This is a genomic window from Xylophilus sp. PBN-3R, assembly GCF_057747805.1.
Genome location: NZ_CM173225.1, coordinates 57,672 through 167,975 on the forward strand (window position 1 = coordinate 57,672; position 110,304 = coordinate 167,975).

Consider the following 110,304-nt stretch of genomic DNA (forward strand, 5'->3'; position numbering starts at 1 on the left):
TTTCGAGCGCCGCATGGCCGCGCTCGGTGTGGCCGACGTGAAGATATTCACCGTGCCCGCGCCGACCACGCTGGCCGGCGGGCGAGAAGCCCTGGCCTGGCTCCGGCAGCGCCATCCGCAGGTCGACGCGCTGGCCTGCAGTTCCGACGTGCTGGCCCACGGCTCCATCATCGAGGCGCAATCCCGCGGGCTGCAGGTGCCGAGGGACATCGCGGTAATGGGTTTCGGCGACCTGTCGTTCGCCCGCCATGCCTGGCCGGCCATCACCACCGTGCGTATCGACGGCACCGGCATCGGGCGGCAATCGGCCGCTTTCATCGCGGACAGGGCGGAAGGCAAGGTGGTGGCGCAGCCGGTGGTGGATATCGGGTTTTCGTTGATCGGGCGGGAGAGCGCGTAGCCGGACGCACGGACTCCCGGATACCGGGATGCAAGTCCCATGAAATGGGGACGGATGTCAAACCTCCGGCAGCATCCAGTCTTCCGGCCGGGCCAGAGATCCGCTGTCGCCCAGCTTGCGCAGCGCCACGTCCGCCACCCATCCCATGCGGTCGACCAGGTACTGCATCAGTTGCAGACGCTGTTCGAGGTTCTCGATGGAGGCACATTCCTCTGGCCGGTCGCGTGTCAGGCCGATGGCGGCGCTGGCCAGGCCGCAGAGATTTTTCAGGACCCGCTGGGCGTCCTCTATGTCTGACGGGGAAACGGTGGTTTGCGGCTGCTCGTTCTTCATGCTGGCCTCCTGACGGTTAGGCGCTGCAATGGGAGATGGAGTCGCCGCCCCTTCGACTCTGGGAAGAAGGGGCGGCGGCCCGAGCGAGTTGACGTACCGGACCAAGGCCTACGGCAAAAACCGGCAGGGCGCGAACCCTCCCACTCGAGCCGCCAAAACGGTTCGAATAGAAAAGGCCGCATTACCTTGCGGTGCGTCGGCCTTAGCCGTACGCCTTGGATTTCAGGACGTCAATCCCGATCGCGCCTTCCGGCGCGACGGCGAACTTTATCCGAGAAACGGCCGCATCCAGCCCGCCGGTACGCCCCGTCGAAAACCAGATCGAACCGCGGGAATTCCCGCATCCACAAGCGTTGACCCGCCACTGCCCGGCTGTCTATCATCCTATGACAGCGCTAACATCCGAATCGAGACAACCATGTCGTCCCCCGAAAACAAGAATCCAAAACGCAAGACTCCCGAAGAACTCCGCTCGCACCGCTGGTACGGCGCCAAGGACCTGCGGTCGTTCGGCCACCGCTCGCGCACTGCCCAGATGGGTTTCAGCCGCGACGATTACCTGGGCAAACCGGTCATCGGCATCCTCAACACCTGGAGCGACATGAACTCCTGCCACACGCACTTCAAGCAGCGGGTGGAAGAGGTGAAGCGCGGCGTCTGGCAGGCGGGCGGTTTCCCGGTCGAGATCCCGGCCATGAGCCTGGGCGAGGCTTTCCAGAAGCCCACCACCATGCTCTACCGCAACCTGCTGGCGATGGAGGCCGAGGAACTCATCCGCAGCTATCCCTGCGACGGCGTGGTGCTGATGGGCGGCTGCGACAAGACCACGCCCGGCCTGGTGATGGGCGCGCTGGCCAACGACCTGCCGACCATCTTCGTGCCCGCCGGCCCCATGCTGCGCGGCGACTACAAGGGCAAGGTGCTGGGCTCGGGTTCGGACACCTGGAAATACTGGGCCGAACTGCGCGCCGGCAACATCACCGAAGACGACTGGCAGGACGTCGAAGACGGCATCGCCCGTTCGCCCGGCACCTGCATGACCATGGGCACCGCCAGCACCATGACCAGCGCCACCGAGACCTTGGGACTGACGCTGCCCGGCGCATCGTCCATCCCCGCGCCCGATTCGCGCCATTCGATGATGGCCACGGCCACCGGCAAACGCATCGTCGAGATGGTCTGGGAAGACCTGAAGCCGTCGGACATCCTCACGCCCGCATCGTTCGACAACGCGGTGACTGCGGTGCTCGGCCTGGGCGGATCGACCAACGCCATCGTCCACCTGATCGCCATGGCGCGTCGCGCCGGCGTGGCGCTCGACCTGGCGCGTTTCGACGAACTCGCACGGCAGACGCCGGTCATCGCCAACCTGCGCCCGGGCGGCCAGTACCTGATGGAAGACTTCTATTACGCCGGCGGCCTGCGGGCGTTCCTGAAGGAAATGGGCGGCCATATCGACGGCAGCCAGAAGACCGTCAACGGCAGGACGCTGGCCGAGAACATCGCCGACGCCGAGGTCTACAACCACGACGTGATCCTGCCGCTGGCCGCGCCCAAGCTGGAAAGCGGCGGCCTGGCCGTGCTGCGCGGCAACCTGGCCCCTGACGGCGCCGTCATCAAGCCGGCGGCGATGGAACAGCACCTGCGCAAACACACCGGTCCGGCGGTGGTCTTCAAGGACTACAACGACATGGCCGCGCGCATCGACGACCCGGCGCTGCCGGTGACCAAGGACAGCGTCATCGTGCTGCAGAGCGCCGGCCCGCAAGGCGCGCCCGGCATGCCCGAATGGGGCCAGCTGCCCATCCCGCAGAAGCTGCTGAAGGAAGGCGTGCGCGACATGGTGCGCATCAGCGACGCACGCATGAGCGGCACCAGCTACGGCGCCTGCGTGCTGCATGTCACCCCTGAATCGCATGTCGGCGGACCGCTGGCGCTGGTGCGCGACGGCGACCTGGTGACGCTGGACGTCGATGCCCGCCGCATCGCCATGGAAGTGAGCGATGAAGAGATCGCCCGTCGCCGCGCCGAATGGAAAGCCCCCGTGCCCAAGTTCAGCCGGGGTTTCGGGGTGATGTTCCTCAAGCATGTGCAGCAGGCCGACACCGGCTGCGATTTCGATTTCCTGGCGCCGGACTATGTGGATCCGGCGTCCGCCGCGGCTAGGTCGGCCAGCGGGGAGCCCGAGATCCACTGAACTTCCGCCCATCCGATACCAGCCCGCAGAGGCATCAGAGAAAAGAGACAAAGACATGAACAAGAGAACCCTGCTCGGCGCTGCCGCTGCCCTGGCCCTGGCAGCCCCGCTGGGCGCCTTCGCCCAGGCGCCTGCGCCGTATCCCGGCCGCACGGTGACGATCATCGTGCCCTTCGCACCCGGCGGCGGCACCGACATCGGCGCCCGCCTGCTGGCGGTGAAACTGGGCCAGAAATGGGGCCAGTCGGTGGTGGTGGAGAACCGCACCGGCGCGGGCGGCCTGATCGGCGCCGAGGCGGTCGCCAAGGCCCGGCCCGACGGCTACACCCTGCTCATCGGCAACGTCGGCACCCAGTCGATCAACCCCTCGCTCTACAAGATGCCTTACGACGCCGACAAGGCGTTCACGCCCATCTCGCTTTTCGCCGAACTGCCCTTCGCGTTTGTCATCAACCCCGGCATCAAGGCGACGACACCGAAGGAACTGGTCGCGCTGGCCAAGGCCGAGCCTGGCAAGCTGACCTATGCCAGTTCGGGTGCCGGCGGTTCGCCGCACCTGACGGCGGAGATCTTCCAGCAGGCCACCGGAACCAAATTCACCCACGTGCCGTACAAGGGCGGCGGCCCGGCCATGGCCGACCTGATGGCCGGCCACGTGGACATGCTGTTCGCCTCCATCCTGGAAACCGCGGGTTATGTGAAAGCCGGCAAGTTGCGCGCCCTGGCCGTCACCAGCCCGCAGCGTTCACCGGCCATGCCCGATGTGCCGACGCTGGCCGAACTGGGTGTGAACAACGCCGAATCCGGATCCTGGGTAGCGCTGCTGGGCCCGGCCGGCATGGCGCCGGCCCTGGCCGAGAAGATCGCCGCCGACGTGCGCGAGATCGTGGCCGCGCCGGACACCAGAACGGCCCTCATCGCCCAGGGCGCGACACCGCGCGGCAGCACGCCCGCCGAGTTGCAGAAGGTCATCGACGCCGACAAGGAGCGCTACGGCAAGGTCATCAAGGCCGGCGGCATCCGCATCGACTGAGATTCATCCAGAACAAGAGAGACAAACACCATGACGAACGCCTTCACCCCGCGCCGCCGCACCCTGTTGCAGGCGACGAGCGCCTTCGCCTTGCCCGCCGGGCTCTTCGGCGCCGGCACGGCTTCGGCCCAGGACGGCTGGCCCGCCCGCCCCATCACCTACGTCGTTCCCTTCACGCCGGGCGGTTCCACCGACGTGATCGGCCGTGTCATTGCGCAGAAGCTCACCGAGACCCTCGGCCAGCCGGTGGTGGTGGACAACCGCCCGGGCGCCGCCGGCGCGGTCGGCGCCACCTACGTGGCCAAGTCCAGGCCCGACGGCTACACCCTGTTCGGCGGCACCATCAGCACCCACGCCATCAACGCCAGCCTGTACAAGAACCTGCCCTACGACCCGGTGAAGGACTTCGAGCCGATCTCGCTCGTGGCCTTCCTGCCGAACGTGCTGATGGTGTCGCCGCAGCTGGGCGTCAATTCGCTGGCCGAGCTGGTGGCGCTGCTGAAGAAGGACCCTTCCAAACGTACCTTCGCGTCTTCCGGCGCCGGCACTTCCACCCATCTGGCGGGTGAACTCATGGCCGACCTGATCGGCGTGCCGCTGACCCATGTGCCCTACAAGGGAACACCGCCGGCCATGCTCGACGTGTCGTCCGGCCAGGTCACCTTCATGTTCGACCAGTTCACCGCCGCGCTGCCGCTGGTGCAGTCCGGCAAGCTGAAGCTGCTGGCCGTGACCACCGGCAGGCGCGCCGCCATCGCGCCGCAATTGCCGACGATGGCCGAGGCCGGTGTGCCCGGTTTCGAGATGGCTTCGTGGCAGGCCGTCTACGCGCCCAGGGGCACACCCAAGGCCATCGTCGACCGGCTTTCCACCGAGATCGCCAAGGCTCTCAAGACCCCGGAAATCAACGACAAGCTCACCACGCAGTTCGGCATGGAAGTGGCGGCCGGTTCGCCCGCCGAACTGGCTGCGCTGATGCAGAAGGAAATCCCGCGCTGGGCCGAACTCGTCAAGAAATCCGGCGCCTCGGTCTGACCTGGATTCCCCTTTATCGATCGCTCCTGAACATGACACAAACCACACCTCCCATCCTCTCCGACGAAACCCGGGAGTTGCTGCGCCACGTCAGCGTCGCCACGCTCTGCACCCAGCTCTTCAAGCGCGGTTTCCGCAACGTGTTCCTGCAAGGCGTCGGCCGCCTCACCACGCCCAGCGGCGGCAACCTGGTCGGCCCGGCCTACACCATGCGCAACATCCCGGCGCGTGAAGACATCGACCAGATCAGCGCCTTCGACGATCCGGACCATCCGCAGCGCCGCGGCATCGAAAGCGTGCCGCCCGGCCATGTGCTGGTGATCGACTGCCGGGGCGAGAAACGGGTCGCTTCCGGCGGCGGCATCCTGACCACCCGGCTGAAGGTGCGCGGCGCCGCGGGCCTGGTCTCCGACGGCCCGGTGCGCGACAGCGGCCAGATCGGCAAGATGGACTTTCCCGTCTACTGCTCGGGTGGCAGCGCACCGCTGAACCTCATCCACCACCATGCCATCGACCTCAACGTGCCCATCGGCTGCGGCGGCGTGGCGGTGTACCCCGGCGACGTGGTGGTGGGCGACGAAGAAGGTGTGGTCATCGTGCCGGCGCACCTGGCCGAAGAGATCGCCCGCGACGCCACCGAACAGGAAAAGATGGAAGCCTTCATCCTCGAAAAGATCGAGGGCGGCGTGAAGCTCGGCGGCACCTATCCGCCGAACGAAGCGACCAGGGCCGAATACGCGGTGTGGCGCCAGAAAAAGGGCGTCTGACGCCCAAGGTTCTTCAGAAAACAAAGAGACAAAAACCATGCAACGCCGCCTCGCCACCATCGCCGCCGCCACGCTCCTGGGCGCGGCGGCCCTGCCTGCCATCGCCCAGCCCGCCGCCTGGCCGAACAAGCAGATCACCATCGTCGTGCCGGCCTCGCCGGGCGGCGCCATCGACCTGCTGGCCCGGCTCATCGGCAACAAGATGACGGCCGACTGGGGCCAGCCGGTGGTCGTCGACAACCGCACCGGCGCCACCGGCATCATCGGCACCGACCTGGTCGCCAAGAGCCTGCCCGACGGCTACAACCTGGTGCTGGTCGCCAGCAGCCACGCCATCAATCCGAGCATGGTGAAAAAGCTCCCCTTCGACACGGTGAAGAGCTTCGAGCCGGTGGTGCTGACCCATGTGGTGCCGCTGGTGCTGGTCACCGCGCCCAACTTCCCGGCGAAGACGGTGAAGGACATCGTGGCCTACGGCAAGGCCCATCCCGGCGAACTGAGCTTCGCGTCGAGCGGCAGCGGCGGCGCGCCCCATTTCTCGGGCGAGCTGTTCAAGAGCCTGGCCAGCCTCGACATGACCCACATCCCCTACAAGGGCAGCACGCTGGCACACCCCGACCTGATCAGCGGCCGGGTGTCGCTGATGTTCGACACGGTGGCCGCCACCAACGTGCAGATCAAGGCCGGCCGCCTGAAGGCCTATGCGGTGACCACCGACAAACGTTCGTCGACCCTGCCCGACGTTCCCACCATGCAGGAAGCCGGCATCGCCGGCTACGACACCAGCACCTGGGGCGGCCTGCTGGCCCCGGCGGGCACTCCCAGGGCGGTGGTCGACAAGATCAACGCCGAGGTCATCCGCATACTCGCCATGCCCGACGTCCGCAAGACCCTGCAGGACAACGGCATCGAGCCCGGCGGCGGCAGCCCGGCCCAGTTCGGCAGCTTCATCCAGACCGAAATGGTCAAGTGGGGCAAGGTCGCCAAGGACGCGGGCATCCAGCCGGAGTGAGCCGGAGTCACCTCGCTTGCGGCACACTCTTTTTCTTCTCATCGACACATTTTTCCGACCTCCATGCGCCAACGTCTCCTGATCCAGCAGGGTGCCCTGCTGCCCGCACTCGAAGCCCGCCTCACCGACCGATACGACGTGCAGCTGCTGCCGGCCGCCGGGCCGGAGCGTGATGCCTTCCTGGCCGCCGGCGGCAAGGGCGTCGAAGCCTTCGCCACCTCGGCGCGTTTCGGCATCGACGCCCGGACCATCGCGGCGCTGCCCGACCTGAAGATGGTTTCCAGCTTCGGTGTCGGACTCGACACCATCGACCTGGCCGCCGCCAAGGCGCGTGGCCTGCAGGTCGGCTACACACCCGACGTGCTCAACGACTGCGTGGCCGATACCGCCTTCGCGCTGCTGATGGACGTGTCGCGCCGCATCACCGAAGCCGACCGTTTCGTGCGGCGCGGCGACTGGCAGAAGGGCCAGTTCACGCTGGCCACCAAGGTCTCGGGCAAACGCCTGGGCATCCTGGGCCTGGGCCGCATCGGCTCGGCCATCGCCAAACGGGCGTCGGGTTTCGACATGGAAGTGAAATACCACAACCGCAAGCCGGTCGAGGGCTCTGCTTACGGGTACGTCGGCTCGCTGAAGGAACTGGCCGAATGGGCCGACTTCCTGGTCATCGCCAGTGCAGGCGGGGCGGAAACCCGCGGCTTGGTGTCCGCCGAGATCATCGACGCGCTGGGCCCCAAGGGCTACCTGATCAACATCTCGCGCGGCACCGTCGTCGACGAGTCCGCGCTGGTCAAGGCGCTGGTCGAGAAGCGCCTCGGCGGCGCGGGACTGGATGTCTTCGAGTCCGAACCCAAGGTGCCGGCCGAACTGCTGGCGCTGGACAACGTGGTGCTCCTGCCCCACCTGGCCAGCAATACCCACGAGACCCGGGGCGACATGGCGCAGCGTGTGGAAGACAACCTGACCGCGTTCTTCGCTGGCAAGCCGTTGGTAAGCGCTGCCTTCTGAAGGCCGGTTTGCATGCATTCGAAAAATGCATGACAGGACCGTCATGAAAGCGCGGGCGCACCGCTAGCATTGCGTTCGCCGGCCCTTTCAGGGCCGGCGCCCAAACGTTGATCTACGCAGGAGCCTGACGCATGTACCTTTCCCCCCGTTACCGCAGCCTCGTCACCGGCGCCGCGCTCGTGGCCCTTTCGGCCGCATCCGGTTTCGCATCGGCCCAGACCGCACCCGCGGCCAAACCCAACGTGGTGATCCTGGCCACCGGCGGCACCATCGCAGGCGCCGGCGCCAGCACCGTCAACAGCGCCAGTTATGCGGCCGCCAAGGTCGCGGTCGACAAACTCATCCTCGGCCTGCCCGAACTGCAGAACGTGGCCAATGTGCGCGGTGAACAAACCTTCCAGATCGCCTCGGAAAGCTTCACCAACGACAACCTGCTGGTGCTCGCCCGCCGTGTCTCGGCCCTGGCCAAGGACCCGGCCGTGAACGGCATCGTCGTCACCCACGGCACCGACACGCTGGAGGAAACCGCGTACTTCCTGAACCTGGTGGTGCACACCGCCAAACCCATCGTGGTGGTCGGCTCCATGCGCCCGGGCACCGCCCTTTCGGCCGACGGCGCGCTCAACCTGTACGACGCCGTCAGCGTGGCCGCATCGGCCGATTCCGCCGGCAAGGGTGTGCTGGTCACCATGAACGACGAAATCAACTCGGGCCGCGACGTCGCCAAGCTGATCAACATCAAGACCGAGGCCTTCAAGAGCCAGTGGGGCCCGCTGGGCATGGTGGTCGAGGGCAAGAACTACTGGTTCCGTGCACCGGTCAAGACCCATACGATGCAGAGCGAATTCAACATCGACAACATCCAGTCGCTGCCGGTCGTCGAGATCGTCTACGGCTACGGCAACGTGCCGCGTTCGGCTGTCGATGCGATCGGCGCGACACCCGGCCTGCAGGCCATCGTGCATGCCGGCACCGGCAACGGTTCGGTCGCCGACCGTGTGGTTCCCGCGCTGCAGGATCTGCGTTCCAAGGGCATCAACGTGATCCGTTCCAGCCGTGTGCCGGCCGGTTTCGTTCTGCGTAACGCAGAGCAGCCGGACGACAAGTACGACTGGGTCGTGGCACATGACCTGAACCCGCAGAAGGCCCGCATCCTGGCGATGGTCGCCCTCACGAAGACTCGCGACCCCAAGGAGCTCCAGCGAATCTTCTGGAGCTACTAAGAGCCCTCGGCTTCCCGGGCCGCTGAACGCGGCCGGTAGTCGCCATTCCCCTTAGGGGGATGGCTTCGCCGGGTCCAGGAGACCCTGGCCCGGTCCTACCGGTGAATACGGGTTTTGTCGCCTCGCTGAAGCACGTGCGCAGCGCCGACGGTGAGCAGCATCCAGGTGAGCCCCGAACACAGGCCGGCGGCCACGTCGCTCGCGTAGTGCACCTGCAGCACGACGCGGCTTAACGCCACCAGGGTGACGATCGCCAGCGCGGCGACCGTCGCGGGCCACCGCCAGCGCGGTGCCAATTTCCAAACCAGCCAGGCCAGCATTCCGTAGGCGACGAGAGATGCGGAGCTGTGTCCGCTGGGAAAACTGAAACCGTGCTCAGGCCCGGGCAATCCGTCGATCAACGGACGGGCACGGACGAAAAAAGCTTTCAGGCCCCGATTCAGCAGACCGTTGCCGAGCAGGGCCACGACCCATGTCGCGGCGAAGGCGTGGTGTTTTCCTGCGATCAGGCCGGCAGCCGCCAGCGCGCCGACGGCCCAAAGCCATGGCGGATCACCCAGATGGGTCAGCACGGCGAACATCTCGCGCAACTCGGGCGGCGTATGGATGCCGACGGCATGGCTCAGGGACTCGTCCCAGACCTGCAGCGGGCTGCCCGCACCCAGATGCGTCGCCAGCAGCGCAAAGACGCCGGCCGGCAGAAGGGCCAACCAACCGGCCCTCATGCCAGCTTCAGCGCTTCGGTATGCGCAAGGCGGAAGCGGGTCGACTCGCTGTCGTAGTCCCAGCGTTCGACGCTACAGCCGCGGCGGCCGTCGACGAATTCACGCCGCAACAGGTTGACCGAATTGGCCGTGCCGCCCCGCACCCGCGACGAGACCGCGGTGCCGGCCTGCACCGCCCAAAGGCGCGCGCCGTCTTCGCCGGTCGTCTGCAGCGGCAGCACGCAGGGCAGATGGATATGCCCGCCCAGCACCATGTCCGCGCCGGCTTCGGCCCATCGGGCGGTCGCGGCGCGGGCGCCGTGCAGCAGGTTCTTGGTGTCGGTCGAGGTGGGCGACGCCACCGGCTGGTGCACCACCAGCACACGCAGTTGTCCGGGCCTCGCCTTCAGCAGACGCTGGGCGGTGCGCTCGATCTGTGCGCCCGAAACCTCGCCGTCCTCATGGCGCCAGCGGCGGGTGGTCTTGTGGGAGATCACCAGCCAATCGTCGGTTTCGACGGCCGGCGCGAGTTCGGCGCCGAAGGCCCGGCGATAACGGCGGTAGGGGTCGAGCAAGCGGAGCGGCAGGTTGAACAGGGGAATGTCGTGGTTGCCCGGTATGACGATCCAGCGGGGGATCTGCAACCGGTCCATGAAGGTCCGGGCGGCCATGAACTGCTTCGCCGTGGCGCGTTGGGTGACGTCGCCGGACAGCACCGCCAGGCCGGGTTCCTGCTCCGCGACCAGCTGTTCCAGGGCAGCGACCACCGGCGCCTGTTCGGTACCGAAATGGGTGTCGGAAAGGTGCAGCAGCGTATTGCTCATGGTGCAGGCTTGATCAGCCAGAGCGGCTCGGGCGCGACCCGGAAATGCAGCGGCATGTCCATGCGTTCGATCTCGCCGTCGGCCGCCACCTTGACGCTGTGGCGGCGCGATCCGCGGGTTGGTTCGGCGGTCAGCGAACGGAACGACAGGGTCTGCACATCGTCGTCCCGGTCGAGCTTGCGCAGAAAGCCGTTCAGCACCAGTCCGAGTTGCGACAGCACGCCGCGGGGCCGCACCAGCACGCCGGCCAGGGCACCCCGATCCAGCGCCTCGCCGTCGCTCACGCCGATGTCCTCGAACTGCAGCGCGTTGTTGCCGACGAAAAGCGAGGAGGTCGACACGACCTGCTCGCCATCGCGTGTCGACAGCTTCAGGGTCCAGGGCCGATGCCGGCGGGTGAGGGTCCAGAAGGCGGCGCAGAGGGCCATCCACCGGCTGCGGCCGTAGCGCGACTTGAACGTTTCGCGGTCTTCCAGCAGGGTGGCGTACAGCCCCATGCTGGCATTGACCAGGAACACCCGGTCGTTCACCAGGCCCACCTGCACGGCTACCGGCGCGTGGGACAGCAGCGACTTCACGGCTTCTTCCGTCTCCGTCGGAATGCCGTGGTTGCGGCCGAAGTAGTTGAACGTGCCCTGCGGCAGCACACCGAAGGCGCATCCGCTGCCCAGCACCGCCTGCGCCACCGCGTTGATGGTGCCGTCGCCGCCGGCCACGACGACGATGCCGCCGGTCTGCCGGGCGGCTGCCACCGCGGCCCGGGCCTGGTCCTGCGGCGGATGGGCCGGGTCGATCGCGAAGCCGTGCAGCGTCCGCCTGGCGCCGTCGCATTCGCGCTGCAATGCGGCCAGCGCCTGGCCGGCCTGCCCCTTGCCGGAACCGGGGTTGTGCACCAGGTACAGCGGTGCGTCGGGGGCGGGTGTGGGGCGGGGCGTCATGCACGGCAGTATTCACCGTGGCAGGCCTCGTCCGCCGGCCGCACGGCGCGTTCGTCTGTGGGAGAAAACCGCGACGGGCCATCCGCCTAAAATAGGCGGTTCCGCCAGGCCGGCTCCGCGCCTGCCCTGGCGCCACTTTTATGCCCCTATCCGCCCGATCGGTGGGCCACACCGCATGTTGACCTTCCAGCAGATCATTCTGAAACTCCAGTCCTACTGGGCCGAACACGGCTGCGCCCTGCTGCAGCCCTACGACATGGAAGTCGGTGCCGGCACTTCGCACACCGCCACCTTCCTGCGTGCCATCGGCCCCGAGCCGTGGAAGGCCGCCTATGTGCAGCCCAGCCGCCGCCCCAAGGACGGCCGCTATGGCGAGAACCCGAACCGCCTGCAGCACTATTACCAGTTCCAGGTGGTGCTCAAGCCAGCGCCGTCGAACATCCTGGAGCTCTACCTGGGCTCGCTCGAAGCGCTGGGTTTCGACCTCAGGAAGAACGACATCCGTTTCGTGGAAGACGACTGGGAGAACCCCACGCTCGGCGCCTGGGGCCTGGGCTGGGAGGTCTGGCTGAACGGCATGGAAGTAACCCAGTTCACCTATTTCCAGCAGGTCGGCGGCATCGACTGCAAGCCCATCACCGGCGAGATCACCTACGGCCTTGAGCGCCTGGCGATGTACCTGCAGGGCGTGGACAACGTCTACAACCTGACCTGGACCGAAGGCCTCAGCTACGGCGACGTCTACAAGCAGAACGAGGTCGAGCAGTCGACCTACAACTTCGAGCACAGCGATGCCGACTTCCTGTTCTCGGCCTTCAATGCGCACGAAAAACAGGCGAAACACCTGATGGAAAACCAGCTGGCGCTGCCGGCCTACGAACAGGTGCTGAAGGGCGCGCACAGCTTCAACCTGCTGGACGCGCGCGGCGCCATCAGCGTGACCGAACGGGCGGCCTACATCGGCCGCATCCGCAACCTGGCGCGCGCGGTGGCGCAGAGTTATTACGAAAGCCGGGAGCGCCTCGGCTTCCCGATGGCGCCGCGTGAATGGGTGGCGCAGATCCCGAAGAAGGCAGCGTGAGCGAGATGACGATGACCACCCAGAACCTGCTTGTCGAACTGTTCGTCGAGGAACTTCCCCCCAAGGCGCTGAAGAAGCTGGGCGATGCTTTCGCCAGCGTGCTGGCCGACCAGCTGCGTGCCCAGGGCCTGGCCAAGGCCGATGCCAAGGTCACCGCCTTTGCGTCGCCGCGCCGGCTCGCCGTGCATGTCACCGACGTCGCCTCTCAGGCAGCGCTGCGAACCCTTTCGCAGAAGCTGATGCCCGCCAGCGTCGGGTTCGATGCCAACGGCAACCCGACGCCCGCCCTGCTCAAGAAACTCGCCGCGCTGGGTGCCGACCCTCTGGCCTTTCTGAGCCTGCGGCGCGTAACCGACGGCAAGGCCGAAGTGTTGTTCCACGACAGCACCGCGCCCGGCGCGACGCTGGCCGAAGGCTTGCAGAAAGCCATCGCCGAAGCCATCGCCAGGCTGCCCATTCCCAAGGTGATGGGCTACCAGCTCGAAACCAACTGCGACCTGCCCGGCTGGAGCACGGTGAGTTTTGTGCGGCCTGCGCACGGACTGGTCGCGTTGCACGGCGGCGACATCGTGCCGGTCGAGGCGCTGGGCCTGAAGGCCGGCCGCGTCACCCACGGCCACCGTTTCGAAGCGTCGGTCGATCCGGTCATCCTGGAAGATGCCGACCATTATTCGCAGCAGCTGCGCGAACAGGGTGCGGTCATCGCATCCTTCGCCGAGCGCCGCGCGGAGATCGTGCGCCAGCTGCAAGCGGCAGCCGGCAAGGTCGGCGGTGGTGCGAGACCCATCGACGACGACGCCCTGCTGGACGAAGTCACCGCGCTGGTCGAACGTCCCAATGTGCTGGTCTGCGAGTTCGAGACCGAGTTCCTGGCGGTGCCGCAGGAATGCCTGATCCTCACCATGAAGGCCAACCAGAAGTACTTTCCGCTGCTGGATGCGGAAGGCAACCTGAGCCATCGTTTCCTGGTGGTCAGCAACATCGCGCCGGCCGACGCCAGCGCGGTCGTCGGCGGCAACGAACGGGTGGTGCGGCCGCGCCTGGCCGACGCCAAGTTCTTCTTCGACCAGGACCGTAAAAAGACACTGCTGTCGCGTATCCCCGCGCTTGCCAAGGTGGTCTATCACAACAAGCTCGGCACCCAGGGCGAACGCTCGGCGCGGGTCGCCCATATCGCGCAGGCCGTCCTGATGCAGCTGCAGGCAGCCGGCGTGAACGATCTCGAGGGCGGCACGGTGGCCCTGGCCGCCGAACAGGCCAAGACCGACCTGCTGACCGACATGGTCGGCGAGTTCCCCGAATTGCAAGGCACCATGGGCCGTTACTACGCGCTCAACGACGGCATGCCGGAAGCAGTTGCCGACGCCATCGAGGACCATTACAAACCCCGCTTCGCCGGCGACACCCTGCCGCGCAACAACGTCGGTGTCGTGGTGGCCCTGGCCGACAAGCTGGAAACCCTGGTCGGCATGTTCGGCATCGGCAACCTGCCGACCGGCGACCGCGACCCGTTCGCGCTGCGCCGCCATGCCTTGGGCGTGCTGCGGTTGCTGTCAGAAAAGCAGCTGCCGCTGTCGCTCGGTGCGCTGGTGGCCGCTGCGCTGCCGGCCTTTGGCAGCCTGATCACCGACCCCACGGTGGCGCTGAACGACTTCATCTACGACCGCCTGGCCGGCAGCCTGCGCGAGCAGGGCTACACCGCGCAGGAGGTCGATGCCGTGGTGTCGCAGCGCCCGCAGCGCCTGGCCGAAGTGGGCCAGCGGCTGGAGGCGGTCCGTGCCTTCGCCAAGCTGCCGGAGGCGGAAGCCCTGGCCGCCGCCAACAAACGCATCGGCAACATCCTGAAGAAGGCGGCCGCTACAGGCGTGGACGCGCATGTCAGCGAATTGCTGCTGCGCGAACCCGCCGAAAAGGCATTGTTCGAAGCCATGCGCAACACGCTGCCACAAGCCGGCAGGCAGTTCGACGCCGGTGACTACACCGCCTCGCTGCAGACGCTGGCGGTGCTGCGTGCGCCGGTCGACGCCTTCTTCGACGGCGTCATGGTCAACGCCGAAGAAGAAGACCTGCGGCTGAACCGCCAGGGCCTGCTGGCGGAGTTGCACCGCGCGATGAACCGCGTGGCCGACCTGTCCCGGCTCGCTTCCTAGAGATCCCCTATGAAACTCGTCATCCTCGACCGAGACGGCACCATCAACGAGGGACGCAGCGAATTCGTTTCCAGTCCCGAGGAATGGGTGCCGCTGCCCGGCGCGCTGGAAGCCATTGCGCGGCTGAACCACGCCGGGTTTCATGTGGTGGTGGTGTCCAACCAGCCAGGGCTGGGGCGCGGGCTGTTCGACGTGTCCACGCTCAACGCCATGCACACCAAGATGCACAAGGCGCTGGCGGCGGTCGGTGGACGGGTCGACGTGATCTTCTATTGCCCGCACGGCCCGGAAGAAAAATGCAACTGCCGCATGCCGGCACCCGGGCTGTTCGAGCAGATCAGCGACCGTTTCGGCATGTCGCTGGTCGGCGTGCCGGTGGTCGGCGACCGGGTGCGCGACCTGCAGGCAGGCGTGGCCACCGGCTGCGAGCCGCATCTGGTGCTGACCGGTGCCTACGCTGCCGGGGTGGCCGACCCGCTGCCGCCCGAGTTCCCCGCAGGCACACAAGTGCATGCCGATCTTGCCGCCTTCGCGGCTTTCCTGGTCGAGCGCGATGCGCTCGCCGTACCGGCGCCGACGCGGCGCGCGGGAGTCTGATTCGATGGCCTTTCTGCGTTCGGTCCTGCATCTCTTGTGGATGGTGGTGACGGTGATTCCCTATGCGCTGGCGATTCTGCTGGCGGCGCCTTTCGCCAAGGCCGACACCCTTTACTGGATGGCCGCTCAATGGCTGGGCCTGGCCGCCGGCCCGGTCGGCCGGGCCATCCTGGGCATCCGCCTTGAACTGCTCGGCATGGAAAACCTGCCGCAAGGCGAGAAGGCCGGCCTGATCCTGCTGGTCAAGCACCAGTCCACGTTCGAGACCTTCCTGATGCCCGCGCTGATGCCGCATCCGCTGGCCTTCGTGTTCAAGAAGGAACTGCTGAAGGTACCGTTCTTCGGCTGGGCCATGGGCAGGCTGGACATGATCCACATCGATCGCGAACAGCGCGCGCGTGCCTTCGTCAAGGTGGTGCAGCAGGGCCGCAAGCTGCTGGCGCGAGGCGTGTGGGTGATCATGTTTCCAGAAGGCACACGCATCCCGCGCGGCCAGCGCGGCAGCTACAAGAGCGGCGGCACCCGGCTGGCCATCGAGACCGGCGTGCCGGTGCTGCCGGTGGCCGTCACCTCGGCACGCGTGTGGCCGCGCAAGGGTTTCATCAAGCACCCGGGCACTGTCGTGGTGTCGATCGGCAAGCCCATCGCCAGCGTCGAACGCAAGCCCGACGAGCTGATGCGTGAGGTCGAGGAGTGGATCGAATCCGAAATGCAGCGCCTCGACCCGGAGGCCTACCGCTGAGGCGGGCAGGGCACGCATGGCCGGCCTGCTGCAACTTGCGCTCGACTTCCTGGGCCTGGCCGGGCCGGGCGTTCCCGGTGTGCCCGACGGCGGGGCCATGCCTCCGTCGACCCGGCGCGGTCCGCGTTCGGCCCGTCCCGGCACCGCGCCGCCGCGCGCCCGGCGTCCGCGTGTGGACCTGACGCCCGAACTCGACGGCATGGCCTCGCTGCCACGCCATCCGCAGGCCAACCGCGAAGCCCTGCTGATGGGCCGGCAGGTCATGTATCGGCTGGATCGCGGCCGCCGCCGCACCGTCGGTTTCACCGTCGGCGCCGACGGCCTCTCGGTCCGTGCGCCGGGCTGGTTGCCGGTGCATCAGGTCGAAGCGGCGCTGCAGGAAAAAGCCGACTGGATCCTGCGCAAGCTGGCGGATGCCGAGCAGCGGCGTGGCCGCCAGGAAGCCGCACGTATCGTGTGGGCCGATGGCGCGCTGTTCGCGCTGCATGGCCGGCAGACGGCGGTACGCCTGGGTGCGCGGCGCGGCAGCGACGGACTGCGGCCGGATGCGGAGACCGGCATTCCGGTCCTGTGGCTGGCACTGTCGGTCGATGCCGCGCCCGAGAAGATCGGCGATGCCGTCCGCGCCTGGATGCGGCGCGAGGCCAAGGCCGATTTCACCGCCAGGCTCGAGCGTTATGCGCCGCTGCTCGGCGTGAAATGGGCGCGGCTTTCATTGACCGACGCCCGCACCCGCTGGGGCAGCGCCAGCGTCAGCGGCGCCATCCGGCTGCACTGGCGGCTGATGCATTTCCGCCCCGAGGTGATCGACTACGTGGTCGCCCATGAACTGGCCCACCTGCGCCACATGGACCACAGTCCGCGTTTCTGGGCGGTGGTGGCCTCGGTGCTGCCCGATTACCAGGTCCTGCGCGCCGAACTCAGGGCCGATTCTTCGCCGCGCTGGTAGCTGCGCCCGGTTTGTCCGCTCAGGCCGGTTGCGGGTCGAAGGCTGCCGGGGTCGGCGCCGCACCCTCGCCGAAACGCCAGCTGGACGCGGTGACGCCGCCGAATACGTGGGCGTCGTGATAGACCAGGGTCGAGGGGTCGTCGCCCGCCGCGCCGGCCGCTACCATCAGGGGCACCAGATGGTCTTCCTGCGGATGGGCCAGCCGGGCGGCCGGTGCCTGGCTCCAGCTCCGCAGCGATGCGGCGCGTGCCTCGGCGGATGCCGGTTTCAGCACCTCCCGCAGCCACGCATCGAATGCCGCGGAAGGCGCTCGTGCCGACGGCCCGAAGTTGCGCAGGTTGTGATAACTCAGGCCGCTGCCGACGATCAGGATTCCTTCGTCGCGCAGGGGCGCCAGCGCGCGGCCGGCGGCCAGGTGGGCGTCGACGTCGTAGCCGTGTTTGAGGGACAGCTGCAATACCGGCACCTCGGCCTGCGGGTACATCACCGCCAGGGGCGAGAAGGTGCCGTGGTCGAAACCCTGCCGGGTGTCGATGCCGGCGGGTATGCCCGCACCCTCCAGCAACTGCCTGACGCGCCCGGCCACGTCCGGTGCGCCGGGTGCGTCGTAGTGGATCGAATAGGTGTGGGGCGGAAAACCGGAGTAGTCGTAGACCATCGGTGGTCTTGCCGTGCCCATGACCAGGAATTCCTCGGCCTCCCAGTGACCCGATATGACCAGGACGGCACGCGGCCTGCGGCCGATCTGGCGGGGCATGTCGGCCAGCGAGGCTTCCAGGGTTGCCAGCCGTGACCGCATCTCCGGAATCCAGGGCCACGGGCCGCCGCCGTGGGAGATGAAATACACCGGCATTCGGCCGACGGCAGGAGTGGTGGTGGCTTGCATCCGGCCATCCTATCCAGCGCTGGCGAGGCTTGCAGGGCCGCTGGCAAAATGCCCCGCATGACCGACACCAACATTCCCGACTCCGCTTTCTCGAACCTCGGTTATGCCGGCGACGTGACACCGCAGCAGGCCTGGGACTGGGTTTCGTCCGGCCAGGCCGTGCTGGTCGATGTCCGCACCGACGCCGAACGCGACTGGGTCGGCGGCGTGCCCGGCGCCGTGCCGCTGGCCTGGAAACAATGGCCGGGCATGGCGATCAACCCTGGCTTCGACCCGGGTGTGGTCGCCGCGTCGGCCGGCCGAAAGGTGGTGCTGCTTTGCCGCAGCGGCGTGCGTTCGGTGGCCGCTGCAAAGCGGGCGACGCAGCTGGGCGTCGAGGCCTACAACATCCTCGAAGGTTTCGAGGGAGACGCCGACGCCGACAAACACCGCGGCAACCTCGGCGGCTGGCGTTTTCGCGGCCTGCCCTGGCAGCAAGGCTGACAGCCGGTGCGGGCTCGCCGCAATTGACGTTGACGTCAACGTCAGATGTAATCCCGCCACCCCAGGAAGCTGTACCTGCACCCGGAAACCGTTTTGCCCCACACCGAAAAAGCAGCCGCGCAGACCTTCGGCATCGGCCAGCTGGCCCAGGAATTCGACCTCACCACGCGTGCCATCCGGTTCTACGAGGACATGGGCCTGCTGCAGCCGCAGCGCCAGGGCGCAGGCGGTCGGGTGCGGGTCTACAGCAGCCGTGACCGCGCCCGGCTGATGCTCACCCTGCGGGCCAAACGCATGGGCCTGAGCCTGATCGAGGCGCGCGAACTGCTCGACATGTACGACGGTCCGCAGGACACCGAGCCCCAGTTGCGACGCCTGCTCGAACTGCTGGCGCGGCAACGCAGCGAACTCGAATCGCGCATCGCCGAAATGCAGGCCAGCCTGGACGAGGTGAAAACCCGTGAACGCAAGGCCAGATCGCAATTGACCAAGAGCTCTTCCAAAACTTCTACCATCGAGCCATGAACGCATCCATCGAAACCAACGAACCGACCACCACGATCGCCCCCACGGTCGATGACCTCTTCGCGCACAACCGCCAATGGGCGGCGCAGATGGAAAAAGAGCGGCCTGGCTTCTTCACCGGACTGGTCAAGCAGCAGACGCCGAAGTACATGTGGATCGGTTGTTCCGACAGCCGCGTGCCGGCCAACCAGATCACCGGCCTGGAGCCGGGCGAGGTGTTCGTGCACCGCAACGTGGCCAATATCGTCGTGCATTCCGACCTGAACGCGCTGTCTGCCATCCAGTTCGCGGTCGAGCGGCTGAAGGTCGAACACATCATGGTCGTCGGCCACTACGGCTGCTCGGGTGTGCAGGCCGCTCTGGAAGGCGCACGTATCGGCCTGGCCGACAACTGGCTGCAGCACATCAAGAGCACCCGCGAACGCCATCGCACCCTCATCGAAGGCTTGCCGCAAGAGCAGCGTGCCGACACGCTATGCGACCTGAACGTGATCGAACAGGTCGTCAATGTCTGTGTCAGCACCGTGATGCTCGACGCCTGGGCGCGCGGCCAGAAGGTCACCGTGCACGGCTGGGCGTTCGGTGTGCACGACGGCCTGCTGCAGGACCTGGGCTTGCGTGTCTCGGGTGGCGATTCGCTCGACGGCCTGTACCTGGCGGCACTCGAACGCATCGCCCTGAAACGCCGGTCGAACTGACCGGCGGCGCGGCGGATTTCAGAAGAAGAAGGAGACAAAAAAATGCAGAACGAAGATCCGGTCGTCATCGTCGGCGCCGCACGCACGCCCATGGGCGGTTTCCAGGGCGATTTTTCCAGCCTGGCGGCGCATGACCTAGGCGGTGTGGCCATCGCCGCCGCCGTCGAACGCGCGGGCATCGATCCGCGGATCGTCGGCGAAGTGCTGTTCGGCAACTGCCTGATGGCAGGGCAGGGCCAGGCCCCCGCGCGGCAGGCGGCCTTCAAGGGCGGACTGCCGGAAAGCGCCGGTGCGGTCACGCTCAGCAAGATGTGCGGTTCGGGCATGAAGGCCGCCATGCTGGCCCACGACATGCTGCTGGCCGGCACCCACGAGGTGATGGTGGCGGGTGGCATGGAAAGCATGACCAACGCGCCGCACCTGCTGCCCAAGGGCCGCAGCGGCATCCGCATCGGCGGCGGCCAGATCTACGACCACATGATGCTGGACGGCCTCGAAGACGCCTACCAGGCCGGCCGCTCGATGGGCACCTTCGGTGAGGACTGCGCATCGCGCTACGGTTTCACCCGCGAGGCGCAGGACGCCTTCGCCACCGCCAGCGTGCAGCGCGCCCACCAGGCCACGCTGGACGGCACTTTTGCCGCCGAGATCGCGCCGGTCACCGTCAAGGGGCGCAACGGCGAGACGCTGGTCGGCATCGACGAAGGCCCCGGCAAGATCAAACTCGACAAGATCCCCACCCTGAAACCGGCCTTCAGGAAGGACGGCACCATCACCGCCGCTTCCAGTTCGTCCATCAATGACGGCGCGGCGGCGCTGGTGCTGATGCGGGCCTCGACCGCGCAGACGCTGGGCGTGAAACCCATCGCCCGCATCGTGTCGCATGCCACCCATGCGCAGGCGCCTGAATGGTTCAGCACCGCGCCGGTCGGCGCCACCCAGAAGGCGCTGCTGAAGGCCGGATGGGATGTGAGCGACGTCGACCTGTGGGAGATCAACGAAGCCTTCGCGGTGGTGCCGATGGCACTGATGCACGAGCTCGGCGTCGGGCACGACATCGTCAACGTGAACGGCGGTGCCTGTGCGCTGGGCCATCCCATCGGCGCCTCGGGCGCCCGCATCCTGGTCACCCTGCTGCATGCGCTGAAAGCCCGGGGCGGCAAACGCGGCCTCGCCACCCTGTGCATCGGCGGCGGCGAGGCGACCGCGATGGCGGTGGAGCTGGTTTAAGCGGCGGCCCGCGTCGTGCCTTTTTCCAGCGCCGGATAGTCGGTGTAGCCGGCGGCACCGTCGGTGTAGAAGGTGTCGCCGTTCCAGGCATTCAACGGCGCGCCTCTGGCAAACCTGGCGGGCAGGTCGGGGTTGGCGATGAAAAGCTTGCCGTAGGCGACGGCATCGGCTTCACCGTGCTGCAGCAGCGACTCGCCGCTGGCCTGGTCGAAGCCTTCGTTGGCGATGTAGACACCACCGAACGCCGCCTTGAGTCGCGGGCCCAGCCGGGCGCTCGCGGCCGACTCCCTTGCGGCGATGAACGCGATCTTCCGCCTGCCGAGTTCGGTGGCCACATGGCCGAAGGTGGCCGGCAGGTCGGAGTCGCCCATGTCGAGCAGGTCGGCGCGCGGCGCCAGATGCATGCCGACCCTGTCGGCACCCCAGATGCCGATGGCGGCGTCGGTCACCCGCAACATCAGCCGGGCCCGGTTCTCCAGCGATCCGCCATATGCGTCGGTGCGTTGGTTGCTGCCGTCCTGCAGAAACTGGTCGAGCAGATAGCCGTTGGCGCCATGGATCTGCACGCCATCGAAACCGGCTTGCTGCGCATGCAGGGCGCCGAGCCGGAAGTCATCCACCACACCGTCGATTTCGGCAAGCGTCAGCGCACGTGGCACCACGTATTCCTGCAGCGGGCGTATCAGGCTGACATGGCCGCGCGCAGCGATGGCGCTGGGTGCGACCGGCGGGCGGCCGCCCAGGTAGTCGGGGCTGGAGATGCGGCCCACATGCCAGAGCTGCAGCACGATACGGCCACCGGCCCGGTGTACCGCCGTCGTGATGTCGCGCCAGCCGGCCACCTGTTCGTCCGACCAGATGCCGGGCGTGCGTGGGTAACCCACTCCCAGGGGCGTGACGGCGGTGGCCTCGCTGATGATCAGGCCGGCCGATGCCCGCTGCACGTAGTAGTCGCGCATCAGGGCATTGGGCACCCGACCGTCGCCGCTGGCGCGGGTGCGGGTGAGGGGCGCCATCACGATGCGGTTGGGCAGGCTGAACGCGCCGGCCTGGAGAGGGGTGAAAAGAGTGGTCATGGTCAGAGGTTTCGGTGGAGGCGGATGTCGGTGCAGCAGTCAGGCCTCAGGGCAGTTTCGGCAGCACCGAGGCGTGGTCGACCAGGTATTGCCAGCCGGTCGGCGTCTTGCGGGCCATGTCGGAGAACCGGCCCTTCACGACGACGGTTTCACCGCCTTCGCGAGGTTTCAGTTCCAGCACGAACAGGCCCCAGGACACCATCAGGTTTCCGGTCCGGAGATAGTGGCCGTCCTGGATGGTGGCGTGCGCGCGGTACTTGGCGAACATGCCCCGATAGGCCTCGACCATGGCGAGCCCGTCGACCTGGTTGTCGGTCGCCGGGAAACCGGTCATGGCCTTGGGATGCATGCGGATGATGGCGTCGATGTCGGCGCTCTCCACCGATTCGACCCATGCGCGGGTGACCTCGCTGATGCCGTTCCGCACTGGCTGCGCGTTTGCGGCACTGGCGAATGCAGCACCCAGCGCCAGAATGGAAAGAGGCGCCGACAAGGTGCGGCGGAGCAGGGGACGGTTCATGGTGAAGGGTCGGCAAGAGCATTGGGGCTGCTCAGTGTCGATGTGTACCGCCATTCCATGAAGACCGAAAACTAGAATAGACGACATTCCATTCTTGAATGGGTGGGCGCTGTTCCAGGAGGGCGGATGAACCAGATCAAGGCCATGCAGGTGTTCGTGCGCTGCGTCGAACGCGGCAGTTTCTCGGCGGTGGCGCGCGAGTTCGACACCACCCAGCCCAGCATCAGCAAACTCATCGCCGCACTCGAAAAGCACCTCGGCGGCGCCCTGCTGGAACGCGGCACCCGCGGTGTGCGGCTCACCGCGCAGGGGCAACAGTTCTTCGAACGCAGCAAGGACATCGTCGATGCGGTGGCGGCGGCCGAGCAGGGTTTCGGCGAACTGCGCGACCGTGTTTCCGGCAGTGTGCGCATCTCGGCCTCGCTGCCTTTCGGCCGCCTGCAGCTCATGCCGCACCTGCCCGCGCTGATGCGCCTGTATCCGCAGCTGGAAATCGATCTGCAGCTGAACGACCGCATCGTCGACCTGGTCGCCGACGGCATCGACCTGGCGTTTCGTTTCGGTCCCCTGCGCGACAGCGAACTGATGGCCCGCCTCGTCGGCAGCAGCCGTCGTGTGACCGTGGCGTCGCCCGCCTATCTGCGTCGGCATCCGGCGCCACGGCAGCCACAGGATCTGGCGCTGCGTGAATGCATCCGTTTCGCCGCAGGTGAGACCGGTCCGGTCTGGGCTTATCAGCCGGCGGCGGATGCGCCCATCTCGCTGCGCCCGGTGCGGGTGAATGTGCAGGGGAAAATCCGCACCAACGGACCTGAAGCGGCACATGCCGCCGTGATGGCCGGCCTGGGCATCGCGCAGCTGTCGCAGTGGATGATCGGTGCCGACCTGAAGGCCGGAAAACTCGTGCCGCTGCTGCAGGACTACCGCTTGCGCGAAACGCCGATCCATGCGGTTTCGCTCCGCAGCGCCCGCCAGGCGGCCAAGGTGCGAGCCGTCGTCGATTTCTTCGAGGACGTCTTCCGGACGGACCGCCTGGTCAGTCCGCAGGCGCAAACCCAGACGTAGCTGCAGCTGAATAGGCAGAAACCATGAATCCATCGTCCACCTGCCCCTGCGGCCGTACCGAAGCACGCGGCAAGCCGATGTCGTATGCCGCCTGCTGCGGCCGCTGGCTGGACCATTTCGACACCGCGGCCGCACCCGATGCGGAACAGCTGATGCGATCGCGGTACAGCGCCTTCGTGCTGGAGCGCCGCGAATACCTGCTGGCGACCTGGCATCCGTCCTCGCGCCCTGAATCGATCGATTTCGACCCGGGCACCCGCTGGCTGGGACTGGAAGTACGCAGCTTTCGCGCCATCGATGCGACACATGCCGAAGTGAGTTTCGTCGCCCGCCAGCGCGACGCCGGAGGCCGGGCGCATCGCCTGGCGGAAACCAGCCGGTTCGTGCAGGAAAACGGCCGCTGGTATTACCTCGACGGCGACTACAGGTAGGTTGGGCGCCGGCCGTACAGCACGTCGGCCGACACGTTCACCCGCACCAGCCGGTCGGGCACCGTCTTGACGATGGTGTGCAGGGGCAGTGCGGTGTTGCGGCGCAGCGGCTGCATCAGCGCCTCGCCGGCGCGGTTGATGATCACGGCCACCTGCGGTGTCCGGGCGGTCTCGCCCACGTGTGTGACCACGGCTGTCTCGCCGCTGGCGAGCAGCACGAAACAACCGGGCGGGTAGATGCCGAGTTCCTTGATGAGGATGTTGGCGAACGGGTCGTTGCGGCTCTGCAGGAACAGCTCGCGCGCTGCCTGATGGGCCGGCAACGGGCCGCGCCCGGTCCGCGGGCTGTGTTTGGCGGTGAAGATGTCGACCAGCCGCAGCAATTGCGACATGTCGGTCGGTCCGTCGACCTTGCGCGGATAACCGGTGCCGCCATTGACCTCGTGATGCTGCTCCACCGCCATCAGCCATTCGTTGTCGGTCAGGCCGGCGGCGCGCAGCATGCGGGCGCTGACCAGCGGATGCTGTTCGATCTGCTCGCGTTCGGCGCCGCTCGGCGTATCGCCGTTCGATGCAAGCCGGCCCTGCAGATCGACGATCGAGATGTTCATGGTCAGCGCTGCGCCCACCAGGCTGACGCAGCGGCTTCCGCTCCAGCCCATGCGGTGCGCCAGCAGCGCGCACAGGGCGGCGCAGTGCAGGGCGTGGGCCACGCCGTAGTTCTGCAGGCGGCTGTGGTCGTGGCGCAGGATGAGGTAGACCAGTTCGTCCGAATGCTGCTGCGCAGTCGCCGCCACGCTGGCCAGGGTGCGGCGCAGGCGGGGCAGGAATAGGCTGTCGTGCGGGCTGCGCAGCAGGCCGCCCAGGCGGGCTTCCAGGGTCACCCACTGATTGGGCAGGCTGTCGTCCTGGTTGTCGTCCTGTTCGTCGACCAGGCCCTGGCCGGGCGGCGTGATGTCGACGAAGGCACCGCGCGACTGCAGCGCATCGGCCATGGAAACGTCGCGCACCAATTGGCCCCGGGCCAGCAGAAGCTCACCGCTGGCGGTACGAACGTCCCAGGGAATAGCCTCGCCGGCTACGACCTGAAGCCGGACTTCATCGAAGGGAATGAGCTGCATCGAAACACCTTGGGGCGGCGTTTCGAACACCGCGCGCGACTGAAATTAACTGCCTGAATGTTATGACCCACAGGAAAAGCGTCAATGGCAAGAAGCTGTGTATTTATGCCTTTCTTTGGGCTTTCTTCCCATGAGCGGAAAATCCCGGCATGCCCAAAACCTCTGCACCCTTGTCCACTTCTTCCATCCACCACTCCACGACCGAGTTCGCCTTCGACGCCGTGCTGTTCGATTGCGACGGCGTCCTGGTCGATTCCGAACCCATCACCAACCGTGTGCTGCGAGACATGCTCGAAGAGCGCGGCTGGAAGCTCAGCGTCGAGGAAAGCATGCGCATCTTCATCGGCAAGGCGGTGAAGGACGAATCGGCATTGATCGAGGCCCGCACCGGACAGCCGGTCACGCACGAATGGCTGCAGTCCTTCTGGATGCGCCGCAACCAGCGCCTGCAGGAAGAACTGGTCGCCATTCCCGGCGCACCTGAAGCGGTGCGCAGGATTTTTTCGGCCTACGGCGGCCGCATCGCCTGCGCGTCGGGTGCCGACCGCGGCAAGATCGAACTGCAGTTGCGCAAGGTCGGCCTGTACGACTGCTTCGAAGGCCGGTATTTCAGCGGCCACGACCAGCCGCGCAGCAAACCGTTTCCCGATGTCTACCTGCATGCCGCCGCGGCATTGGGCGCCGACCCGAAACGCTGCGCCGTGGTCGAGGACACGGTGACCGGCGCCACCGCCGGCGTCGCGGCCGGTGCCACCGTGTTCGGCTACAACCCCGGCGGCCCGGGCCACAGCGGCACCGCGGACCTGCTGGCCGTGGGCGTGCATCGCGTGGCCAGCAGCATGGCCGAACTGGCGGAGTGGTTGACCGCCGATCGCAGCTGACCTTTGCGCACTACAGGTTCTTTGGCGGGGTCGAAAGGACTAGTGGGCGGTTACCTCCGGGCGGGCGCGGTGAATACATTGTTTTCTCCGGATCCATCCATCACCGCCGAAAGTCCGCCATGAAAGCTGCTTCTCTTTTCCTGTTCGTCATCCTGGCAGCGACGGCAGGAGCGCAGGCTTCGCCGACCTCGCCTGTGCCGACATCGGCCCGGCCCGACGCCGCCATGGTGCAGACGGGTTTCCCGGCGACCCGCTGCAAGAACATCCGGTTGTCCGAAACACAGCGCCGGCATTGCGACAAGGCGATGAAGAAGGCGGCGAGCAAGGGCCTGACCCGCGGCGTTTGACTGCGTCGCCCGAGCGCCCCTAGAATCCGCCCCGCTCCGGGGTGCATGGTTCGACATGCTGAGACGGCAATATTCTTGCCGGACCCGCGAACTTGAACCGGCTAGTACCGGCGTAAGAAGAGCTGCAGTTTCTCCAGTCCCCAGGCGACACCCGAAAACCGGAATCCAAAACCGGCTCGGGTCCGCGCCCGGTGCGCACCGGCCGGAACGATTTGCGGAGCACCCACCGTCCCCACGACAACCGGAGTGCTCCCATGAATGCCCCCCACGAATTCGCCCACCAGGCCGCCGACGACTTCTCGCGTTTGCTGGCGCTGACGCGCGAACCCTTTCCCGCGTCCACCAAGGGCCGCATCGTCGGCAGCCGGCCCGACCTGAGCGTGCCGGTGCGCGATGTCGCCCTGACCAACGGCGAGGTCGCATCGCTTTACGACACCTCCGGCCCCTACACCGATCCGGCAGTCGACATCGACGTGCGGCGCGGCCTGGCCGACGTACGTGGCGCCTGGATCGCGGAACGCGGCGACACCGAAAGTTATGCCGGCCGGCTGGCGCAGATCCTCGACGACGGCGGCAGACACGAGAGCCGCGACCAGCAGCGCATCGACCGGCTCCGGGCGGAAGCGGCGGCCCTGCAACGCACCCCACGCCGCGCCAGGAGCGGCGGCAATGTCACCCAGATGCACTATGCCCGGCGCGGCATCGTCACGCCCGAAATGGAATACGTCGCCCTGCGCGAGAACGGCCGGCAGGCCTGGATGGCCGAATACCTGGCCGACGAAGGCCGCGCCCGGCGGGTGATGGGTAATCCGATGGGGGCGAACATCCCGCAAGTCATCACGCCGGAATTCGTGCGCGACGAAGTGGCGCGGGGCCGCGCCATCATCCCCGCGAACATCAACCATCCGGAGGTCGAGCCGATGGCGATCGGCCGCAACTTCAAGGTGAAGATCAACGCCAACATCGGCAACTCGGCGGTCACCAGCAGCATCGAGGAAGAGGTGGAAAAGCTGGTCTGGGCGATCCGCTGGGGCGCCGACAACGTGATGGACCTTTCGACCGGCCGCAACATCCACACCACCCGCGACTGGATCGTGCGCAACAGCCCGGTTCCCATCGGCACCGTGCCCATCTATCAGGCACTCGAAAAAGTCGGCGGCGTCGCGGAGGACCTGACCTGGGAGCTGTACCGCGACACGCTGATCGAACAGGCCGAACAGGGCGTGGACTATTTCACCATCCACGCCGGCCTGCGGCTGCCGTTCATCCACCTGACCGCCAACCGCATGACCGGCATCGTGTCGCGCGGCGGCTCGATCATGGCGAAGTGGTGCATCGCCCACCACCGGGAGAGTTTTCTCTACACCCACTTCGAGGACATCTGCGACATCATGAAGCAGTACGACGTGAGTTTTTCGCTCGGCGACGGACTGCGGCCGGGCTCCGGCGCGGACGCCAACGACGAAGCCCAGTTCGCCGAATTGCGCACGCTCGGCGAGCTGACGCAGGTGGCCTGGAAACACGATGTCCAGACCATGATCGAAGGCCCCGGCCATGTGCCGATGCACATGATCCAGGCCAACATGGACGAGCAGCTGCGGCTGTGCCACGAGGCGCCGTTCTATACGCTGGGCCCCTTGACCATCGACATCGCGCCGGGATACGACCACATCGCATCGGCCATCGGAGCGGCCATGATCGGATGGGCCGGCACGGCGATGCTCTGCTACGTCACACCCAAGGAACACCTGGGCCTGCCGGATCGCGACGACGTGAAGCAGGGAATCATGGCCTACCGCATCGCCGCCCATGCGGCCGATGTCGCCAAGGGCCACCCCGGCGCGCGGGCGCGGGACGACGCACTCAGCAAGGCGCGTTTCGAGTTCCGCTGGCAGGACCAGTTCAACCTGGGCCTCGACCCGGACACCGCGCGCGATTTCCACGACGAGACACTGCCCAAGGACGTCTCCAAGACCGCGCACTTCTGTTCGATGTGCGGCCCCAAGTTCTGCTCGATGAAGATCTCGCAGGAGGTGCGCGAATTCGCTGCACAGCGCGGTGTCGGCGAGCAGGACGCACTGGCTGCCGGGATGGCCGAGAAGTCGGCCGAGTTCCGCGCCGCCGGAGGCGACTTCTACATCCCCATCCAGGCTGCCTGAAGTGGCTGCCATCGCGATTGCCGGCGCCGGCCTGCTGGGACGGTTGCTGGCCTGGCGGTTGGGGCATCTCGGCCACGACGTGCATGTCTTTGACCCGGCAGAGGGGCCGCAGCCGGCCTTCGACGGCGAGGGCGCAGCCGGTTTCAGCGCCGCCGGCATGCTGAGTCCGACAGCCGAACTGGACCGGGCCGACCACCGCATCGCGCTGTTGGGCTGGCGGTCCATCGACCTGTGGGCCGGCATCGTCGAAGACCTCCGCCGGCCCGGGCTGTTGAGCCGGCGGGGCAGCCTGTTGCTGGCCCATCGCAGCGACCTCGGGAGTGCCGAACGGGGCCTGGCGAACCTGCGGCTCGGCGAACGCCCGCCGCAGCCGCTGAGCGCCGAGACGCTGTTGCAGCAGGAGCCCGCCCTGCAGGGCGCGGCCCATGCATGGCTGCTCCCCGGCGAGGCACAGATCGACCCGGTAGCGACCCTCGAACGTCTGCATGCCATGTCGGCTCGGTCGGTGCGCTGGCACTGGCGCACACCCGTTGCCCACACCATGGCCGGAGCGGTGCTGACGGCAGCCGGCGACTGCCTGCGTTTCGACCAGGTGTGGGATGTGCGGGGTCTCGGAGGCCGGTCTCATCAGGCCATGGCCGACCTGCGCGGCGTGCGCGGCGAAACCGTCTGGCTGCATGCGCCGGCCCACGGCCTGACCCGCCCGGTGCGCCTCCTGCATCCCCGCAATCCGGTGTATCTGCTGCCACGCGGAGCCGACCGCCTGTTCGTCGGCGCCAGCGAGATCGAGTCGGAAGACCGTTCGCCCGTCTCCCTGCGCAGCGCCGTCGAACTGATGGCCGCCGCCCACAGCGTGATGCCGGGCCTGGCCGAGGCGCGCATCGAAAGACTGGACCGCAACCTGCGGCCGGCCTTGCCCGACCACCAGCCGCGGATCGAGATGAACGACAACCTGGTGCGGATCAACGGCCTGTTCCGCCACGGCTGGCTGCTGGCGCCGGCCCTGGTCGAAGATGCGCTGGCAATGGCCGGCCGGCCGGAGGCACTGCATGCCTGACATCGTCATACAGCTGGGCGGCCGATCCCGTGCGGTACCCGCCGACATCAACCTGGCCGACCTGGTCGCCACACTGGGCCATGCCCAGGACGGGGTCGCGACCGGCCTCAACGGCGACTTCGTGCGCCGCGACCTGCGGGCCGACACGCGGCTGACGGCGGGCGACCAGGTACTGATCTTCCAACCCATCGTCGGCGGCTGAGGCAGCCCGGAACATGAACCCTATTTCCCCATCCCCGGCGTCATTTCATGAGGGCTGGTCGGTCGGCGGCGTGCCGATGAGCAGCCGCTTCCTGCTGGGCACCGCCGGTTATCCGTCGCCTGAAGAACTGGCGAAAGCCATCGCCGCCGCCGCGCCCGCAGCCGTCACCGTCGGCCTGAAACGAAGCCTCGCGGCAGGGGCGGACAACGGTTTCATCGGCAGCGTGCACAAGGCGGCGCATGCAGCCGGCGCGCACCTGCTGCCCAACACCGCGGGCTGCCGCACCGCCCGCGAAGCCATCGCCCTGGCCCAGATGGCGCGCGAGCTGTACGGCACCCGCTGGATCAAGCTCGAAGTGGTCGGCGACGAGCACACTTTGCAGCCGGATCCGGTCGAACTGGTGGCGGCCGCGTCGGTGCTGGCGCGCGACGGTTTTGTCGTCTGGCCTTACTGCACCGACGATCTGGTCACCTGTCGCCGCCTGCTCGATGCCGGCTGCCCGCTGCTGATGCCCTGGGGCGCACCCATCGGCTCGGGCCAGGGACTGCTCAACCCCTTTGCCCTGCGCACCCTGCGCGAACGGCTGCCCGATGCCACGCTGATCGTCGATGCCGGCATCGGTGCACCGTCGCATGCGGCGCAGGCGATGGAGATGGGTTTCGACGCGGTGCTGCTGAATTCGGCGGTGGCCCACGCTCGTGCGCCCGCCGCCATGGCCCGCGCGTTCCGGCTTGCGGTCGAGGCCGGCCGGGCGGCGTGGGGCGCAGGGGTCATCGCCCGGCAGGACTTCGCCACGGCCACCACACCCGTGGGAGGCGAAGCCTTCCTGATCGGCTCCGCATGACCCCCGTTGCATTGCCCGTCGTCTGGACCATCGCCGGCACCGACAGTTCCGGTGGCGCCGGCATCGCCGCCGACCAGCGTGCGGCCGATGCCTGCGGTGTTCATGTGTGTCCTGTGGTGGCCGCGGTCACGGCGCAGAACTCGCTGGCCGTCAGCCGCATCGACGCACTGCCGGTCGAGGTCATCGACGCCCAGATGAACGCCCTCGAAACCGACCTGCCGCCCGCCGCCGTCAAGACCGGCCTGCTCGGCGGCGCCGAGCAGGTGGCCTGTGTCGCCCGCTGGATCGATCGCCTGCGCCGGCGCGGGCCGGTCGCCCTGGTGGTCGACCCGGTGCTGGGCGCAAGCACCGGAGCGTCGTTCGCCGATGCCGCGACGCTGGCCGCCTATCGCGACATGCTGCTGCCCCGCGCCACGCTCGTCACACCCAACCGGCTCGAAGCCGCCCGACTGTCCGGCATGGCACCTGCCGACCTGCCGGCCATCGCAGCACGCCTGCGGGCCATGGGCGCCGGGGCCGTCTGCATCACCGGCGGCGACGACGCGACACAGGCCGGCCTGGCGCTGGACTGGATCGACACGCCCCACGCGGCCGGCTGGCTGGCGCTGCCGCGCATCGAAACGCCGCACGGGCACGGCACCGGCTGCACCTTCGCCATGTCGTCCGCGGCTGCGATGGCGCGGGATTTTGTCGAAGCCGATGCGCTGGTGCTGGCCAAGATGGCGACCGCCGGCGCCCTGCTGGCCGGTGCGGCGGCGGGGCAGGGCGCGGGCCCGGTGCGGGCGCAGCCGGGGTTCGCCCACGATCCGTCGCTGATGCCGCAGATGTCGTGGAGCGCCGTGCCCCGGTTCGCTCCGTTCGGCGACATGCGACAGGCCGAAACGCCGCTCGGCCTGTACGCCATCGTGGACAGCGCCGAGCGGGTCGGGCAGATGGTCGAAGCCGGTGTGCGCACGGTGCAGCTGCGCATCAAGACACCGGCACGACCCGATGCCGCCTGGGCTGCCGATGTGCGTCTGCAGGTCACCGTCGCAGTCGCCCGTTGCCGTGCGGCCGGCGCGCTGCTGTTCATCAACGACCACCACGCCCTGGCCGTCGATTCGGGCGCGGCCGGCATCCACCTCGGGCAGGAAGACCTGCTCGCCATGACCGACGCCGAGCGTGACCGCCTGGCCCGGCCGGGCGGGCCGGCCCTGGGCATCAGTTCTCACAGCCTGTGGGAACTGGCGCGGGCGCGATCGCTGGCCCCGCGGTACATCGCCTGCGGCCCGGTGTGGCCGACCCTGACCAAGGCGATGCCGTGGAACGCACAGGGCTTGGGCAACCTGGCCTGGTGGGTGGCGATGGCCGGTGCCCCGGTGGTGGCCATCGGCGGCATCCTGGCGGCAGAGCAGGCCGAGGCGGCAGGGCGCTGCGGCGCCGACGCGGTCTGTGTGGTGCGGGCGCTGGGCGACAGCCCCGCGAAGACGGCGGCGGCGTTCGGCAAACACTGGCAGCAGGGCCGGCAGGCGCGGAACCTGCCCGTGCCGGACTGGCCCACACCGAGCCTGTGCCGGTGAAGGCAGGCACCGCGGATCCGGCGCCTGCTGGAACCGCCCGGCGCCGGGCCGGTGTCTGCCTCATGCCGCGATTCGAGCAACAAGGTCTCGATCTGCGCCCTGATCCGGCCCATCGCCAGCGCCTGTCACCGCGGCCAGCAACTGACGGCACATGGCCAGCACCCGGGGGTCGCGCCGGGCGCTTGAACCCTGCTCGCCGAGCGCGCCGGCCCAGAAGGCGCGGGCGAGTGCGGCCACCGTCCGGTCCTGCGTGGCGTCGGACGAGTCCTGGCTTGCATCCAGCAGCGTCTGGAAAGCCGCAAGCCCGCGCTCTGCCTGAGCGAGTCGCGCGTCGATCGCGGCAATGGCGTTGATGAATGCCGGCAGGCGTGCTTTCCAGGCAGGCACGAAGTCCAGTCAGGCAACGGCGGCGCCCAACTCGATTCGCCAGGCCGCCCGTTCGCCGGCCGGCAGGCGCAGCAAGCATGGCTTTGCCTTGTTCGTGAAAGGCTCGATGCCATGCTGTATGGCGCTGGCGAACCGGCGCCTGGTCCACATCCGCCGTTGTTCCACCATTCCGACGCCGCGTTTGGCGGTTTTTGCTTTTGCAAACTTCTTGCGCATCTGGTTTCGCAAAACGTGTACGCCGAATGAATTTGCAAGGTTAGTCTCCACTCTCGAAATCTTGGAGGCAATCGAATGGCGGAGAAAATTCCTTATTGGAAATCCAATCGGTTTCTGGGCGCCTTTGTAAGAAAAGAGGGCGATGACGGGTGTGTGGTCTGCACGGATGAAAAGATAAGACTGTCACTGGATCGGCGCCCGCCACCGTTGAGGCATCAGCCGCCGGTACCCAGGCCGGTGGTGGAGAAAAAGAAAAGGATGGCGACGAGTTTCTGATGAATGTCATCGGGGGCATTCACAAGGTGGTGGATGTCAAAAGGAAGTTCGGTGCATGGATGGATAGGCCTACCATACCTGCGCCGGTGAAGAACCTTGAGATCGCCGCCTCCAAGCGGATCGCAGAATCTGTCTGTTTTGACTTGCAGGATATTCCGGGAACAATCGGTAGGCTAGGTATGCCCAAAGCCGCAGCAATGTTCGACAAGTGGTTTGCGGGGGAGTTGAATTACTCGCCCACTGCAGAAGATTCCAGGCGTGAATTAAATCAGCATGGTTTGGCATATTCCGGCGCGATGGTTGACAAGAAGTCCGTTTCGCTCGGCTGGGTTCTAGGGTTCCGTCGTGCTAAAACGGCGTTTGATGCGCTTTGCTGCGATGAGAATCTAGTCACCCCGAAGTCGTTACAGGTACTCAAGAAGATTTTGAATGAGCATGCTGGAAGATATGAAGTTCGAACGGATGCCTAATGTCAAGGCGACATTCAGCTGATTCACAAAGGCTTTCAATTCCAGCTCGCCATGGTGGAGGGATCCTGGGGGCAGAAAATCGACCAGTTCATGATGCGCGAAGTGCTTTTTCGCGGAATCCCGGATGAATTAACTTTGATTCTCGGTTCGTTTAATTTGTATGCCGCAATCTCTCGCATGGTCTTTGGTAACGACGTGGGCGGAAAATTTGGGATGATCACGCATATTTATATATATGCGAAAGACGGCTTCACATTTACCGATGCGGAAGGAGAGGCATCTCAGTATTTAGGTCACTGGAACAAAAAAAGCATTGCGGTGGTTCCGTTGCAGGAAGCGTTGCTTGTGACGGCTAAAAAAGGCTGGATCGATCACCCTGTATTTCAAGACCCCTTGAGGGGTGATTTCAGTATCCTTTATCCAGTGAAAAATAGTGATTTTAGAGCGTGGCAGTTGGCGCATCAGCAAGGGGGTGATTTTATTATCTATACGGATAAGATTGGTGTGGATCTGGCACAGCCTATAAAGGTTTATTTATGATGTCTTGGCGCGACATGATCCGTGCTGCTTTTAGTCTTGCATGCGGAGGTTTTCTTGTGGCGAGTTTGGTTGTGATTGCGAGTTACGGCTCGGATGTGATTTACAGAAATAGCGCGAAGCACTGGTTTGAAGAGTTGTCGGACGTGGATGGCGGGCTTTACACCGCGAGGTATTCTTATCTCGGTCGCGGATGGATTTTGCTCAGACTATATAAAACCGGTGACGCTGAGGTGCTGGCTGAACGTACTTACCAATATGGCGATAGCGCGAAGATAGTTTGGGCCGACGATGCGGTCGTTTACGATGCGTCCGGGAATGGCATTCTGCATGACGGCGCCGTAAGCCTGCCGCCAACTTGGCTTGATGGTGTGTTGGCTAAACTTCCGTGATGGATGCCGATGAACCCGTTCGCCTATTATTTCAGCCGGTGCCTCTGCTGAAAATCGTACTGGCTCGCCCTGGCGTTCAATACAGCACCATGACGGTTCATTGTTTTATGAGGGTGTCATCGATCTGCCGCCCAATCGAATAGACCGGCTGCTGGTGCACCTGCAATAAACTTCCTGTTTGCCCGGTGGTTACAGCCTGGCGCCGCGATCAATCCGGCAATTGCCCCCGCCAAACCCCGGGCGCCACCCCCGTCCAGCCCCTAAACGCCCGCGCAAAACTCTTCTCGTTGCGGAAACCCGTCGCCAGCGCCACCTGTTTCAGCGGCCTGTCCGTCGTGCGCAGCAGGGCCATGGCCCGGGTTTGCCGTGACCCGTCCTTCAGCGACTGCAGGCTGGCGCCTTCCTCCAGCAGTTGCCGGTGCAGGGTCCGGACCGACATCGCCAGCGCGCTGGCCAGGGTTTCGGCGGTGGCGCCCGGGTTGTCGCGCAGCAGGCTGTCCACACGGTCGACCAGCAGCCGGTCGCGGCGGTAAAGGCGCACCGTGAGCTGCAGCGCCCGCTGCAGCATGGCGCGGGTGGCGGTCTCGTCGCGCACCAGGGGCAGGGCCAGGTAACGGGCATCGAAGTCCATGCGGGTGACGGCAGCATCGAACACCGGTCTGCGGCCGAACAGCAGCGGGTAGACAGCCGCATGCGCCGGCGCCGGCTGGGCGAACGAGAGCCCCGTCAGCGCGATGCGCGAATCGATGGCCCAGCTGGCGAAGCCATGCACATAACGCAGCAGAGTGACCAGGCAAAGCTCGCGCACCGCGGCTCTGGGTGGCAACCGTTCTTCCAGCCACAGGCTGGCGCGTTCGCCGTCGATCTCCAGGTGCAGCAGCACATCGTCGGTCAGCAGCCGGTGGTGGCGGCACCAGCGTTTCAGCGCCACCGCCAGCGTCGGTGCGGTGACGGACGCCCGCATCAGCAGGCCGTAGCTGCCCCAGGGCAGGCGGCGCGAGAACCAGCCCAGGCCTTCGTCGTCCATTTCCTGCATGGCGTGCGCCGACAGGAGTTCGAACTGGCCGGCGGTGATGCGCGCCGTGTTGTCCGCCAGAAGCGACGGCGCGATTTGTGCCTGCCGCAAGGCGGCGGCGGCGTCCAGGCCGTAGCCTTCATAGGCTGCCACGATGGCGCGAACAAAAGCCATGGGTGTGGCGGCGGCTAGGGGTTTGCGTGTAGTCGTCATGGGGTTGGCAGCATTTGCACCCATTGTGGCGACAAATGCGGTGCGCATCGGCGTAGGCTGCGGCGCAAACAGGAGACAAGACATGCTGCTTCCCGGACTGGACTTCGCCTTGGGTGAAACGGTGGACGCCCTGCGCGACGCCGTCGCCGATTTCGCCGCGACCGAGATCGCACCGCGCGCCGCCGCCATCGACCGCGACAACCTCTTCCCGGCCGACCTGTGGCAGAAACTGGGCGCGCTCGGCCTCCACGGCATGACGGTGTCAGAGGAATACGGCGGCACGCAGATGGGTTACCTGGCGCATCTGGTGGCGCTCGAAGAAGTGTCGCGGGCATCGGCCTCGGTCGGCCTTTCGTACGGCGCGCACAGCAACCTGTGCGTCAACCAGATCCACCGCAACGGCAGCGCCGGACAGAAGACGAAATACCTGCCGAAACTGGTCAGCGGCGAACATGTCGGCGCCCTCGCCATGAGCGAACCCAATGCAGGTTCCGACGTCGTCGGCATGCAGCTGCGCGCCGACCGCAAGGGCGACCGTTATGTGCTCAACGGCGGCAAGATGTGGATCACCAACGGCGGTGATGCAGACACCCTTGTCATCTATGCCAAGACCGAGCCGGCGGCAGGTTCCAAGGGCATGACGGCCTTCATCGTCGAGAAAGGATTCAAGGGTTTCAGCGCCGGCACCAAGCTCGACAAGCTGGGCATGCGCGGGTCCAACACCTATCCGCTGTTCTTCGACGACTGCGAAGTGCCGGCCGAAAACGTGCTGGGCGGCGAAGGCCAGGGCGTCAAGGTGCTGATGAGCGGCCTGGACTACGAACGCGCGGTGCTGTCCGGCGGCCCGCTGGGCATCATGGCCGCCTGCATGGACGCGGTGCTGCCTTATGTGCACCAGCGCAGGCAATTCGGCCAGGCCATCGGCGAATTCCAGCTGATGCAGGGCAAGCTGGCCGACCTGTACACCACCTGGCAGGCCACCCGCGCCTATGTGTATGCACTGGGCAAGGCCTGCGACCGCGGCGACCATGCCCGCAGCATTCGCAAGGATGCCGCCGGCGCCATTCTGTATTCGGCCGAGAAAGCCACCTGGATGGCCGGCGAAGCCATCCAGGCCCTCGGCGGGGTGGGCTACACCAAGGACTTCCCGGTGGAGCGGCTGTGGCGCGACGCCAAACTCTACGAGATCGGTGCCGGCACCAGCGAGATCCGCCGCATGCTGGTCGGCCGCGAACTGTTCGCCGAAACCGCTTGAGAGGCCGCGCATGACCGCAGCACGCCTTGCCGAAAGCCAGGATCGCGGCGCCACCGATGTGCCGCTGATCGAGGAAACCATCGGAGATTTCTTCCTGTCGATGGCACAGCGCCAGCCGGAGCGCGAGGCGCTGGTCTGCGTGCACCAGGGCTTGCGGTTCACCTATGCCGAACTGGCTGAGCAAGCCGACCGGCTGGCCAGCGCGCTGCTACGCCAGGGTCTGGTCACCGGCGACCGTGTCGGCATCTGGTCGCACAACAATGCCGAATGGGTGCTGATGCAGCTGGCGACCGCGCGGGTGGGGCTGGTGCTGGTCAACATCAATCCGGCGTACCGGGTCGCCGAGGTCGAATACGCGCTGAACAAGGTGGGCTGCAAGGCGCTGGTCACCATGGCCCGGTTCCGCACCAGCGACTACCTGGCGATGTTGCGTGAACTGGCGCCCGAACTGGCTTCGGCCGAGCCCGGGAAACTGCGATCGGCCCAGCTGCCGTCGCTGCGTCTGGTGGCCTGGATCGACGTGGCCGGGCAGGGCGACGAACAGCCCGGCATGGCCAGGTTCTCGGACCTGATGGCGCAGGGCGATGTGCAGGACCCGCAGGTGCCGGCAGCGGCCGCCCGGCTGCGTGCCACCGACCCCATCAACATCCAGTTCACCAGCGGCACCACCGGTTTCCCCAAGGGCGCCACGCTGACCCATCGCAACATCCTCAACAACGGTTTCTTCATCGGCGAATGCATGCGTCTGACGGCGCGCGACCGGCTATGCATTCCGGTGCCGCTGTACCACTGTTTCGGCATGGTGCTGGGCAACCTGGCGTGTTTCACGCATGGCAGCTGCATCGTCTATCCCAACGACGGTTTCGAGCCGCTGAGCGTGCTGCAGGCGGTGCAGGACGAACGCTGCACCGGCCTGCACGGCGTGCCCACCATGTTCATCGCCGAACTGGACCATCCGCGGTTCGCGGAGTTCGACCTTTCCACCCTGCGCACCGGCATCATGGCCGGCTCTCCGTGCCCCATCGAGGTCATGAAACGGGTGGTCGGGCAAATGCACCTCGCCGAGATCACCATCGCCTACGGCATGACCGAAACCAGCCCGGTCAGCTGCCAGAGCGATGCCGACACCCCGCTGGACCAACGGGTCGCCAGCGTCGGCAAGGTGCAGCCGCACCTCGAGGTGAAAATCGTCGACAACGACGGCGCGCCGGTGCCCTGCGGCCAGACCGGCGAGCTGTGCACCCGTGGTTATTCGGTCATGCACGGCTACTGGGACGACCCGGTCAAAACCGCCGAAGTCATCGACGCCGAAGGTTGGATGCACACCGGCGACCTGGCGACGATGGACGCCGAGGGCTATGTCAACATCGTCGGCCGCATCAAGGACATGGTGATCCGCGGCGGCGAGAACGTGTACCCGCGCGAGATCGAGGAATTCCTCTACCGCCACCCGGGCATCCAGGACGTGCAGGTCGTCGGCGTGCCCGACGCCCGCTACGGCGAAGAGCTGTGCGCATGGGTCGTCGCCAAATCCGGTGTGACGCTGACCGAAGAGGCGGTGCGTGACTTCTGCAAGGGTCGGATCGCCCATTACAAGGTGCCGCGTTATGTGCGTTTCGTGCCCGGTTTCCCGATGACGGTGACGGGCAAGATCCAGAAATTCCGCATCCGGGACGCCATGCGCGAAGAGCTCGGCCTGAACGAACACAAGACGGCCTGAAGCCGCCGGAGAAAGCAGCCATGTCCCATCTCGAATCCCGTCTCAACCCGCGTTCTGCCGAGTTCCAGGCCAATGCCACCGCCATGCGTGCGCAGGTCGACGACCTGCATCGGCAGATCGAGCGCATCTCCCAGGGCGGGGGCGAAGTCACCCGTGCCAAACATGTGGCGCGCGGCAAGCTGCTGCCGCGCGAACGGGTCGAACGCCTGCTCGACCCGGGCACGCCGTTCCTCGAACTGGCACCGCTGGCGGCCTACGGCATGTACGACGGCGCGGCACCCGGCGCGGGCATCATCACCGGCATCGGCCGGGTGTCGGGCCGCGACTGCGTCATCGTCTGCAACGACGCCACGGTGAAGGGCGGGACCTATTTCCCGATGACGGTGAAAAAGCACCTGCGCGCCCAGGAAATCGCCGAACAGAACGGCCTGCCCTGCATCTACCTGGTCGACTCCGGCGGTGCCAACCTGCCCCAGCAGGACGAGGTCTTTCCCGACCGCGACCACTTCGGCCGCATCTTCTACAACCAGGCGCAGATGAGCGCGCAGGGCATTGCGCAGATCGCGGTGGTGATGGGCAGTTGCACCGCGGGCGGCGCCTATGTGCCGGCCATGAGCGACGAATCCATCATCGTCAAGGAACAGGGCACCATCTTCCTCGGCGGCCCGCCGCTGGTGAAGGCCGCCACCGGCGAAGTGGTCACCGCCGAAGACCTGGGCGGCGGCGATGTGCACACCCGGCTGTCGGGTGTGGCCGACCACCTGGCGCTGAACGACCTGCATGCGCTGGTGCTGGCGCGCTCGGCCGTCGCGCACACCGCGCCGCAGCAGGCCTTCGTGCCGCCGCAGCCGGCCCGTCCGCCGCGCTTCGATGCGAGCGAGTTGTACGGCGTCATACCGGCCGACACCCGCAAGCCCTTCGACGTGCGGGAGATCATCGCGCGCATCGTGGACGACAGCGAGTTCCATGAATTCAAGGCCCGTTTCGGTGCCACGCTGGTCTGCGGATTCGCCCATATCGAGGGCCAGCCGGTCGGCATCGTCGCCAACAACGGCATCCTGTTCTCGGAATCGGCGCAGAAGGGCGCGCACTTCATCGAACTGTGCTGCCAGCGCGGAACACCGCTGGTTTTCCTGCAGAACATCACCGGTTTCATGGTCGGCCGCAAATACGAGAACGAGGGCATCGCCCGCCACGGCGCCAAGATGGTGACGGCGGTGGCGACCGCCAACGTGCCCAAGTTCACCGTGATCATCGGAGGCAGCTTCGGCGCCGGCAACTACGGCATGTGCGGCCGCGCCTTCAGCCCGCGTTTTCTCTGGATGTGGCCGAACGCACGCATCAGCGTGATGGGCGGCGAACAGGCCGCCAGCGTGCTGGCGACGGTCAGGCGCGACGGCATCGAGGGCAAGGGCGGGCAGTGGTCGGCGGCCGAGGAAGAAGCCTTCAAATCGCCCATCCGCCAGCAGTACGAGGTGCAGGGCCATCCCTATTACGCCAGCGCGCGGCTGTGGGACGACGGTGTCATCGACCCTGCGGATACCCGGCGGGTGCTGGCACTCGGGCTGGCGGCGTCGCGCCACAAGGCGGTGCCGCCGGTGAAGTTCGGCGTGTTCCGCATGTGAGTCGGCGCGATGTTCGGCAGATTGATCGTCCCATCCATCGAGGCTCTCAGGCTCGGTCTTCCGCGCAAATGGTTCGCCGCCTATCGCGATGCCGGCCGCACCGACGGCCACCAGTGCTTCACCCGCTCCGGCCCCTCGTGCCAACCGGTGGTCGGCCAATTCCTCGACACCCACGAATTCCCTTCGGTGACATACCCATGAGCCTGCTGACGATCGAAACAGACGGCCCGGTCGGCCGCATCACCCTGACCCGTCCGCAGATGCGCAACGCCTTCGACGACCAGGTGATCACCGAACTGGACGCCGCCTTTGGAGGGCTGGCGGCGCGTGACGATGTGCGCTGCATCGTGCTGGCGGCCGAGGGTCCGGCATTCTGTGCCGGCGCCGACCTGAACTGGATGCGGCGCATGGCCGACTATTCCCGCGACGAGAACATCGCCGATGCCGGAACCCTGGCGCACATGTTGCGGACCATCGCTTCTTGCCCGCAGCCGGTAGTGGCGCGGGTGCAGGGCGATGTCTACGCCGGTGGCGTGGGACTGGTGGCTGCCTGCGACATGGCGGTGGCGGTCGATACAGCGGGTTTCTGCCTGAGCGAGGTTCGTATCGGCCTGGTGCCGGCGACCATCAGTCCCTATGTGCTGCGGGCCATCGGGCGGCGGGCTTCGCAGCGCTACTTCCTGACGGCCGAACGTTTTGCGGCGGCCGAGGCGCATCGACTGGGCCTGGTGCACCAGGTGGTCGATTCCGTCGGAGCGCTGGATGTCGCCGTGGCCAGCCTGGTGAAGGCGCTTTGCCAGGCTTCGCCGGCGGCGGTGCGGGCTTGCAAACGCCTGATCGACGAAGTGGACGGGCGGGTTCTGGACGATGCGCTGGTGGCTGCGACTGTCGAGTCGATCGCCGATATCCGGGCCAGTGCCGAGGGGCGGGAGGGAGTGCAGGCGTTCCTGGCCAAACGGAAGCCTTTCTGGCTTTTGGCGTGACCGTCCCGGGCCGCCGCTGCATTCGGTCCGCGACCCATTGAAAGGAGACAAGAATGTTCAAGAAGATCCTGATAGCCAACCGGGGCGAAATCGCCTGCCGGGTGGCCGCCACGGCCAGAAAACTCGGCATCAAGACGGTTGCCGTCTACTCGCATGCGGACCAGTTCGCGCAACACGTCGAGGCCGCCGACGAAGCCGTCGCCCTGGGCGGCAACACCCCGCAGGAAAGCTACCTGCAGTGGCAAAAGATCATAGAAGCAGCCAAACGGACGAACGCCGAAGCCATCCACCCCGGCTACGGTTTCCTGAGTGAAAACGAAGACTTCGCCAAGGCCTGCGCTGCAGAAGGCCTGGCCTTCATCGGCCCGCCCCCGGCAGCCATCAGGGCGATGGGCCTGAAGGCCGAATCCAAGCAGCTGATGGAGAAAGCCGGCGTCCCCCTGGTCCCCGGTTATCACGGCCAGAACCAGGACGACCACCTGCTGCAGACCCAGGCCGCAAGCATCGGCTACCCGGTCCTCATCAAGGCGAGCGCGGGCGGCGGCGGCAAGGGCATGCGGATCGTCGAAAGGACGGACGACTTCCAGGCCGCCCTCGCCTCGTGCCGGCGAGAAGCCGCCAGCAGCTTCGGCAACGACGCAGTGCTCATCGAGAAATACGTGCAGCGCCCCCGCCACATCGAGATGCAGGTCTTCGGCGACCAGCACGGCAACTGCCTGCACCTGTTCGAACGCGACTGCTCGGTGCAGCGCCGCCACCAGAAAGTGCTCGAGGAAGCCCCGGCTCCCGGCATGACAACCGCCATGCGCAAGGCCATGGGCGATGCCGCCGTGGCGGCGGCCCGGGCCGTGAACTATGTCGGCGCCGGCACCGTCGAGTTCATCGTCGAACAGCGCGACGACGGCTCCATGGACTTTTTCTTCATGGAGATGAACACCCGCCTGCAGGTCGAACACCCGGTCACCGAAGCCATCACCGGCCTGGACCTGGTGGAATGGCAGCTGCGTGTCGCCTCGGGCGAGCCGCTGCCGCTACGGCAGGAGGACATCGTCATTCGCGGCCATGCCATCGAGGCGCGCCTCTGCGCCGAGAACCCCGACAAGCAGTTTTTGCCGACCACCGGCACCCTGGCCGTGTACCGCATGCCCGACGCGACCCGATTCACCCAGGGCACCGTGCGGATCGACGGCGGTGTGCGCCAGGGCGACACCATCAGTCCGTTCTACGACTCGATGATCGCCAAACTCATCGTCTACGGCGACGACCGCGAGCAGGCGCTGGCCCGGCTCGACGCGGCGCTGGCCACGATCCGCATCGTCGGCCTGCCGACCAACGTGCAGTTCCTGCGCCGGGTGGTCAACAGCGATTCGTTCGCCCATGCCCGCCTGGATACCGCACTGATCGAGCGCGAACGCGCCGTGCTGTTCGACCACGACGCCCTGGGCCGGCCCCTGACGGTGGCCGCTGCGGTGGTGCAGCAGCTGGAGGAGGAAACCCGGACCGAGGCCGGCGGCGATCCGTTTGCGCGCCGCGACGGCTGGCGTTCGCACGGCCCCATGAACCGGCCCTTTGCCTTCGAGGTGCGCGGCGAACCGGTGCAGGCGCTGCTGTCACGCGAGCGTGACGGCAGCCTGGCGTTGACGGTGGACGGCGCCACGCAGCCGTTGTCGTGGCGACCGGCGGCCGACGGCGCGGTCGACCTGCGGCTGGGCGGCGACCGCATCACCGCGTTCGTGCATCTGCATGCCGGCAGCGTCACCGTGTTTGCCGACCGCGGAGCCGCCAGTGCCATGGTGATCGATCCGCTGGCCCATGCCGGCGAGGCGCAGGCCGAAGGCGGCCGCCTCACAGCACCCATGCCCGGCAAGGTGGTTTCGTTCGCGGTGAAGGCGGGCGACAAGGTGACACGCGGCCAGCCGCTGGCGGTGATGGAAGCCATGAAAATGGAACACACCATCGCCGCGCCGGCCGACGGTGTGGTGGACGAACTGCTCTATGCCCCGGGCGACCAGGTCGGCGAAGGTGCCGAACTGCTGCGCCTGGTGGTCTGACGTTCAGCCGGGCGCCTGTCCCCGGGCTTGGCGCAACAGCTCGTCGTGGCGTCGGTCGAAGGGCGGCTGGAACGCCGTCGGCAAGGCGTCGTACAGGCGCCGGACGCCCTGCAACAGCGTGTTGTATTGCCCGGTCCGGCTCAAGTCCAGCAGCTGCAGCATGGTCAGCAAGGCCTCGATGGGCGCGGCGCGGTGATCCGGCGGCAAGCCGGCGCATGCATCCAGCAGCTGCCGCATCGGTGGCAGGTCGTTCGCGCAATTTTTGATGGCGAACGTCGACAAAAGAGCCGTCAGGCAGCGGGCGCTGTCGGCCGCAGGCAACTGCCGAACCCGCTCGATCAACTGGCATTGCTGGCGTTTGTCCAGCCAACCCACGCGCAGGTCGACCAGAGCGACGATGGCGCGTGGATCGAAGGGAAGCCGGGGGTCAAGGAGCCGGTCCACGAGTGCCGATGCCGGTGCGCGCTTCACGTTCAGGTCGCTGCAATAAGTGCCGAAACCGATTCGGGCGATGGCCAGCCGCAGCGTCAGGGCCTGCCGGCGTTCGCTGTCCGCGCGTGCAATGCCCTGCGCATAGAAGGATTCCAGCTTCAGGTGGTGGATACCTTCATAGGAGATCGTGGCTTCGAGTACGTCGTCCTGCTCCGGTGTGCCGATGGAGGCCTCGACGATGTTGTGCAGGAACCCGGCGCTGGCACCGAGGTCACTCGGCCGTGACTGCAATTCGCCGTAGCACGCGAAGATATTCACCAGCGTGGTCGCGGAAACGCTGCCGATCCGGGCCGTGAGAAACGGTACGATTTCGTCGGTATCCAGCGGCGACTGGTTGATCCGGACCAACTGCAGTTGACGCTCCGGATCGAGTTGCGCGAAGAAGGTGCGGTACAGCGAACGGCAGCCGGGGAAAATCCGCATCTGCATGCACCAGGACCTGCTGAGCCGGCGCAATTGCCAGTGCCGGTCGGGGTCGCCTGCGACGTGCGCCGCGTCCACCTCCTTCATCTGTCTGGCCATTTTCTCGGCCTGCGGCGTTTTGTTCGCCTCGCGGCCCGATGCGAAGAAGTCGAACACCTTGTTCAGCCGCCCCTGCAAGGCCAGCGGCGTCACGGGAATCACGCGCTGGCGCAGATCGGAGGCGTCGTCGCCGTCGATCGCGGGATGCCGCAGGTGGTCGACCAGCCAGCGCACCATCATGTCCTCCAGCGGCGCGCTGACCGGTGCGTCATGGGCCATCAGACTCAGGATCTTTTCCAGGTTGGTGGACACGACAAAACTCAGCGGCTCGGGCCGGATGCTCTCGGCCAGGGCCATCACCACCGCATCACGCGGGCTGTCCGCTGCGCTGGCATCGTGCCGGTTGGCGGGCGGCAGCAGCGACCGAACCTGCTTCCACAGAGCGTCGGGCACCTTGTCGCCTGAACCAAGTTTCGGCATCAGTCGAATGGCAGCGATCAGGCATTCGTGCCGGTACCGCGGGAAAACTTTTCCGACTTCGGCCAGAGCTTCGCACAGGCTCCGGAAATTTCTCGCCGCGTGGATCTTGCGGAGTACCGAATCGGCATGCAGCTGGGCGCTCAATACTGTCCGCAGCCTGGGCGTGCAGGCCAGGCTGGAGACCTGGTTCTGCGGGTTGTCCACTGCCGCCTGGAACACATGGTCGGCGATGTCGTGCACGATCTCGTTCGGCAGATCGTCGAAGCAAGTGGGCGCCGCGCGCTCCGCAGGCGCCCGGGTTTGCGGCGATGCCGGCAAGGTCGGCGAGGGCGCCGAGTGCAGTGGAGGCGGCGCGAGGACAGTGGATTTCCTGGCGGATACGAGCGAATGGATCATGGTTGCGGAACCGGTGGTGGATGTGCCCGGCCAGTCTGTTTTCCGGCGAACGACACGGGCGCGTTTCACACGAACCGTCGCCCCGACCACCGAACCCGGTGGGCGAGGCGGGTCTGTGTTCAAGCGGGCGCCTGCTCCCGGGCCTGCCGCAGCACCTTGTCATGCCGTGCGTTGAACGGCGGGAGCAGGGTGGTCGGCAACGCGTCGTACAGGCGCCTGGTCCCCTGGAGCAGGGCCATGTCTTCCTGCGGGGCGTCGCCGTGCACTTTGCTGATCATCTCCAGCAAGGCTGCAACCGGTCGGGTCCGGTATTCCGGTGGCAGGGCGGCACACACGTCCACCATCAGTTTCGAGGGCGGCCAGTGTTTCGCGGAGCGGCTATTGGCCAGGTCGGACAGGACGATCGTCAGGCAGCGGGCGCTTTCGGCCGGCGGCAGGCGCCGGATCCGTTCGAGCAGCCGGCCGCACTGCCCTTCGTCGAGCCAGGCGACCCGCAGTTCGACCAGTGTGACGATGGCATTCGAGTCGAGGGGACGGCTGCTGTCCAGCAGCTTGTCCACCATCCTGGAAACCGGTGCGCGCCTTGCGGCCAGATTGTATGAAAATTCGCCACAACCCACATCGGCCAGGGCCAGGCGCAGCTTCAGCGCCGGCTGCAGTTTCTCGTCCGCCTGTGCGACCCGCTGCTCGAAAAACGAAAGCAGCGGACTGAAGAAAATGTGTGCGCTGGAGATGGCGGTTCCCAGCACGTCGTCTTGCTGCGGCGTATCGATGGCCGAACGGGTGATGCTGCGCAACAGTTCGGTGCGGCAAGCCGAGTCCACCATGTCCGGTCCAGGTCCGTCGTAGTTTGCAACGGCCTGCAGAAGCGTGGTTCCCGGAACCTTGCCGATCATGCTGACGAGGTACCGTTCGATTTCACCCGGTCTCAGCGGCGACTGGCCCCACTGCACCAGCAGCAGTTGCCGCGCCGGATCGAGCTGATCGAAGAATGCCCTGAACAGCAGGGCGCATTCGGGCAGCCTGCGTGCCAGCGTGCACCAGGTCCTGCTGGCACTGCGAAGCTGCCAGGCCGCGTCGGGGTCGCCGGCGGCATGCGCGGTTGCTATTTCCTTCATCTGCCGGGCGATGGTGCCTGCAGAGTGCGATGACTTCGCGGCCTGGACGGACTCGAAAAAATCGAACACCTTGGTCAGGCGTGCCTGCATTGCCGGCGGCGCCAGGGACAGCCAGTGCTGGCGCCGCTGCAGGCTTGCCGTCAAGTTGAAGACGGGGTTCCGGAGATGATCGACGACCTGTCGCAGCAGCGCGGCTTCAAGTTGCTGACCCGGCGGCGCGCCGGGGTTGACCATGCCCAGGATCTTTTCGAATCTTGCCACCGGAATAAGGGGCGAAGGCGTCAACCGGCTGCCCTCGACCAGGGCGAGCAGCACCGCATCTCGCGGGTCTTCGTCGCTGCCGCCAGGGCCGGCCTGCCATGCCGGCAGGTGCGGCAGCAGCGACTGGATCCGCGACACCAGGGCGTCGGCCTCCGCGCCGCGCGGACTCAGCTTGGGCATCAGGCGGGCCGCCGCAATCAGGCAGCCCTGACGGTAGGTGGGAAACACATTCCGGACCTCGGCCAGGGCGCTGGTGAGCGCCGGAAAATCGCGCGCTGCGTGGATTCTTTCAAGCACCTTGCCTGCATGCAGTTCATCGCTCAGCACGGCCTGCAGCAGCGGCGTGCACGCCAGGCTGGAAACCGTGTTCCGCTCGTCGTATACCGCCGCCTGAAAAACATGTCCGGCGATGCCACAGACGATTTCGTGCGGCAGGTTGTCGAAGCAGCCAGGGGCAGAGCGATGCTGGGTCCGGGCGACTGCGGTCCGCGCTTGCGTCGAAAGGCTGGCGGGCGGTGGACGCAGGGCGCGAGCGCTTGTTTTTGTGGCGGAGACTTGAGGGCTGAACATGGCTGCGGGACCTGTGGTGTAAACCGGACCATTCTGTTTTCGGTTCGTCCGCACGGTGCGGCTTGAGGCGAAGCTTGTCCCCCGGCAGCGAACGTATCGGACTTGCGAGGAAAATGGCGGCAGCGCCGCAGAACCCGATGGCGCGATACCCCATCCGGAGACACCATGCCCCTGCCTACCAAGGTCAAGATCGTCGATGTCGGCCCGCGCGACGGCCTGCAGAACGAGAAACAGGCGGTCGCCGCCGCCACCAAGATCGAGCTGGTGCACCGCCTGCAGGCGGCCGGCCTGAAGGACATCGAAGTCACCAGTTTCGTCAGCCCCAGGTGGGTTCCGCAGATGGCCGACAACGCCGAGGTGATGGCCGGCATCCATCGGCAGCCGGGGGTGGTCTATTCGGTGCTGACACCGAACCTCAAGGGCTACGAGGCGGCGGTCGGTTCGCGGCCGGACGAGATCGTGGTGTTCGGTGCGGCCAGCGAAGCCTTCAGCCAGCGCAACATCAACTGCAGCATCGAGGAAAGCATCGAACGTTTCCGGCCGGTCGCAGAGGCCGCGCTGGCCGCCGGCATCCGCGTGCGAGGCGCGATTTCCTGCACCGTCGGCTGCCCCTACGAAGGCGACATCGCGCCCGAGCGGGTGGAGATGGTGGCTCGCCTCATGAAGGGCATCGGCGTGCAGCACATCGGCGTGGCGGACACCATCGGCGTCGGCACACCACTGAAGACCCGGCGCGCACTCGAGGCGGCGTTCAAACATTACCCGCCGGACGATGTCTCCGGCCATTACCACGACACCTACGGCCAGGCCCTGGCCAACACCCTGGCGGCTCTGCAGATGGGCGTGTGGCAGTTCGACACCTCCGTCGCCGGCCTGGGCGGCTGCCCCTACGCCAGGGGCGCCACCGGCAATGTGGCGACCGAAGACGTGGTGTTCATGCTGCAGGGCATGGACATCGAGACCGGCATCGACCTGAACGCCGTGGCAGACACGGGCGCCTGGATCAGCGGCGTGCTGGGCCGCCCCACCCAGTCGCGCGTCGGCAAGGCATTGCTTGCCAAGCGCGAGGCGGCCGCCTGATGGACGACATCCTTGCGCCGCTGAAACCCGAGCCGCATTCTGCGCAGGCGCTGGCCTTGCTGGCAGCGCGCGTGCCTTCCGCCTTCGACGAAACCGTCGAACCGGTCCCGTCGCCCTGCATTTCCATCTGCAGGATGAACGAGGACCGCAGCCTGTGCCTGGGCTGCTACCGTTCCATCGACGAGATCCGTGCCTGGTCGCGCGCCGACGGCGAAGCGCGCCGCGCCATCTGGCGCCTGCTGCTGTCGCGTGCCGGCATCGCCGCCTGAGAAAGCTCGCCATGCAGTCCTTTGCCTTTCATCTGGACTTCGTTTCGCCGTACGCGTTCCTCGCCTTCGAGCATTTGCCGGTGGCGCTGGAAGGAGTGAGTTATGCGGCCGAATACCGGCCGCTGCTGCTGGGTGCGGTGTTCAGGCAATACGGTCATTCGGGGCCTCACGGCATCGCACCGAAGTACGACTGGGTGCTGCGGCAGTCGGCCTGGCTCGCCAGGACGCACGGCATCGGTTTCACCATGCCCGCGCAACATCCCTTCGACCCCTTGCCCCTGCTTCGGCTGGCGCTGGCGTGTTCGCAGGACGGCAGCATCAGCCGCCATGTGGCGGGCCGCATCTTCCGTCATGTGTGGCAGGGCGACGGCGGCGACGCCAACGATGGCGGGCGGCTGGCGGCCCTCACCACGGCCTTGTCTCCGGCGCGGGATCCGGCCGGCCCGGAAGTGAAGGCGCTGCTGCGAGCCAACACCGCTGCGGCGGTCGAAGGAGGCGTGTTCGGCGTACCGTCCTATGTGGTCGGGTCCGACGTGTTGTGGGGTTTCGAAGCCTTGCCGATGCTGCGCGAACGACTGCTCCAAAACCCTGAACCGGGCCGATTTTCCGAATGCTGAAACCGGGCTTGCGGGTTTCCCCGCGAGTTGTCAGAGAAGGGTCAGTTTCGCGTCAGAGCAGGGTCAGTAGGGCTTCCAAGAATGGGGGCATACCTACAGGAGACCTGCATCATGTCCAGCACCTACGTCCCCGGGCGGCCGCAGCCCACGCCCACGCCGGTTCCCCGGCCCATGTCGTCGGAAGAGAAGAAGGTGATCTTCGCCTCGTCCCTCGGCACGGTTTTCGAGTGGTACGACTTCTATCTCTACGGCTCGCTCGCGGCCATCATCGCCAAGCAGTTCTTCAGCGGCCTGGATGCGGGCTCGGCCTTCATCTTCGCGCTGCTCGCCTTCGCGGCCGGTTTCCTGGTGCGGCCTTTCGGCGCCATCGTGTTCGGCCGGCTGGGCGACATGATCGGCCGCAAGTACACCTTCCTGGTGACCATCCTGATCATGGGCCTGTCGACCTTCATCGTCGGCATATTGCCCAGCTACGCCTCCATCGGCGTGGCCGCTCCGGTGATCCTCATCGCCCTGCGCATGCTGCAGGGCCTGGCGCTCGGCGGTGAATACGGCGGTGCCGCCACCTACGTGGCCGAACACGCGCCGCACGGCAAACGCGGCGCCTACACCTCCTGGATCCAGACCACCGCGACGCTGGGCCTGTTCCTGTCGCTGGTGGTGATCCTGGGCGTGCGCACCGTGGTGGGCGAGGCCGACTTCGCCGACTGGGGCTGGCGCATCCCGTTCGCCGTGTCGATCCTGCTGCTGGGCGTGTCGGTGTGGATCCGCATGACGCTGCACGAATCGCCGGCCTTCGTCCGCATGAAGGCAGAGGGCAAGACCTCCAAGGCCCCGCTGAAGGAATCGTTCGGCGAATGGAAGAACCTGAAGATCGTCATCCTGGCACTGGTCGGCCTGACCGCGGGCCAGGCCGTCGTCTGGTACACCGGCCAGTTCTATTCGCTGTTCTTCCTGACGCAGCAGCTGAAGGTCGACGCCATCACCGCCAATCTGATGATCGCCGGCGCATTGCTCATCGGCACGCCGTTCTTCGTGATCTTCGGTTCGCTGTCGGACAAGATCGGCCGCAAGCCCATCATCATGGCCGGCTGCCTGCTGGCCGCGGTGACCTATTTCCCGGTATTCAAGGCACTGACCTCGGCCGCCAATCCAGACCTGGCAGCCGCCCAGGCCAGCGCGCAGGTCACCGTCACCGCCGATCCTTCCACCTGCTCATTCCAGGGCAACCCGGTGGCTCGTGAAATCGACTTCAGCAGCAGCTGCGACATCGCCAAGCGTTACCTGGTGCAGAACTCGGTGTCTTACGACAACATCGCCGGCCCGGCCGGTTCGGCCGCCGTGGTCAAGATCGGCGACAAGGTGGTGACGGCACCGGTGGGCAACGTCGTCAACCTGAAGTTCGACGAGGCATCCGCCAAGAGCATCGCCGCCTTCAAGAAGGAACTGGCTGACGACTTCAAGGCGGCCGGCTACCCCGCCAAGGCCGACCCCGCCAAGATGAACAAGCCGGTGATGATCGCGCTGCTGGCCTGGCTGGTGATACTGGTGACCATGGTCTACGGCCCCATCGCCGCCATGCTGGTCGAGATGTTCCCGACCCGCATCCGCTACACCTCGATGAGCCTGCCATACCACATCGGCAACGGCTGGTTCGGCGGCCTGCTGCCGACCACCTCGTTCGCCATCGTGGCCAGCTCGGGCAACATGTACAACGGCCTCTGGTACCCGATCATCATCGCCTGCGTGACGCTGGTGGTGGGCACTCTGTTCATCAAGGAAACGAAGGACGTCGACATCTACGCCAACGACTGAAAAACGCGTCCGGATCCGGATAGAGAAAGCCCGGCACTGCCGGGCTTTTTCCATGCGGCATCTTGTTGCAGTGCAGCGAGCGGTTGCGGCCATCATTTCGGCAATGCGCCCAACCGCTTTTCTTCTTCTTCTTCTGCCGATCGCCTTGTCGCTGGCCCTGCCGGCCCGCGCCCAACCGGCCTGGGCCGGTCGGCTGGAATCCGCGCTGGCCGAGATCGAAGGTCGCAAGGGACCGCAGATCGGTGTGTATGTGCGCGACCTGGATACCGGCGAATCGGCCGGCTGGCGCACCGACGAACGCTGGTATCTGGCGTCGACCGTCAAGGTACCCATCGCTATCGCGGTGATGCGCGGCGTGGAACGCGGGGCCTGGACACTGGACACTCCCGTCACCCTGCACGGCAACGACTACGTCGACGGCGCCGGCAGCACCAACCGCCAGCCCGCCGGCGCCCGGATTCCGGTGCGCACGCTGATGGAGCAAATGATCATCCACAGCGACAACACCGCCAGCGACCTGCTGATCGGCCTGGCCGGCATCGACGCGGTGAACGGGGTGGTGAAGTCGCTGGTGCCCCAGGGTTTCGGCACCATCACCCGGCTGGCAGATGTGCGCCATGCGGTGTACGGCGGCCTGGCGCCGGAAGCCGGACAACTGGCCGGCCGCAGCTGGTTGCAGTTGAATGCGCTGCCCGGAGATGCGGCGCGCCTGAGGCAGTTTTCCATGCTGACCGGTGTGCCCGAGACCCGCTTCCGCCTGCCGACGCTGGACGCCGCCTATGACCGTTATTACGCCAGCGGACTCAACTCTGCCCGACTTCAGTCCTATGCCGACCTGCTGCAGGCGCTGGCCGAAGGCCGTGCGCTGGATGCGGCTTCCACTCAGTACCTGCTGGGCCTGATGCAGCGGGTGGCCACCGGCCGGCACCGTGTCACCGACGGCCTGCCGCCGACGGTGAACTTCGCCCACAAGACCGGCACCCAGCGGCGGCGCATCTGTGATTCGGGCATCGTCAGCGTGGCGCGCGACGGTGCCGCACCGCAGCGGGTGGTGCTGGTCGCCTGTGCTCGCGACGAGCCGTCATTGCCGCGCGCCGAGCGTGCCCTGAGCCAGGTCGCCGCCGCCTTGTGCCGTTCCGGATTGATCACCAAGGGAGTCCCCGATGCACCGACCTGCCAAGCCGACGCGGGCACTGGCCGCCTGCCTGCTTCTTCTCAGCGCGCTGTGCGCTGAAACCGTCGCCGCGGCCGACTGGCCGCAGGCACTGCGACAGGAAATCGAGAAGATCGACAAGGGATCGCCCGGCTCGCTGGGAGTGTTCGTCAAACGCCTGGACACGGGCGAAAGCTTCAGCTACGGCGCGGACCGGCGCTGGTATCTGGCTTCCACCGTCAAGGTCGCCATCGCCATCGCCTTGCTGCAGCAGGTCGACGCCGGCAGGCTGAAACTGAACCAGCAGCTCGTGCTGGAGGAAAACGACAAGGTCGACGGCTCCGGCCAGGTGGTGTGGACGGCTGCGGGCACCCGCTACACCCTCGATTCCCTGCTCGATCGAATGCTGGGCGTGAGCGACAACACGGCGGCCAACATGCTGATCCGCGCCATTGGCGAAGACACGCTGAACGACAGCGCGCAGGCATCGATGGGCAAGGGCAACATGGGCCGGCTGACCACCTTCACCGAGGTTCGGCGCGAGGTGTATTCGGAACTCAACGAAAAAGGCGCCGACAAGCTCAGCAACCGGCAGCTGGTGGAAATCGCCGGTGCGCCCATGGGGCCGAAACGGGTCGATGCTGCAAAGCGCGCAATGGACGTGAAAGACGCCGACCTCCAGGCCCGCACCATCGACGAAGCCTATGCCCGTTATTACGCGGACGGCGACAACTCGGCCACGTTGGCGGCCTACGGCGCCATGCTGGAAAAGCTGGTGCAGGGCAAGCTGCTGTCGCCACAGAGCACGCAGCGTTTGTTCAAGGGCATGAAACTCGGCAAGCCGGGCGACTACCGGCTTGAAGCGGGCCTGCCCAGAACGGTACAGCGCATCCACAAGACCGGCACGCAATATCGCCGCGCCTGCCATGTTGCGGTGGTCGACCCGCAGGACGGCGGCGCGCATGCGGTGGTGATCGCATCCTGTGCGGCCGATCTCGACGACCAGACCGAGGCCGGCGGCGTTTTCCGGCAGGTGGGCAGCGCGGTGACCCGCACCGCGCTGGCGGCCGGAGCGAAATAGGGCGGCTCGTCAGGCGTTGCCGGTGGCGATGGCCGCGCCGGGCCGGGCGCTGTATTCGCTCCACGACCCGGGGTACAGGGCAGCGCCCTTCAGGCCCGCGATTTCCATCGCCAGCAAGTTGTGGCAGGCGGTCACGCCCGAGCCGCACTGGTTGATCAGTTCGGCGGCGGGCCGTCCGCCGGTGATGGCGTCGAACTCCGCTTTCAGTTGTGCCGCCGGCTTGAAACGGCCGTCGGCGTCCAGGTTGTCCTTGAACAGGCGATTCCGCGCGCCCGGGATATGGCCGCCGATCCTGTCCATGGTTTCGTTCTCGCCCCGGAAACGGTCGGGCGCACGGGCGTCCAGCACCAGCTTCTCGGGCCTTTCGACATTGGCCTGAATGTCGGCGAAGTCCAGCGTGGTGACGAGTGACTGGCGCAGGCTGAAATTGCCGGCGGCCAGCGGTGCGGGTGTGGCGGCCGACAGCGGCTGGCCGGCCGCTTCCCAGGCGCCGATGCCGCCGTCCAGCACCGCCACCGCACCGTGCCCAGCCCAGCGCAGCATCCACCAAAGACGCGCCGCGTACATGCCGCCGGCGTTGTCGTAGGCGATGACGTGGGTGTCGTCGCTCACGCCCAGCGCGGCCATCGATCGGGCGAACGTCTCGCGGCTGGGCAGGGGATGGCGGCCGTTGAGGCCGGTCTTGGGGGCGCTCAGCACCTGATCCAGGTGCAGGTAGAACGCGCCGGGCACATGGCCGGCGTCGTAGGCCTGCCGGCCCGCATCCGGATCGGCGAGTTCGAAACTGCAGTCGAACACCAGCGGTGCGGGGCTGGTCTCGAGTGCTGCAGCCAAGGTTTCGGCGGAAACAATCGTCTGATGGGTCATGTCGTGTCTCGGGTCGTTTTCACGGGTTTTGAATATATCCACCCCGCAAGTCCGGGTCATCCACCGCGGGCAAACCTAAAATCGGGCCAGCATGTCCACATCCGACCCCCCACGCGACCCCCCACGCGACCCCCCACGCTTTCGCCGCGCCGCGCCCGCCGCCACTCCGTCCGGCGCACCACCCGAGCCGATGCGCCTCAACAAACGCATGGCCGAGCAGGGCATCTGTTCGCGCCGCGAAGCGGACGACTGGATCGACCGCGGCTGGGTGCGGGTCAACGGCCAGCCGGCCGTCATGGGCCAGAAGGTGCTGCCATCCGACAAGGTGACGGTCGACCGCCGAGCGGAGGACGCCCAGCAGCAGCAGGTCACCATCCTGCTGCACAAGCCCATGGGTTACGTGAGCGGCCAGGCCGAGGACGGCCATGAGCCGGCAGCGGTGCTGTTCCAGCCCCAGGCACGCTGGGACCAGGACCGTTCGCCGCACCGTTTTTCGCCGCAGCAGTTCCGTGGACTGGCACCCGCCGGCCGGCTGGACATCGACTCTGTCGGCCTGCTGGTGCTGACGCAGGACGGCCGGGTGGCCCGCCAGCTGATCGGCGAGGACTCCGGCATCGAGAAGGAATACCTGGTGCGGGTGACCTGGGGCGACGAATCGCGCGACGTGCAGTCGGTGTTTCCGCGCAGCGAACTGGCGCGCCTGCGCCATGGCCTGTCGCTTGACGGCCAGCCACTGAAACCGGCGCAGGTCGAGTGGCAGAACCCCGAACAGCTGCGGTTCGTGCTGCGCGAAGGCAAGAAACGCCAGATCCGTCGCATGTGCGAGCAGGTCGGGCTGCATGTGGTGGGCCTGAAGCGCATCCGCATCGGCAAGGTGGTGCTGGGAAACCTGCCGGTAGGCCAGTGGCGTTACCTGGAGCCGCACGAATCGTTCTAGGACGCTTGAAGGGCTGAAGATACGCCCCAATATCGGCCCGGTCCGGCTCGTTTCGGCCTGCCGATCCATCGAAATCCATCCAAAAAAGAGCTTCTCTTCATGAGCAAACAAACCCTGTCGTTCCAGGCCGAAGTGGCCCAGCTGCTGCACCTGGTCACCCATGCGCTGTATTCCAACAAGGAGATCTTTCTCCGAGAGCTGATCTCCAATGCGTCCGACGCCTGCGACAAGCTCCGTTTCGAGGCCATCAACCATCCCTCGCTTTACGAAGACAAACCCAACCTCGAAGTGCGTGTTTCCTTCGACAAGGAAAACAAGACGCTGACCATCGCCGACAACGGCATCGGCCTGTCGCAGCAGGAAGCCATCGACAACCTGGGCACCATCGCCAAGTCGGGCACCAAGGACTTCATGAGCAAGCTGTCGGGCGACGACAAGTCGAACGCGCAGCTCATCGGCCAGTTCGGCGTGGGTTTCTATTCGGGCTTCATCGTCGCCGACAAGATCAGCGTCGAATCGCGCCGCGCCGGCCTGCCGGCCACCGAAGGCGTGCGCTGGACCAGCGGCGGCTCGGGTGATTTCGAGGTCGAGCAGATCGACCGCAACCAGCGCGGCACCGCGGTCATCCTGCACCTGCGCGACGACGCCACCGAATACCTGAACGCCTGGAAACTCAAGCAGATCATCGGCAAGTATTCCGACCACATCAGCCTGCCCATCCTGATGGAAAAGGAAGAGTGGAAGGAAGGCGAGAACGACCAGCCGGGCGACATGGTCAAGACCGGCGAGTGGGAAGCGGTCAACAAGGCCAGCGCGCTGTGGGCCCGCAACCGCAAGGAAATCACCGACGAGCAATACGCCGATTTCTACCAGCAGATCAGCCACGACAACGAGCCGCCGCTGGCCTGGAGCCATAACCGGGTCGAAGGCAGCACCGAGTACACACAACTGCTCTACATCCCGGCCAAGGCGCCGATGGACCTGTGGAACCGCGATGCCAAGGCCGGCGTCAAGCTGTACGTCAAACGTGTCTTCATCATGGACGACGCCGAAGCCCTGCTGCCCAGCTACCTGCGTTTCGTGCGTGGCGTGATCGACTCCGCCGACCTGCCGCTGAACGTCAGCCGCGAACTGCTGCAGGAAAGCCGCGACGTGCGTGCCATCCGCGAAGGCAGCACCAAACGTGTGTTGTCCATGCTGGAAGACCTGGCGAAAAAGCAGAAGACCGCGCCCGAAAGCGCCGAAGGCAAGATCGACGTGGGTTCGGGCGAGGCAGTGCCCGCGCCGGAACCCACCGAGGTCACCGACGTCGAGGACAAGAACGCCGTCACGCCGGCCGCCGAAGCGGCGGTTGCGCACGCCGATGAAAGCGGCAAGTACGCGAAGTTCTATGCCGAATTCGGCTCGGTGCTGAAGGAAGGCCTGGGCGAAGACTTCGGCAATCGCGAACGCATCGCCAAGCTGCTGCGCTTCGCGTCCACCACCAACGACGTGGCCGATGTGTCCTTCGCCGACTACAAGAGCCGCATGAAGGATGGTCAGGACGCCATCTATTACATTACGGCCGACTCGCTGGCAGCCGCCAAGAACAGCCCCCAACTCGAGGTCTTCCGCAAGAAGGGCATCGAAGTGCTGCTGATGACCGACCGCGTGGACGAGTGGGCGCTCAATTACCTGACCGACTTCGACGGCACGCCGCTGCAATCGGTGGCCAAGGGCGCGGTCGACCTGGGCAAGCTGCAGGACGAAGCCGAGAAGAAGGCCGCCGAAGAAGCCGCAGAAGGTTTCAAGCCGCTGCTGGCCCGTCTGAAGGACGCGCTGAAGGACAAGGCCGAAGACGTGCGTGTGACCACTCGCCTGGTCGACTCTCCGGCCTGCCTGGTGGTGCAGGAAGACGGCATGAGCACCCAGCTGGCTCGCATGCTCAGGCAGGCCGGCCAGAAGGCGCCGGAAGTCAAGCCGGTGCTGGAGGTGAACCCCGAACATCCGCTGGTGAAAAAGCTCGAAGCCAGCGCGCATTTCGAGGACCTGGCCAACATCCTGTTCGACCAGGCGCTGCTGGCCGAAGGCGGCCTGCCAGCCGATCCGGCGGCTTATGTGCGGCGCGTCAACGCGCTGCTGGCCTGAAGTCGCAACAGGGGCCGACATGGCGGATTCGACCGATGACACCGACCCGGCGCCCGGGTTGCCGAAACCGTCACAGCAGGCCCGAAACCCTCTGCACGGCCTGACGCTGGAGACCATCGTCACCGCCCTGGCCGATCACTACGGCTGGGAGCAGCTGGGCGACATGGTGCCGGTGCGCTGCTTCACGCACGACCCCAGCGTGGGATCGAGCCTGAAGTTCCTGCGCAAGACGCCCTGGGCGCGGGAGAAGGTGGAAAGTCTCTACCTCTTCATGTTGCGCGACATCCGGCGCGGCCGGGGCTGACGCGTCGACCACCATCTGCCGGTCGCGCTGCCTTTCCAGCGCGGCCAGGCGGACCACCATCTTGTGATTGAGCGGTGTCGACACGCCCCAGTCGCGGCCCAACCGGACGATGGCGGTGTTCAGCACCCCGATCTCGGTCTGGACACCGGCTTCGAAGGCCCGCCGCATCGATGTCGGGTGCCGCGGGCTATGGGCCATCAGGGCGTACATGGCGGCGAGGATGTCGTCGTTGTGCGCCATGCGTATGCCCTGCGCCGCGCTCACCCGGCAGGTTTCCAGCGCCAGGCCTTCCAGTTCGTAGCGCACCTGCCGGTCGTCGGCCGCGCGGGCCAGCAGTTCACCGAGGTCCAGCCCGTGCACCGTGGCACTGACGTTGACTGCGCAATTGATGGCGACCTTCTCGTATTGCGCCGCACGGATGTCCCTGACCGCCTGCAGGCGGAAGAAACCCTGATCGTGGAATATGCGGTGGAAAGCGTCCAGGCAAGAATCCTTTTCGTCGACCAATAATATGCCGCCGGGCACGACGGTAATGCCCTCGCCATATTGCCGGGTCGAGGTTATCTTGCTGACCAGCGTATGGCTGTGAATCATCCGGGCGGATTTCTCGATGCTGTGGCTGGGTATGCCGTTCTGCGAATACGCCACATGGCAACCCGGCGGTGTCCTTGCAATGCTTTCGCTCAGAGCCGCAACCGTGCCGGGGTCTATCACGAGGGTTCGAGCGGGATCGATGTTTATCGCACCATGCCGACGGCGAATGCCGGATTGCTCCCGGATATTCACCGATTGCGTGCCGCATCGAACCCGGCAATATCCCTGGTGGGAGAATTCATTCCGGCAATGCAGCGTAAGTTCGTAAGCGCCTGCTGGCTGGTTGAGCATGGCCTGTGCAGAGAATGCCGCGCCTTGTGAACCATTGGCGGCATAGATGACGACATGATCGGGAAACAAATTTTTTGTGCGGAACATGCTGTGGGTAGGTTTCGATTTCAGCTGTTTTTCGCATTTTTTGGCAATGTATGGTTATTAATTTGCGAAAATTTGCGAATCGGTACGAATGAGATGATAAAAATAGACGGCGGGGGTTTATATATCTGCGATGAAGATGCCGAAATCTGCATTTAATATGCGCGTACACATTTTTAGGTGCGGTCGATCTTCAAAACGCAAACTTCCGCGTGATAGCCTTTCTGCCCCAAAATGCAGGGTTATCCGAATATGGAATTGCGTCAGTTCAAGTATTTCCTGGTGATCGTCGACAGCGGCAGCCTCTCGCGGGCCGCCCAGCATTTGTTCATCGCCCAATCGGCACTCAGCAAACAAATGGCCGACCTCGAGGTCGAACTGGGTGTGCAGTTGCTGGTGCGCAGCCGCACCGGCGTGGTGGTGACAGATGCGGGTCAGGTTTTCTATGAATATGCGCAGGGCATCACCAAGCAGATCGGCGATGCACGGTGCGCGGTCCAATCGACCGCTGCGTCGCTGGTGGGCGAGGTCAAGGTGGCGCTTCCGCAAAGCACCTCGGGGGCGGTCGCGCTGCCGCTGATGAGGGCGGCAGCCCACCGGTATCCGGACATCCGGCTGCGGGTCAACGAAGAACTCACCGGCAACATGGCCGACCAGCTGCTGCGCGGCCGGATCGACATCGCCGTCTTCACGCAGGGCATGGCGCCCGACGACGTGCTGTTCACGCCGTTGGTGGAAGAAGACTTCGTGCTGTTGTGCTCCGCGCAGGATCCGCAGGCGCCGCCGCCCGGGGCGGTCAGCCTGCGGAGGGCCATCGACCGGCCGATGGTGCTGCCCGACCAGGCGCACGGCCATTGCACCCGCTTGCTGGTGGAAGCCGCACTGTCAGCCGAAGGCGTCGCCATCCAGCAGGTGTCGGCCGAGATCAATTCGGTCCACATCCTGAAGAGCGCGGTCCAGGCCGGACTGGGCTCGACGATCATGCCGTACGCCCTGGCTCAGCAGGAGATCGGCGACGGCCGCATCAGTGCCCACGGCATCAACGCACAGGGAATGGTGCGCACGCTGGGCCTGTGTGTATCGCGCCATGTACCGGCCAGCAATGCGCGGCGGGCCATCTGCGACCTTATCGGCGAGGTGTTCCGCGAACTCTGCGACACCGGTCACTGGCCGGGGGCACGCGCCATCGCGCCCCGGCCGGTAGCCGAAGAAACCTTGCCGCTTCAGTAGCTGTAGACGCCCGATTTGGTCTTGCGTCCCAGGCGACCGGCCGCGACCATCTCACGCAGCAGCGGGCAGGGGCGGTACTTGGGGTCGCCGAACTGATCGAGGTAGACCTGCATCACGGCCAGGCAGACGTCCAGGCCGATCATGTCCGCCAGGGCGAGCGGGCCGATGGGCTGGTTGCATCCGAGTTTCATGCCTTCGTCGATGTCCTCGGCGGTGGCGGTGCCTTCGGCCAGCACAAAAAACGCTTCGTTGATCATCGGGATCAAGATGCGGTTGACCACGAAACCGGGCGCGTTCTTCACGCTGATCGGCGTCTTGCCCAGGCGCTGCGCCAGGGCCTTCACCGCGTCGTGCGTGGCGGCGCTGGTCTGCAGGCCGGTGATCACTTCGACCAGCGCCATCATCGGCACCGGGTTGAAGAAATGCATGCCGATGAAACGGTCTGCGCGTTTCGTGGCGGCGGCCAGCTGGGTGATGGAGATCGACGAGGTGTTGGTCGCCACGATGGTTTCGGCCGGCAGCAACGCGTCGGCCTGCTGCAGGATCTTGATCTTCAGCGCCTGGTTCTCGGTGGCGGCTTCGATCACCAGCTGGGCCGCGGTCAGGTCTTCGTAACGCGTCGAGGTCTTGATCAGGGCCAGCGCCTTTTCCTTGTCGGCGGCGCTGATCTTTTCCTTCTTGATGAGCCGGTCGAGGCTGCCGGCGATGGTGGCCAGGCCTTTTTGAACCGCTTCTTCCGAGATGTCGACCATGACGACCGGAATGCCCACGACTGCACAGGCCTGTGCAATGCCGTTGCCCATGGTGCCGGCGCCGATGATGCCTACCGTCTGGATGTCCATGCGAGAAAACTCCTGAGATTGAGAAAGAGGGGAAAGCCGATGCTCAAGCCTTGAATCGTTTGCGGGTGAGGGCGAGGGCGATCCAGAAGGCGGCCACCGCGTAGGCGACCAGCACCAGCGCGTGGCGCAGGGCGTCGTCCGGCCAGCGGTCCATGAACAGCGGCCGTACCAGCGCCACCGCGTTGGTCAGCGGCAGCCAGGCCGAAACCGCCTGCACTGCGTGCGGCAGCTGTTCCAGCGGGAAGAACACACCCGACAGAAACATCATCGGTGTCATGAACAGCGTGAAGTAGTAGGTGAAGAAGTCGTAACCCTTGGCGAGGGCGTTGAACACCAGCGCGATGGATGCGAACACCACGCCGGTGCAGGCCAGCACCGGCCAGGCCAGCAGCAGCTTGGGGCTGTGGCTGATCTGAAGCGCCAGCATCACCAGCAGGATGGCGGTGATGGTGAAAAAGGATTTGAAACCGGCCCACAGCATCTCGGCGAACACGATGTCGTCCAGGCCGACCGGCGCGTTCATGATGCCGTCCCAGGTGCGCTGCACGGACATCCGCGAAAAGGCCGAATACAGCGCCTCGAACGAAGCCGCCTGCATGGCGCTCATGCAGATGGAACCGCTGGCCAGGAACAGGATGTAGGGCACGGTCACCGCGCCGTCGCCGGTGGCCACCGTCACCTTGCCGACCAGTGCACCCATGCCGTAGCCGAAAGCCACCAGCCAGATCAGCGGTTCTGCGATGTTGCCGATGAGGCTGGGGATGGCCAGCTTCTTCCACACCAGGAAGTTGCGCAAGAAAACCGGCCACCAGCGCATGGTGAGGTGGGGCGGTGCCCAGTTGGAGTTGATCTGCGACATCAGGCGCCTTCCCGGATCTGGCGTCCGGTGAGTTTCAAAAAGAGGTCTTCCAAGTTGGCCGGCCGGTGCAGCGTGCGCTGCTGCGGATGGCGGTGCAGTGCTTCGGTCAGGGCGTTGGCGTCCTGGGTGTAGAAGAAAACGGTCTCGCCGCTGACTTCGGTGCGGCTGGCCAGCGCGGTCAGCGCCGGGTCTTTGGCAAGATCTGCCGCACCCGCGCCGAAAACCTCGACCACGTCGGGTTCGAGATGTTCGCGGATCAGTTCACGAGGTGTGCCCTCGGTGATCTTGCGGCCGTGGTCCAGCACCAGCAGGCGTGAACACAGCCGTTCGGCCTCGTCCATGAAGTGGGTGGTCAGCAGGATGGACTTGCCTTGCTGCAGCAGCATCTGCAGCCGTTCCCACATCAGGTGGCGGGCTTGCGGGTCCAGTCCGGTGGTGGGTTCGTCCAGCAGCAGCAGGTCTGGGTCGTTGACCAGCGCGCGGGCCAGCGACAGGCGGCGTTTCATGCCGCCCGACAGCTGGCCGGGCTTGGCGTCAGCCTTTTGTGTGAGGGCGGCGAATTCGAGCAGGCGCGGAATGCGTTGCCGCATCTCGGCCCGGCCGATGCCGAAATAGCGGCCGTAGACCTCCAGGTTCTCGGCGCAGGTGAAGTCCGGGTCGAGTGTGTCGAACTGGCTGACCACCCCGAGCCGGGCCTTCACCGCGCGGGCGTCTGCGGGCATGCGCAGGGCGTCGAAGCACACGATCTCGCCTTCGTCCGGCGCGGTCAGGCCGAGCAGCAGGCGGATGGTGGTGGTCTTGCCGGCGCCGTTGGGGCCGATGACCCCCAGGCATTCGCCGGGCGCGATGGAAAAGGACAGGTCCTGCACGACGGTGTTGTCTCCGTACCGTTTGGTCAGGCCGCGTGCTTCGAGCAGGGTTGGGGGCATCGCGGCATTGTCGTGCAGCCCGCGTGTAATAAAGTTGCGGGCTGTCTCCACACCCATCCCCATCGCAGGACCCGATTCCATGAGCTCTCCCACCCTCGGCACGCCGCTGTCTCCATCCGCCACCCGCGTCATGCTGCTGGGATCCGGCGAACTGGGCAAGGAGGTGCTGATCGCATTGCAGCGCCTGGGCGTCGAGACCATCGCGGTCGATCGTTATGCCGATGCGCCGGGCCAGCAGGTGGCGCACCACGCGCACACCATCGCCATGAGCGATCCGGCGCAGCTCAAGGCGTTGATCGAAGCCGAGCGGCCGATGCTGGTGGTGCCCGAAATCGAGGCGATCGCCACGCCGATGCTGCAGGAGCTGGAAGACGCCGGGGTCGTGCAGGTGATACCGACCGCCCGCGCCGCCCGACTCACCATGGACCGCGAAGGCATCCGCCGCCTGGCCGCGGAAACCCTGCGGGTGCCGACCAGCCCGTACCAGTTCTGCGATTCGCTCGAAGAACTGCAGGCCGCCATCGACGGCGTGGGTGGCAAGGGCATCGGCTACCCCTGCGTCGTCAAGCCGGTGATGAGCAGTTCCGGCAAGGGGCAAAGCAAGATCGACGGTCCCGCGGACGTCCGGAAGGCCTGGGACTACGCCATGGCCGGCGGCCGGGTCAGCCACGGCCGGGTCATCGTCGAGGGTTTCATCGATTTCGAATACGAGATCACGCTGCTGACGGTGCGCGCACGCGATTCGGCCGGCGAGATCCGCACGCATTTCTGCGAACCCATCGGCCATGTGCAGGTCAGCGGCGACTATGTCGAAAGCTGGCAACCCCAGCCGATGGCCACCCGGGCCCTGCAGCGCGCCCAGGACATCGCCCTGGCGGTGACAGGCAACCTGGGCGGACAGGGCCTGTTCGGTGTCGAACTGTTCGTGAAGGGCGACGAGGTCTGGTTCAGCGAAGTCAGCCCGCGCCCGCACGACACCGGCATGGTGACCATGGTCACCCAGTGGCAGAACGAATTCGAACTGCATGCCCGCGCCATCCTCGGCCTGCCGGTCGACACCAGCCTGAAGAGCCCGGGCGCCAGCGCGGTGATCTACGGCGGCGTGGACGCGCAAGGCATCGTGTTCGATGGCGTGGCCGAAGCGCTTGCCGTGCCGGGCACCGACATCCGCCTGTTCGGCAAACCCGAGAGTTTCGTCAAGCGCCGCATGGGCGTGGCGCTTGCGCATGCTGCCAATGTGGACGCTGCCCGTTCCAAGGCCAAGCAGGCGGCGGCCAGCGTCAAGCCCCGCACGGCCTAAGGCGGCGGCCCGTCAGGCGGTCGCTTCGGCGGCGGCGCGGCGGCTTGATTTCCGAGTGGAGCTTCTGGCGATAAGCCGGCCTTCGAGCACCACGCAACGCGCCGGCCGCGTCGGCTCTTCCAGCCGTTGGAGCAGCAGTTCGGCGGCCGTGCGGCCGATGTCGTAAGTGGGTTGCTCCACCACCGTCACATCCACCGCCGGCAGGGTGGTCCAGTCGTTGTTATCGAAACCGGCCAGGCCGATGTCGTCGGGCATCCGGAGTCCGGCGGATTGCACCGCCTGGGCGGCGCCCAGCAGCAGCAGGCCGTTGGTCGCCAATACCGCGTCCGGGCGGCCATCGCCCTTGAGCAGTTCGGCCGTGGCGGCCCGGCCAGAATCGACCGTGGGCTGCAGCCAGCTGGTCTGCGGCTCCACGCCGTGCGCCTGCATGGCCTGCAGGTAACCGGCATGGCGGTCACGGCCGGTGCTGCTGCGGGCGCCGGCCAGCACGGCGATGCGGCGGTAACCGGCGTCCAGCAGGTGTTCGGTCAGCTTTCGGGCCGCCTGGGTGTTGTCCAGCAGCACCCGGTCGGCCGGCGTATCGGCTTCTGCACGGTCGACCATCACCAGCGGAAATGGCCAATGGTTGGCCCGGTAGCGCCGCAGGCCCTCCAGCGTGGGGGAAATGATCACACCGCTGGCCTGCTCGTCGGCCATCAGCTGCAGATAGGACTGCTCCTTGGCCGGGTCTTCGTCGGTGTTGCACAGGATGAGCCGCAAGCCGTGGCGGTAGGCCACGTCTTCCACCGCACGGCCGATGTCGGTGAAGAAGGGGCTGCGGATGTCCGACACGATCAGCCCGATCAGCGACGCCCGTTGCTGCCGCAGCCGCCGCGCCGCGAGGTTGGGCCGGTAGGCCAGTGCGGCGATGGCGGCCTCGACCCGCTGACGCAAGGCGGGGCGTACCGCGTCGGGGGTGGACAACACGCGTGAAACGGTGGTGGTGGATACACCGGCCTGCAAGGCGACGTCTTTGATGCTTGCCACGAAAACTTCCCGCTAAATTTGGTATCGATACCTTTTCAGGTCGGATTTTCACACCGAATCCCTGAATTATCGAGTCGCCGACCTGGGGTTTTCCCTTGGTTTTATAGAGTGGATGACTGCTTTTGGTTGCATGCGGAATTTGAGCCATCGGATAATTTGTTTTTGGAATCGATACCAAGAATCTTCAGGAGACTCCCCCATGACTATTCCGGTTGAAGTCCGGCTCGGCCTCGCGCCGACCAGTCGCGAAGACGCCGTGCGCATCGCCGGAGCCTTGCTGGCCGAGGCCGGCCACGCGCTGCCGGCCTACACCGAAAGCCTGCTTCGGCGCGAAGAGGTCGAAAACACCTTCCTGGGTCAGGGCGTGGCCATTCCGCACGGCATGGTGCAGGACAAGCACCTGGTGCAGCGCACCGGTCTGGCGGTGCTGCAGGTGCCGGCAGGCGTGGCCTGGGGCGACGAATCACGGCGGGCCAGCCTGGTCGTGGCCATCGCCGCCGCGTCCGACCAGCACATCGCCGTGCTGCGCCGGCTTACCCGCCTGATGCGCGACGAGGCGCTGATGGCCCGCCTAGCGGCCACACGTGATGCGGGCGAGATCGTCCGCGCGCTGACCGGTGACGAACCGGCCGCGCCGGTTTTGACGCTGGAATCCTTCCTGCTGGCCGTCGACCTGCAACTGGCCTATCCCAACGGCCTGCATGCCCGGCCCGCAGCGCAGTGGGCGCAGGTGGCACGTCGTTTCAAGGCCGACCTGCGGGTGGCTTTCGGCGACACGGTGGTAGACGCCAAAAGCCTGCCCGCGCTGCTGAGCCTGGGGGCGGGCCGTGGTGCGGAACTGCGTCTTTCGGCGCAAGGCCCGGATGCGCACGCCGCCCTGGCGGCCCTGCGCGACACCGTGCTGCGCCTGGGCGACGAGGAAAAACGCCAGGCCGACCAGGCTGCGACACGCCAGGCGCAGGCCCAGGGCCTGGGCCGGGAACTCGGCGACTGGATGCCCGAGGCCCGCCATGCCTTCACCGGTATCGCCGCCAGTCCCGGTCTGGTGATCGGCACGCTGGTACTGGCCGACAGCGGCGAAACCGAGGTCGAAGACCTGCCCGCCTCGCCAGCTGCCGACGCCCGCACGCTGGACCGCAGCCTGGCTGCCGCGCTGGCCCAACTGAAGGCCCTGGCCGACGCCGCCACGGCCGGTGCGAAGGCCGAGCAGGCCGCCATCTTCAAGGCCCACGCCGACCTGCTGCAAGACCCCGAACTGCTGCTGGCGACCAGCCGCAACGTGGTCGAGGGTCACGGCGTGGCCTGGTCGTGGCGCCAGGCCGTGGCCGCCGGTGTCGCCCGGCAACGCGCCCTGGCCGACACCACCCTGGCCGCCCGCGCCGCCGACCTGCACGACGTCGGCGAACGGGTGTTGCGTCACATGTTGGGCCGCGGCGATGAAGCCGATGGCGCGTCGGCAGCCTGGCCCGCCGACGCCATCCTGCTGGCCGACGACCTGTCGCCGTCGGTCACAGCGCAGATCGACACCAGCCGGGTGCGCGGCTTCTGCACCGCACGCGGCGGGCCGACCGCCCATACGGCCATCCTGGCGCGGGCGTCTGGGCTGCCGGCGGTGGTCGCCGCGGGTATGGGTGTGCTCGAAACATCGGCCCTGAACGGCGCTGTCGCCATCCTCGACGGCTACCGCGGAATGCTGTTCGTCGCACCCACCGAAACCGCGCTGGATGAAGCCCGTCAGCGCATCCGGCGCCTGCAGCAACGCCAGCAGGCCGAGGCGCAGGACCGCCAGCTGCCGGCCATCACGCTGGACGGCCACACGGTCGAAATCGCCGCCAACGCCAATCGTGCGGACCAGGCCGTCAAGGCGCTGGCAGCCGGCGCCGAAGGTGTGGGCCTGATGCGCACCGAGTTCCTGTTCCTGGAGCGCGACGAGGTGCCGGACGAGGAAACCCAGTACCAGGCCTACCGGGCCATGGTCGAGGCCCTGGCCGGCCGGCCGCTGGTGGTGCGCACGCTGGACATCGGCGGCGACAAGCAGGTGCCCCACCTCGACCTGCCGCACGAGGACAACCCCTTCCTGGGGATTCGCGGCGCCCGCCTCTGCCTGCGTCGCGACGACCTGCTGGTGCCGCAACTGCGGGCGCTGTACCGCGCGGCGAAACACGGGCCCTTGTCGGTCATGTTCCCGATGATCAGCACCGTCGAAGAGGTGCAGCAACTGCAGCAGCGCATGGAAGCGATCCGGCAGGAACTGGACGCGCCCCGGGTGCCGGTCGGCATCATGATCGAGGTGCCTTCGGCCGCGCTGATGGCCGACCGGCTGGCAGCGCATGTGGACTTCTTTTCCATCGGCACCAACGACCTCACGCAATACACGCTGGCGGTCGACCGCCAGCACCCCGAGCTGGCCGGCATGGCCGACAGCCTGCATCCTTCGGTGCTGCGCCTGATCGAGCGCACGGTGGCCGGCGCGCGGCGTCATGGCCGCTGGGTGGGCGTGTGCGGCGGCCTGGCCGGCGAACCCCTGGGCGCGGCCCTGCTGGCGGGCCTGGGCGTGAACGAACTCAGCATGAGCAGCGGCGACATCGGTGCGGTGAAGGCATTGCTGCGCCGCCATTCGATGACCGAACTGCAGGACATGGCCCGCCGTGCGCTCGACGTCGATACCGGCGACGAAGTGCGCGCCATCGGTGCCGCGCTGCGGTCCGCCGCGGCATCCGAACCCACGCTCGAAGGAGCCCTGCCATGAGCCGCATCTTCACCGTCACGCTGAACCCTGCCATCGACCAGACGGTGCGCATCGCCCACCTGGTGCCGGGCGCTGTGCACCGCGCGATGGGCCAGCAGGTCGAGGCCGGTGGCAAGGGCGTGGGCGTGGCGGCAGTGGCTGCGGCGCTGGGCGTCCCGGTCACGGCCACGGGGTGGCTGGGGGCGGACAACGACGCGGTCTTCGTGTCGGCCTTTGCGGAACGCGGCATCAGCGACGGCATGCACCGCCTGCCCGGCAGCACCCGCACCAACATCAAGCTGGCCGATGCCGAGCGTGGCGATTCGACCGACATCAACCTGCCCGGCCTGCCACTGGATACCGCGACGCTGAACCAGGCGACCCAGGCCTTGCTCGCCGCGCTGGAGCAGCAGGTGCAATACGGCGACTGGGTCGAACTGGCCGGCAGCCTACCGCCGGGCGCATCGGTCACCGTCTGGGAAAAACTGGCGCGTGCCCTGGCTGCGCGCGGTGCCCATATCGTCATCGACACCGGAGGCGCGGTCCTGCTCGAACTGCTGCGCCGTCTGTCCGACAGCCAGGCCGGACCGGTGGTGCCGGTGGCCTTCATCAAGCCCAACCGGGCCGAACTCGAAGAACTGGCCGGCCGGCCGCTGCCCACGCTGATGGGCGTGGCGGATGCCGCGTCGGCGCTGTGCCGCAGTCATGGCGTGCGGCACGTCGTCGTCTCGCTGGGCGTCGAGGGTGCGGTGATGGCCACGCCGGACGGCCGCTGGTATGCAGCCGCACCGCAGGTGGAGGTGGCGACCACCGTGGGCGCGGGCGATGCGCTGGTGGCCGGCACCCTGAGCGCGCTGGTGCAGGGCCGGGTTTTCCCGGCCGCCGCCGTGTTCGGCATGGCCTGTGCGGCCGCGCGTATCCAGCGCATCGCGCCCGGCCTGCCGCCGCGTGGCGAGGTCGACGCCATCGCCGCTTTCATCGTGCCCCAGCCGCTTTGACGCGGCTTCCGTAATTCAGGAGACATTCTTCATGGCACGACTCATCGCCATCGCCGCCAGCAGTGACGGCCCGGCTCACAGCTTCATGACCGGCGAGGCCCTGCGCGCCGCCGCTGAAAAACTCGGCCACCAGATCGTGCTGCGGGTGCACAGCAGCCTGGGTGAGCCCGCTGCCTTTGCTGCGGCGGAACTCGCCGGGACCGAAGCTGTCATCGTGGCCGCCGATACGGCAATCGACCTGGGCGGCATTCCCGCCGCATTGCGCCAGCACCGGACCCAGCCGGCCGCCGTGCTGGCCGATGCCGCAGCGGTGGTGCGTGCTGCTTTGTCGGGTGCCGGCATCGGAGTTGGCGCCGCCCCCGCCGCTGCCGACCGTCCCGTGCGCATCGTCGCCGTCACCTCCTGCCCGACCGGCGTGGCCCACACCTTCATGGCGGCAGAGGCGCTGGAGCAGGGCGGCCTGGCGGCGGGTTACCGGATCAAGGTCGAGACCCAGGGATCCGTCGGCGCGCAGAACGCCCTGACGCCCGCAGAAATCGCCGACGCCGACTTCGTGTTGATCGCGGCCGACACCCAGGTCGACCGTGCGCGTTTCGTCGGCAAGCGCCTTTACGCCACCAGCACCAAGGCGGCCATCCACAATGCGGCGGCGGTGTTCGCCAAGGCCGGCGCAGAAGCCGAGACCTGGGGCGATGCGCCTGTCACGGAGGCCGCGGCGACCCCGGCGAAACGCAGCTCCGCCGGCCCCTACAAACACCTGATGACCGGTGTGTCCTTCATGCTGCCCTTCGTGGTCGCAGGCGGCCTGCTGATCGCGCTGGCCTTCGCGTTGGGCGGCATCTATGTCTACGACGATGCCCATCAGGGCACGCTCGGCTGGACGCTTTTCCAGATCGGCGCCAAGGCCGGTTTCACGCTGATGCTGCCGGCGCTGGCAGGCTATATCGCGTTCTCCATCGCCGATCGGCCGGGCATCGCGCCCGGCATGATCGGCGGCCTGCTGGCCGGCACCGTGGGTGCGGGTTTCCTGGGTGCCATCGCGGCCGGTTTCATCGCCGGATATTCGGTCTGGTGGATGAGCCGGCTGATCCGGCTGCCGCGCACGCTGGACGGCCTGAAACCGGTGCTGCTGCTGCCCCTGCTGGGCACGGTGGTGGTCGGCGTGCTGATGATGATGGTCATCGGCAAACCCATCGCCGGGGTCATGGCCGCGCTGACCGAATTCCTGAAGGGCCTGCAGACCGGCAGCGCTGTGCTGCTCGGCGTGATCCTGGGCGCGATGATGGCTTTCGACATGGGCGGGCCGGTGAACAAGGCGGCCTATGTTTTCTCGACCACCCTCATCGCCAGCGGTGTCGCCAATCCGATGGCCGCCACCATGGCGGCCGGCATGGTGCCGCCGCTGGGCATCGCGCTGGCCTGCTGGGTTTTCCGCAGCCGCTTCACCAACGAGGAACGCGAGGCATCGAAGGCGGTGTCGGTGCTGGGCCTGGCCTTCATCACCGAAGGGGCGATTCCGTTTGTCGCCCGTGACCCCCTTCGGGTGATTCCCGCCAGCATGGCCGGCGCGGCCGTCACCGGCGGCCTGTCGATGATGTGGAACATCGGCCTGCAGGCACCGCATGGCGGCGTCTTCGTGCTGGCCATTCCCAACGCGGTGAACCATGTGGTGCTGTATGCCGCCGCCATCGTGGCCGGTACGCTGGTCACCTGCCTGGCGCTGGGTCTGCTGAAGAAACGCCTGCCGGCGACCGTCGCCGATGCTTCGGTGGTCGTCGCGGCATGACGGCGCGCATCAACAAGGACACCCGGCTGTGCATGTCGCTGGCGGCGCGGCCGAGCAACATCGGCACGCGTTTCCACAACTACCTGTACGAGAAGCTGGGGCTGGACTACGTCTACAAGGCCTTCACCACCAGCGACCTGCCCGGCGCCATCGGTGGCGTGCGGGCGCTGGGGGTGCGGGGCTGCGCCGTTTCGATGCCTTTCAAGGAGGCGGTGATTCCGCTGCTGGACCGGCTGGATGCATCGGCCGAACGTCTGCAGTCGGTCAACACCATCGTCAACGACGATGGTGTGCTGACCGGCTACAACACCGATTACCTGGCGGTGCGGCAGTTGCTGGAGCGGCATGGCCTGCCGCGCGGTCTGCGGGTGGCCTTGCGTGGCAGCGGCGGGATGGCGCGGGCCGTGCTGGCGGCGCTTGTGGACTTCGGGCTGCCCGACGGGACCGTCATTGCGCGCAATGCCGTGGCGGGGCAGGCGCTGGCGCGTTTGCATGGCTGGCATTGGCAGCCCGATGTGGACGGCATCCAGGCCGGGTTGATCGTGAATGTCACGCCAGTCGGCATGGCGGGTTCGACCGACGCGGATGTGCTGGCTTTCAGCCCGTCGCAGATTGCAGCTGCCGCTCATGTCTTCGATGTGGTGGCAATGCCGGTCGAGACGCCTTTGATCGTCAAGGCGCGCCGCCTCGGAAGGCCCGTCATCACGGGCGGCGAGGTGATCGCCTTGCAGGCGGCCGCCCAGTTTTATCTCTACACCGGGGCGGCCGTTTCCGATTCGCTGGTTTCGGAGGCTTCCGAATATTCCCGGGCCTGATTACTGAAAGGCAACTTCGGCAAAAGACCGAAGTTTCCGGCTGTGCAGCCGATCCACGCCGCCGGACCGCAGGATATCGATAGCCCGGATCCCGATCCGCAAATGCTGATCCACCCGCTCGCGGTAGAAGTGATTGGCCATCCCCGGCAATTTGATCTCCCCGTGCAGGGGTTTGTCGCTCACACAAAGCAAGGTCCCATAGGGCACGCGGAACCGGAAGCCGTTCGCGGCAATGGTCGCGCTCTCCATGTCGAGCGCCACAGCCCGGCTTTGGGAGAACCGGCGCTGCGGCTCATTCTCCGGCAACAGCTCCCAATTCCGGTTGTCGGTACTCGCCACCGTTCCGGTACGCATCACCCGCTTGAGGGAAGCTCCCTCGAGCCCGGTCACGTCCGCCACGGCGGATTCAAGCGCCAGCTGAATCTCGGCCAATGCGGGGATCGGCACCCATAAGGGCAGCTCTTCATCCAGCACGTGGTCTTCGCGCACATAACCGTGCGCCAGAACATAGTCCCCCAGTTGCTGGCTGTTGCGCAGGCCGGCGCAATGGCCCAGCATCATCCAGGCATGCGGCCGAAGCACCGCGATATGGTCGGTAATCGTCTTGGCATTACTCGGGCCTACGCCGATATTCACCATCGTGATGCCGCTGTGGTCCGCCCGCACCAGATGGTAGGCCGGCATCTGCGGAAGCCGCGGCGGCGCGGCGCCCAGCTCGTCGCCGGCCTTGGCAGCCAGGCCCACCCGCCGGGTAACGACATTACCCGGCTCGATAAAGGCGATGTATTCGCTGTTCTCGTCGGCCATCGCCGCATGCCCCAGCCGCACGAATTCGTCGATGTAGAACTGGTAATTGGTGAACAGCACGAAGTTCTGGAACCAGTCCGGCGCGGTGCCCGTGTAATGCCGCAGGCGGTGCAGTGAATAGTCGATACGAGGCGCGGTGAAAAGGGACAAGGGCAGTGCGGCGCCGGGCTGGGCCTTCTGGGTGCCGTTGGCGATGCCGTCATCCATGGCGGCCAGGTCGGGCAGGTCGAATACGTCACGCATGCGCATGCGGCGATCCGGCGTCAGGTTGCCCTCGATATGGTCGTTCTCCACAAAGGAAAAATGCACCGGGATCGGCTGCGCACTGACGCCGACCTCGATCTCCACTCCGTGGCTGCGGCCCAGCAGGCGAAACTGCTCGGTCAGGTAACGGGTGAAAAGGTCGGGCCGGGTGATGGTGGTTTCGTAGGTGCCAGGGCCTTCCACGAAACCGTAGGCAAGCGCCGAGTCCGCGCGAACCACGGTTTCAGTATGTACACGCACAAACGGATAGCAGGCCCGTACATGGCCGGGAAGTTCTTCACCTGCCACGAAGCGCTGCATCGCGCCGCGCAGGTGGGCGAGGCTCGCGTTGTAGATGGCCTTCACCTGGGCCAGGGCGGCCTGGGGGTCGGAGAACGATTGGCTGGCGATGGGCGGTGGCATGTAGGGCATGCGTCCATTGTGCCGAAGCCGTGCCGTCATTTGTTACACGTTGGCAGGAGACAAATTCCTACAAGTCCAGGCGTCCGGTCCTGACTCGACCTCCCCTGGCCCCTGCTTACATTCAATTCCAACGCATCTGCGTACATACGTTACGTCACCGAATTCAACCGCGGACTGCTCCGCAACCAGACAAGAAGGTACGCCGACATGAGCACCAATACCAATAGCAGCACCATCGCCGCGAACCCTTTCGCACTGATGATGAACCCCGAAGCCGTCCTCATGGCGATGGAGCATTCCGATGCGCTGCGCGGCCTGAAACTGCGCCGCATCCAGCCCCTGGACGAGTTGCCGCCGATGCGCAAGGGCGCTCCGGTCGTGACCGTCGAAAAAGAGATCGACGAATCCAGCTATCCGCTGTGGCGCGACCTGATCAGCAGCAGCGACCCGAACTTCATTCCCCAGCTGTTCAGCTGATTTGGTTTCCCGATCGGTGATGGCGCCGGAAGAAGCGCCACACCGATCGGGGGAAGATTAAAGAAGTAGAGGGCGGGGAGACAAACAACCGCCTTGGTTTCAGTCGTCCACTGCCGGTTCGCGCAGCGTGACGAACTCTTCGGCCAGTGTGGGATGCACACCGATCGTGGTGTCGAACAGGGCTTTGGTCGCACCGGCCCGCATGGCCACCGCAAACCCCTGGACCACTTCGCCCGCATCCGGGCCGACCATGTGCAGGCCCAACACGCGGTCGGTGGATTTCTGCACCACCAGCTTCACGAAACTTCGTTCGTCGCTACCCGACAGCATGTGGCGCAACGAGCGGAAATCGGCTCGATATATCTCGACATCCTCGGTACGCATGTCCTGCCGCGCCTGCTCTTCGGTGAGGCCCACGGTACCGATGTTGGGGTGGGTGAAAACGGCGGTCGGCACCATGTCGTAATCCACCTTGCGTTTGCCGTCGCCGAACAGGGAATCGACCAGAGCCATCGCCTCGGCCAGCGCCACCGGGGTCAGCTGTTTGGTGGACGAGATGTCGCCGATGGCGAAGATGGACCGCACGCTGCTGCGATAGCCGGCGTCGACCTCGACGGCACCACGTTCGTCCAGTTTCACGCCAACGGTTTCCAGCCCCAGGCCCTGGGTGAGCGGTTTGCGGCCGGTCGCGTACAGCACCACGTCCGCATCGCAGATGGCACCGTGGGCACTGGTCACGCAGAAGCTGCCGTTGTCGCGTTTGCTGATGCCCTCGACCTGCCAATTGAGCTTGATCTCGACGCCGGCGCGGCCCATTTCCGATGCGATGAAGCGCCTCACCTCGCCGTCGAAGCCTGCCAGCAGCGCGCCGCCACGTTGCAGAAGGGTCACCTCGGCACCCAGGCCGTGGAAGATGGACGCCATTTCGCAGGCGATGTACCCGCCGCCCACCACCGCCAGCTTCTTGGGGAAGGGCTTCAGGTCGAACATCTGTTCGGAGGTCACGGCGTATTCGCGTCCGGGCACGTCCGGAACATGGGGCATGCCGCCGGTGCACAGCACGATGTGGCGGGCGCTGTGGTGTTTGCCGTCGACGGAAGCGGTGTGCGCGCCCTCGAGTTTTGCCCAGCCCTGGATGACGGTGACGCCGGCCGCCTTGAGCAGCTGGGCATATACGCCGTTGAGACGGCTGATTTCCTTGGCGCGGTTCTTCTTCAGGGCTTCCCAGTCCAGCGTGGGCGCTTCGCCACGCCAGCCGTAACCGGCCGATTCGGCGAAACCTTCGCCGTAGCCGGCCGCATAGCTGTAGAGTTTTTTGGGAATGCAGCCCGCGTTGACGCAGGTCCCGCCGAGCGCGGCGGCCTCGATCAGCGCAACCCTGGCCCCCCGCTGTGCCGCCATGCGGGCGCATCGCACGCCGGCACTGCCGCCTCCGATGACAAGGAGGTCGAAATCGTGGCGTTCGGTCATGTTGGTCCGGGAGTTGTCAGTCAGGCCGCCAAGGTTAACGGTTGCAGAAGGCGGCCTTGCAACCCTCCATTAACATCCCCGCCGATCAGGCTCAGGACACAGGAAAACGAAATGCTGGCATTGCTGCAGCGGGTGCGCGAAGCGCGGGTGGACATCGCAGGCGAGACGGTGGGTGCCATCCGGCAAGGCCTGATGGTGCTGGTCTGCGCCGAGAAGGGTGACACCGAAGCCGAGGCCGCGCGGCTGCTGGCCCGCGTGCTCAAGCTCCGCATCTTTTCAGACCCGCAGGGCAAGATGAATCTCAGTCTGCAGGACGTGGCCGGCGGCCTGTTGCTGGTCAGCCAGTTCACCCTGGCGGCGGACACCCGCAGCGGCAACCGGCCGGGTTTCAGCGCTGCAGCATCGCCTGACGATGGCCGGCGGCTTTACGACCATCTGGTTGAAATCGCCCGCGCCGCGCATCCGGTGGTGGCCACCGGGCGTTTCGGCGCGGACATGCAGGTATCGCTGGTCAACGACGGACCGGTGACGATTCCGCTGACCGTGCGTCCACCGGCAGCAGCCTGATTCAGGCGGCGCGCGCCGAAGGCATGGTGGACAGCATTTCGCCGATCCACCCGCACCAGACCGCGACAGCCCGGTCGCAGGCCGGCCGGTCCGCCGACGCATCGACCAGCGCCGGCCAGCGCTGCAGGATGTCGCTGCGGATGCTGCCCAACTGCCACAGGGCTTCACGCCCCAGCGCCAGGGCGTCTGCCACATGCAGTTCGTCGCCCGCCGCATGGGCCAGCAAAAAGTTGGGTTCTTCGGGCGGGCCGCCCGCCTCGGTGAGCGACTGCCGCAAACCCGCCATGCGCGACTTCAGCCAGACGCAGGCAGCGCCGGTCGGCCGGCCGGGCGGCAGGGCTGCCTGCAGTTCGGCCCATTGTTCGAAGGCGCCGGCGATGCCGCCGAACTTCCGTGCGGCGGTCTCGGCCTGCAAGGCCGACGGCATCGGTTCGCCCTGCAGCGCGGACAACACCTGCGCGATCAGCGCGACCGGAAATGCCCGGCGGTTCAGTCTCAGCACCAGGCCCAGCCGATGGGGCGACGCGTCACCGAACTTCTGACCCAGCGCAGCCACCAGTTCGGCCAGCAGCAAAATCTTGCCCAGCGGCGAAATGTCGGACTCGCGTACGCCGCGCGGGTATCCGCTGCCGTCCAGCCTCTCGTGGTGTTCGAAGACGGCGGTGGCCACTTCGTCCGGATACCCGCCCTGCGTGCGTATCAGCAGCATCGAGGTGATGGGATGGGCATGCAGGTGGCGCCGCTCGGCCGCGCTCATCTGGCGGTGCGGCACCAGCCATGTCGGATCCATGTGCAGCATGCCGATGTCGCGCAACAGGGCTGCGGCAGCCAGGGCGCTGCGTTGCGCGGCGGGCAGTTCGAGCCGGTCGGCCAGGAACAGCGACACCAGCATCGTGCCGAGTGCCTGCCGCAGCAGGCCCGGGTAACGGTCGCGCATCAGCGTCAGCTTGAGGGCGATGGGTCCGGGCAAGGCGACATCCCTCAGAGGTTCCAGCATGGCCGCATGCCCGCCCAGCGCGGCGGCCAGCAGCCGCGGCACGGTGCTGGTCTCGATCAGTTCCTGCGCCAGCAGCAACAGATTGTCGAGGCTGACCATGCCCTCGACACCGATCTGCTGGTCGATCGGGTCGCGCAACCGGTGTCTGACCAGCCGCGCATACAGGGCGCGGTCGATGCGCGAACCCTTCTCGATCAGCTTGGCGCCGTTCTCGGCATAGATGGCGTTGCTGGCGCTGACAACGGCGTCTTCGCACAGGGCCGCGAACGCCTGGCGGTAGTGGGCGTCGTCCAGCGCACCCGCCACGGCTGTCGCGTGCGCGGAGTCGGCCGGTTCAGTCGGCAATTCGGTTTCGGGCATGCGTGCGGGAAAGCAGAAACAGTGCCCGGCGCGGGCACACGCGTGTGGACGCCGCCGGTTCAGTACGGGTTCGGCAAGCCGAGGCCGGCCAGGATCTCGATCTCGCGGGCTTCCATTTCCTCGGCGTCTTCATCACCGGTTTCGTGGTCCCAGCCCTGGGCATGCAGCGTGCCGTGCACCAGCAGATGGGCATAGTGGGCGGCCAGGGTCTTGCCCTGCTCCCGTGCTTCGCGGGCGATGACCGGCGCGCATAGCACCAGGTCGGCCATCACCACCGGTTCCTGGGCGTAGTCGAAGGTCAGGACATTGGTGGCGTAGTCCTTCTGCCGGTAGTCGCGGTTGAGGGCCTGGCCCTCTTCGGCATCGACGATACGCACGGTGATCTCGCCGGGCAGGTCCAGCGAATGGCGGATCCAGCGGGTGACCTGGCCGCGGGGCAGGGCGGCGCGGTGTTCGGCGGCTTCTGAAAAACGGGCGAATTGCAGGGACAGGGTGAGTTCGGGAAGCGCCATGTTCAGGCCTCGGTTGCCACGGACGAACGGCTGGCGACGTCGTAGGCGTCGACGATGCGCGCCACCAGCGGATGGCGCACCACGTCGGCGCTGGTGAAACGCGTCATGGCGATGCCCTTGACCCGCTTCAGCACCCGTTCGGCGTCGATCAGGCCGCTGGGCGAACCCTTGGGCAGGTCGATCTGGGTGACGTCGCCGGTGATGACCGCACGGCTGCCGAAACCGATGCGGGTGAGGAACATCTTCATCTGTTCGGGGGTGGTGTTCTGGGCCTCGTCGAGGATGACGAATGCGTTGTTGAGGGTGCGGCCGCGCATGAAGGCCAGCGGCGCGACCTCGAGCTGGTTGCGCTCGAAGGCCTTGATCACCTTGTCGTAGCCCATCAGGTCATACAGCGCGTCGTACAGCGGGCGCAGGTAGGGGTCGATCTTCTGGGTCAGGTCGCCGGGCAGGTAACCCAGGCGCTCGCCGGCCTCCACCGCCGGCCGGGTGAGGATGACCCGCTGCACCGCGCTGCGTTCGATGGCGTCCACCGCGCAGGCCACTGCGAGGTAGGTCTTGCCGGTGCCGGCCGGGCCGATGCCGAATGTGATGTCGTGGCTGGCGATGTTGTCCAGGTACAGGCCCTGCACCGGCGTGCGTGCGGCGAGGTGGCTGCGGCGGGTCATCAGGGCCGAGTTGCCGGCGGTGATCTCGCCCAGGTCGGGGTCGCCGGCCAGCATCAGTTGCAGAACGTCGCGGGGAATGGGGCGCTCGGCCATCTGGTAGAGCGCCTGCAGCATTTCCATCGCCTTGGTGGCCTTGGCCTTGGGGCCGTCGACCTTGAACTGCTCGTGGCGGTGGGCGATGGAGACCTCGAGCGCGATCTCGATGGTGCGGAGGTTCTCGTCCGTCGGGCCGCACAGGTGGGACAGCCGGGTGTTGTTGTGGGGGGTGAAGGTGTGACGGACGATCATGTTCGGGGCGCCGAAGGGGCGCTTATTGTCGCCTCGTTTGAAGAGGTTGCTAAATTCTGAAGAAACATCGCAACATAAGTTTTGCAACGGTCGGCGGTGAGGATGTTTGCGTATGCTGACTTTCTATATGGTTCTGATTATCTGCAAAGAACAGGGCGTGTTATGCAGGACCAGAATTCAATAAGTGGCTGGCAACCAAGGAAAGGGGCGGCCTTATGTCTGCTGCGCAAGCTCATCTGTCTGCTGCTTCTGGATATGCAACTTTTGCACTTGCCGAACATGTGGAGTTTGTCGTCACAAGCCATTTTTGGGATGCCAATTTCTACTTGCTAGGAAATGTCAACTGCCAGCCGCAAAAAACCAAAAACGCTTTTTGCGCGCAAATCAAACCATGTGTTTATGCCCGGTTTGTTAATCCGTACACATATTGCCAGACGAACAAGGATGGCCGGATTTTGGATATTTGCCGTGATTCTGCGGATTCGTCCCTGCCATTCCCATTTGTGTTCCCGATGTGCAAGTGCGGGCCAAAAGATCCTCTGCCTGATCGCTCTCCGGAAACGAGCGCAGGAGGTTTATCTTCGGCGTTGTCATTGCGTGACAAAATCGAGGCGATTGAACTGGTTGGGAAACCCTTGTCCGGAGAGTAGAAGAATGCGTTCTCGTAGAAAGCCAAAGCATTGCGGGCTACTCTTTTGGTTGATTTGGCTGACAAGGTGGCGCAACAAGATTCAAGCGATTTGATGATGGCTGCTATTCATTGCAGCGCAAGGCGCCTTCCTGAAGACTTTCATATCGTTGGCGAGAAAACCCAGTCCATGACCTTCAACGCCAACCTCCGCCTGCGACGGTTCATGCAATACAGCGCAGCCCGGTCCGGCAGCGTCACCAGCATGCCTGACCACGATACCTGCGAGTAGCCGCACTCCGAGCCGTTAGCATCGCCCGCATGATCGGAAGACTCCAGGGCCTGTTGGCCGAAAAGAACCCACCCCAGGTGATGGTCGATTGCCACGGCGTCGGCTACGAGGTGGATGTGCCGATGAGCACCTTCTACAACCTGCCTGCGCTGGGTGAAAAAATCACGCTGCTGACCCATTTCGTGGTGCGCGAAGACGCCCAGCTGCTCTACGGTTTCGCCACCCACGAGGAACGCGAGGCATTCCGCCAGCTGGTGAAGATTTCAGGCATCGGCCCGCGCATGGCGCTGTCGGTGCTGTCGGGCATGAGTGTGGGTGAACTGGCCCAGGTCGTCACCCTGCAAGAGGCCGGCCGGCTGGTGAAGGTGCCCGGCATCGGCAAGAAGACCGCCGAGCGCCTGCTGCTGGAGCTGAAGGGCAAGCTGGGCGCGGACATGGGCGCCCGCGCCAATGTGTCGAGCGAGGCCCAGGCCGACATCCTGCAGGCGCTGATCGCGCTGGGCTACAACGACAAGGAAGCCGCCGCCGCGCTGAAAGTGCTGCCGGCCGAGGTGGGCGTCAGCGAGGGCATCAAGCTCTCGCTGAAAGCGCTGGCCAGATAGCACCGGACGACCGGCTTCAAACCGCCCGGCCTTGTTTATTTCAGCGATGCGCGGTAGGCCAGGGCGTAGGCCAGCTTGCCGGGTTTGGCTTCCGTCGTCGCCACGTTGAGGGTGGCGAACTCGGTTTCGACAAAGGCCGGCAGCTTGCCCATGGCGACGGCGCTCAGGCCGGACGATCCGATGACGGTGCCGTCGGCCGTGCTGCTCATCGCCGTGGCCGCCTTGCGGATCGCCGACAGGTAGCTGGTGGCATCGGTCAGGACGTAGGCCGACAGGTCAACGCTCTGCGGTGTGGCCTTCAGCCATTCGGTCCAGTAGAACTCCAGGAACTCGGTGGCATTGGCCGGCTGGGTGTAGCCGATGTCGCGGGTGAAATACACCAGTGAACGGTACGGGTCGTCCTGCAGGCCGTTGCCGATGCCCAGCTGGGTGGGCAGTTCGGCCGGGGTGGTGGCGCTGCCGTCCGGGTTCTTCAACCACACGGTTCTGGCGGCGCGCATCTTGCGCCAGAACGTGGCGTTGTTGTCGGCGCTGTAGTTGCCCTTCATCACGACCGGCACCTTGACGGCCGGGCCGCCGCCGTCCGGTGCATGCCAGAAACCGGTGAAGGCGTGATGGCCGTCGGTCAGGTAGAGCAGGCCCTTGGGGCCGACGACGGCCGACTTCATGTTGGCGGTGTCGAGTGCGGTGGTCGAGCCGGAGCAGGTGAAGCTGGTGGGGTCGGTCAGCTTCGAAGTGCCCAGGACCACCGATTTGCTCTTGGAATCCACCAGGCCGCTGGCTTCGCAGAAGTCGTCGAATTCCTTGCGATATTGGGTGGAGCCGTTTGCGGTGTTGCGATAGCGGCCCTGTTTGTAATAGACCTGGTCGTAGCCGATGGCCGGCTGGGTGGGGCGTGCATCGCCCAGGGTGACCGTCATGACGGCGGTGCCGGTGGTCGGCGCAGCCGAGTAGGTGGTGACGGCAACCTGCTCGGGCAGCTTGTGGCACACACCCGACAGCGATGCTGCCGTGGTCGTCGTGGTGCCGGTGTTGCCGACGTAATAGGCGGTATTGGCAGACAGCGGCAGCAGCGCGCGGGCGCCGGTCCTGGTGTCAGCCCACGCGCCGGTGAACAGTCCGGCCAGGCCGCCGCCGTTGGCGCTCAGGCCGATGTCGGTGTCGATGGTGTCGGTCTGCAGCAGGCCGCCGGACACGCTCACGTAGTTGCGCTGGTTGCGTCCCGACGGCAGGCCGGTCGCCGAAGTGATCTCGGGCTGGGCGCACAGCCATTCACCGTCCAGTGCGGTCGCGGTGGCGGCCACGGCGGCACCCTGCATCACCCAGGTGCCGGTGGTGGTGCCGTTGTCGGCGGCGGTGGCGTAAGCGTCGACGGCCAGGGTCGGCGCAGCGCTGCGGGCGGCCACCATCACACGGCCGACACGCGTGCCGGCCAGGGTCAGGGCCAGTGCGCCGGGGTACTTTGCCTGGTCGGTTTCCGACGCCATCGTGCCGGTGACACCGCCGCTGCAGGTGTCGCTGTAGACGGCGCTGTCGCAGACCCGCACGCTGCCGTCGGCCGACAGCTTCAGCTGGCCGTAGGCGACGGCGGTCGGGGTCGCGACGCTGCCGTCGGCCTTGTAGCCGGTGGACTGGCGGACGAAGCTGTACACACCCGCGATGGTCGACAGGTTGGCCGCGCCCAGGTTGGAGGCGACGATCTCGCCCTGCAGCAGCGCGCCGTCGGTGCGCTTGAGGTTGGGCAGTTTTTCGATGCTGCCGGTGATCAGGTTGGTTTCGCCGTGAAGGCGCAGCTGGATGGCGGCCAGCAGCTTGGCGGTGAGCCCGGGCGGCACACCGGACGATGCGACGGCGGTGAAACCCCTGGCCAGCCATGAACCGTCGGCCTGAACGGTGTAGGGGCTGACGATGGATCCTGCCAGGCCGAAACGCGAGTCGACGAAGTTCAGGGTGACGGTGAGCGCGGTGGTGTCGACCGACAGGCCGACGGTGTCGCCGAAACTCAGGGTTCCGGTGTAGTTGCTGCCACCGGCCAGCGGGGCCAGCGCGACGGCAGGCGCAGGCGTGACCGTGACCGGCGGGGTCGTGGCCGGTGTGGCGGGCGATGCCGTGACGATGGGGTCGTTGCCACCACCGCAAGCGGCCAGCACGGCACAGGTCAGGACGGTGAGGGCAGCGGGCATGCGGCGGCTAAAGGATTGCATCATCGGTGAACGTCGGTTGGATACGGGGCGCAGCCGCGGATTCTGTGAACAAGCGATGACGATGGCGTGACACGCCCGGCCGTGGAAGGCTCAGCCGATGGGGCGCAGGTCCAGTAGCGCCTGCCGGGCGCGGGCGATGAAGGCGTCCTTTTCCTCCCCCGGCTGCAGCCGCACCGCTTCGCCATAGGTGACGGTGCATTTGCGCGGCACCGGCAGATACGCGCCCTTGGGCAGTACCTCGCGGATGCCGTCGATCCAGGCCGGCACGAAACGCACCCGCGGGCAGGCTTCGGCCACATGGAACAGACCGCTTCGGAACGGCATCAGCACCTCGTTGCCGATGTTCCGGGTACCTTCGGGAAAGAAGATCAGCGAACTGCCCTCATTCAGCGCCTCGACGATCTGGTCCACCGGCGAGGGGCCGGGCTGGGACGAATCGCGCCGGATCATCACCGCGCAGAACACCTTCTCGCCGACGAAACGCCGTAGCCGCGACACCAGCCAGTAGTCGCGGCCTGCGACCGGCCTCGTCTGGCGGCGTAGCGGCGGTGGCAAGGTCGCCCACAGCAATACGAAGTCACCGTGGCTGGAGTGGTTGGCGTAGTAGAGCGTCAGTTCGTCACGCGGTTCGCCGGGAGGGCGGCGGGCGGTGACACGGGTGAACAGCCGCGCCACCAGCAGGATGGCGTCGCGCAGGGTGCCGGCGGCCCAGTGGGTCAGGGCGCTGCTCAAGGTGACTCTTTCATCCGCCGGATTCTCGCCGCTGCTTTGGGCACAATTGAAAGGCTCTGTTGCGGCACCCCATCTGATGACCATCCATACCGACGATTTCGCTCCATCCCCTTCACCGGCCCGGGTGATTTCTGCCGCACCGGCCTCGCCGCAGGAAGAGGCCATCGAGCGGGCCCTCCGGCCCAAGCTGCTCGACGAATATATCGGCCAGGCCAAGGCGCGCGAACAGCTCGAGATCTTCATCGGCGCCGCCCGCAAACGCGGCGAGGCACTCGACCATGTGCTGCTGTTCGGCCCGCCCGGCCTGGGCAAGACGACGCTCAGTCACATTATCGCGGCCGAACTGGGCGTCAACCTGCGCCAGACCAGCGGCCCGGTGCTCGAGAAACCCAAGGACCTGGCGGCGCTGCTGACCAACCTCGAAAAGAACGACGTGCTGTTCATCGACGAGATCCACCGCCTGAGCCCGGTGGTCGAAGAAATCCTGTACCCGGCGCTGGAGGATTACCAGATCGACATCATGATCGGCGAAGGCCCGGCGGCCCGCAGCATCAAGCTCGACCTGCAGCCGTTCACCCTGGTGGGCGCCACCACCCGCGCCGGCATGCTGACCAATCCGTTGCGCGACCGCTTCGGCATCGTCGCGCGGCTGGAGTTCTACAACGCCGAAGAACTGGCGCGCATCGTGCGCCGCAGCGCCGGCCTGCTGAACGTGCCGATGGACGAAGAAGGCGGTTTCGAGATCGCCCGACGTTCGCGTGGCACGCCGCGTATCGCCAACCGGCTGCTGCGCCGTGTGCGCGACTATGCCGACGTGAAGGGCGACGGCCGCATCACCAGGGACATCGCGGACCGGGCGCTGAAGATGCTGGACGTCGATCCGCAAGGCTTCGACGTGATGGACCGCAAGTTGCTGGAAGCGCTGATCCACCGATTCGACGGCGGGCCGGTCGGGCTGGACAACATCGCGGCATCCATCGGCGAGGAGTCCGGCACCATCGAGGACGTAATCGAGCCGTATCTCATCCAGCAGGGTTACCTGCAGCGCACGCCCCGGGGCCGCATCGCCACGTTGGCGGCGTACAAACACCTGGGGGTGGTGCCACCACAGGCGGGCGGCGGGCTGTTCTAGAAGCGTGGGCTAGGCCACGGTCTGGTCGTCGAGCGTGCCGGGGTCGAGATGGGCATCGTCGGCCCAGCCGACCAGCGTGACCGATTCCGGTGTCCACAGCAGCCGGTTGATGACCGCATTGCCGGTCTTCCAGGTGCGAGGCGCCTGCAACTCCTGGCCGGTCGCGGCGCGGTAAAGCACATCCATCACGCCGCCGTGCGCCACCAGCACGATCTGCTCACCGGGGTGGCGGGCCGCCAGGGCGTCGAGCGTGTCCAGCACCCGCTGGCGGAATTCGATGAGCGATTCGCCGCCTTCGGGTGCGAAGTCGGGTACCCGCGTGCGCCACTGATGGGCCTGTTCGGGCAACTGCGCTTCGATATCCTGGAAGGTGAGCCCTTCGAAACTGCCGAAACCGCGTTCGCGCAAACCGATATCGGGCTGGACCGCCAGGCCGCCCACTGCATCCGCCACATGTTCAGCGGTGCGGTGCGCGCGTTTCAGGTCGCTGGCATAGACCGCGCTGATCGGCTCCGACGCCAGCACCTGCCCCAGGCGGCGCGCCTGCCATTCGCCGGTTTCGTTCAGCGGGATGTCGAGCTGGCCCTGGATCCGGGTGTCGACATTCCAGGCGGTTTCACCGTGGCGGATGGCGATGATGCGGGTGGCGTCCATGCTTATTGGGCGGTGACGCGCGGAATCTCGACGTTGACCCGGCGAACGCCGGCCGGCGCCTGCGGGAAACCATAAAGGGCGGAATCCAGCATGACCGTCAGCACCTGGGCATCGGCTGGCTGCAGGCTGTCGTGGGCGGCGTGGGTTTCATAGACGATCTTGCCGGTGGCGATCTCTCGCACCGTCAGGCCGACCTGCTGGGCATACAGCACGCGGTCGGGGAAACGGCCGAAACCGGCACCGTAGTAACCGCCGTAATAGCCGCCGCGGCGCCAGCCCGGGCCGCCGTAGAAACCACCGAAGCCGGGGCCGAAACCCGGGCCGAAGGGATCGTATTCAACCCGGCGCTGGGCCTGCAGCCCCACCTGAACGCTGTAGATCGCCTTGCTTTCGTCATGCACCAGGCCGACCCGGCCGAGCGATTGCTGGGCCACGGTCTCGATCATGTTCTGCTGCACCGGCATGGTCTGCTGCGATGGCAGTCGTTCGAACCGGTAACTGGCGCCGGACGGAATCGCCGGCAGGCTGGAAAACGATTGCACGTTGCTGTCGACCAGCCGGGTGGTCGAGCAACCCGCCAGCGTGGCCGCTGCGGCGATGAGAAACACGGCGGCAATACGTTTCATGGCTGTCTCCTGTGGTGCCTGCTAACCGGCAAGGCGATGGGGAACGGAAAGACTCAGATGGACACGATATTCAGGCCGGGCGGAGAAGGTGCAACAAAACTTTCGGAATCGAAGGCCTTGTCGCCGGATTCGTCCGCCACGCCCGTGGGCTTGAGACTCCTGAAATCGTGCAGGGTTCCATCCAGCAGATGCGATGGAACCACGTTCTGCAGGGCCGAGAACATGTTTTCGATGCGACCGGGGAAGCGCTTTTCCCAGTCTCGGAGCATTTCACCCACCTGGACGCGCTGCAGGTTGGTCTGGCTGCCGCACAGATTGCAGGGAATGATGGGGAATTCACGATGCGCAGCCCAGCGCACCAGGTCTTTTTCGGCCACGTAGGCCATGGGGCGGATGACCACGTGTTTGCCGTCGTCACTGACCAGCTTGGGCGGCATGGTCTTTAGTTTGGCACCGAAGAACATGTTGAGGAACAGGGTCTGCAGGATGTCGTCGCGGTGGTGGCCCAAGGCGACCTTGGTGGCGCCCAGTTCGTCGGCCACCCGGTAGAGAATGCCGCGCCGCAGCCGGCTGCACAGGCCGCAGGTGGTCTTGCCGTCCTCGATCACCCGCTTGACGATGCTGTACGTATCCTCGTTCTCGATGTGGAACGGTACCCCGGTCTTGGCCAGGTATTCGGGCAGAACGTGTTCGGGGAAGCCGGGCTGTTTCTGGTCGAGGTTGACGGCGATCAGCTCGAATTTGATGGGCGCGCGCTGCTGCAGTTTCTGCAGGATGTCGAGCATGCCGTAGCTGTCCTTCCCGCCGGACATGCAGACCATCACCCGGTCGCCTTCCTCGATCATGTTGTAGTCGACGATGGCCCGGCCGACTTCACGGCACAGGCGCTTTTCGAGCTTGTGGGTCTCGCGTTCGATCTTCAGGCGCTGGGGGGCGGAGTCGGGGGATGCAGGCGGAGAGGTGGGTTCGGTTTCGGTCCAGACGGCGCTCATGGCGGTCTCCGCATCAGGGGTTGAGGGCGAGCCTATGCTCGGGGGTGTAAGCCCAGACGGGGCTGGCGTCGAAGTCCCGCAAGTTGCGGGTGACGATCGCGGTGGAAGTCGGGGGCGAATCATCTCCATCCGCCTGCGATGCGGCTTCATGTCGGTGACCCGCGAGCGAAGCGAAGTAGTCGGCCACGAATTGCGCAAGCGCGCGCCCATAAGGGGCTGCATGCGCCTTTGCGTCCTTGATGAGGTGTTCACCCAGTCGCAAGGTGAGCTTGGTTTGCATGGTGGTGGCTTACAAGGGGCGTCGATTGTACGCCGGGGTCGGTTCACAGCCTTCGAATGGTCCGCCGCCGGTGGTTCGCAACAGCGGCGAACGCGGCATCGCGGTGATGTTCGCGGATGCCGCCACGGGCACGGCTGCGGCGATGCGCCAAGCCACCGCAGCCATGGTGCGCAGCGCAGAAAGCGGAACACTGGCGGGTAGTTCGGGCGCGGGTCTGCTGGGCGTGCTGGCGGCCGGCATGGCGGCTTGGCCGGCCTTGGCGGATGCCGAACTGTTGGAGCCGTCGAAGCCGGCATCGAGCGTCCTGCCGATGTTCGCCGGTTCGGCCTTGTTCAATGGCGATCTCCCGGCCTGCTCGGCGCCTATCGGCTCGTCCTGCTGCAGGACCCGGTTCTGTTGTCGGCCCAACGTGCCTACGATGCCGCGCAGGAACGCCTGCCGCAGGCGCGTGCGGGGCTCCTGCCTACCGTGGGCCTGACCGGGGATTCGGGAGGGCAGTCGGGCCGCAGTTCTTTCGAGCAGTCACCCTTCGTGAGACGCGCTTTGCCGAACTCGAACGCAGCATCGGAAAGCTGCCCGCCGCCCTGGCGACGCTGGCATACGGAAGCGACCTGCCTTTGCCTGAGGGGGACGCAGGCACCTGGGCGGAACGGGCGCGGCTGCAGCATCCGGCGGTGCGGATCCAGGAGGCCGCACTGGCCGTCGCGAGTTACGGGCGCAATTTCGCTTCCGGCAGCATGGGCTCGCCAGCCGATGTTTCCAGCCGGGTCAATGCAGCGCAGGTGGGCCTGAATCTCCACATTCCCCTGTTTGCGGGCGGAGCGGTGTCGGCCCGGGAGCCAGAGCGCGGTCGAGGACAACAAGATCGGCTATCGCATCGGCACCCGTATCAACATCGACGTGTTGAACGCCGAACAGCAGTTGTACGCGGCCCAGCGGGACCTGTTCAAGGTGCGGGTGGAAACCTTGATGCAGGCGCTGCGGCTCAAGGCTTCGGGCGGGCTGCTGGATGAAAACGATCTGGTGGCGGTCAATCGTTTGCTGGTCGTGCCGGGTTGATCATTCGCAGGCGATCGGGTTACCAGGCGCCCGTCTCCACCCGGATCGCCACCTCGCAGTCGTCGAAGATTTCCAGCTTGGCGATCTTCACCCGCACGCCCAGCACGCCCGGCAGTTGCAGCAGGCGCAGGGCGACCTTGCCGATCAGGCTTTCGAGCAGGTTCACATGCTCTGCGGTGCACTCGTCGATGATGATTCGGCGGACCTTCCGGTAGTCGAGCACATGCAGGATGTCGTCGTCGTGCGGCAGCAGTTCCTGGGGGCCCAGGTTGAGTTCTGCGTCGACGCGGATCGGTTGCGGCGCGGTTTTCTCGTGGTCGAGAATGCCCAGGTTGGCGTCGAAAAGCAGGCCGGTGAGGGTCAGGATCTGCTGGCCTTGGGTCGGGGTCATGGGAGAAATCTCGGTTCGGTCGGCAAACTACATGAGCGAAAAATCGCGCTCGAATTTCATCAGGTGCTGTCCGCCGTCGACCAGCAGGGTGGTGCCGGTCATGGAGCGGTTTTCCAGTGCAAAACGCACCGTCGCGGCGACGTCTTCGGGTGTCGATGAACGGCCCAGGGGCGACAGCGCATGCAGCTTCTGGAAGGTGGCATCGTCCAGCAGATGGCTGGTCAGCGTCAGGCCGGGCGCCACGCCGACCACCCGCACCTGCGGCGCCAGGGCCAGCGCCAGCATGGTGTTGGCGGCTTCCAGGGCGGCTTTCGACAGGGTGTAGCTCAGGAAATCGGGGTTCTGGTTCCACAGCTTCTGGTCCAGCAGGTTGACCACGGCGGCCTCGCCGGCAGCGCCGTTGCGGGCCGCGACATGCTCGGCCAGCGCCTGCGCCAGCAGGATCGGCGCTGCCGTGTTGCTGCGCATGTGGCGTTCCAGCGAGGCGAAGCTGAAGTCCGCCGCGCTGTCCTGCTGGAACAGCGATGCGTTGTTGACCACCGCGTCGAGCCGGCCTAAATGCGCCACCACCTGCGGCACCAGTCCGCGCACCGAAGTTTCATCGGACAGGTCTGCCTCGAAGGCCGAGGCCGCATCATCGCGGCCCGCCAGCAAGCGGCAGTCGCGCACGGTCTCGGCGGATTCGTCGCGCGACCGCAGGAAGTGGACCGCCACCCGCCAGCCGTTCTGCGCCAGGCCGAGCGCGATCTGCCGGCCCAGCCGGCGGCCGGCCCCGGTGACGAGTACCGTGCGGGTGGGCGATGGCGTCGGCGCCGTGGTGGATGTGTCGGAAGTGGACAAGGCGGGCATCGGGGACAATCCCGGAAAGCAGATGTTTGGCAGTTCTATGGCAGTTTTTTCCAGTGTACCGGCCCCATCCACGGGCTCCGAGGCAGGCGGCGACCTGCAAGACCTCGTCCTGGCCGAGATCGCCAGCGCGGGCGGCTGGATCGGTTTCGACCGTTTCATGGGGCTGGCGCTGTACGCTCCCGGCCTGGGTTACTACACGCGCGGCGCGTCCCAGTTCGGCACCATGCCGGCAGGCGTGAAGGACGGCGGCGGCGATTTCGTCACCGCGCCGGTGCTGTCGCCGCTGTTCGGCCGCTCGCTCGCCGTGCAGGTGGCCGACGCGCTGGAAGCCTCGGGCACCGACGAGGTGTGGGAATTCGGAGCCGGCACCGGCGCTCTGGCGGCACAGATGCTCGAGGCCCTGGGCGACCGGGTGCGGCGCTACACCATCGTCGATGTATCGGGCAGCCTGCGGGCGCGCCAGCAGCAGACGCTGGCGGCGTTCGGCGACCGTGTGGCCTGGGCCGATCGCCTTCCGGAAAGCCTGCGTGGCGTGGTGGTCGGCAACGAGGTGCTCGACGCCATGCCGGTACAGCTGCTGGCGCGTGTCGGCGGTGCGTGGCACGAGCGCGGCGTGGTGGCCGACGGCAGCGGCGGTTTTGCCTGGAGCGACCGGCCGACCGACCTGCGCCCGCCGGTCGGTATCGACGGCCCGCACGACTACCTGACCGAGATCCATCCACAGGGCCGGGCCTTCGTCTCCACCCTGGCCGACCGGCTGGCGCAGGGTGCGGTCTTCCTCATCGACTACGGTTTTCCCGAGGCCGAGTACTACCACCCGCAGCGTCACATGGGCACGGTGATGTGTCATCGCGAGCACCGTGCGGACGGCGATCCCCTGGCGGATGTGGGCGTGAAGGACATCACCGCGCACGTCGACTTCACCGGCATCGCGGTGGCCGCGCAGGACGCCGGCCTCGAAGTGCTGGGCTACACCAGCCAGGCCCACTTTCTCTACAACTGCGGGTTTGCGCAGATGCTCGACACGCTGGCACCCGCCCAGCGCGGCCAGCCGCTCCTGCTCGTGCACGAACACGAGATGGGCGAACTGTTCAAGGCCATCGCGCTGGGGCGTGGTGTGCCGGCCGACTGGACGCCGGTGGGTTTCCGGCAGGGCGACCGCAGTCACCGGTTGTGAAAGGCATGTCGTGATCCGCCTCTACATCGTCGTGTTCCTGGTGCTGATCCTGCTGAGCTGGGCAGCCCCCTGGCTGAGCCGTTTTGGCCTGGGACGTCTGCCGGGCGACCTGCGCTGGCGCTGGCGCGGACGCGAGTGGAGCCTGCCGGTCACCAGCACCATCCTGGCGGGCATGGTGGCCGCCGGGATTGCCAAGCTGATCTAGCGGCGGCTCAGCCGGCATCGGCTTACATGGCGGCGAGGCCTGCGCTCCTAAACTGTCGGTATCAGCAAAACAGAAGGACAGCCACCCATGCGAGTCTGTGTCGATATCGGAGGCACCAAGGTCGCGGTCAGCCTCTCGCCGCCCGGCAGCCAGGACCTCCTCCATCGCCGTAGCGAACCGACGGCCAAACAGGGCCAGTCGGACGCCGTCGCACAACAGATCCTCCGGCTGATCGACCAGGCCTGCGCAGAAGCCAATGTGGATGTTGCCACGCTGGAACGCGTGGGTGTCTCGTCCACCGGTCCATTCGTGCTGGTGGACGGCCTGGTCGAACTGGCCACGCCCAACATCTGCGGCGGCTTGGCCGGGCCGGGCGGCAAGATCCCCAACGACTGGCGAACCGTGCCCCTGGAGGCTCCGTTGCGCAGGCGTTTCCAGCATGTGCGGGTAGAAAACGACGCGGTCGCCGCACTGGAGGCCGAACGCCGCTGGGGTGCCTTGCAGGGCGTGGACGATTGCGCTTACGTCACCTGGAGCACCGGTGTCGGCATGGGCCTGTGCGTCAACGGACGGGTGTTGCGCGGCAAAAACGGCAATGCGGGCCACGGCGGTCATACTTTTGTGAGCGACGACGACCGCCATGCCGTCTGCGGCTGCGGCAACCATGGCGACCTGGAGTCGCTGGTGGCGGGCATCGCCATCGGTCGACGGTTTGCCGACCGGGGTTTTGCGGGGGCGGAAGAACTGCTCGAGGCGGCTCGTACCGGGCATGCCGATGCGGTCGGCATCGTCGACGCGCTGTGCCGCACCATGGGCCGGGGCATCTACAACATCGTGGTGCTGATGGACCTGCAACGCATCAGCCTGGGTGGCAGCGTGTTCTGGCACCACCGCGACCTGCTGCTGCCCAAGCTGCAGGCCTATGTGGCCGGGCACCTGCCGGCGCTGACCGCCGGTGTCGAACTGGTGCCGGCCGGGCTGGCCGACAAGGTCGGCGACTATGCGGCCCTGGCCCTGGTCGACTGATGCCGGTCAGCGGATCGGAGTGACCACCGCGCCACCGGATTCCACCGGAGCGGGTGCCGGCGCTGCGACCGGCGCCGGGGCGGTCGCGGGCGTTCCCGCGGATGGCGCCTGCTGGCGGCCGATGTCGGCGAGTTCCTGTTCGCTGACCAGTTCGTACACCCGCACCACCTTTACGACGCCAGCCACGCCGCGGGCGATCTCTGCCGTGCGGTCGGCTTCGCGTTTGCTGACCCGGCCCATCAGGTAGACCACACCACGTTCGGTGGTCACCTTGAAGGCGTTGGAATAGATGTCCTTGGCGTCGACGAAACTGGCTTTCACCTTGCCGGTGGTCAGGGTGTCCTGGGAACGCTGCGAGAAACCGGTGTTGGGCATCACGTCCAGCGCGTTGACCACGCCGCGCACGTTTTCCACGCGGGCGACGTATTGCTCGATGCTCGCCTTGTCCTGCGCGGTGGGCGCTTCGCCGGTCAGCAGCACCTGGCGGTTGTAGCTGGTGATGTTGACGTGGGCACGTTCGCCGAAATTGGTGCGCACCGCATTGGCTGCGCGTTGTTCGATGGACTCGTCTTCGAGCTGGGTTCCGGCGGTACGGCGATCGGTCACCACCAGGCCCGTGCCGGCCATGGCGGCACCGCCGACCACCAGCGGCACGCAGCCGCTCATGGCCGAAGCCAGCACGGCAACGGCGATCAGTGCCAGGGGCAGGCGGGCGGAAGAAACGGAAAGGCTGCTGGTCATGTCAGGACTCCTGGTCACCGAGAAGTTGCGCATCCACGCCGTCGTAGATGCAATGGAGGGCCAAGAGGTGGACCTCGTGGACACGCGCGGTACGGTCGTGCGGCACGCTGATGAAGATGTCGGTCTCGCGCAGCATGCCGGCGATGCGACCGCCGTGACGGCCGGTCATGGCGACCACCGTCATGTCGCGTTCGTGTGCGGCGGCGATGGCGGCGATCACGTTGCTGCAGTTGCCACCCGGCGAAAGTGCGACGAGCACATCGCCCGCGTGGCCCAGCGCGCGCACCTGCCGGGCAAACACGGCGGTGATGTCGGGATCCAGGCCGGGCGCGGTGAGCAGGGAGCCGTCGATGGTGAGGGCGATGGCGGCGAGCTCGGGGCGCTCGCGCTCGAAACCGCCGACGAAGGCTGCGCTGAGCGTCTGCGCCAGCAGGGCCGATGCGCCGTTGCCGCAGGCCAGTGTCTTGCCGCCACCGGTCACGCAGGCGACGATGGCCTGCACCGCGAGGGCGATGGGCACCCCCAGCGCCTCGGACGACTGGTACTTGAGGTCGGCGCTGTCGATGAAATGCTGCTGGATGCGTTGTTCAAGCATGGGCCGGGATGATACCGGCCGCAAGATGGCATCGATAAGACAATGTGCAGCAAAGAGTTGCCGCGGTTTCTTGAGCCTGTTTCAGGGACGCTTCATTTCTTGGGCAAGGGTTCCCACTGGCTGATGTCGACGGTGACCGTCGTCACGCCGGCGTCCCGCAACATGCCGAGACCGGATCTCGGATTGACGAAGCAGCGGGGTTCCGGGCCGCGGACCCGGGCCAGCATGGCGTCCTGGCCGCTCTGGGTGGCGATTTCCACATAGAAGTTGTCACCCTGCGCGCGCAGGGTGATGCCGGCAACGCCGCCGGCACTCACTGCGGCACGCAGTTGGTCGAGGTTCATGCTGTGCATGTGCATAGGTTCGTTCGGTTGAGCTGGAAAAGGCTCGCGAATCCTAGAAATCCCGGTCAATCCGGGTCGGACTTTGCGATGAAACCCCGGTTTCGTCCGACGAAGCCGGCGGGAAACCGGACGAAAGCTGTTTGCACTCCGGCTTCAGTGCTGTACCAGCGCCACCACCGCGGAGAACGACACAAACGCCAGGGTGGTCGACACCATGATGATCCGGGCGATGCGCCCGTTGTGCGCCCCGAAACGTTCCGCCAGCACCGCGACATTGCTGGCCGACGGCAGGGCGGCCACCAGCACCATGGCGCCCAGCGCCACTGGCGGCAGGGGCGCCCCCGCCCGCGCCGCCAGCCATCCACCGGCAAATACCAGCGACGGGTGGAGCACCAGTTTCGCCAACGCCAGCGGCAGGTAGGACGGCCAGCTGACGGCACTGTCGTGGCCCATCTGGGAGCGCGCCAGCACGGCACCGATGGTGACCAGCGCGACCGGCGGCGCTGCCTCGCCCAGCAGCGCGATGGTCTGTTCGACCGGCGCCGGGAAGCGCATGCCCAGGCCCGATGCCAGCGCGCCGAGCGCGATCGACCACGGCAGGGGATTGACCAGCATGCCGCGCAGCGCCTGCCGCAAGGCCTTCGCCACACCGTGCGCGCCGGCGCCGTCGAGGCGCGAAAGCGCGATGCAGAGGGAACTGGTGATCACCATGTCGATGGCCATGGTCTGCACCACCGGGCCGGCGGCGGCACCGCCTAGCAGGGTGCCGACAAGGGGTACGCCCATGAAGCCGGTGTTGGGAAAGGCGGTGACGAGGGCGCCGAAGGCCGCGTCGTTCCAGCCCCATCCGCCGCGGCGCGCCACCAGCAGTGCCAGGGCCACCATCACCAGTCCGGCGCCCAGGTAGACCGCGGCCGACAAGGGGTTCAGCAATTGCGACAGCGGTGACCGCGCGCCGAAGCGGTACAGCATGCAGGGCAGGGCGAAATACAGCACGAAGCCGTTCAGCCCCGGAATGGCCGTGATGGGCAGCAGGCCGCGCCGGGCTGCCAGGTAGCCGATCAGCACCAGGGCGAAGAAAGGGAAGGTGACGGCAAAGACGGATGACACGGGCGGCATTCTCGCAGCGTCCCCAAAAAAGCCGCAGGACCGTCGGCCGGTATCATCCGCGGCCTTCCACCCTGCGTCTCCGCTCCCGCACCCCGCTCCCATGTCCGCCGGTCTCAATCCTGCCCAGCTCGAAGCCGTCAATTACCTGAACGGTCCCAGCCTCGTCCTGGCGGGTGCCGGCTCGGGCAAGACGCGGGTGATCACGATGAAGATCGGACGGCTGATCGAGGCCGGGCTCGAACCCGGACGCATCGCCGCCATCACCTTCACCAACAAGGCGGCCAGCGAAATGCGCGAGCGCGCCAAACACATCATCGGCCGCAAGGCCAAGGAAGTAGCCGTCTGCACCTTCCACGCACTGGGTGTGCGGCTGATGCGCGAAGACGGCGCCGTGCTGGGCCTGAAACCCCAGTTCAGCATCCTGGATTCGGATGACGTGGTCGGCATCATCAAGGACGCTGCCGGCGGCACGGTGGATGCCGCCACCGCCCGCATCTGGCAGTGGACCATCAGCAAGTGGAAGAACATGGGCCTCGACAGCGGGGATGCCCAGAAGGCCGCGGCCGACGACAACGAGAAGATCATCGCCAAGGTGATGGAGCGTTATGAAGAGCGCCTTGCCGCCTACCAGAGCGTCGACTTCGACGACCTGATCGGCATGCCGCTCAAGCTGCTGCGCGACTTCCCGGAAGTGCGCGGCAAATGGCAGAAGGCGCTGGGCCATGTGCTGGTCGACGAATACCAGGACACCAACGCCACCCAGTACGAACTGCTGAAGCTGCTGGTGGGCGAACGCGGCCGGTTCACCGCGGTGGGCGACGACGACCAGTCCATCTACGGCTGGCGAGGCGCCACGCTCGACAACCTGCGCAAGCTGCCGATCGACTATCCGGAACTGAAGGTCATCAAACTCGAGCAGAACTACCGCTCGACCAGCGCGATCCTGCGCGCCGCCAACAACGTGATCGGGCCCAATCCCAAACTGTTCCCCAAGACCCTGTTCTCTGAGCTCGGCGAAGGCGAACCGGTGCGGGTGGTCGACGCCGACAGCGAGGAACACGAGGCCGACCGTGCCGTGGCGCGCATCCAGAGCCTGCGCGAAACCTCGCAGCACAAGGAATGGCGATCGTTCGCCATCCTCTACCGGGCCAACCACATGGCCAAGCCTTTCGAGAAGGCGCTGCGCAGGGCCAACATTCCTTACAAGGTCTCGGGCGGCACCGGTTTCTTCGACCGGGCCGAGATCCGCGACCTCTGCGCCTGGCTTCGTCTCTGGGTCAACAACGACGACGATCCGGCGTTCCTGCGCGCGGTGACCACACCCAAACGCGGCATCGGCCACACCACGCTTGGCAAGCTCGGCGAATACGGCACCAAATACAGGCTCAGCCTGTTCGGCTCGCTGTTCTCGTCCTCATTGGCGTCGCTCATGCCCGAGCGGGCGATGGATCAGCTGCTGGAATTCGGCCGCTACATCAACGACCTCGAATACCGCGCCCGCCACACCACCGGCGCCGAGGACGCCAAGGCCTTCCTGCTCGAATGGGCCAAGGAAATCGGCTACGAGCAACACCTGCTGGACGGTGAGGACAGCGACAAGGTGGCCGCCGCCCGCTGGACCAACGTGCTCGACTTCATCGACTGGATGGCGCAGCGCTGCGGCGGCATCATCGACGACGCGTCGGGTGCCAACATCGCCAGCGAGAAGAAGACACTGCTGGAAGTGGTGCAGACGGTGTCGCTGCTGTCCACGATCAGCGAACGCGAGAAGGACCAGGACGTTGTCACCCTGTCCACCCTGCATGCCTCCAAGGGCCTGGAGTGGCCGCATGTGATGCTCATCGGTGTCACCGAAGGCCTGCTACCCTTCAAGCTCGACGACGACGGCGGCCGGCAGTTGGTGGTCAGCGAGGAGACCACCCAGCGCCTGCAGGAAGAGCGCCGGCTGATGTACGTGGGCATCACCCGAGCCCAGCGCAGCCTGGCGGTCAGCTGGACCAAACGCCGCAAGAAGGGCCGCGAGATGGTGGCGGCCAAACCCAGCCGTTTCATTGCCGAAATGGCTCTGCATGTCGGCACCACCCGGGAGGACCCGCGCGAGAAACTGCGGGCCCTGCGTGCCGAGTTCGCCAGGAAGGCCGAGGCTTCGGCGGCGATCAACAAGGGCCTTTGACCGCGTGATCGGCCGCATGATGAGGCGGTTTCTGACATGTAAGCGCTGCAACGAGCGCTAACATTCAGGGTACGGCGTCTTGCGCCTTCCATGTCTCGCTGCCCGCCCCGGGCTTCCATCCCCGAAAGCCAGAACGATGCCTTCCAAAAGGAATCCGTCGCACATCCGCCTCGTTGCCTGCGCCAGCATGCTGCTTGCAGCCTCCGCCGCCCAGGCACAGACCGCCGCCACCACCAGAAAGCCGGCTCCGTCCAAACCTGCGCCCGTGGTGAAGATGACACCGCAGCGCACCGCCGCCGTCACGGCCTGGCAGCAATGCCAGGCGCTCAGCTCGGACAAGGAACGCCTCGGTTGTTTCGACCAATGGGCTTCTGCGCAAAAAGTGCTCGTAGAAGAAGTCCAGCAGCGCTCGATCGACGCCCAGGCGTCGCCCACCAGCACACCGCCACCGGGGGCTTCCGCGTCGGCCCTGAAGGCCGATGTGACCGCCGCCCTGGCCTCGACCCAGCCGGCGGTCGCAGCGGGCGGCGCAACCACTCCGACCGCTTCCACCGGCATCATCGGCGTCGGACTCGAGCAGGGCTGCAAGGACCGCCAGTTCTCCGACCTGTCGCGTTTCTGGGAACTCGAGTCGGGCAGCACCTGCCCGACCTTCAGCCTGCGCGGTTTCCGGCCCAACAGCCTGTCGGTTATCGGCTCCAATTCGGTCAACCAGATGCCGACTTCCGGCAACCCGGCCAACAGCGCGACCACCACCACCGACTACCGCAAGGAAGAACTGCGTTTGCAGCTGTCGGTGCGTACCAAACTTGCCAGCGGCATCCTGACACCGGCCGATTCGCCGCTGCGGGACTCCTTGTGGCTGGCCTACAGCCAGCAGTCGTACTGGCAGTTCTTCAATAGCGGCCTGTCGCGGCCGTTCCGCAGCACCGACTACGAACCGGAAGCCATCTACGTCTATCCGACCACCGCCGACCTGCCTTTCGGCTGGAAATGGCGCTACAGCGGCGCCGGCCTGGTGCACCAGTCCAACGGCCAGAGCGACCCGCTGTCGCGCAGCTGGAACCGCTTCTACCTGATGACCGGTTTCGAGAAAGACAACAACTTTTCCGTCACCGGCCGGGTATGGAAACGCCTGAGCGAGTCGGCGCTGAAGGACAACAATCCGGATATTTCCAACTTCATCGGTCGTGGCGAGGTTTCGGCAGCCTGGAACCCGAGCACCCGCAACACTTTCATCGGCACCCTGCGCGGCACGCCGGGTGGAGACGCCAAGGGTTCGGTGCGGCTCGAATGGCTCCGTTCGCTGGGCGACGGCAAGGGCAACAGCTACAGCGGTCTGCGGTTCCACACCCAGCTGTTCAGCGGTTACGGCGACAGCCTGATCGACTACAACCGCAAGCGCACCGTCTTGAGCGTCGGTTTCTCCATCGTCGATTTCTAAGAGGACGCCCGACAAAAAAGCCCCTGCCGGTTCGATCCGGCGGGGGCTTTTTTTCAACCGACCGGCGGATCAGCCGAGACGCTTGAGCAGCGAAGAGGTGTCCCAGCGGGTGCCGCCCATCAGCTGCACATCGCCGTAGAACTGATCGACCAGCGCGGTCACGGGTACACGGGCGCCGTTGCGGCGGGCTTCGTCCAGCACCAGGCCCAGGTCCTTGCGCATCCAGTCCACCGCGAAACCGAAGTCGAACTTTCCGTCGACCATGGTCTTGCCCCGGTTGTCCATCTGCCAGCTTTGCGCGGCACCCTTGCCGATGACGTCGAGCGCCTGTTTCATGTCCAGCCCGGCGCGTTGCCCGAAGGCGATGGCTTCGGACAGGCCCTGCACGATGCCGGCGATGCAGATCTGGTTGCACATCTTGGTCAGCTGGCCGGCACCGGCCTCGCCCATCAGCGTGAAAGCGCGGGCAAAGGCAGCGGCCACCGGTTCGACGGCGGCGAAGGCATCGGCGTCGCCGCCGCACATCACTGTGAGGGCGCCGTTCTGGGCGCCGGCCTGGCCGCCGGAGACGGGGGCGTCGATGAAAGGCAGGCCGAGCGCCTTGGCGGCGGCGTACAACTCGCGTGCCACGTCGGCCGAAGCGGTAGTGTGGTCCACGAAGATGGCGCCGGGTTTCATGCCCGCCAGCGCGCCGTCGTCGTTGCGGCCACCAGTGCTGTCGGTGGTTCCCAGCACGACCGAACGCAGGTCGTCGTCGTTGCCGACGCAGCAGAACACGATGTCGGCTCCAGCCACCGCTTCACGCGGCGTGGGTGCATGTTTGCCGCCGAATTCGGCCGCCCAGTCGGCAGCCTTGGAAGCGGTGCGGTTGAAGACGGTGACCTGGTGCCCGGCCAGCGCCAGGTGGCCGGCCATCGGGCCGCCCATCACACCCAGGCCCAAAAAGGCGACAGTGCGGGAAGGCGTGGCGGAATAGGTTTTGGGGTTGAGTGTGCTCATCCCGCAAGCTTAAACAATCTCGAAATGTTCCGTCCCGCTCGAGAGATCCTGGTTTTCCTTCGCCCGCTGGCTGTTCAGCTTCACCTGCAGCCTCAGGTCGTTCAGCGAATCCGCGTTGCGCAGCGCGTCTTCATAGGTGATCAGGTGTTTCTCGTACATGTCGAAAAGCGCCTGGTCGAATGTCTGCATGCCCAGGTTGCGGCTCTTCTTCATGATTTCCTTGATCTCGGAAACCTCGCCCTTGAAGATCAGGTCGGCGATCAGCGGCGTGTTGAGCATGACCTCGACCGCGGCGGCGCGGCCCTTGCCGTCCTGCACCGGCACCAGGCGCTGCGAGATCATCGCCCGCAGGTTGAGAGACAGGTCCATCAGCAACTGGTGGCGCCGCTCTTCCGGGAAGAAGTTGACGATGCGGTCGAGTGCCTGGTTGGCGCTGTTGGCATGCAGCGTGGCCAGGCACAGATGGCCGGTTTCGCTGAAGGCGATGGCGTGTTCCATGGTTTCGCGGTCGCGCACCTCGCCCATCAGGATGACGTCCGGCGCCTGCCGAAGCGTGTTCTTGAGCGCGATTTCCCAGTTGTCGGTATCCAGGCCGACCTCGCGCTGCGTCACCACGCAGTTCTTGTGCGGATGCACGAACTCCACCGGATCTTCGATGGTGATGATGTGGCCGTAAGAGTGTTCGTTGCGCCAGTCGACCATGGCCGCCAGCGTGGTCGACTTGCCGGAGCCGGTGGAGCCGACCAGGATGCAGAGGCCGCGTTTGGCCATCACCACATCCTTCAGCACCTCGGGCACCTTCAGGCCGTCGATGGTCGGGATGGTGGTCGGGATGAGCCGCAGCACCATGCCGACCTTGCCCTGCTGAACGAAGGCGTTGACCCGGAAACGCCCCACGCTGGCCGGCGAAATGGCGAAGTTGCATTCCTTGGTGCGCTCGAATTCCGCCGCCTGGCGGTCGTTCATGATCGACCGCGCCAGCGCCAGCGTGTGGCCGGGGCCAAGCGGCTGGGGCGACACCTTGGTGAGCTTGCCGTCGACCTTCATGGCGGGCGGAAAATCCGCCGTGATGAACATGTCGCTGCCGCCCCGGCTGATCATCAGCTTGAGCAGGTCATTGATGAATTTACTGGCCTGATCGCGTTCCATGAAAGAAATCCTTGCGCGGCGAGGCCAGCCAAACGGCTTGGCGGCTTCGTCCGGTTATTTGTTTTCGCCCAGACTGGCACTGACCATCCGCAGCCGCAGCGACAGCTTGCGTGCCAGCAGCGCCACCAGGTGGCAGGCCGTGTAGGCCTCGGCGTCCATCATTTCGTCCATCGCTTCGGCGCTGAGCACCGCGATGTCGCAGTCGGTCAGCGTGGTGCAGCTCGAGAACCGGATGCCGCTGTCCAGCAGCGACATCTCGCCCAGGATATCGCCGGGCCGGGTTTCGGCCAGCCGCAGGCGCTCGCCCCAGGGCTGGGTGCGGTCGACCGAGATGGTGCCGTCCAGTAGCACCAGCATGAAGTTGCCGTATTCCTCCTGGCGGATCACTTCGCGGCCCGCCGGGATGGTGGCGAACTGGAAGAAGCGCTCCAGGCTGGCGATGCGTTCCGGCTCCAGCGTGCACATGTGTTTGTCGCGTGCCCACAGGTTCTGCAGGTACTTGACACCGCGTGCAGCAGTCAGCCGCAGCGCGCCGATCTCGACTGCACGGGCTTCCCAGGGCACCAGCATCGAAGCATCGACGCCCTGGTCGGCGAAGGCAGTTGAAAACAGGACCGAATCGCTGGCGTCACCGTTCGCCGCCACGCGTTTCGGAGACCTGCTGCGCAGCAGTCCGAGGATGCCTTTCATGCACTTTTCTCCAACGGGCCATGAGGCCTTGTTTCATTCATGAAAAATCAGGATCAGCCCGGGAAGTTCTCGGGCATCTTGGCCTTGCCGCGAGCTTCGGCCGGGGAGATGATGTTTCGCCGGACCAGGTCGGTGAGGTTCTGGTCGAGCGTCTGCATGCCGAAGTTGTTGCCGGTCTGGATGGCCGAATACATCTGCGCCACCTTGGCCTCGCGGATCAGGTTGCGGATGGCCGACGTGCCCAGCATGATCTCGTGCGCCGCCACCCGGCCGCTGCCGTCCTTGGTCTTGCACAGGGTCTGGGAGATGACGGCCTGCAGCGACTCCGACAGCATGGCGCGGATCATGTCCTTCTCTTCGGCCGGGAACACGTCGATGATCCGGTCGATGGTCTTGGCAGCCGACGACGTGTGAAGCGTGCCGAACACCAGGTGGCCGGTTTCCGCGGCGGTCATGGCCAGCCGGATGGTTTCCAGGTCACGCATTTCGCCGACCAGGATGGCGTCCGGATCTTCCCGCAGGGCGGAACGCAGCGCGGCGGCAAAACTCCGGGTGTGCGGGCCGACCTCGCGCTGGTTGATCAGGCACTTCTTGGATTCGTGCACGAACTCGATAGGGTCCTCGACCGTGAGGATGTGGCCGTATTCGTTTTCGTTGAGGTAGTTGACCATCGCCGCCAGCGTGGTCGACTTGCCGGAGCCGGTCGGGCCGGTGACCAGCACCATGCCGCGGGGTTTCAGGGCGAGCTCGGAGAAGATCTTCGGCGCGTTCAGCTGCTCCAGCGTCAGGATCTTCGAGGGAATGGTGCGGAACACCGCGCCGGCGCCGCGTTCCTGGTTGAAGGCGTTGACACGGAAACGCGCCAGGCCTTCGATCTCGAAAGAGAAGTCGATCTCCAGGAACTCTTCATAGATCTTGCGCTGGCCGTCGCTCATGATGTCGTAGACCATGGCGTGCACCGCCTTGTGGTCCAGCGCGTCGACGTTGATGCGGCGCACGTCTCCATGCACCCGGATCATGGGAGGCAGTCCTGCTGAAAGGTGCAGGTCGGAGGCCTTGTTCTTGACACTGAAGGCCAGCAGTTGGGTGATATCCACGCAAGGTTCCTGAATTTCCCGGATCGTTTTGCTACGCTCCAGGCCATTATGACAACGATCTGTAACAACCTCGAAGCCGTTCGGACACGAATCGACGCGGCCTGTGCTGCTGTCGGCCGCAATCCGGTCGAGGTGAGGCTGCTGGCTGTTTCCAAGACCTTCGACGCCAACGCCGTGAAGCAGGCGCTGGCTTCCGGCCAGCATGCCTTCGGTGAAAACTATCTGCAAGAGGCCGCCGGGAAGATCGACATCCTGGCGGGTCACGGCATCGAATGGCATTGCATCGGTCCGATCCAGTCCAACAAGACGCGCCTTGCCGCAGAGAAGTTCGACTGGGTGCATTCGGTCGACCGTCTGAAGATCGCCGAGCGGCTTTCGGCCCAGCGTCCGGCGCACCTGCCGCCGCTCGACATCTGCCTGCAGGTCAACATCGACGGCGGTGAAAACAAGTCGGGCGTGGTGCCCGGCGAAACCGCTGCGCTGGCGCGGGCGGTGGCAGCGTTGCCGGCGCTGCGGCTGCGCGGCATCATGACCATTCCCGAACCTGCCGAAGGCTTCGAGGCGCAGCGCGCGGTACATCTGCAGGCGCGGAGACTTTTCGACGACCTGGTGGCGCAAGGGCTCGCGCTGGACACCTTGTCGATGGGCATGTCGGGGGACCTGGAAGCCGCCGTCGCGGCCGGCAGCACCATGGTGCGGGTCGGCTCGGCGATCTTCGGCGGCAGGCCGGCCAAGCCCTGAAGTCCGCAAGCCCGGAGACCCCGGCCTGGATCAGGCGGTGCGGGCCGACACCGCCGGCTGCGGCTTTTCGCCGTATGCCTGCACCCGCGCCACCCACCACATCGCCAGGCAGATGGCGCCCACCGATACCCAGCCGTTGATTCCGTAACCCGAGATGTGGCCGCCGGGGGAGGTGGTGAGCATCAGGCCGCCGACCCAGGCGCCGGTGCCGGTGGCGATCTGCTGAACCGCCGAATTCACGCTCATGAAGGCGCCGCGCCGGTGCGGCTCGGGCACCGTGGTCAGCAACGCCTGCATCGGGATCATGCGGGCGTTGGTGGTCACCATGAAGAACGGGAAGAACACGATCAGCGCCCACAGCGGCAGCTGCGGCAGGTGGGTCATGAACAGCACCGGCAATATCGACGCCAGCGCAGCGGCGCGGAACACCTTCCGTTTGCCGAAGCGGTCCGCAAGCCGACCGACCGCCCGCGAGGTGAAAAAGGTCGCGCAGCCGCCCGCCAGGTAAATCAGCGAGATGTTTTCCGGTTCGATGCCGAGATTGCCGACGAAGTTGGGCGAGATGAAGGGCACGATCAGCATGTGCGCGCCCATCACCAGGGCAGTCAGTGCAAATCCGCGCAGGTGGCTGGGCTGCCGGATGAGCGCCCAGAGATCGGGAAGGGTGCGCGACAGCGGCACCGGCGGCACCAGGATGTGGGCGGTCAGCGAAGGCAGCACCTTCCAGGCGCCGACCAGGATGGCGATCGACAGAACCACCAGTTCGAAGAACACCGAACTCCATCCCAGGTGCGCGCCGAGCACGATACCCAGCGGAACCCCGGCGATGGCTGCCAGCGAAAAGGAGGTCATCACCAGACCCATCGCCGCGCCGCGCCTCTGCGCCGGAATGACGTCGCCGATGATGGCCAGCACCAGCGATCCCAGCACGCCGCCGGTCAGGCCGGCAAAGGCGCGGGACAGCAGCAGTGCGTGGTAGTTGGTGGCGAGCGCGCAAATCAGGTTGGACAGCGCGAACAGTGCGTAGACCACCAGCAGCATCTTGCGGCGGTCGAAGCGGTCGATATAGGTGGCGGCGAGCAGCCCGGAAACGCCGGCGCACCATGAATAGGCCGACACGGCGGCGGCGAAGGCGGCCGGGCCGATGCTGAAAGCCTGCATGATCTGCGGACCCAGCGGCATCATCACCATGAAGTCCACCACGATGGTGAACTGCGTCAGGGCCAGCAGCCAAAGCAGGGCTTTTTCACGCCCCGGTGCCAGAAGGGGAGCGGTGATGGGAGAAGAAGACATGCGGGGCCGACTCGACGTAAGTTAGCCCTCCAGCCTAGCAGCGATGCCGCCGCTGCATGCATCTGGCCGGCGATGGCCGAGCGGCCTGGTGCACTTCTGTTGAGTCCCGGCTCGTCTAGAGCGTGCTTTGCCCGAACAGGCTCTGCAGCAGTTCGACCGCCACTTCGGCCGTGCGGTTGCGGACGTCGAGCGCCGGATTCAGTTCGACCACGTCCAGCGAACACAGGCGGCCGGTGTCGGCAATCATCTCCATGCACAGCTGCATTTCGCGATAGGTCGGGCCGCCGCGCACTGCGGTCCCCACCCCGGGAGCGTCCGAGGGATCCAGGCAATCGACATCGAAACTCACATGCAGATGGGTGTTGTCGTCGACCTCCATCAGCGCTTCGGTCATGGCTGCGCGCATGCCGTGTTCGTCGATGAAACGCATGTCGTAGACCGACAGTCCGAATTCGCGGATGGCCAGCCGTTCGCCCGGGTCCACGCTGCGGATGCCGAGAAAGTCGAGGTCCTGCGCGGTGATCGCCTGCGCCGCGCCGCTCCAGCCGGTCAGGGCGGCCGGTCCGCGGCCCAGCAGGCAGGCGACCGGCATGCCGTGCAGGTTGCCGCTGGGGCTGGTGGCCTCGGTGTTGACGTCCGAATGCGCATCCAGCCACAGCACCCGCAGGGCGCGGCCCTGGCGCCTGCAGTGCGCCGCGACCGCGCTGATGGAACCGATGGCCAGGCAATGGTCGCCGCCCATCGTCAGCGGTATGTCGCCCTGGTCCAGCGCCTGCCCGACGGCGTCGAACAAGGCCCGGTTCCAGGCCACCACTTCGTCCAGGTGGCGGTGCGGACCCTGGCGAGGATCGTCGCGCGGGGTGATGGGCCCGGCCAGGTTGCCGCTGTCGGTCACTGTCAATCCGAGGCCGCGCAATGCCGGAACGATGCCCGCGACCCGCAGCGCCTCCGGGCCCATGCTGCAGCCGCGAACGCTGGCGCCGGCGTCGGTCGGTGCGCCGATCAGCTGGATTCGGGAACTCATCTGCAAACCTTTTTCGGGGGTCGGGACAGACATTCTGCGGGGTTGGGCTGGCCCTGGTGTGACCAATGGATGCACCTGATTTTTGAATCTTTTAGTTACACGCCCTCAGATTTATTACTAACGCTGGTTAGCGCTCGCGTTCGGGTCTGTCTTCGAATAATGGACGCATCACACCAGGGAGGAACGGATCCATGTCCACATCTCAGTCCAATGCCATTGCTTCCTATGCCGAACCGCTCGATCTGACAGAGCCGTCGTATGTCGATGCCGGACCGCTGGTCATCTTCAAGGGCGACAGCGCAGCCTGGCCTGATCGTCCGCGTGAACACGCGGTGCTGCAATGGGCCGATGTGGCCCGGCTCGGCCGGGAGCCGGCGGGTTTCTACCTGGGGCGCGGCCTGAAGGTTTCGGACACCGACGCGTTGCTGGACCGCATCCGCCGTTCGCAGTGGTGGTACCTGCCGGTGCTGGCGGCTTCCGGCAAGACCTCGCCGCTGCTGGCCGACGGCGCGGTCGATGTCGGCGACGCCCTGGAGATCTGCGATACGGCGCAGCGGGCGCGCGATGACCTGGCGCTGGACACCACCGCGCTGCCGCTGGTGGAGCGCATCCTGTATTTCCTGCAGGTGCGCGAGGGCGCGGTGCTGTATCCGGAGCGCGACCGCCGCCACAAGATGCTCTACCGCTATCCGCTGGCGGACGCCCTGGCCACCGTGCACGACGATGTCGGCACCTGCCTTGCCACTCTTCAGCGGCGCGGCCTGCTGGAACCCGCGCATCTCATCGACCGCACGCGCCACTGCCGCCGCTGCAACAGCGCCCATCTGCATTTCGTCGATGTGTGCCCGTTGTGCAGCGGCCTGGACATCCGCCAGACCGCGGCGCTGCCCTGCCTGGACTGCGGCTATCTGGCGCCCGAAGGCGACTTCCAGCGACGCGACGGCCTGCTGTGCCCACGCTGCGGCGCGGCAGAGCAGCAGATCGGTTCGGACCGGTCGCCGCCGATGATGCAGCGCGTCTGCTCAGACTGCCAGAGCGCTTTTGTCGATGCGGCGGTGCAGGTGCATTGCCTGGATTGCGCCCACATCGGCATCCCCGAGGAACTGGAAGTACGCGATATCGCGCCCCTGCGGCTCACCGCTGCCGGCCGTGCCTACCTGCGCACCGGCTCGCGCCATGACCCGCTGGCCGCTTTCGACACTTTGAACGCGGTGGTACCGCGGGACTTTCTGCACACCCTGGACTGGGCACTGGCTGCGCCTTCGAGGCGTACCGAAATGGACTTCGGCCTGCTGCTCATCGCCCTGCACGACACCACCGTGCTGGGCGACGGCAGTCCGCTGGCGCTGCGGCTTGCAGGGCATCTGAGCGAGCTGGCCCGGCAGTTGCGCAGCATCATCCGCAGCTCGGACATCAGCACCCGGATCGATCGCGAGAAGATCTGGTTCTACCTGCCGTTTTCCGACGTGCTGGGCGCTCGCAGGCGGGTCGATTCGCTTCTGATGCAGGCGGAGTTCAAGGAACTGGTGCAAGAACTGCGCATCGACGTCAGCAGCATGCAACTGCCGGAGCGTCAGCGTCCCGGCGAGGATGCGCAGGCCCTGATGAAACGCCTGGGCGGATGAACGGCCGGCCGCGGAATCAGCCCCGAAGCCAGCAACACCCGCAGTCCCAGGGACGCACCTGAAATGCACACGCAGCGCCGATGCCGCGCGGGGTGGCGCCCGACAGGAGCCACGCGCCGTCCAACCTTGTGTATCGGTTTGTATCTTCAGCGCTGCAGCATGGCAAAAAGCGGCGCGGAGCCGGTCACACCGCCAACGGCCTCCGCAACAAGCCGACACCGGGTCCGGAAGTGGCAGTCCGAGCGTGCGCGACACGGCTTCGCCGATCGACCCTGAGCACTTCCAACGGGTTGTCCCGCCTTCAGAAACGCGGCAGGTCCGCGTGTTTGAAGACACCGCCGCGCACCACCTCGCGGCCGTATTCGGCGCAGCGCTGCAGCGTGGGGATCACCTTGCCCGGGTTGAGCATGCCGGCCGGATCGAAGGCGGCCTTGAGGCCCAGCATCTGCCGGTTTTCGGCAGCGCTGAACTGCACGCACATGCTGTTGAGTTTCTCGACTCCCACGCCGTGCTCGCCCGACACCGTGCCGCCCATCGCCACGCTGGTCTCCAGGATGTCCGCGCCGAACAGCTCGCAGCGGTGCAGCTGGTCCGGATCGTTGGCATCGAACAGCACCAGCGGATGCAGGTTGCCGTCGCCGGCATGGAACACGTTGCAGCAGCGCAGGTCGTATTTCTTTTCCATCTGCTGGATGGCCAGCAGGATGTCGGCCAGGCGTTTGCGCGGGATGGTCGAGTCCAGGCACATGTAGTCGGGGCTGATGCGGCCCGACGCCGGGAAGGCGTTCTTGCGGCCGCTCCAGAAACGCAGCCGTTCGGCCTCGTCTGCGCTGCAGGTGATGGCGGTGGCGCCGCAGCCGCGCAGCACGGCCGTCATGCGGCCGATTTCTTCTTCGACCTCTTCGGGCGTGCCGTCGGATTCGCACAGCAATATCGCCTCGGCTTCCAGGTCGTAGCCGGCGTGTACGAAGTCTTCCACCGCAATGGTCATGGGTTTGTCCATCATCTCCAGCCCGGCCGGGATGATGCCGGCGGCGATGACCGCGGCCACCGCGTCACCGGCCTTCCGGATGTCGTCGAAGCTGGCCATGATGCAGCGCGCCAGCTGCGGCCGCGGCACCAGTTTCACCGTCACCTCGGTGGTGATGGCCAGCATGCCTTCGCTGCCGACCAGCACCGCCAGCAGGTCCAGGCCGGCGGCATCGAGTGCCTCGGAGCCGAACTCGACCGGTTCGCCGTCGGCGGTGAAACCCCGCACCCGCAACACGTTGTGGATGGTCAGGCCGTATTTCAGGCAATGCACCCCGCCCGAGTTTTCGGCGACGTTGCCGCCGATGGTGCAGGCGATCTGGCTGGACGGGTCGGGCGCGTAATACAGGCCGTGCGGTGCGGCGGCCTCGCTGATGGCGAGGTTGCGTACGCCGCACTGCACCGTGGCGGTACGCGCCCGGGCGTCGATCTCCAGAATCCTGTTGAAGCGCGCCAGCGACAGGGTGACGCCTCTTTCATGCGGAAGCGCGCCGCCCGAGAGGCCGGTTCCGGCACCGCGCGCCACTACCGGGACACCCAGGCGATGGCAGGTCTTCAGCACCGCCTGCACCTGGTCCTCGGTTTCGGGCAGCGCGACCGCCATCGGTCGCTGGCGATAGGCGGTGAGGCCGTCGCATTCGTAGGGTGTGGTGTCTTCCTGGTGCCACAGAAGGGCGTGGCGGGGAAGGACTTCTTGCAGTGCGGCGACGACTGGATTCATCGACCGGATTCTGGCGCGATGGGCGTGCCCGGTGTGTGAAATTTATGGTGGCGCGGGATGAAACCAATCAACTGCGCAGCAGGTCGCGCACTCGCACGAATGCGTTCCAGAAGGCCGCGTCCTGTGTCGTCGCGAAGTTGATGCGCATCAGCGTGCTGGGCTGCCGGCTGGCGTGGAACAGTGCGCCGGGTGCCAACAGGTAACCCTCGTCCAGCATGCGCTGGGCCAGGAGGTCGGTGTCGACGTAGGTGTCGACCCAGCCGAACAGGCCGGCCGGCTCGGACACGAAAAGGCAGCCCGCCGCCCGCGCCAGCTTTACGCTGCGGCTGCGCGCCGCGTCGAGCCGGATGCGCACCCGCTCCGAATGCCGGCGCAACTGCCCCTGCTCGATGCACAGGCCCAGCGCCTGTTCCAGCAGGGTCGGTGTGGTCAGGGTTGCCAGCAGCTTGGTGTCGAGCAGGCGTTCCACCAGCGGCAGCGGTGCGGCCAGGTAACCCACACGCCAGTTGGGCGCCAGGATCTTGGCGAAACCACCCACGTAGATGGTCCGCTGCAGGCCGTCCAGCGCGGTCAGCCGGGTGGCGTGTTCGGGGGCGATGTGGCTGTAGGTGTCGTCCTCTACGATATGGAAATCGTGGGCCTGCGCCAGCTGCAGCAGCCGGTGCGCCGCGCCCGGCGCCAGGCTGTAGCCGGTGGGGTTGTGCAGCACGCTCACGCTGATGAAGAGCCGGGGTGAATGGGTTTCGCACAGCCGCTGCATCACTGCCAGGTCGGGACCGTCGGCGCGGCGCGGCACCGGCAGCAGGCGCATGCCCAGCGCCTCCAGGCGGGCGAACTCGACCGACCAGCCGGGTTCTTCCACCAGCACCGGATCGCCCGCCTTCAGCAGGGTGCGGCTGACGATGTCCAGTGCATGGGTTGCGCCGACGGTGGTGATGATCTGTTCCGGTGGCGCCGGCACATGCATGCCCGCCAGCCGGTGCGACAGCAATGCCCGCAGGCCGGCGTCGCCCATCGGCTCGCCGTACTGCAGCGAAGCCTTCGCCCATGCCTTGCTCGACGCCACCTTGCGCACTGCGGCCGGCAGCGCGGGCAGGTCGATCCAGTCCGGCGGCATGACACCCGAACCCGGCTGCGCCCGCGACGACGGATGGTGGAACATGCCGCGGATCAGCGCAGTCGCATGGATGCGAGAACCGGCGGGCAGCGGGCTGCTGTCGGGCAGCGTGTCGGTGGGCGACGGCGTGGACGCCCGCGGCTGGCCGCCCTGTGTGTCGCGCACGAAGAAGCCGCGCTGGCGCCGTGCTTCCACCAGGCCCTGCGCCAGCAGCACGTCGTAGGCCGCGACAACGGTGTGCGGACTCACGCCGTTCTGCCGTGCGCATTCGCGTACCGAAGGCAGGCGCGCGCCGGGCGCCAGCAGGCGGGCGCGGATACGTTCGGCGAAACGGCCGGATAGCTGTTCGGTCAGGGTCTGCGAGGCGGTGCGGGTGAGCATGAATGGCGATGAAGCGGAAAGACGCATGTGCCGCGCGGCGGGCGAGGCCCCCATTCTTGACCATGCGCCGCATGACGGCACGGATGGCACGCTGCAGGTTTGTCCCACAATCGCCAACCCTGCATTCACGGCAGCAAAAAAAGAAACCGGACATGAATCGAGACGATGGGACAGACATGGTGGTGCTGCGCGGAATTTCCTCGATGGCCACCCGGCCGTTGCTGGCGGCGCTGGCGGCGGCCTGGGAAGCGAAGTCGGGCACCCCGGTGGACATCGAGTCGGTCGGCGGTATCGACGCCGCCCGTCGCATCGACGGCGGCGAGGCGTTTGACGTGGTCGTGCTGGCGGCCGAAACCATGGCCCGGCTGCTGGATGTCGGACGGCTGGTCGAAGGCAGCGTGCGGCCCATCGCGGTGTCGGACATCGCTGTGGCCCTGCCGGCGTTTGCCGACGTCGCTTCGGTGTCCAGTCGGCAGGCCCTGATCGCAACCCTGCGTGCCGCGCCGTCCATCGGGCATTCCACCGGTCCCGGTGGCAAGGCCGTGCTGGCCCTGCTGGACGGCTGGGGCCTGCGGGACGAACTCAAGGGCCGCCTGGTCGAGGCGCGGCCCGGCATGGTCGGCAACCTGGTGGCGGAAGGCGGCGCCGCCATCGGTTTCCAGCAGCGCAGCGAACTGATCCACCGGCCGGGCATCACGGTGGCGTCCATGCCGACCGGCGCGCAGATCAGCACCGTGTTTTCGGCCGGCATCTGCCGCGGTGCCGGCCACCTGCAGGCGGCTGGTGCCTTCATCGATTACCTGGCCTCGCGCGGCGCCGACGAATTCCGGCGGCGCGAGGGACTCTCGGCGCCCTGAACGCCGCGGGCGCCTGGCCCGGGCCTACCAGCTGTAGCGCGCTGACAGCAGGGCGTTGCGTTCGTCGCCGTAGAAACACGCGTAGCTGCAGGACGCCAGATAGGTCCTGTTGGCCAGGTTCTTGATGTTGAGCGCAAAACGCCAGTGGTCGATCTCGTATCGGATGGCGGCATCGACGACGGTGAAGGCCGGCGTGTTCAGGCTGGCCGTGGCGGCCTGCACACCGACACGCCGCACGCCGACACCTGCCGACAGGCCCGGCAGCGCCTGGAAACGCCAGTCGGCCCAGAGAGACGCCTGGTTGCGTGGCACCGAGGTGGGCCGGGCTCCGACGTTGGCGGCCACGGTGCTGCGGGTGGTCTTGGCATCCACCGTGTTCAGCGCTCCGACCAGTTCGAGCTGGCTGCCGACCTTGCCCCGGCCTTCGACCTCGATGCCGCGCGAGCGCACTTCACCGGTCTGGATCGAGAAACCGGTGTGTAGCGGGTCGGCGGTCAGCACGTTCTGCTGGGTGAGCTGGTAGGCGGCCACGGTCAGCTCGGCGTTCCAGCCGGTCGGCGCGATCTTCACGCCCGCTTCGTGCTGTTCGCCGGTGGTCGGCTTGAAGGACTGCAGGTTGAAGTCGCTGCCGGACGATGGCTGGAAACTCTTGCTGTAGCTGTAATAGGGTGCCACGCCGTTGTCGAACAGGTACATCAGGCCGGCGCGCGGGCTGAAGGCGTGTGATTTCTCGTTGACCGTGGTGGCCGCGCCGGCCACCGTCACGTTGGTGGTTTCGTTGCGGG

Annotated in this window: 106 protein-coding genes, 2 pseudogenes and 1 riboswitch (2 of these 109 running past the window's edge); of the genes and pseudogenes, 62 read left to right on the forward strand and 46 right to left on the reverse strand. The window is 66.3% G+C overall.

The annotated features are described in order from the left end of the window. On the forward strand, positions 1-400 hold the end of the coding sequence (locus AC3ANW_RS00320) for a LacI family DNA-binding transcriptional regulator (protein WP_488343218.1). 632 nt of this gene lie to the left of the window's left edge; only the last 400 of its 1,032 coding nucleotides appear in the window; its start codon lies beyond the left edge, outside the window; its stop codon occupies positions 398-400. Between the two features lie 57 nt (positions 401-457). Here the strand turns inward: AC3ANW_RS00320 and AC3ANW_RS00325 are convergent, their stop codons facing one another. Next, positions 458-733, reverse strand: a complete 276-nt coding sequence (locus AC3ANW_RS00325; protein ID WP_488343219.1) for a hypothetical protein — start codon at positions 731-733, stop codon at positions 458-460. 418 nt (positions 734-1,151) lie between these two features. Here AC3ANW_RS00325 and araD point away from each other — a divergent pair, with 418 nt between their 5' ends. From araD to AC3ANW_RS00360, 7 genes are all read left to right on the forward strand, one after another. Beyond that, entirely contained in the window at positions 1,152-2,930 is a 1,779-nt protein-coding gene (gene araD / locus AC3ANW_RS00330; protein WP_488343220.1) for an L-arabinonate dehydratase, read from the forward strand. A gap of 55 nt (positions 2,931-2,985) precedes the next feature. Further along, complete coding sequence (locus AC3ANW_RS00335; protein WP_488343221.1) at positions 2,986-3,963, forward strand: Bug family tripartite tricarboxylate transporter substrate binding protein; 978 nt, start codon at positions 2,986-2,988, stop codon at positions 3,961-3,963. Positions 3,964-3,993: 30 nt separating this feature from the next. Next, entirely contained in the window at positions 3,994-4,998 is a 1,005-nt protein-coding gene (locus tag AC3ANW_RS00340; protein WP_488343222.1) for a Bug family tripartite tricarboxylate transporter substrate binding protein, read from the forward strand. A gap of 32 nt (positions 4,999-5,030) precedes the next feature. After that, positions 5,031-5,765, forward strand: a complete 735-nt coding sequence (locus AC3ANW_RS00345; RefSeq protein WP_488343223.1) for a ribonuclease activity regulator RraA — start codon at positions 5,031-5,033, stop codon at positions 5,763-5,765. A gap of 37 nt (positions 5,766-5,802) precedes the next feature. After that, the gene (locus AC3ANW_RS00350; protein WP_488343224.1) at positions 5,803-6,777 is read left to right on the forward strand and encodes a tripartite tricarboxylate transporter substrate binding protein; all 975 of its coding nucleotides are present in this window, start codon (positions 5,803-5,805) and stop codon (positions 6,775-6,777) included. A gap of 63 nt (positions 6,778-6,840) precedes the next feature. Next, positions 6,841-7,785, forward strand: coding sequence for a 2-hydroxyacid dehydrogenase (locus AC3ANW_RS00355; protein WP_488343225.1), 945 nt, complete (start codon positions 6,841-6,843; stop codon positions 7,783-7,785). Between the two features lie 131 nt (positions 7,786-7,916). Further along, entirely contained in the window at positions 7,917-9,008 is a 1,092-nt protein-coding gene (locus AC3ANW_RS00360; protein WP_488343226.1) for a type II asparaginase, read from the forward strand. Positions 9,009-9,103: 95 nt separating this feature from the next. Here AC3ANW_RS00360 and AC3ANW_RS00365 read toward each other — a convergent pair whose 3' ends face one another. The 3 genes from AC3ANW_RS00365 to AC3ANW_RS00375 are packed head-to-tail and all read right to left on the reverse strand — an operon-like array spanning position 9,104 to position 11,474. Further along, positions 9,104-9,718 carry a phosphatase PAP2 family protein gene (locus AC3ANW_RS00365; RefSeq protein ID WP_488343227.1) on the reverse strand — a complete coding sequence of 205 codons (615 nt, stop codon included), beginning with the start codon at positions 9,716-9,718 and terminating at the stop codon, positions 9,104-9,106. Positions 9,719-9,729: 11 nt separating this feature from the next. After that, positions 9,730-10,536 carry a metallophosphoesterase family protein gene (locus tag AC3ANW_RS00370; protein WP_488343228.1) on the reverse strand — a complete coding sequence of 269 codons (807 nt, stop codon included), beginning with the start codon at positions 10,534-10,536 and terminating at the stop codon, positions 9,730-9,732. Continuing rightward, a complete protein-coding gene (locus tag AC3ANW_RS00375; RefSeq protein ID WP_488343229.1) occupies positions 10,533-11,474 on the reverse strand; it encodes a diacylglycerol/lipid kinase family protein in 942 nt (313 codons plus the stop codon). Before AC3ANW_RS00375 ends, AC3ANW_RS00370 begins: the two co-directional genes overlap by 4 nt. A 175-nt stretch (positions 11,475-11,649) precedes the next feature. On the opposite strand from AC3ANW_RS00375, the gene glyQ reads away from it, so the two are divergent. From glyQ to AC3ANW_RS00400, 5 genes are read left to right on the forward strand one after another with little or no spacing between them, the layout of a single operon-like run. Then, a complete protein-coding gene (glyQ, locus tag AC3ANW_RS00380) occupies positions 11,650-12,555 on the forward strand; it encodes a glycine--tRNA ligase subunit alpha (protein WP_488343230.1) in 906 nt (301 codons plus the stop codon). 11 nt (positions 12,556-12,566) lie between these two features. Next, the gene (glyS, locus tag AC3ANW_RS00385) at positions 12,567-14,705 is read left to right on the forward strand and encodes a glycine--tRNA ligase subunit beta (RefSeq protein WP_488343231.1); all 2,139 of its coding nucleotides are present in this window, start codon (positions 12,567-12,569) and stop codon (positions 14,703-14,705) included. 9 nt (positions 14,706-14,714) lie between these two features. After that, a complete protein-coding gene (gene gmhB / locus AC3ANW_RS00390) occupies positions 14,715-15,302 on the forward strand; it encodes a D-glycero-beta-D-manno-heptose 1,7-bisphosphate 7-phosphatase (RefSeq protein WP_488343232.1) in 588 nt (195 codons plus the stop codon). A 4-nt stretch (positions 15,303-15,306) separates the two neighbouring features. Beyond that, complete coding sequence (locus AC3ANW_RS00395; RefSeq protein ID WP_488343233.1) at positions 15,307-16,044, forward strand: lysophospholipid acyltransferase family protein; 738 nt, start codon at positions 15,307-15,309, stop codon at positions 16,042-16,044. Between the two features lie 16 nt (positions 16,045-16,060). Next, positions 16,061-16,993: a M48 family metallopeptidase gene (locus AC3ANW_RS00400; RefSeq protein WP_488343234.1), complete on the forward strand. Its 933-nt coding sequence runs from the start codon at positions 16,061-16,063 to the stop codon at positions 16,991-16,993. 19 nt (positions 16,994-17,012) lie between these two features. Here the strand turns inward: AC3ANW_RS00400 and AC3ANW_RS00405 are convergent, their stop codons facing one another. After that, positions 17,013-17,879 carry a DODA-type extradiol aromatic ring-opening family dioxygenase gene (locus AC3ANW_RS00405; protein ID WP_488343235.1) on the reverse strand — a complete coding sequence of 289 codons (867 nt, stop codon included), beginning with the start codon at positions 17,877-17,879 and terminating at the stop codon, positions 17,013-17,015. A 57-nt stretch (positions 17,880-17,936) separates the two neighbouring features. On the opposite strand from AC3ANW_RS00405, the gene AC3ANW_RS00410 reads away from it, so the two are divergent. From AC3ANW_RS00410 to AC3ANW_RS00425, 4 genes are all read left to right on the forward strand, one after another. Next, positions 17,937-18,362: a rhodanese-like domain-containing protein gene (locus AC3ANW_RS00410; RefSeq protein ID WP_488343236.1), complete on the forward strand. Its 426-nt coding sequence runs from the start codon at positions 17,937-17,939 to the stop codon at positions 18,360-18,362. Between the two features lie 93 nt (positions 18,363-18,455). Beyond that, positions 18,456-18,887, forward strand: a complete 432-nt coding sequence (locus AC3ANW_RS00415; RefSeq protein ID WP_488343237.1) for a MerR family transcriptional regulator — start codon at positions 18,456-18,458, stop codon at positions 18,885-18,887. Further along, positions 18,884-19,585: a carbonate dehydratase gene (can, locus tag AC3ANW_RS00420; RefSeq protein WP_488343238.1), complete on the forward strand. Its 702-nt coding sequence runs from the start codon at positions 18,884-18,886 to the stop codon at positions 19,583-19,585. The genes AC3ANW_RS00415 and can overlap by 4 nt, the downstream gene beginning before the upstream one ends. 42 nt (positions 19,586-19,627) lie before the next feature. Continuing rightward, complete coding sequence (locus AC3ANW_RS00425) at positions 19,628-20,815, forward strand: acetyl-CoA C-acyltransferase (protein WP_488343239.1); 1,188 nt, start codon at positions 19,628-19,630, stop codon at positions 20,813-20,815. On the opposite strand, the gene AC3ANW_RS00430 is transcribed toward AC3ANW_RS00425, so the two are convergent. Together AC3ANW_RS00430 and AC3ANW_RS00435 are read right to left on the reverse strand one after the other, a co-directional pair. Next, positions 20,812-21,891 (reverse strand): alkene reductase, encoded by a 1,080-nt coding sequence (locus AC3ANW_RS00430; protein WP_488343240.1) that lies wholly within the window; start codon positions 21,889-21,891, stop codon positions 20,812-20,814. The two genes, AC3ANW_RS00425 and AC3ANW_RS00430, sit on opposite strands and share 4 nt — an antisense overlap. Positions 21,892-21,937: 46 nt before the next feature. Then, entirely contained in the window at positions 21,938-22,411 is a 474-nt protein-coding gene (locus AC3ANW_RS00435) for a YybH family protein (protein WP_488343241.1), read from the reverse strand. A 126-nt stretch (positions 22,412-22,537) separates the two neighbouring features. Between AC3ANW_RS00435 and AC3ANW_RS00440 the strand changes: the two genes are divergently transcribed. Both AC3ANW_RS00440 and AC3ANW_RS00445 read left to right on the forward strand, forming a co-directional pair. Next, positions 22,538-23,476 carry a LysR family transcriptional regulator gene (locus tag AC3ANW_RS00440; protein ID WP_488343242.1) on the forward strand — a complete coding sequence of 313 codons (939 nt, stop codon included), beginning with the start codon at positions 22,538-22,540 and terminating at the stop codon, positions 23,474-23,476. Positions 23,477-23,499: 23 nt separating this feature from the next. Continuing rightward, positions 23,500-23,907, forward strand: coding sequence for a YchJ family protein (locus AC3ANW_RS00445; RefSeq protein ID WP_488343243.1), 408 nt, complete (start codon positions 23,500-23,502; stop codon positions 23,905-23,907). Here the strand turns inward: AC3ANW_RS00445 and AC3ANW_RS00450 are convergent. Beyond that, on the reverse strand, positions 23,898-25,028 hold the full coding sequence (locus tag AC3ANW_RS00450; RefSeq protein WP_488343244.1) for an HD-GYP domain-containing protein: 1,131 nt from the start codon (positions 25,026-25,028) through the stop codon (positions 23,898-23,900). The genes AC3ANW_RS00445 and AC3ANW_RS00450 overlap by 10 nt on opposite strands. Before the next feature lie 149 nt (positions 25,029-25,177). Between AC3ANW_RS00450 and AC3ANW_RS00455 the strand changes: the two genes are divergently transcribed. From AC3ANW_RS00455 to AC3ANW_RS00485, 7 genes are all read left to right on the forward strand, one after another. Beyond that, on the forward strand, positions 25,178-25,909 hold the full coding sequence (locus tag AC3ANW_RS00455) for an HAD family hydrolase (protein ID WP_488343245.1): 732 nt from the start codon (positions 25,178-25,180) through the stop codon (positions 25,907-25,909). A gap of 119 nt (positions 25,910-26,028) precedes the next feature. Then, complete coding sequence (locus AC3ANW_RS00460) at positions 26,029-26,256, forward strand: hypothetical protein (RefSeq protein WP_488343246.1); 228 nt, start codon at positions 26,029-26,031, stop codon at positions 26,254-26,256. Between the two features lie 27 nt (positions 26,257-26,283). Then, a riboswitch (TPP riboswitch) is annotated at positions 26,284-26,392 on the forward strand. Between the two features lie 118 nt (positions 26,393-26,510). Next, a complete protein-coding gene (thiC, locus tag AC3ANW_RS00465; RefSeq protein WP_488343247.1) occupies positions 26,511-28,415 on the forward strand; it encodes a phosphomethylpyrimidine synthase ThiC in 1,905 nt (634 codons plus the stop codon). 1 nt (position 28,416) lies between these two features. Next, the gene (locus AC3ANW_RS00470; RefSeq protein ID WP_488343248.1) at positions 28,417-29,472 is read left to right on the forward strand and encodes an FAD-dependent oxidoreductase; all 1,056 of its coding nucleotides are present in this window, start codon (positions 28,417-28,419) and stop codon (positions 29,470-29,472) included. Then, a complete protein-coding gene (thiS, locus tag AC3ANW_RS00475; protein ID WP_488343249.1) occupies positions 29,465-29,674 on the forward strand; it encodes a sulfur carrier protein ThiS in 210 nt (69 codons plus the stop codon). The genes AC3ANW_RS00470 and thiS overlap by 8 nt, the downstream gene beginning before the upstream one ends. Positions 29,675-29,687: 13 nt before the next feature. After that, positions 29,688-30,518: a thiazole synthase gene (locus AC3ANW_RS00480; protein ID WP_488343250.1), complete on the forward strand. Its 831-nt coding sequence runs from the start codon at positions 29,688-29,690 to the stop codon at positions 30,516-30,518. After that, positions 30,515-32,077: a bifunctional hydroxymethylpyrimidine kinase/phosphomethylpyrimidine kinase gene (locus AC3ANW_RS00485; protein ID WP_488343251.1), complete on the forward strand. Its 1,563-nt coding sequence runs from the start codon at positions 30,515-30,517 to the stop codon at positions 32,075-32,077. Before AC3ANW_RS00480 ends, AC3ANW_RS00485 begins: the two co-directional genes overlap by 4 nt. A gap of 60 nt (positions 32,078-32,137) precedes the next feature. Here the strand turns inward: AC3ANW_RS00485 and AC3ANW_RS00490 are convergent, their stop codons facing one another. Together AC3ANW_RS00490 and AC3ANW_RS00495 are read right to left on the reverse strand one after the other, a co-directional pair. Beyond that, on the reverse strand, positions 32,138-32,464 hold the full coding sequence (locus AC3ANW_RS00490) for a hypothetical protein (RefSeq protein ID WP_488343252.1): 327 nt from the start codon (positions 32,462-32,464) through the stop codon (positions 32,138-32,140). A 9-nt stretch (positions 32,465-32,473) separates the two neighbouring features. Next, entirely contained in the window at positions 32,474-32,680 is a 207-nt protein-coding gene (locus tag AC3ANW_RS00495; protein WP_488343253.1) for a hypothetical protein, read from the reverse strand. 473 nt (positions 32,681-33,153) lie between these two features. Here AC3ANW_RS00495 and AC3ANW_RS00500 point away from each other — a divergent pair. Then, a pseudogene (locus tag AC3ANW_RS00500) lies at positions 33,154-33,966 on the forward strand (DUF6402 family protein). Further along, complete coding sequence (locus AC3ANW_RS00505) at positions 33,966-34,355, forward strand: hypothetical protein (RefSeq protein WP_488343254.1); 390 nt, start codon at positions 33,966-33,968, stop codon at positions 34,353-34,355. The pseudogene AC3ANW_RS00500 and the gene AC3ANW_RS00505 overlap by 1 nt, the downstream one beginning before the upstream one ends. A gap of 208 nt (positions 34,356-34,563) precedes the next feature. On the opposite strand, the gene AC3ANW_RS00510 is transcribed toward AC3ANW_RS00505, so the two are convergent. After that, on the reverse strand, positions 34,564-35,583 hold the full coding sequence (locus AC3ANW_RS00510) for an AraC family transcriptional regulator (RefSeq protein WP_488343255.1): 1,020 nt from the start codon (positions 35,581-35,583) through the stop codon (positions 34,564-34,566). Positions 35,584-35,665: 82 nt separating this feature from the next. Between AC3ANW_RS00510 and AC3ANW_RS00515 the strand changes: the two genes are divergently transcribed. The 5 genes from AC3ANW_RS00515 (at position 35,666) to AC3ANW_RS00535 (ending at position 43,217) form a co-directional block, all read left to right on the forward strand. After that, a complete protein-coding gene (locus AC3ANW_RS00515; RefSeq protein ID WP_488343256.1) occupies positions 35,666-36,838 on the forward strand; it encodes an isovaleryl-CoA dehydrogenase in 1,173 nt (390 codons plus the stop codon). Positions 36,839-36,848: 10 nt separating this feature from the next. After that, entirely contained in the window at positions 36,849-38,558 is a 1,710-nt protein-coding gene (locus AC3ANW_RS00520; RefSeq protein WP_488343257.1) for an AMP-binding protein, read from the forward strand. A 20-nt stretch (positions 38,559-38,578) separates the two neighbouring features. Then, positions 38,579-40,183 (forward strand): carboxyl transferase domain-containing protein, encoded by a 1,605-nt coding sequence (locus AC3ANW_RS00525; RefSeq protein WP_488343258.1) that lies wholly within the window; start codon positions 38,579-38,581, stop codon positions 40,181-40,183. 197 nt (positions 40,184-40,380) lie between these two features. Beyond that, positions 40,381-41,166 carry an enoyl-CoA hydratase/isomerase family protein gene (locus AC3ANW_RS00530; protein ID WP_488343259.1) on the forward strand — a complete coding sequence of 262 codons (786 nt, stop codon included), beginning with the start codon at positions 40,381-40,383 and terminating at the stop codon, positions 41,164-41,166. Between the two features lie 53 nt (positions 41,167-41,219). Next, complete coding sequence (locus AC3ANW_RS00535) at positions 41,220-43,217, forward strand: acetyl/propionyl/methylcrotonyl-CoA carboxylase subunit alpha (protein WP_488343260.1); 1,998 nt, start codon at positions 41,220-41,222, stop codon at positions 43,215-43,217. 3 nt (positions 43,218-43,220) lie between these two features. On the opposite strand, the gene AC3ANW_RS00540 is transcribed toward AC3ANW_RS00535, so the two are convergent. Both AC3ANW_RS00540 and AC3ANW_RS00545 read right to left on the reverse strand, forming a co-directional pair. Beyond that, positions 43,221-45,047, reverse strand: coding sequence for a hypothetical protein (locus AC3ANW_RS00540; protein ID WP_488343261.1), 1,827 nt, complete (start codon positions 45,045-45,047; stop codon positions 43,221-43,223). A 119-nt stretch (positions 45,048-45,166) separates the two neighbouring features. Beyond that, entirely contained in the window at positions 45,167-46,996 is a 1,830-nt protein-coding gene (locus AC3ANW_RS00545) for a hypothetical protein (protein WP_488343262.1), read from the reverse strand. Positions 46,997-47,161: 165 nt separating this feature from the next. Between AC3ANW_RS00545 and AC3ANW_RS00550 the strand changes: the two genes are divergently transcribed. The 6 genes from AC3ANW_RS00550 (at position 47,162) to AC3ANW_RS00575 (ending at position 53,011) form a co-directional block, all read left to right on the forward strand. Beyond that, the gene (locus AC3ANW_RS00550; protein ID WP_488343263.1) at positions 47,162-48,076 is read left to right on the forward strand and encodes a hydroxymethylglutaryl-CoA lyase; all 915 of its coding nucleotides are present in this window, start codon (positions 47,162-47,164) and stop codon (positions 48,074-48,076) included. Then, a complete protein-coding gene (locus AC3ANW_RS00555; protein ID WP_488343264.1) occupies positions 48,076-48,345 on the forward strand; it encodes a DUF1289 domain-containing protein in 270 nt (89 codons plus the stop codon). Before AC3ANW_RS00550 ends, AC3ANW_RS00555 begins: the two co-directional genes overlap by 1 nt. Positions 48,346-48,356: 11 nt before the next feature. Beyond that, positions 48,357-48,962 (forward strand): DsbA family protein, encoded by a 606-nt coding sequence (locus tag AC3ANW_RS00560; protein WP_488343265.1) that lies wholly within the window; start codon positions 48,357-48,359, stop codon positions 48,960-48,962. Positions 48,963-49,073: 111 nt separating this feature from the next. Continuing rightward, positions 49,074-50,777: an MFS transporter gene (locus tag AC3ANW_RS00565; protein WP_488343266.1), complete on the forward strand. Its 1,704-nt coding sequence runs from the start codon at positions 49,074-49,076 to the stop codon at positions 50,775-50,777. Between the two features lie 103 nt (positions 50,778-50,880). Continuing rightward, positions 50,881-52,011 (forward strand): serine hydrolase, encoded by a 1,131-nt coding sequence (locus AC3ANW_RS00570; protein ID WP_488343267.1) that lies wholly within the window; start codon positions 50,881-50,883, stop codon positions 52,009-52,011. Next, positions 51,941-53,011 (forward strand): serine hydrolase, encoded by a 1,071-nt coding sequence (locus AC3ANW_RS00575; RefSeq protein ID WP_488343268.1) that lies wholly within the window; start codon positions 51,941-51,943, stop codon positions 53,009-53,011. The genes AC3ANW_RS00570 and AC3ANW_RS00575 overlap by 71 nt, the downstream gene beginning before the upstream one ends. A gap of 9 nt (positions 53,012-53,020) precedes the next feature. Here the strand turns inward: AC3ANW_RS00575 and AC3ANW_RS00580 are convergent, their stop codons facing one another. Beyond that, positions 53,021-53,878 carry a sulfurtransferase gene (locus tag AC3ANW_RS00580; protein WP_488343269.1) on the reverse strand — a complete coding sequence of 286 codons (858 nt, stop codon included), beginning with the start codon at positions 53,876-53,878 and terminating at the stop codon, positions 53,021-53,023. 91 nt (positions 53,879-53,969) lie between these two features. Here AC3ANW_RS00580 and AC3ANW_RS00585 point away from each other — a divergent pair, with 91 nt between their 5' ends. From AC3ANW_RS00585 to AC3ANW_RS00595, 3 genes are all read left to right on the forward strand, one after another. Next, positions 53,970-54,815 (forward strand): pseudouridine synthase, encoded by an 846-nt coding sequence (locus AC3ANW_RS00585; protein WP_488343270.1) that lies wholly within the window; start codon positions 53,970-53,972, stop codon positions 54,813-54,815. 99 nt (positions 54,816-54,914) lie between these two features. Continuing rightward, a complete protein-coding gene (gene htpG / locus AC3ANW_RS00590; RefSeq protein ID WP_488343271.1) occupies positions 54,915-56,942 on the forward strand; it encodes a molecular chaperone HtpG in 2,028 nt (675 codons plus the stop codon). Positions 56,943-56,961: 19 nt separating this feature from the next. Then, positions 56,962-57,246 (forward strand): VF530 family protein, encoded by a 285-nt coding sequence (locus AC3ANW_RS00595; RefSeq protein ID WP_488343272.1) that lies wholly within the window; start codon positions 56,962-56,964, stop codon positions 57,244-57,246. Between the two features lie 102 nt (positions 57,247-57,348). Here AC3ANW_RS00595 and AC3ANW_RS00600 read toward each other — a convergent pair. Continuing rightward, positions 57,349-58,218, reverse strand: a pseudogene (locus AC3ANW_RS00600) (ketopantoate reductase family protein); the annotation flags it as partial. Positions 58,219-58,467: 249 nt separating this feature from the next. Between AC3ANW_RS00600 and AC3ANW_RS00605 the strand changes: the two are divergent. Then, positions 58,468-59,445, forward strand: coding sequence for a LysR substrate-binding domain-containing protein (locus AC3ANW_RS00605; RefSeq protein WP_488343273.1), 978 nt, complete (start codon positions 58,468-58,470; stop codon positions 59,443-59,445). Here AC3ANW_RS00605 and AC3ANW_RS00610 read toward each other — a convergent pair. From AC3ANW_RS00610 to AC3ANW_RS00620, 3 genes are read right to left on the reverse strand one after another with little or no spacing between them, the layout of a single operon-like run. Then, positions 59,439-60,287, reverse strand: a complete 849-nt coding sequence (locus AC3ANW_RS00610) for a 3-hydroxybutyryl-CoA dehydrogenase (protein WP_488343274.1) — start codon at positions 60,285-60,287, stop codon at positions 59,439-59,441. The genes AC3ANW_RS00605 and AC3ANW_RS00610 overlap by 7 nt on opposite strands. Positions 60,288-60,330: 43 nt before the next feature. Continuing rightward, complete coding sequence (locus AC3ANW_RS00615) at positions 60,331-61,146, reverse strand: ABC transporter permease (RefSeq protein ID WP_488343275.1); 816 nt, start codon at positions 61,144-61,146, stop codon at positions 60,331-60,333. Continuing rightward, positions 61,146-62,075, reverse strand: coding sequence for an ATP-binding cassette domain-containing protein (locus AC3ANW_RS00620; RefSeq protein ID WP_488343276.1), 930 nt, complete (start codon positions 62,073-62,075; stop codon positions 61,146-61,148). Before AC3ANW_RS00620 ends, AC3ANW_RS00615 begins: the two co-directional genes overlap by 1 nt. A gap of 79 nt (positions 62,076-62,154) precedes the next feature. Between AC3ANW_RS00620 and purT the strand changes: the two genes are divergently transcribed. Further along, on the forward strand, positions 62,155-63,375 hold the full coding sequence (purT, locus tag AC3ANW_RS00625) for a formate-dependent phosphoribosylglycinamide formyltransferase (protein WP_488343277.1): 1,221 nt from the start codon (positions 62,155-62,157) through the stop codon (positions 63,373-63,375). Positions 63,376-63,387: 12 nt separating this feature from the next. Here the strand turns inward: purT and AC3ANW_RS00630 are convergent, their stop codons facing one another. Continuing rightward, positions 63,388-64,401, reverse strand: coding sequence for a LacI family DNA-binding transcriptional regulator (locus AC3ANW_RS00630; RefSeq protein WP_488343278.1), 1,014 nt, complete (start codon positions 64,399-64,401; stop codon positions 63,388-63,390). A gap of 199 nt (positions 64,402-64,600) precedes the next feature. Between AC3ANW_RS00630 and ptsP the strand changes: the two genes are divergently transcribed. From ptsP to AC3ANW_RS00650, 4 genes are read left to right on the forward strand one after another with little or no spacing between them, the layout of a single operon-like run. Continuing rightward, positions 64,601-67,150, forward strand: coding sequence for a phosphoenolpyruvate--protein phosphotransferase (gene ptsP / locus AC3ANW_RS00635; protein ID WP_488343279.1), 2,550 nt, complete (start codon positions 64,601-64,603; stop codon positions 67,148-67,150). Further along, on the forward strand, positions 67,147-68,127 hold the full coding sequence (locus tag AC3ANW_RS00640) for a 1-phosphofructokinase family hexose kinase (RefSeq protein WP_488343280.1): 981 nt from the start codon (positions 67,147-67,149) through the stop codon (positions 68,125-68,127). The genes ptsP and AC3ANW_RS00640 overlap by 4 nt, the downstream gene beginning before the upstream one ends. A 31-nt stretch (positions 68,128-68,158) precedes the next feature. Further along, on the forward strand, positions 68,159-69,913 hold the full coding sequence (locus tag AC3ANW_RS00645) for a fructose-specific PTS transporter subunit EIIC (protein ID WP_488343281.1): 1,755 nt from the start codon (positions 68,159-68,161) through the stop codon (positions 69,911-69,913). Then, on the forward strand, positions 69,910-70,728 hold the full coding sequence (locus AC3ANW_RS00650) for a shikimate 5-dehydrogenase (RefSeq protein ID WP_488343282.1): 819 nt from the start codon (positions 69,910-69,912) through the stop codon (positions 70,726-70,728). Before AC3ANW_RS00645 ends, AC3ANW_RS00650 begins: the two co-directional genes overlap by 4 nt. On the opposite strand, the gene AC3ANW_RS00655 is transcribed toward AC3ANW_RS00650, so the two are convergent. Beyond that, complete coding sequence (locus AC3ANW_RS00655; protein WP_488343283.1) at positions 70,729-72,210, reverse strand: AMP nucleosidase; 1,482 nt, start codon at positions 72,208-72,210, stop codon at positions 70,729-70,731. It lies immediately after the preceding gene. A 198-nt stretch (positions 72,211-72,408) separates the two neighbouring features. Here AC3ANW_RS00655 and AC3ANW_RS00660 point away from each other — a divergent pair, with 198 nt between their 5' ends. Continuing rightward, positions 72,409-72,678 carry a hypothetical protein gene (locus AC3ANW_RS00660; protein ID WP_488343284.1) on the forward strand — a complete coding sequence of 90 codons (270 nt, stop codon included), beginning with the start codon at positions 72,409-72,411 and terminating at the stop codon, positions 72,676-72,678. A gap of 99 nt (positions 72,679-72,777) precedes the next feature. Here the strand turns inward: AC3ANW_RS00660 and gorA are convergent, their stop codons facing one another. After that, positions 72,778-74,148: a glutathione-disulfide reductase gene (gorA, locus tag AC3ANW_RS00665; RefSeq protein WP_488343285.1), complete on the reverse strand. Its 1,371-nt coding sequence runs from the start codon at positions 74,146-74,148 to the stop codon at positions 72,778-72,780. A 111-nt stretch (positions 74,149-74,259) separates the two neighbouring features. On the opposite strand from gorA, the gene dtd reads away from it, so the two are divergent. Beyond that, on the forward strand, positions 74,260-74,715 hold the full coding sequence (dtd, locus tag AC3ANW_RS00670; RefSeq protein ID WP_488343286.1) for a D-aminoacyl-tRNA deacylase: 456 nt from the start codon (positions 74,260-74,262) through the stop codon (positions 74,713-74,715). A gap of 1 nt (position 74,716) precedes the next feature. Here the strand turns inward: dtd and AC3ANW_RS00675 are convergent, their stop codons facing one another. Genes AC3ANW_RS00675 through AC3ANW_RS00685 form a run of 3 tightly spaced genes read right to left on the reverse strand, consistent with a single transcriptional unit; the run spans position 74,717 to position 77,540 of the window. After that, entirely contained in the window at positions 74,717-76,072 is a 1,356-nt protein-coding gene (locus AC3ANW_RS00675) for an HD-GYP domain-containing protein (protein ID WP_488343287.1), read from the reverse strand. A 59-nt stretch (positions 76,073-76,131) separates the two neighbouring features. Next, entirely contained in the window at positions 76,132-76,584 is a 453-nt protein-coding gene (gene ybeY / locus AC3ANW_RS00680; protein ID WP_488343288.1) for an rRNA maturation RNase YbeY, read from the reverse strand. Between the two features lie 2 nt (positions 76,585-76,586). Next, entirely contained in the window at positions 76,587-77,540 is a 954-nt protein-coding gene (locus AC3ANW_RS00685) for a PhoH family protein (protein ID WP_488343289.1), read from the reverse strand. 215 nt (positions 77,541-77,755) lie between these two features. Between AC3ANW_RS00685 and AC3ANW_RS00690 the strand changes: the two genes are divergently transcribed. Beyond that, positions 77,756-78,190 (forward strand): hypothetical protein, encoded by a 435-nt coding sequence (locus AC3ANW_RS00690; RefSeq protein ID WP_488343290.1) that lies wholly within the window; start codon positions 77,756-77,758, stop codon positions 78,188-78,190. 299 nt (positions 78,191-78,489) lie between these two features. Then, positions 78,490-79,062 (forward strand): Holliday junction branch migration protein RuvA, encoded by a 573-nt coding sequence (gene ruvA / locus AC3ANW_RS00695; protein WP_488343291.1) that lies wholly within the window; start codon positions 78,490-78,492, stop codon positions 79,060-79,062. A 35-nt stretch (positions 79,063-79,097) separates the two neighbouring features. Here ruvA and AC3ANW_RS00700 read toward each other — a convergent pair whose 3' ends face one another. Together AC3ANW_RS00700 and AC3ANW_RS00705 are read right to left on the reverse strand one after the other, a co-directional pair. Beyond that, positions 79,098-81,269, reverse strand: a complete 2,172-nt coding sequence (locus tag AC3ANW_RS00700) for a ParB/Srx family N-terminal domain-containing protein (RefSeq protein WP_488343292.1) — start codon at positions 81,267-81,269, stop codon at positions 79,098-79,100. 87 nt (positions 81,270-81,356) lie between these two features. Next, a complete protein-coding gene (locus AC3ANW_RS00705) occupies positions 81,357-81,998 on the reverse strand; it encodes a lysophospholipid acyltransferase family protein (protein WP_488343293.1) in 642 nt (213 codons plus the stop codon). 76 nt (positions 81,999-82,074) lie between these two features. Between AC3ANW_RS00705 and ruvB the strand changes: the two genes are divergently transcribed. Continuing rightward, complete coding sequence (gene ruvB, locus AC3ANW_RS00710; RefSeq protein WP_488343294.1) at positions 82,075-83,130, forward strand: Holliday junction branch migration DNA helicase RuvB; 1,056 nt, start codon at positions 82,075-82,077, stop codon at positions 83,128-83,130. A 9-nt stretch (positions 83,131-83,139) separates the two neighbouring features. Here the strand turns inward: ruvB and AC3ANW_RS00715 are convergent, their stop codons facing one another. Genes AC3ANW_RS00715 through AC3ANW_RS00735 form a run of 5 tightly spaced genes read right to left on the reverse strand, consistent with a single transcriptional unit; the run spans position 83,140 to position 86,018 of the window. Beyond that, complete coding sequence (locus AC3ANW_RS00715) at positions 83,140-83,784, reverse strand: histidine phosphatase family protein (protein WP_488343295.1); 645 nt, start codon at positions 83,782-83,784, stop codon at positions 83,140-83,142. Between the two features lie 2 nt (positions 83,785-83,786). Beyond that, the gene (locus AC3ANW_RS00720; protein WP_488343296.1) at positions 83,787-84,410 is read right to left on the reverse strand and encodes a DUF4136 domain-containing protein; all 624 of its coding nucleotides are present in this window, start codon (positions 84,408-84,410) and stop codon (positions 83,787-83,789) included. Between the two features lie 53 nt (positions 84,411-84,463). Then, a complete protein-coding gene (gene ttcA / locus AC3ANW_RS00725) occupies positions 84,464-85,402 on the reverse strand; it encodes a tRNA 2-thiocytidine(32) synthetase TtcA (RefSeq protein WP_488343297.1) in 939 nt (312 codons plus the stop codon). 13 nt (positions 85,403-85,415) lie between these two features. Beyond that, the gene (locus AC3ANW_RS00730) at positions 85,416-85,682 is read right to left on the reverse strand and encodes a DUF6364 family protein (RefSeq protein WP_488343298.1); all 267 of its coding nucleotides are present in this window, start codon (positions 85,680-85,682) and stop codon (positions 85,416-85,418) included. A 9-nt stretch (positions 85,683-85,691) separates the two neighbouring features. Beyond that, positions 85,692-86,018: a hypothetical protein gene (locus AC3ANW_RS00735; RefSeq protein ID WP_488343299.1), complete on the reverse strand. Its 327-nt coding sequence runs from the start codon at positions 86,016-86,018 to the stop codon at positions 85,692-85,694. A 474-nt stretch (positions 86,019-86,492) separates the two neighbouring features. Between AC3ANW_RS00735 and AC3ANW_RS00740 the strand changes: the two genes are divergently transcribed. Then, positions 86,493-86,741 (forward strand): hypothetical protein, encoded by a 249-nt coding sequence (locus AC3ANW_RS00740; protein WP_488343300.1) that lies wholly within the window; start codon positions 86,493-86,495, stop codon positions 86,739-86,741. Positions 86,742-86,760: 19 nt separating this feature from the next. Here the strand turns inward: AC3ANW_RS00740 and AC3ANW_RS00745 are convergent, their stop codons facing one another. Beyond that, a complete protein-coding gene (locus AC3ANW_RS00745) occupies positions 86,761-87,132 on the reverse strand; it encodes a dihydroneopterin aldolase (protein WP_488343301.1) in 372 nt (123 codons plus the stop codon). A gap of 27 nt (positions 87,133-87,159) precedes the next feature. Then, positions 87,160-87,981 carry an SDR family oxidoreductase gene (locus AC3ANW_RS00750; protein WP_488343302.1) on the reverse strand — a complete coding sequence of 274 codons (822 nt, stop codon included), beginning with the start codon at positions 87,979-87,981 and terminating at the stop codon, positions 87,160-87,162. 37 nt (positions 87,982-88,018) lie between these two features. Between AC3ANW_RS00750 and AC3ANW_RS00755 the strand changes: the two genes are divergently transcribed. The 3 genes from AC3ANW_RS00755 (at position 88,019) to AC3ANW_RS00765 (ending at position 90,389) form a co-directional block, all read left to right on the forward strand. Next, positions 88,019-89,158: a class I SAM-dependent methyltransferase gene (locus tag AC3ANW_RS00755; RefSeq protein WP_488343303.1), complete on the forward strand. Its 1,140-nt coding sequence runs from the start codon at positions 88,019-88,021 to the stop codon at positions 89,156-89,158. 10 nt (positions 89,159-89,168) lie between these two features. Then, positions 89,169-89,363: a DUF2905 domain-containing protein gene (locus AC3ANW_RS00760; protein ID WP_488343304.1), complete on the forward strand. Its 195-nt coding sequence runs from the start codon at positions 89,169-89,171 to the stop codon at positions 89,361-89,363. Between the two features lie 87 nt (positions 89,364-89,450). Then, a complete protein-coding gene (locus AC3ANW_RS00765) occupies positions 89,451-90,389 on the forward strand; it encodes an ROK family protein (RefSeq protein WP_488343305.1) in 939 nt (312 codons plus the stop codon). Between the two features lie 6 nt (positions 90,390-90,395). Here the strand turns inward: AC3ANW_RS00765 and AC3ANW_RS00770 are convergent, their stop codons facing one another. From AC3ANW_RS00770 to AC3ANW_RS00785, 4 genes are all read right to left on the reverse strand, one after another. Continuing rightward, on the reverse strand, positions 90,396-91,130 hold the full coding sequence (locus AC3ANW_RS00770) for a BON domain-containing protein (protein WP_488343306.1): 735 nt from the start codon (positions 91,128-91,130) through the stop codon (positions 90,396-90,398). A gap of 1 nt (position 91,131) precedes the next feature. Beyond that, complete coding sequence (locus tag AC3ANW_RS00775) at positions 91,132-91,725, reverse strand: SIS domain-containing protein (protein ID WP_488343307.1); 594 nt, start codon at positions 91,723-91,725, stop codon at positions 91,132-91,134. 92 nt (positions 91,726-91,817) lie between these two features. Beyond that, positions 91,818-92,069: a hypothetical protein gene (locus AC3ANW_RS00780; RefSeq protein ID WP_488343308.1), complete on the reverse strand. Its 252-nt coding sequence runs from the start codon at positions 92,067-92,069 to the stop codon at positions 91,818-91,820. 153 nt (positions 92,070-92,222) lie between these two features. Next, entirely contained in the window at positions 92,223-93,179 is a 957-nt protein-coding gene (locus tag AC3ANW_RS00785; protein WP_488343309.1) for an AEC family transporter, read from the reverse strand. 100 nt (positions 93,180-93,279) lie between these two features. On the opposite strand from AC3ANW_RS00785, the gene AC3ANW_RS00790 reads away from it, so the two are divergent. Continuing rightward, entirely contained in the window at positions 93,280-95,352 is a 2,073-nt protein-coding gene (locus tag AC3ANW_RS00790; protein WP_488343310.1) for an ATP-dependent helicase, read from the forward strand. 187 nt (positions 95,353-95,539) lie between these two features. Further along, positions 95,540-96,796: a phospholipase A gene (locus tag AC3ANW_RS00795; protein WP_488343311.1), complete on the forward strand. Its 1,257-nt coding sequence runs from the start codon at positions 95,540-95,542 to the stop codon at positions 96,794-96,796. A 69-nt stretch (positions 96,797-96,865) separates the two neighbouring features. Here the strand turns inward: AC3ANW_RS00795 and AC3ANW_RS00800 are convergent, their stop codons facing one another. The 4 genes from AC3ANW_RS00800 to AC3ANW_RS00815 are packed head-to-tail and all read right to left on the reverse strand — an operon-like array spanning position 96,866 to position 100,731. After that, a complete protein-coding gene (locus AC3ANW_RS00800; protein WP_488343312.1) occupies positions 96,866-97,795 on the reverse strand; it encodes an NAD(P)-dependent oxidoreductase in 930 nt (309 codons plus the stop codon). A 9-nt stretch (positions 97,796-97,804) separates the two neighbouring features. Further along, positions 97,805-98,944: a PilT/PilU family type 4a pilus ATPase gene (locus AC3ANW_RS00805; RefSeq protein WP_488343313.1), complete on the reverse strand. Its 1,140-nt coding sequence runs from the start codon at positions 98,942-98,944 to the stop codon at positions 97,805-97,807. A 54-nt stretch (positions 98,945-98,998) separates the two neighbouring features. Next, positions 98,999-99,634 carry a Crp/Fnr family transcriptional regulator gene (locus AC3ANW_RS00810; protein WP_488343314.1) on the reverse strand — a complete coding sequence of 212 codons (636 nt, stop codon included), beginning with the start codon at positions 99,632-99,634 and terminating at the stop codon, positions 98,999-99,001. Positions 99,635-99,687: 53 nt separating this feature from the next. Then, positions 99,688-100,731, reverse strand: coding sequence for a type IV pilus twitching motility protein PilT (locus tag AC3ANW_RS00815; RefSeq protein ID WP_488343315.1), 1,044 nt, complete (start codon positions 100,729-100,731; stop codon positions 99,688-99,690). A 48-nt stretch (positions 100,732-100,779) separates the two neighbouring features. On the opposite strand from AC3ANW_RS00815, the gene AC3ANW_RS00820 reads away from it, so the two are divergent. Further along, a complete protein-coding gene (locus tag AC3ANW_RS00820; protein ID WP_488343316.1) occupies positions 100,780-101,472 on the forward strand; it encodes a YggS family pyridoxal phosphate-dependent enzyme in 693 nt (230 codons plus the stop codon). A gap of 30 nt (positions 101,473-101,502) precedes the next feature. Here AC3ANW_RS00820 and AC3ANW_RS00825 read toward each other — a convergent pair whose 3' ends face one another. Next, positions 101,503-102,765 carry an MFS transporter gene (locus tag AC3ANW_RS00825; protein WP_488343317.1) on the reverse strand — a complete coding sequence of 421 codons (1,263 nt, stop codon included), beginning with the start codon at positions 102,763-102,765 and terminating at the stop codon, positions 101,503-101,505. Positions 102,766-102,880: 115 nt separating this feature from the next. Next, positions 102,881-103,789 (reverse strand): arginase, encoded by a 909-nt coding sequence (rocF, locus tag AC3ANW_RS00830; RefSeq protein ID WP_488343318.1) that lies wholly within the window; start codon positions 103,787-103,789, stop codon positions 102,881-102,883. A 191-nt stretch (positions 103,790-103,980) separates the two neighbouring features. Between rocF and AC3ANW_RS00835 the strand changes: the two genes are divergently transcribed. Next, a complete protein-coding gene (locus AC3ANW_RS00835; RefSeq protein WP_488343319.1) occupies positions 103,981-105,414 on the forward strand; it encodes a TackOD1 domain-containing metal-binding protein in 1,434 nt (477 codons plus the stop codon). Between the two features lie 301 nt (positions 105,415-105,715). Here AC3ANW_RS00835 and AC3ANW_RS00840 read toward each other — a convergent pair whose 3' ends face one another. Together AC3ANW_RS00840 and AC3ANW_RS00845 are read right to left on the reverse strand one after the other, a co-directional pair. Then, entirely contained in the window at positions 105,716-107,164 is a 1,449-nt protein-coding gene (locus AC3ANW_RS00840; RefSeq protein WP_488343320.1) for an FAD-linked oxidase C-terminal domain-containing protein, read from the reverse strand. Between the two features lie 67 nt (positions 107,165-107,231). Continuing rightward, positions 107,232-108,662, reverse strand: coding sequence for an aminotransferase-like domain-containing protein (locus AC3ANW_RS00845; protein WP_488343321.1), 1,431 nt, complete (start codon positions 108,660-108,662; stop codon positions 107,232-107,234). 152 nt (positions 108,663-108,814) lie between these two features. On the opposite strand from AC3ANW_RS00845, the gene AC3ANW_RS00850 reads away from it, so the two are divergent. After that, positions 108,815-109,519: a substrate-binding domain-containing protein gene (locus tag AC3ANW_RS00850; RefSeq protein WP_488343322.1), complete on the forward strand. Its 705-nt coding sequence runs from the start codon at positions 108,815-108,817 to the stop codon at positions 109,517-109,519. 24 nt (positions 109,520-109,543) lie between these two features. On the opposite strand, the gene AC3ANW_RS00855 is transcribed toward AC3ANW_RS00850, so the two are convergent. Continuing rightward, positions 109,544-110,304 carry the end of a TonB-dependent siderophore receptor gene (locus AC3ANW_RS00855; RefSeq protein WP_488343323.1) on the reverse strand. The gene runs 1,378 nt beyond the window's last position, so the window shows 761 of its 2,139 coding nt (coding positions 1,379-2,139); the start codon falls outside the window, past its right edge; its stop codon occupies positions 109,544-109,546.

What these genes read in the sequence shown, in the direction of transcription:
- AC3ANW_RS00580 (WP_488343269.1), bottom strand. Translation starts at nt 53,878, where the DNA reads ATGACCCATCAGACGATTGTTTCCGCCGAAACCTTGGCTGCAGCACTC.
- AC3ANW_RS00770 (WP_488343306.1), bottom strand. Translation starts at nt 91,130, where the DNA reads ATGACCAGCAGCCTTTCCGTTTCTTCCGCCCGCCTGCCCCTGGCACTG.
- AC3ANW_RS00690 (WP_488343290.1), top strand. Translation starts at nt 77,756, where the DNA reads ATGTCTGCTGCGCAAGCTCATCTGTCTGCTGCTTCTGGATATGCAACT.
- AC3ANW_RS00410 (WP_488343236.1), top strand. Translation starts at nt 17,937, where the DNA reads ATGACCGACACCAACATTCCCGACTCCGCTTTCTCGAACCTCGGTTAT.
- AC3ANW_RS00730 (WP_488343298.1), bottom strand. Translation starts at nt 85,682, where the DNA reads ATGCAAACCAAGCTCACCTTGCGACTGGGTGAACACCTCATCAAGGAC.
- AC3ANW_RS00595 (WP_488343272.1), top strand. Translation starts at nt 56,962, where the DNA reads ATGGCGGATTCGACCGATGACACCGACCCGGCGCCCGGGTTGCCGAAA.
- AC3ANW_RS00560 (WP_488343265.1), top strand. Translation starts at nt 48,357, where the DNA reads ATGCAGTCCTTTGCCTTTCATCTGGACTTCGTTTCGCCGTACGCGTTC.
- AC3ANW_RS00460 (WP_488343246.1), top strand. Translation starts at nt 26,029, where the DNA reads ATGAAAGCTGCTTCTCTTTTCCTGTTCGTCATCCTGGCAGCGACGGCA.
- AC3ANW_RS00840 (WP_488343320.1), bottom strand. Translation starts at nt 107,164, where the DNA reads ATGAATCCAGTCGTCGCCGCACTGCAAGAAGTCCTTCCCCGCCACGCC.
- AC3ANW_RS00850 (WP_488343322.1), top strand. Translation starts at nt 108,815, where the DNA reads ATGAATCGAGACGATGGGACAGACATGGTGGTGCTGCGCGGAATTTCC.
- AC3ANW_RS00445 (WP_488343243.1), top strand. Translation starts at nt 23,500, where the DNA reads ATGAATCCATCGTCCACCTGCCCCTGCGGCCGTACCGAAGCACGCGGC.
- AC3ANW_RS00345 (WP_488343223.1), top strand. Translation starts at nt 5,031, where the DNA reads ATGACACAAACCACACCTCCCATCCTCTCCGACGAAACCCGGGAGTTG.
- AC3ANW_RS00535 (WP_488343260.1), top strand. Translation starts at nt 41,220, where the DNA reads ATGTTCAAGAAGATCCTGATAGCCAACCGGGGCGAAATCGCCTGCCGG.
- gmhB (WP_488343232.1), top strand. Translation starts at nt 14,715, where the DNA reads ATGAAACTCGTCATCCTCGACCGAGACGGCACCATCAACGAGGGACGC.
- AC3ANW_RS00440 (WP_488343242.1), top strand. Translation starts at nt 22,538, where the DNA reads ATGAACCAGATCAAGGCCATGCAGGTGTTCGTGCGCTGCGTCGAACGC.
- AC3ANW_RS00565 (WP_488343266.1), top strand. Translation starts at nt 49,074, where the DNA reads ATGTCCAGCACCTACGTCCCCGGGCGGCCGCAGCCCACGCCCACGCCG.
- purT (WP_488343277.1), top strand. Translation starts at nt 62,155, where the DNA reads ATGAGCTCTCCCACCCTCGGCACGCCGCTGTCTCCATCCGCCACCCGC.
- rocF (WP_488343318.1), bottom strand. Translation starts at nt 103,789, where the DNA reads ATGAGTTCCCGAATCCAGCTGATCGGCGCACCGACCGACGCCGGCGCC.
- AC3ANW_RS00775 (WP_488343307.1), bottom strand. Translation starts at nt 91,725, where the DNA reads ATGCTTGAACAACGCATCCAGCAGCATTTCATCGACAGCGCCGACCTC.
- glyQ (WP_488343230.1), top strand. Translation starts at nt 11,650, where the DNA reads ATGTTGACCTTCCAGCAGATCATTCTGAAACTCCAGTCCTACTGGGCC.
- ruvB (WP_488343294.1), top strand. Translation starts at nt 82,075, where the DNA reads ATGACCATCCATACCGACGATTTCGCTCCATCCCCTTCACCGGCCCGG.
- AC3ANW_RS00375 (WP_488343229.1), bottom strand. Translation starts at nt 11,474, where the DNA reads ATGACGCCCCGCCCCACACCCGCCCCCGACGCACCGCTGTACCTGGTG.
- thiS (WP_488343249.1), top strand. Translation starts at nt 29,465, where the DNA reads ATGCCTGACATCGTCATACAGCTGGGCGGCCGATCCCGTGCGGTACCC.
- ybeY (WP_488343288.1), bottom strand. Translation starts at nt 76,584, where the DNA reads ATGGCGCTTCCCGAACTCACCCTGTCCCTGCAATTCGCCCGTTTTTCA.
- AC3ANW_RS00675 (WP_488343287.1), bottom strand. Translation starts at nt 76,072, where the DNA reads ATGCCCGAAACCGAATTGCCGACTGAACCGGCCGACTCCGCGCACGCG.
- AC3ANW_RS00530 (WP_488343259.1), top strand. Translation starts at nt 40,381, where the DNA reads ATGAGCCTGCTGACGATCGAAACAGACGGCCCGGTCGGCCGCATCACC.
- ptsP (WP_488343279.1), top strand. Translation starts at nt 64,601, where the DNA reads ATGACTATTCCGGTTGAAGTCCGGCTCGGCCTCGCGCCGACCAGTCGC.
- AC3ANW_RS00640 (WP_488343280.1), top strand. Translation starts at nt 67,147, where the DNA reads ATGAGCCGCATCTTCACCGTCACGCTGAACCCTGCCATCGACCAGACG.
- AC3ANW_RS00395 (WP_488343233.1), top strand. Translation starts at nt 15,307, where the DNA reads ATGGCCTTTCTGCGTTCGGTCCTGCATCTCTTGTGGATGGTGGTGACG.
- AC3ANW_RS00655 (WP_488343283.1), bottom strand. Translation starts at nt 72,210, where the DNA reads ATGCCCTACATGCCACCGCCCATCGCCAGCCAATCGTTCTCCGACCCC.
- AC3ANW_RS00575 (WP_488343268.1), top strand. Translation starts at nt 51,941, where the DNA reads ATGCACCGACCTGCCAAGCCGACGCGGGCACTGGCCGCCTGCCTGCTT.
- AC3ANW_RS00835 (WP_488343319.1), top strand. Translation starts at nt 103,981, where the DNA reads ATGTCCACATCTCAGTCCAATGCCATTGCTTCCTATGCCGAACCGCTC.
- AC3ANW_RS00510 (WP_488343255.1), bottom strand. Translation starts at nt 35,583, where the DNA reads ATGACGACTACACGCAAACCCCTAGCCGCCGCCACACCCATGGCTTTT.
- AC3ANW_RS00765 (WP_488343305.1), top strand. Translation starts at nt 89,451, where the DNA reads ATGCGAGTCTGTGTCGATATCGGAGGCACCAAGGTCGCGGTCAGCCTC.
- AC3ANW_RS00790 (WP_488343310.1), top strand. Translation starts at nt 93,280, where the DNA reads ATGTCCGCCGGTCTCAATCCTGCCCAGCTCGAAGCCGTCAATTACCTG.
- AC3ANW_RS00355 (WP_488343225.1), top strand. Translation starts at nt 6,841, where the DNA reads ATGCGCCAACGTCTCCTGATCCAGCAGGGTGCCCTGCTGCCCGCACTC.
- AC3ANW_RS00350 (WP_488343224.1), top strand. Translation starts at nt 5,803, where the DNA reads ATGCAACGCCGCCTCGCCACCATCGCCGCCGCCACGCTCCTGGGCGCG.
- htpG (WP_488343271.1), top strand. Translation starts at nt 54,915, where the DNA reads ATGAGCAAACAAACCCTGTCGTTCCAGGCCGAAGTGGCCCAGCTGCTG.
- AC3ANW_RS00610 (WP_488343274.1), bottom strand. Translation starts at nt 60,287, where the DNA reads ATGGACATCCAGACGGTAGGCATCATCGGCGCCGGCACCATGGGCAAC.
- AC3ANW_RS00480 (WP_488343250.1), top strand. Translation starts at nt 29,688, where the DNA reads ATGAACCCTATTTCCCCATCCCCGGCGTCATTTCATGAGGGCTGGTCG.
- AC3ANW_RS00755 (WP_488343303.1), top strand. Translation starts at nt 88,019, where the DNA reads ATGGCAGTTTTTTCCAGTGTACCGGCCCCATCCACGGGCTCCGAGGCA.
- AC3ANW_RS00545 (WP_488343262.1), bottom strand. Translation starts at nt 46,996, where the DNA reads ATGTTCAGCCCTCAAGTCTCCGCCACAAAAACAAGCGCTCGCGCCCTG.
- AC3ANW_RS00450 (WP_488343244.1), bottom strand. Translation starts at nt 25,028, where the DNA reads ATGCAGCTCATTCCCTTCGATGAAGTCCGGCTTCAGGTCGTAGCCGGC.
- AC3ANW_RS00400 (WP_488343234.1), top strand. Translation starts at nt 16,061, where the DNA reads ATGGCCGGCCTGCTGCAACTTGCGCTCGACTTCCTGGGCCTGGCCGGG.
- AC3ANW_RS00435 (WP_488343241.1), bottom strand. Translation starts at nt 22,411, where the DNA reads ATGAACCGTCCCCTGCTCCGCCGCACCTTGTCGGCGCCTCTTTCCATT.
- AC3ANW_RS00550 (WP_488343263.1), top strand. Translation starts at nt 47,162, where the DNA reads ATGCCCCTGCCTACCAAGGTCAAGATCGTCGATGTCGGCCCGCGCGAC.
- AC3ANW_RS00715 (WP_488343295.1), bottom strand. Translation starts at nt 83,784, where the DNA reads ATGGACGCCACCCGCATCATCGCCATCCGCCACGGTGAAACCGCCTGG.
- AC3ANW_RS00780 (WP_488343308.1), bottom strand. Translation starts at nt 92,069, where the DNA reads ATGAACCTCGACCAACTGCGTGCCGCAGTGAGTGCCGGCGGCGTTGCC.
- AC3ANW_RS00820 (WP_488343316.1), top strand. Translation starts at nt 100,780, where the DNA reads ATGACAACGATCTGTAACAACCTCGAAGCCGTTCGGACACGAATCGAC.
- AC3ANW_RS00425 (WP_488343239.1), top strand. Translation starts at nt 19,628, where the DNA reads ATGCAGAACGAAGATCCGGTCGTCATCGTCGGCGCCGCACGCACGCCC.
- thiC (WP_488343247.1), top strand. Translation starts at nt 26,511, where the DNA reads ATGAATGCCCCCCACGAATTCGCCCACCAGGCCGCCGACGACTTCTCG.
- AC3ANW_RS00805 (WP_488343313.1), bottom strand. Translation starts at nt 98,944, where the DNA reads ATGGAACGCGATCAGGCCAGTAAATTCATCAATGACCTGCTCAAGCTG.
- dtd (WP_488343286.1), top strand. Translation starts at nt 74,260, where the DNA reads ATGCTGGCATTGCTGCAGCGGGTGCGCGAAGCGCGGGTGGACATCGCA.
- AC3ANW_RS00515 (WP_488343256.1), top strand. Translation starts at nt 35,666, where the DNA reads ATGCTGCTTCCCGGACTGGACTTCGCCTTGGGTGAAACGGTGGACGCC.
- AC3ANW_RS00335 (WP_488343221.1), top strand. Translation starts at nt 2,986, where the DNA reads ATGAACAAGAGAACCCTGCTCGGCGCTGCCGCTGCCCTGGCCCTGGCA.
- AC3ANW_RS00585 (WP_488343270.1), top strand. Translation starts at nt 53,970, where the DNA reads ATGTCCACATCCGACCCCCCACGCGACCCCCCACGCGACCCCCCACGC.
- AC3ANW_RS00525 (WP_488343258.1), top strand. Translation starts at nt 38,579, where the DNA reads ATGTCCCATCTCGAATCCCGTCTCAACCCGCGTTCTGCCGAGTTCCAG.
- AC3ANW_RS00405 (WP_488343235.1), bottom strand. Translation starts at nt 17,879, where the DNA reads ATGCAAGCCACCACCACTCCTGCCGTCGGCCGAATGCCGGTGTATTTC.
- AC3ANW_RS00605 (WP_488343273.1), top strand. Translation starts at nt 58,468, where the DNA reads ATGGAATTGCGTCAGTTCAAGTATTTCCTGGTGATCGTCGACAGCGGC.
- AC3ANW_RS00485 (WP_488343251.1), top strand. Translation starts at nt 30,515, where the DNA reads ATGACCCCCGTTGCATTGCCCGTCGTCTGGACCATCGCCGGCACCGAC.
- AC3ANW_RS00495 (WP_488343253.1), bottom strand. Translation starts at nt 32,680, where the DNA reads ATGCGCAAGAAGTTTGCAAAAGCAAAAACCGCCAAACGCGGCGTCGGA.
- AC3ANW_RS00825 (WP_488343317.1), bottom strand. Translation starts at nt 102,765, where the DNA reads ATGTCTTCTTCTCCCATCACCGCTCCCCTTCTGGCACCGGGGCGTGAA.
- AC3ANW_RS00650 (WP_488343282.1), top strand. Translation starts at nt 69,910, where the DNA reads ATGACGGCGCGCATCAACAAGGACACCCGGCTGTGCATGTCGCTGGCG.
- AC3ANW_RS00615 (WP_488343275.1), bottom strand. Translation starts at nt 61,146, where the DNA reads ATGTCGCAGATCAACTCCAACTGGGCACCGCCCCACCTCACCATGCGC.
- ttcA (WP_488343297.1), bottom strand. Translation starts at nt 85,402, where the DNA reads ATGAGCGCCGTCTGGACCGAAACCGAACCCACCTCTCCGCCTGCATCC.
- AC3ANW_RS00325 (WP_488343219.1), bottom strand. Translation starts at nt 733, where the DNA reads ATGAAGAACGAGCAGCCGCAAACCACCGTTTCCCCGTCAGACATAGAG.
- AC3ANW_RS00570 (WP_488343267.1), top strand. Translation starts at nt 50,881, where the DNA reads ATGCGCCCAACCGCTTTTCTTCTTCTTCTTCTGCCGATCGCCTTGTCG.
- AC3ANW_RS00555 (WP_488343264.1), top strand. Translation starts at nt 48,076, where the DNA reads ATGGACGACATCCTTGCGCCGCTGAAACCCGAGCCGCATTCTGCGCAG.
- AC3ANW_RS00800 (WP_488343312.1), bottom strand. Translation starts at nt 97,795, where the DNA reads ATGAGCACACTCAACCCCAAAACCTATTCCGCCACGCCTTCCCGCACT.
- AC3ANW_RS00620 (WP_488343276.1), bottom strand. Translation starts at nt 62,075, where the DNA reads ATGCCCCCAACCCTGCTCGAAGCACGCGGCCTGACCAAACGGTACGGA.
- AC3ANW_RS00700 (WP_488343292.1), bottom strand. Translation starts at nt 81,269, where the DNA reads ATGATGCAATCCTTTAGCCGCCGCATGCCCGCTGCCCTCACCGTCCTG.
- can (WP_488343238.1), top strand. Translation starts at nt 18,884, where the DNA reads ATGAACGCATCCATCGAAACCAACGAACCGACCACCACGATCGCCCCC.
- AC3ANW_RS00645 (WP_488343281.1), top strand. Translation starts at nt 68,159, where the DNA reads ATGGCACGACTCATCGCCATCGCCGCCAGCAGTGACGGCCCGGCTCAC.
- araD (WP_488343220.1), top strand. Translation starts at nt 1,152, where the DNA reads ATGTCGTCCCCCGAAAACAAGAATCCAAAACGCAAGACTCCCGAAGAA.
- gorA (WP_488343285.1), bottom strand. Translation starts at nt 74,148, where the DNA reads ATGACCGAACGCCACGATTTCGACCTCCTTGTCATCGGAGGCGGCAGT.
- glyS (WP_488343231.1), top strand. Translation starts at nt 12,567, where the DNA reads ATGACCACCCAGAACCTGCTTGTCGAACTGTTCGTCGAGGAACTTCCC.
- AC3ANW_RS00505 (WP_488343254.1), top strand. Translation starts at nt 33,966, where the DNA reads ATGTCTTGGCGCGACATGATCCGTGCTGCTTTTAGTCTTGCATGCGGA.
- AC3ANW_RS00520 (WP_488343257.1), top strand. Translation starts at nt 36,849, where the DNA reads ATGACCGCAGCACGCCTTGCCGAAAGCCAGGATCGCGGCGCCACCGAT.
- AC3ANW_RS00540 (WP_488343261.1), bottom strand. Translation starts at nt 45,047, where the DNA reads ATGATCCATTCGCTCGTATCCGCCAGGAAATCCACTGTCCTCGCGCCG.
- AC3ANW_RS00340 (WP_488343222.1), top strand. Translation starts at nt 3,994, where the DNA reads ATGACGAACGCCTTCACCCCGCGCCGCCGCACCCTGTTGCAGGCGACG.
- AC3ANW_RS00685 (WP_488343289.1), bottom strand. Translation starts at nt 77,540, where the DNA reads ATGATCGTCCGTCACACCTTCACCCCCCACAACAACACCCGGCTGTCC.
- AC3ANW_RS00845 (WP_488343321.1), bottom strand. Translation starts at nt 108,662, where the DNA reads ATGCTCACCCGCACCGCCTCGCAGACCCTGACCGAACAGCTATCCGGC.
- AC3ANW_RS00455 (WP_488343245.1), top strand. Translation starts at nt 25,178, where the DNA reads ATGCCCAAAACCTCTGCACCCTTGTCCACTTCTTCCATCCACCACTCC.
- AC3ANW_RS00720 (WP_488343296.1), bottom strand. Translation starts at nt 84,410, where the DNA reads ATGAAACGTATTGCCGCCGTGTTTCTCATCGCCGCAGCGGCCACGCTG.
- AC3ANW_RS00810 (WP_488343314.1), bottom strand. Translation starts at nt 99,634, where the DNA reads ATGAAAGGCATCCTCGGACTGCTGCGCAGCAGGTCTCCGAAACGCGTG.
- ruvA (WP_488343291.1), top strand. Translation starts at nt 78,490, where the DNA reads ATGATCGGAAGACTCCAGGGCCTGTTGGCCGAAAAGAACCCACCCCAG.
- AC3ANW_RS00430 (WP_488343240.1), bottom strand. Translation starts at nt 21,891, where the DNA reads ATGACCACTCTTTTCACCCCTCTCCAGGCCGGCGCGTTCAGCCTGCCC.
- AC3ANW_RS00750 (WP_488343302.1), bottom strand. Translation starts at nt 87,981, where the DNA reads ATGCCCGCCTTGTCCACTTCCGACACATCCACCACGGCGCCGACGCCA.
- AC3ANW_RS00360 (WP_488343226.1), top strand. Translation starts at nt 7,917, where the DNA reads ATGTACCTTTCCCCCCGTTACCGCAGCCTCGTCACCGGCGCCGCGCTC.
- AC3ANW_RS00660 (WP_488343284.1), top strand. Translation starts at nt 72,409, where the DNA reads ATGAGCACCAATACCAATAGCAGCACCATCGCCGCGAACCCTTTCGCA.
- AC3ANW_RS00370 (WP_488343228.1), bottom strand. Translation starts at nt 10,536, where the DNA reads ATGAGCAATACGCTGCTGCACCTTTCCGACACCCATTTCGGTACCGAA.
- AC3ANW_RS00795 (WP_488343311.1), top strand. Translation starts at nt 95,540, where the DNA reads ATGCTGCTTGCAGCCTCCGCCGCCCAGGCACAGACCGCCGCCACCACC.
- AC3ANW_RS00745 (WP_488343301.1), bottom strand. Translation starts at nt 87,132, where the DNA reads ATGACCCCGACCCAAGGCCAGCAGATCCTGACCCTCACCGGCCTGCTT.